Raw genomic sequence first — 115343 nt, 5'->3', positions numbered from 1 at the left:
TTAGATAAACTATCAGACACACCTTTGGCAGCCCCATGAAGATCGGGAGATCCTCCGGTAGTAGTTGTTTCTGCCGTTTGTGGTTTAGGGAGATTTTGGATAGTTGCAGATTGTTGTTGCACTGGACCGCTTGTAACTACCGTAGTACTTCCCGTAGAGGGCGTTGCTGCTTGTAATAAGTTAGACAAACTTTCAGTTACACCTTGAGCAGCCCCATGAAGATCGGGAGATCCTCCGGTAGCGATTGTTTCTGCTGTCTGTGCTTTAGGGAGAGGTGTCACAGTTGCAGATTGTTGTTGCACAGGACCACTCGTAACTACTGTTCGGGCAGCTACAGGTGCAGTAAGACCGCCGGATCCCGTACGCTCTTGGAAAGCTTTGATGAGCTGTCCTACGTTTGTTTTTTGGGGAGTAATGAGATTCCCTCGTTTATCAAACGCATCATCTAGATGGGATCGTAACTGTGGTAAAAGATGCTCTAATTCTCCCGGGACATTTCCACTTGTAGCACCCATTAAGCTACTTACTGGTGATCCAGAAGAGGTTCTTGCATTATCCCCGACTATATTTCCATTTTCATCAAGGTTAACTCTTCTTGCAAGGAATACACCGTCATTTCCTCCTGCTCCTTGCGTTGTCGTTGTGCTATCACCACCAATGTTGATACGTCTTGCAAAGAATACTCCCTCAGGTTGGGTAGGCTCAGGTGTGTTTCCGGATTCAACAGCTTTAATTACATCTCCAAGATTCTGATTTACAGGAATAGGCTCTCCTTTACCACCTCCAGGATAAACAACGTCTAAATGCTGACGGACATGGCTTAAGATATTACCTAATTCATTACCATCATCGTCGTTATTGGAATCTCTTCGTTGCACCCCACGTCCACCATCACCTTGATTGTTATTTAACAATACTGTAGGCGTGTATGTACCGTCTTCCGATGTTCTAACAACAGTACCTAAGTCTTGGCTTCCTTGATGATGAACACCATTTTGATCATAGACAGTATCTAAATGCTGACGGGCATTGGTCAATACTTGCTGTAAAGTAGCTGTCGGCATTCCTGTGATATTGACACCACCTTGAGCTGGAGGTGGAGGCCCAGGAGGTTGAGGAGGTCCTGCGGGTGCAGGAGTCAAACTATCAAAACCTTCTCCATCATCTGAAAAGTGCATTTCCTCATCATCTAGAGTACTTGTACTTTGTGTTTCTACATCATCAAAATCTGCAGCTCCTGCACCTTGATCATGTGTAACGCGACCGCCATCTCCAGAAGAATCTGTAGGTTGTGTGGTTGCTGAGCTGACAGTAGTTGTTGTTGTTCCACCGGTGACATTTACGCTAGTGCTGACGCCTCCCAAGTTAACGTTGATAATAGGAGGAGCGTAAGGGCCAGGCTGCGGTTGCGGCGGTAGAGGTTTCCCTGTTTCTTTTGAGAATGCTGTGCCCTCGTCTGGTTTAGTGAAATTATTCCAGTTAATTCCTTTCAAACCGCCAACATCACCCCAGATAGGTCCGGAATCACATTTAGTACCACGACGCCATACCGAAGGTGTGTAATTGCTGCTAGATTCTTTAGTGTTCCAAGGACCATAGAGCACAGTAGTTTTAAACTTCATGCTCATAAGTAGGTGATCGTAAGTTCCCCGTTCTCCAGTTTCTCCTGTGATGCGTGGTTGAATATTGTTTGTCCAGTCAGCTTGCATAGCTTCATAGCCTACACAGAATTTAGCAACGCATGTTTCTAAATCTTTAACATCTGTGATAGGCTCTTTTGTTTTTCCGTTAGTTACGGCTATAGACTCCGCTGTGCTCCAATCACCATTTCTTACGAAAATAAAGCTACCTCTAGACTCATCCATAAAAACAATATGGTTGGCTTTAGTCTGTAATTTTGCTTGTACAGATGGTTCAGATAAGAATTTGATAATCGAAGCTTTATCTGTTGGATCATATTTAGGAAGGGTCATACTTGGTAGGCCACCAGGACCTTGAGCTCTTTCAGCACCATCGGCAGCTTCTGAACTCCGGAGACCGGCAAGACTCCCTAAATCTACATCAGTAGGGAGTTCTTCAGTACCTACAGTTTCACCTCTACCTGTAATAGATTCGTGAGCTGATTGTGCGCTAGAGGCGTCGGAGACACTACTATCACTACTTGATGTACTATCGGTTCTTGCTCTCCCCGTTCCGAGAATACGAGATCCTAATAGACTTGCCGCTGTTGCCGTGGCAGCAGCACCTCCTGTAGTCGGAGCTGTTGTAGTTATATCTCTTTGAGTTGTAAAAATCACTGACCCAGCATCAGATTCTGCCTGAGATACTACTTGCTCTGCTGTTGTGCTAACAGTTTGCGCAGTTGTTTCTAAGGCTTCAGTCCCTGTAGTAGATACAACGTGGCCCCCAAAGGATGTGGATGTCGTTACTACAGGAGTTGTTGTCGTAGTAGTCGTGACATTCGTTGTAGATGGATTATTAATAGGACTAGTCATGATTTAACAACTAAATAAAAAAACTCTAATTTAATTAGATTGTAAAACAAATTATTTATTAATATCTCGAGTTTTTATTTAGTTAATAAACTAACTTTAATTTTTAATAGTTTTTAATTGTTGTGGATAAAAGACCTTTGTTTTTAAAAAAAATGAAAAGTTTGCATGGAAAATAACGCTAGGGAGAGTTAACGTTTCTTTAAGATGATTAGAAAATGGTGGCGAGGAGCAAAGAATGGCGGCAGCAGAGGTCTTTGGCGGTTGTGTGTTACAAGGTTCAGTACGTGTGTCTGGGGCGAAAAATTCTACAACTAAGTTACTTGTTGCGTCGCTACTGTCTGATCGCAAATGCATTTTACGTAACGTTCCTGATATCGGTGATGTACGTTTGACAGTTGAGTTGTGTCAATCTCTAGGTTCCATAGTTCATTGGGATAAGCAAGCAGAAGTTATAGAAATTCATACACCTGAGATTCGTATGTCTGAGGTATCTGCTCAATTTTCCAGGGTGAACCGCATTCCTATCTTATTGTTGGGAGCTTTGCTTGCACGTTGTCCCGAAGGTGTTGTCGTTCCGTGTGTTGGGGGGGATGCTATTGGGGAAAGGACTCTGAACTTTCATTTTGAAGGATTAGAACAACTTGGAGCAAAAGTTGCTTATGATGGGCATGGATATCAAGCTTCTGCTTCTAAAGGTCTCATAGGGGCCTACATTACTTTGCCTTATCCTTCTGTAGGAGCTACAGAAAATTTAATCTTAGCTTCTGTACGTGCTCAAGGTAGGACGATCATTAAGAATGCTGCTTTAGAAGTAGAAATCCTTGATCTTATATTGTTTTTACAAAAAGCCGGTGTGGAAATCACTACAGATAATGATAGAACTATAGAAATTTTTGGTTGTGATGATTTCTATGAGATCGATCACTGGGTAATTCCTGATAAGATAGAAGCAGCTTCGTTTGGTATGGCAGCGGTACTTACCGGTGGTCGTGTTTTAGTAGAAAATGCTGAGCAGGATTTGATGATTCCCTTCCTTAAGACCTTACGATCTATAGGTGGAGGATTTTCAGTTACAGAAACCGGGATAGAATTTTTCTATAATGAGCCTTTGAAAGGTGGTGTTGTCTTAGAAACAGATGTGCACCCCGGATTCCTTACAGATTGGCAGCAACCTTTTTCTGTGCTCCTTTCTCAGGCAGAGGGATCTTCAGTAATTCATGAAACTGTTCACGAGAATCGTTTAGGATATTTACGTGGTTTACAGCAGATGGGAGCCAATTGTGAATTATTCTACCAATGTTTAAGCTCAAAGGCTTGTCGCTATGCTACAGGAAATTTCCCTCATAGCGCTGTGATTCACGGCATGACACCTTTAAAAGCTTCGCATCTTGTTATTCCTGATTTACGTGCTGGATTTGCTTATATTATGGCAGCACTTATTGCTGAAGGCGGTCCCTCTTTAATAGAGAACACTCAGCTATTAGATCGCGGATATTATAATTGGGTAGGAAAACTCAATTCTCTGGGAGCGAAAATTCATTTATTATCTTTAGATCCAGTAACTCTTTAATTTTACAATTTGTCTAAAGTTTGTAGCCCTAATAAATGCATGCCTGTAGCTAGTGTCTTTTCAACAAGAGCACAAAGATACAAACGTTCTTTTTGATAGGGAGATCCTTCAATATGACAATCCCTAAAGAAAGCATTAAATCTGTTTGTAAGCATATATAGGTAGTCAGTTAGGAAATGTGGGCAGAGCTCCTTAAGAGTCAAATCAATAGCTTCTGGAAAGCGCAACAGAGCTAAAGCCAAAGCCTCTTCAGAAGGTTCTTGAATACTTGCTGTGGCTTCTATATCTAACTTTTCAATTCCTAAACGCCGTTTTATTCCCTGGATACGTACATAAGCATAAAGAAGAAACATCGCAGTATTGCCTTCAAAACGAAGCATTTTCTCAAAGGAAAAGATGTAGTCACTCACGCGATGGGAAGAGAGATCCGCATATTTGATTGCATTAATACCTAAAATAGGAGCACGTGCTATTATCTCTTCTTCAGACATTTCTGAACGGTGTTCTTTTAAGGTGGCTTTTGCTTGGTTTATAGCAGTATCTAACAATTCTTTGAGTTTTATATTCTCTCCAGAACGTGTTTTAAATTTTTTCCCTTCAGAATCGAGAACAAGACCGAAACCTACATGAGAGAAGGTGTCTTTATTGGGCAGATAGCCTGCAGCTAATGCTGTAGCTTCAAGAAGTTGGAAATGCAGAGATTGTCCCATATCGGTGACAATGATAATTTTATCAGCACCATCATTTTGTACACGATAGCGCATAGCAGCTAAATCTGTGGTGGCATAGTTATAACCTCCATCGCTTTTTTGTACCATTAAGGGGATAGAAAAACCCTCATGGAAAACGCATTTCGCATTATCAGAAACAGTAACGAGATTTTTATTTTCTAAGTCTTGAACGATTTCAGGAAGGAAAGGATTGTAAAAAGACTCTCCACGTTTTTCGATAGCAATATCTAAAACATTATAGATCTTTTGAAAAGCACGCTCAGAAATATCACAAATTTGCTTCCATAATTTTAAGGCTTCAGGATCTCCAGCTTGTAAAGCAACAACATGCGTTTGTGAGCGTTTTTTAAATTCTGTATCCTCAGCAAAGCGTGCGTGTGCTTTTTTATATAACGTAGTTAAATCTTCGAGATTCTCTATATTTTCAGAAGGTTCCTCTTTAAGGTAGGTGATTAACATGCCAAAAGCTGTTCCCCAATCACCAATATGATTCAAGCGTAAAACGTCATTGCCTACAAAAGCAAAAACACGTGCTAAACAATCTCCTATAATTGTGGAACGTAGGTGTCCCACATGCATATCTTTAGCAATATTCGGAGAAGAAAAATCAATAACAACTTTTTGGGGATTTTTAACACGAAATCCTGAAGATAAATCCTCAGAAAATGTTTTTAGACTTTTATTTAGAAATTCTTTTGAAAATGTAAAATTAATAAAACCTGCGCCAGCAATTTCTATAGAAGCAAAAATCTCTTTAGGAATGTGATTGACAATGGATTCAGCAATGACTCTGGGAGCCATTTTTAATGTGCGAGCGAGTTTCATCGCATCATTACATTGATAATGACCAAAATGATCTTTTGTAGATTGAGTAATGTCAGGAGAGATGTTTTCTACTTGAGGGAATGCTGATAGAATTGCTTCTCGACATAGAGAAGATAAATAAGAAAGCAGAGTCATAGTAATTAGGGGACCTCTCCTATACAGCCATTTTCATACCAAGTTTTTAGCTCAGCTATTTTACTCATAATTCTATCGGTAGCTATTTGATAAATCTCTTTAGAGTTTAGAGTGTCATTATCAATCAAATCATCAAAAGTTAGCGGTGTACCAAAAACACAAGTGACAGTTTTCCAGATTTTAGGGAATTTTTGATAACGATTGAAAATCTCATAAGTCCCTCCAACATAAGCGGGAACTACAGGAACTCGAGCTTTAATAGCTATTAAACCAACACCAACTTTTCCGGGGAGTAGCTCTCCAGTTGGACTGCGCTCTCCTTCAGGATAAATAATGAGCTTTTTCTTCTTTTTAAAGAGTTCAAAAGCAGCTTTAAACGCTGCAGAGTTGCCCCCTCCTCTTTTAACAGGATAAGACCCCCATTCTTTATGTAGCCATCCTGTAAACCGATTGCTGAATAACGTAGAACGTGCCAGGTGATGCAGACAACCACGAACAGATAAATTTAGAGCTATCGGATCTAAATACGAATTATGATTAGAAGCAATGATAGCGGCTCCTCTAACAAGATTCTTTTTTACCCCATAAACTTTATGTCTATAGAATAGGGTAAAAGCAACTCTGGTAAGGAATTTACAAACTGTAAATATCATGGCAAATTCGGGGAAACTAAAGCTGAAATTTTCTCTAGAACTTGGCTTATTGTCAAATCTGAAGAATCTAAAATGATAGCATCTTCAGGAATGATCAAAGGATCGTGGGTGCGTTGGCTATCTGCTTCATCACGCTTTACAAGCTCAGCATATAAAGCTTCTTTTGAAAGAGAATTTTCTGGTAGATCTTTTAGTCTTCGTGTGGTTCTCACTTCAGCACTCGCTGTAAGAAAGATTTTTAAATCAGCATCAGGAAAGACCTTGGAGCCCATATCTCTTCCTTCAAAAACACAGTTGCCTAATTCCGCATATTTTCTTTGGAGTCTGTGCATGAAAGAGCGCACTTCAGGAAGTTGAGAAAGTTTTGAAGCCGCATTTGCTACTTCTTGAGTTCCCAGTTCTCTAGATAAGAGATGTCCATCTAAAAAAGCTTCTAAAGGTTGCCCCGAAATAAATGAAAATGAAAAGGGAGGGTTATCTATAAGTTCTTGAATAGAAAAATCTTTCCAAGGTTCTTGCAAGTGTGTGTAGGCTAGGGTGCGATACATGGCCCCCGTATTGCAGTAGTTAAATTTTAAATCTCTGGCAAGGGCTTTTGCTATTGTACTTTTCCCAGTTCCCGAAGGACCATCTATTGTAATAATCATCTTAGAAACACAGATTTTTGCGTAATCAAAAGTATAATATACACAATGGGAGTAGAAAGTAGTAGAGAATCTAAAGTGTCTAAAGTACCACCTACAGCTTTTAACTGATTGCTATTTTTAATTTTAGCATCACGTTTGAATATAGATTCAATAATATCTCCAAAAAATCCACTAATTCCAAGAATGATTCCTAAGGCAATTAAGATACTTGGCATAGTGATATAATCAGAAAATCTAGTGGGAATTTGTAAGAAGAATGCCACACTAATTAATGTAGCTCCTAAACATCCTGCTACAAAGCCTACAATAGTTTTATGCGGGCTGATTTCAGGAGTGATTTTCTTTTGACCAAATGCTTTTCCAAAGAAATACCCGAAGATATCTGCTCCCTTTGTTGTGGCAATGAGGAAACACGCCCACCAGACACCTAAAAATGGTTCATCTGTGTGGATAAATCCGTAAAGAATGTTTAAGAATAAGCGAACAGGAATACCTACATAGAGCATAGAAAATAAAGTAATCCCCGAAGTTTCCAAGGGGCCGCATTTATTTTTTCTCGATCTAAAGACGTTGATAGCTATCCAAACAAATAAGAAACACCAGGGAATTGTTGAAATAAATTCTGGGAGTACATGATGCCAGCGAATTGCAATAAAGCTAGTGAAAATAAAAATAAAAGATCCAATAGCGCTATACAAACGGAATGCGTAGTGCATCTTAACTTTGGCCATGGTCCCATATTCGTAGGTTCCTACAGCACTACAAAGAGCAGTGATAAATCCCAAAGCAAAAGATGTTACAGGAAATAGAGAACTATAAAGAAGAAGTACTAGGAAAGTAAGAACCAACGAATGTACAACAACTCGTTGAAAAAGATCTCCATAGAAAGGAGTTTTGAACTTATTCAGTTTCAACATGGCTATTTGCCTCCTCGTCGTGATCTGTGTTGGTAAGCTTTAATTGCATCTAGAAGATGATCAGGTTTAAAATCTGGCCATAAAACATCAGTTACATATAGCTCCGTATACGCTATTTGCCATAAGAGGAAATTACTGACACGCATTTCGCCACCAGTGCGAATTAATAGATCAGGATCGGGGAGATCTGAAGTGTCTAGATATAAGCGAATTATCTCTTCTGAAATAGAGTTTGAAGATATTTTTTGATCTATGAGATCTTGATGTAGTTTTCTAAATGCACGTACTAACTCATCCTTTCCACCATAATTAATTGCTAGAACAAGATCTTTGGTCGAATATTCCTTAGTTTTTAATGTGATCTTAGAAATTTGTTGTTGTAGGTGCGTAGGTAAGGCTAATAAGTTTCCTATACAGCGTAATCGGATCTTGTTTTCAATAAGGTAGGGAAGCTGTTCGTCCAATTGAGAATGGAAAAGAGAGAAAAGTTCTCTAACTTCTTCAGTGGATCTTAGAAAATTCTCTGTAGAGAAGGCAAATAATGTGAGAACCTCAATACCTAGAGAAAAAGCAGACTCAATGATTTTGGGTAGAGCTTTAGCTCCATAATAATGTCCAGAAGAATATTTGACAGAGCATTGTGCTTGATGTTCCTGATACCAACGCCGATTTCCATCCATGATGATGGCAACATGTCTCGGTAGAGACTGCGTTGATAGATTAGCTTGATCCGCCTGTTTTAAGGTGAGAGACATATCTACATCGTTAGTTGTGGCAGTGCGTTATGACTGGGTTGTAAAAACAACAGCTGAACCTCTTCTTAAGCCAAAATAATAGACAAAGAGCTTTTTAGTTTTCTCGGAAGGCAAAACAACCCTAAAAAGTTGGAATCTCTGAGAGGCATAGTAGAAGAAATATCATATCTTGACAAGTTGACATTCTTGAATCGTAAAGATAATAAATAGTAAAAGAAAACTTCTTGGGATATAAACTTAATAAATCTTTCTACAACTATTTCAAGATATAGTTATTTGAAATGTAAAGTAAATCTTATTATTGAATTTCTGTTTGATGAGGATAATATAACCCCCAATTCTATCTACGCATATATTTTTTAGGATAGGGATTCAAACTTTTTGATCTTATTGCTATTCACTATAGATCAATCATCCTGAGGATCATATATGGGGGTATTTGCAATTATATAATTACAAAAGCAATAAAAAATTTTTTATTCCGAAGATCCTAGAGGTTTTTTATTTCTTTGATTTGTTATACTTAGTTGCTTTTAAAAGTAGTTGTTTTTCAGTCATGAGACTAATACTTCAAACTTATAAGGTATTTTGAATGAAATTGCCTCGAATATGTTTTGGGTATGTTCCGAAACTTGCATTTATGTATACAAAAGGGAAGGACGGTGTTCATTATATTCCTACCGCCCGGAACGCAGCTAGAAAAGTTATTTCAGGACTTTTCGCATTATTAGGGACAGCAGCATTTGCCTGTAGTGTAATGGCTGCTAGTATGTGCCAAACTTTTCTCCCATGTATTGGATTGCTAATCCTTGGGATTCTTTTATTCATTATTGCGTATTGTCAGTACGCAAGAGCATGGACACGTATAGAAATTCCAAAATTATGTTATCGTCAACATAGTGTTTCTTTGATAACTGAGCAGGAATACCTTTCTTTATTACGGAAGTGGCGTCTTCAATCTCCGGGAATATACTGTCATCAAATGAATAGAAATATTCATATCTGTGAAGGGACTAAAGAAAATCTAAAGAAAATTTTAGAAAAAAGATCTGTTAAGAAGAATGGCACAATCTTAATTCAAGAATTGGATTTAGAGGCAATGAGATGTGGACGGTTAACAACACAAACGTTGTATCAAGAAGTATTTCAGCTACCCTCCTCTATCCAAGAATGTATTAGAAATACATTGAGGACTTGTGATTCCCAAGAAAAAATAGTAACCATTCCTTGGCGTGATCGACCTCAAGGGCCGACTCCTCAGGAAGTGCTTTTTACCCATATTCCTGGATTGCGTCAGGAAGAATCTCAAATGGATTCTTCTTTACTTACGATATATAGGGAAGCATACATTGAAGCTTTCAAAGCAGCAATAGAGAGGGTGTCAATGTCCCGTCTTGTAAATAAGGAGGGGATTTGTCTTTTAGTTTCTCCTTTGGGAGTTGTAAAAGGATTAGACAGCAGGGAAATTCATTCCGCAAAAGTTCTTTCTAAAACAGCTTTCCTTCAGGCTGCAGAGTCTTTGGCTATAGAGATAGTACTTCCTGAAAATAAATCTAAACTCCCAATAACTATAACTCTTGTTGATCCTGAAAGTGTTGCTCCATTAAGATCCATAGACACCAATGTTGTGTTTCCAAGTCAAGAAAGCCTATCTTTCTCTGAATTTGCTCTATCAAATTCTTCTTGGTGTCACGTGATTTAATTTACCCTAAAGGATCACTCCCCTGGGGTAGATTGATTTTTGATAAACCTAAGTTTACAAAATAATCATTAGAAGAGATAGCCCCAACTTATAAGTATCACCTTGGGGTTATAGTGATAGCCTCGTAATGAACTACTTGTTTAAAATCCTAAACAGGTCTCCATTTGACGATTTTATTTTCAATTGGTATTTTAGTTCATTAGTATTTCTATTCAAAATATTCACTAAATTAAAAGAGCCACACAATGAAACAGAGATTTGGACGCAATTTAAGTATAATTGTTTTTGTTTTTGGATTGGCTCTGTATTATGTATTGCCCACATGTCTTTATTATTCCCGACCATTAAATAAAAAGGTCGATGAAAAAGAAGCACAACAGATCATTCGAAAATTAACGAATCAAGTTTCTGAAGTGCGTAGTGATACTATACCTAGGATCTCTTCGGTACTTTCTGCATTAAAATTACGGGGACATATTACACAACATCCTAGCATCCCTGGGGTAGTGAATATTCATTTCAAAGATAATGCGGATGCGTATACTTTTCTTGAAAATATGGTTTATGGTGAACCTACGGTCCCCATAAAATCTTCGCGTTTATACGTTCTAGGATATGAAAGAAAAGAAGATAGTATTGTTCAAGTTACCGGATCTTTAACTACAGCGTTAACAGAAAATGACTTCTCGTTCGTTCCTTATACTAAAGAAGATAGTGAATCAGGGAAAGAAACTCTAAGTGCTGTTGCTTCTTTGGTTACTTTGGCTCCTCCTGGTTCCTGTTCATGCGGCTATACTTCATTCTGGAACACTGCATCTACAGATAGTGTGGTGCAATTAGCCAAGAATCTTTCTTTGGGTTTAGAAATCCTTCCAAAGTTAAGGACTCCAGCGTTACTTAATTATTTTTTTTCCTCTGAGAAAGATTATTCAGCATTTTTAGCGCGATTAGAAAGCCTATTTGCTAACTCGGACCTTACCGAACAGCATCAATCTATTTTGCGAGATGTGCATCACAATCTGAAAACAAGATCTCAAAGATGGAAGAAAACCTCCACGCGTATTGTAGATAATTCTTTGGATTGTAGCGCGGTATCTCCTTTTTTCTCTTCGATAGAATTTCTCTCAAAGGAAAGAAAATTAGTATTTTGTTTTGATCCTTATGTGCTTGCTAAACGTGAAGAGTTGTCTGTAGAACAACGTTTAGATTTCGATTCCTGGTTAGCGAAGGAAAAGCAAAGATTAGCACATAAGTTTCAAAGAACCGCACAAGAATCTACTCAGGGATTTTCGTTTAATCTAAGTGATAAAGATGCAAGTGGGAAAATTGTTTTACATGGGCATCGTATTTATCAGGGGATGGTTGAGCATTTAGCCACACTAGCTTTAAATCGACCTCCAGCCCAATCCTGCGATCTTATTCGTGAACATTTTCCTATATATTGTCGTTTACCTAAAGAAAGCGACACTTTTGGTTGTTTTATTTTTTCACCAGAGAAAAGTTGTTCTCATTTTTCTAAAGGATCTATTTACGTAGTGCTCAAAGGATTACGCTCCGTTGCGGCAAAATATGAGAAGGGAACAATAGAGGACGCTAAAGTCTTCGATAAGGACTTACAGAATCTATACAATTGTTTTGCTCACACAGATGCGACTCCTTGGAGTATCGGAGAAGATGAGGTTTTAGAAATCAAAGAGCCGCTACAGAGATTTTTCGATGTTTGGGGAGAGAATTTTGTTGTCACTAATGAAGGAGAAACCGCAAGTCTTGAAGTTCGTGATATTCGTGATCGTTTAGAAAATCTGAATCGTATTGAGAAGCACCGTCAAGAAGAATGGGTGCGTTGGCATGAGCAATACAAACAATCTAGTTGTTCTATGGATAATCAACAGCGTATACGTGCTGCTGTGCCTCATCGAAGTGTTTTTATTGAGAATCTCAAACTTAACATACGAAAATATTCTCGTGGCGATAGTGTTCTTCGCTTGGGGATTGATTTCATCGGCGGGAAGCAGATCCGTTTAGCTTTTAAAGATCATCAAGGGAAGCAATTAACCGATAAAGAAGGGATTCTTAAAGTTTCTGATGAACTTTACGCACGTTTAAATAAATTAGGCGTTGCAGAAGTTGAAATACGCAGGGAAGGGGATAATGTACATCTGAGTGTTCCTGGATCTACTAAAATCTCTTCAGAAGAGATTTTAGGTACATCTCAAATGACTTTCCATGTAGTGAATGAGAAGTTCTCTCATTATTCTGCATTACGTTATGAAGTGCAGAGGTTTTTAGATTACCTATGGTTTACAGCACAAAGTCAAGAAACTACATCTCCAGAAGCTATTAACAGATTGGCAAGTCGTATTTTTAATGACCAAGAAGTCTATTTACCTCTTAGCGTTAAAGAAGCAATCACAAAATTACAACAAGAAGGTCTTGCCTTCCCTAAAATCAATGAAGAAATCTCTTCTTCTCATTTGGATACGACATATTCAATGATTGCTATTGAAAAGGATGTCGAGGGTAAAGCTAACCCCTTAATAATCGTTTTCCATAACTATGCTTTAGATGGTGCTTCTTTAAAAAATATTCGTCCGGAATTTGCTGTAGGTGAAGGTTATATTTTAAACTTTTCAGTAAAAGATACCGCAATAGCTCAAAGAGCTCAGGATAATTCTCCTACGGAGAATTTCCATGCTTGGACTGCTGCTTATTGCCAGGAAGGAGTAAGTGGAACAACCAATGGTCAATATTCTTCTGGAAGAGGCTGGAGGATGGCTGTGGTTCTTGATGGCTATGTGATTAGTGATCCTGTATTAAACGCCCCTTTAAAAGATCACGCCAGTGTTTCTGGGAAGTTTTCTCATCGTGAAGTAAACCGCTTAGCTACCGATTTAAAATCAGGATCTATGTCGTTTGTTCCTGAGGTTCTCAGTGAAGAAGTTATCTCTCCTGAATTAGGTAAGCAGCAACGCACCCAAGGGATCATCTCCATATGTTTAGGTCTCGCTGTTTTGATAATTTTGATGAGCGTTTACTACAAGTTTGGTGGTGTTATAGCTTCGGGTGCTGTTATCTTAAATCTTCTATTGATTTGGGCAGCTCTACAATATCTTGATGCTCCATTAACTCTCACAGGACTGGCGGGAATCGTACTTGCTATGGGTATGGCTGTAGATGCTAATGTACTTGTTTTTGAGAGAATCCGTGAGGAATATTTATTATCGCGCAGTCTTGCGCAGTCTGTAGAAGCAGGATATAAAAAAGCTTTTGGCGCTATTTTCGATTCTAACCTAACAACAGTATTAGCTTCGCTCCTTCTTCTGGTATTGGATACTGGACCGATTAAAGGATTTGCTCTTACTCTAATCTTAGGGATTTTCTCTTCGATGTTTACAGCCTTATTCATGACGAAATTTTTCTTCATGGTATGGATGAATAAAACTCAAGAAACACAGCTACATATGATGAATAAATTCATCGGTATCAAACATGATTTCTTAAAAGAGTGCAAAAGACTTTGGATGGTGTCTGGAAGTGTCATTACTTTAGGATGCGTTGCTTTAGGCTTTGGAGCTTGGAACTCTGTTTTAGGGATGGATTTTAAAGGTGGTTATGCATTCACCTTGAATATGGCTGAACAGAAATCTATAGATGTTGCGCAGTTCCGTAATAAATTAGGAGATAAATTCAAGCAGGTAGGTTTATCTTCTAGAGACTTTAAAATTAAAACTTTCGACTCTTCTGAGAAGATAAAGATCTATTTCAGTCAGAATGCATTAACTCGAGTACAAGCGTCAGAGACGAAAATTTCTGAGGCTCTTGATCCTAATTTATCCATAGTTATGGGCTTACTTTCCGATACAGGAGTGGATGTATCTTCTGATAACTTTAAAGATGCACAGAATTTCTGGTTTAAAGTTAGTGGTCAGTTTTCCAGTAAGATGCGCCGACAAGCTTTTATAGCATTGATGGGTGCTCTATTCATTATACTACTTTATGTTAGTTTGCGTTTTGAATGGCGTTATGCGTTTAGTGCTATTTGTGCGTTGATTCATGATCTCGTTGCTACCTGCGCTGTATTAATAGCTACGCATTTCTTTTTGCAAAAGATACAAATTGATTTACAAGCAATTGGAGCTTTAATGACAGTCTTGGGGTATTCTTTAAATAATACCCTAATCATATTTGATCGTATTCGTGAAGATCGGCAGGAAAAATTATTTACACCCATGCCGATTTTAATTAATGATGCATTACAAAAAACCTTAGGAAGAACAGTAATGACCACAGCAACAACGCTATCGGTTTTACTAATTTTATTATTTGTTGGTGGGGGATCAATCTTTAACTTTGCTTTCATCATGACAATAGGTATTCTCTTAGGTACACTATCATCTCTATACATAGCACCGCCTCTTCTTCTATTTATGGTTCGTAAAGAGGAAAGAAAACGACAATAGTCTTAGATTGTCGTTTGTTTTGGTACGGAAGGATGAGAAAACACTCTTTAGAAAAATAGATTTCTAAAGAGTTTACGGCGCGAAAATCTATGGCAACTAAAGATAACTCTCCTGTACCTAATCCTACCTGGATATACCCCAGGCAGGATCCCATATTGCTTGCTGCAGTTATAAAGGAATTACATCTTCATCCGATAGCTGCACAAATTTTTATTTCTCGAGGATTTCAAACTGTGAATGAAGTCCGAGATTTTCTGTATGTACATCTGGATAATCTTCATGATCCAGAACTCTTACTTGATATGTCCAAAGCTGTAGAGCGTTTGCTTCTTGCTAAGAAACGCAATGAGCACGTCATGATTTATGGGGATAGTGATGTTGACGGGATGACGGGGGCCGCTCTTCTCGTAGAGTTTTTAAGATCTATAGATGTGAAAGTTAGCTACTGCTTTTTGGGAGCTCTACTAAAGCATTATGGAGAACCATCTTCATTAATTGCTAAGATGAAAGAAGAGAATGTTACTTTATTGATTACAGTGGATTGTGGCATTACCGCGGGAAAAGAAGTCAGTGATATTAACAAGCAGGGCATTGATGTGATTATTACAGATCACCATATGCCTACAGGTAAAATTCCCCATTGTATAGCAACTTTAAATCCTAAATTAAGAGATCGTGCTTATCCAAATAAAGAATTAACGGGTGTAGGTGTAGCCTTTAAACTCGCACGTGGAGTTCTCAATGCGTTAAAAAAAGAGAATCCAAAATTAAAAGTAGATATTAAACACCTATTGGATTTAGTGACCTTAGGCACAGTAACTGATGTGGGAACTCTTTTAGGAGAAAACCGCACTATGGTACGTCACGGGATTAAAGAGATAGCTAATGGATCGCGATTAGGACTTCATAAATTATGTATCCTTGCTGGAGTGAAGCCTTCTGAAGTTACCTCCACAGATATCGTTTTGAAAATAGCTCCGAAGCTCAATAGCTTGGGAAGGCTTTCTGATGCTTCTAAAGGTGTTGATCTACTACTTACCGAAGATCCAGAGGTAGCAGATGAGATCATTCAATATCTCGACAAGATAAATAGGGAACGACAAAAGATAGAAGCTGATGTTTTTCATGATATACAAAAAATTCTGAAAAATAAACCCGATATTGTTAAACAAGCTGCTATTGTATTATCGTCAAAAGATTGGCATTCAAGAGTTATTCCAATTATTTCCGCACGCCTTGCTAAAGCCTACAATAAGCCTGTAGCCATCATTTCTAATCAAGGAGGTGTGGGTAAAGGATCATTGAGAACTATAGGTTCTTTCCCCCTTCTTGGGATATTACAGAAATGTGCTTCTCTATTCATATCCTATGGTGGGCACGATTTTGCAGCGGGAATTATCATTAATGAAGATCAAATAGAAACTTTTAGGAAGAAGTTTATTCATCTCGTAAATTCATCATTAAAAAAGGATAAAGCAGTTCTTACACTTCCTTTGGATGCTCGGGCAGATTTTGATGAAATAGATTACGATTTATTATCTTCTATAGATCTTTTTGAGCCTTTCGGGAAAGGTAATCCCGTGCCGATATTTTATACCGTAGTGCATCAGGTGCGCTATCCAAAGCTATTACCAGGAAACCATCTCAAACTCTATCTTAACCACGGAGAGAGGAATTTAGAAGGTATTGCCTTTGGATTAGGAGATAGAATAGACACATTAAAAGCTAATTGGAATAAACCTCTAGAGCTTGCCTATACACCACGTTTATCCCAATCCTCTAACGGAGGAGTAATTCATTTGCTGGTGCGAGATTTCCATATTCTTCCGCTAAATTATAAAGATGCAACTGTACAATTTTAATCTTCTGAGTATGAAAATGCTGTATTCAATATAGAGGATTTCTTAATACTTTTTTCTTGAGTTTTTCTACAATCTAGTTTTAAATTACTCACCCAATTTTATTGACAGCTGGATGTCTTTCTAAGCTCATTTTCTCTCGATATTCTAGCTAATGAAAATAACCCCGAGTATAATCCAGGATTAGCATTTTCTCACGTCTCATCTCGTAGAAAGAGATCTAAGAGTAGTTGTCTTGAGTGATTTTTTCGGATTTTTTATGAAATTTTAAGGATGATTAAAGATGAATTTCTTGATAGTTTTTATTTTAAATATATTCTTAGTAATGAGAATTATTTAATTTAAATAAGACGTATAGAAACATTTTCTTTGTTTTATTCCATATTTTTTTTTAAAATGTCTACTTTTAACTTCCATATTCGTCAGCAGATATGTTTTCAGTCACCCAATCATCTGTTACAAACAATCCGTTGTTTGCGATGGATCCTAAACCTGAAATCTTTATGTTTTCTTCCGAATCTGCTCGTCGAGCATACGAGAGGAGGACACGCTGTCCTTTGATTTACAAGTTACTTGGTGTTATCTGGGACATAGTTAAGTTAATTATCCGAATTATTTTATTTATTCCTTTAGGCTTGCTTTGGGTTTTGGGGAAAATTTGTCAGAATATCGTACTTCCCGCGGCTGGAGGAGCAGTTACAGGGCAATTGTGTTTTATCAGAAGGTTGTTACAAGAAGCTTTTCATATTCGAGTGAATCATTGGATAGATAGTGGCTATGTAAGCTCTGTGGATCGTATTCCTATTCAAAATGACGATCTGTTCATCGATGTTATGAAGATTACATTCCCGGAAGCTAGAAAGGATCGATGGATGCTCATTTCCCTGGGGAATAGTGAGTGTTTCGAAAATAGAGCAATTCTTCGTCAGGGTGATGATTGGATACTAAATATTGCAAAACAGGCAGAAGCCAACGTTGTGGTATTTAACTATCCCGGAGTTATGCATAGTAAGGGGCCTGTTTCACGCGAATCTCTAGGCACATCTTATCAAGCATGTGTTCGTTATCTTCGGGATCATCCCAAAGGGCCGAAGGCAAAACAAATTATTGCTTATGGATATTCTTTAGGTACTTTGGTGCAAGCTTTAGGATTGAGTAGAGAAGTTACCGATGGAAGCGATGGTATTAATTGGTTTGTGATTAAGGATCGTGGTCCAAAGTCTGTTTCAGCGATTGCGTCTCAATGGATGGGGAAAATAGGCGAGTGGACGACAAAATTATTAAGTTGGGAGATAAATTCTGCAAAATTAAGCGAATCTCTTGTTTGTCCAGAATTATTTATACATGGAGTGGATTGCGAATCTCGATTAATAGGGGACGGTTTATTTAAGACAAATAATTGTTTTGCAGCTCCGTTTTTAGATCTTAGTGCTCCTAGCTTTCCTGGTAAGAAAATCCCTGTAGGGGAGTATCTCCTGGTGCATCAAGGAGTGCTTCAGAAGACAACTATACAGAAGGTAGTTAAACACATTACGGATCATTTTGATCCGGGAGATCCAACTGCAGCATCAGCTGACGGGGAAGAACTTTAACCATACGCAGCGTATTTGTGTCCGGGTAGAGAATCTTTTACGTAAAAGATCCTCTATGGCACTGTTGTCTCTACCTTAGGTTTGTCTTCAAAATTAAGGTGCTAATACTCGTAAAAGTGACCGGAGTTGTAAGGATACACTTCAGGATGCTTTATCATAGTTGAATAGGCTTTTAAAAATAGTCGGACAGTCTAACGGAGAAAAGATGAACGCTATTACGATAAAATTTGGTTTTTTTTGACCTGTCTATTTGATTTTCAGAGAGGTTGAGATAGTTATTTCTAAATAACTAAGTAAAGACTTTTGAATTGTGGAGGTCAAGATTTGATCTTTACATTTCATAAAATCGTTTTCCATTTTAAAAGTATTCAGGAGAAGGAGCTTACGTCCAGAGAAGCTTGTGTCGTGACGACATCAGCGTTTTAATGTTAAGAAATATTAATAAAATGATAGAGTAATTTGGTTTTATTAAGATTTAAACCAAAAACATCAACTTTGTATTAACAAAAAAGCTTGATTAATAAAGCTTTTCTTAGGAAAATACTTATTTAAAAATTTCTAAAAATTAAGGAAGAACTACTAACTATTAAGGTTGTTTTAATTCTAGAATATGTTGAGGGGGGAGGTTTGCTAACGTATGGAATGCATACAACATGAAAGCTGTTTCGATTTAGATGACAGGGAAGATGCACAGCAACTTGAGGTACAAGAAGGAACCGAGATGGTTTCTATTACACAAGCTGCAAAATTGCATAATGTGACACGTCAAGCAATTTACGTGGCAATCAAACAAAAGAAACTAAGGGCTTCTAAAACAACCCGATGGGAAATCAATCTTAAGGATTTGGAAGACTATAAGCGTAACCGCTATTCAAGAAAGAAGTCTCTTTATCAAGGTGAACTACTTTTTGATAACGATAGGGGATATTATTCCGTAAATCAGGTAGCTGATAAGTTGGGAATTCCTGTGCAAAAAGTTTACTACGCTACGCGTACAGGAACTATGCGAGGAGAACGCAAAGGCGCTGCTTGGGTTATCGGTCAATCAGAGATTGATAGATATAAGGACGAGTATTTAAATAAGCAAACAGTGAAGAAAATAAAAGAGACTGTGGTTGTTGAACATACTACAGCTACTCCAGAAGATACTGTTTCTTCAGGAACCCTCTTGTTTGAGAACGACTAGTTCGTATTTATCTTCTTCCGCTTCTTAGCTACTGCTTTTATCTCTTTCGCCTTTCTAACATCTCGTATTTTTTTCAATTTTCTGTTTAGATGCAGATAGATTAGGTCTGCGTGTAAATTTTTATAGAAACTCTGTAGCTTGATTAGGGATGCAGAGTTTATTTCTTTGCCCGCCACTAATTTTGATTAATAGAGATGCTTAGATAGGATTTCTCTTGAAGAAATAACTAGGTTCAAGGTATCAAGTCTCTTTCGTCTTAGGATTAAAAAAGAATGGCTTGGGAAAACGTACGTGTAAGAGTCGCGCCGTCGCCTACAGGAGATCCTCATGTAGGGACAGCCTATATGGCTTTGTTTAACGAAATCTTTGCAAAACGATTCAACGGGAAAATGATTCTGAGAATCGAAGATACGGATCAAACACGTAGCCGTGATGATTATGAGAAGAATATTTTCTCCGCCCTTCAATGGTGTGGTATCCAGTGGGATGAAGGACCAGATGTTGGGGGTCCCTACGGCCCCTATAGACAGTCAGAACGTACAGAAATCTATCGAGAGTATGCTGAGCTCCTTTTAAAAACAGATTACGCTTACAAGTGTTTTGCTACGCCTAAGGAGCTTGAAGAAATGCGTGCTGTTGCTACGACTCTGGGATATCGTGGGGGGTATGACCGCCGCTATCGCTATCTTTCTCCAGAGGAAATTGAAGCTCGCACTCAGGAAGGCCAACCCTATACTATCCGATTAAAAGTTCCTCTTACCGGCGAATGTGTTCTCGAAGATTACTGTAAAGGTAGAGTAGTTTTCCCTTGGGCAGATGTCGATGATCAAGTTCTTATGAAATCAGACGGTTTCCCAACGTATCACTTTGCTAATGTAGTAGATGACCATCTCATGGGAATTACCCATGTTCTCCGTGGAGAAGAATGGCTGAGTTCTACTCCTAAACACTTGCTTCTTTATGAAGCTTTTGGTTGGGAGCCACCCACATTCCTTCATATGCCATTACTTTTAAATCCAGATGGAACAAAGCTATCTAAAAGAAAAAACCCCACTTCTATCTTCTACTATCGTGATGCTGGATATATCAAAGAAGCTTTCATGAATTTCCTTACCCTTATGGGCTATAGTATGGAGGGAGATGAAGAGGTATATTCGTTAGAGAAGCTTATTGAAAATTTTGATCCTAAACGGATTGGAAAATCTGGAGCAGTTTTCGATACTCGTAAGCTAGATTGGATGAATAAGCATTATCTAAATCACGAAGGATCACCAGAAAGTCTGTTGGCTAGATTGAAAGATTGGTTGATTAATGATGAGTTTTTCTTAAAGATCCTTCCTCTTTGCCAATCTCGGATTGCAACACTTGCAGAGTTTACAGGATTAACAGAGTTTTTCTTTTCAGTTCTTCCCGCATATTCAAAGGAAGAACTTTTACCAGCAGCAATTTCCGAGGAGAAAGCTGCCATTCTTTTTTACAGCTATGTAAAATACTTAGAAAAAGCTGATTTGTGGGTTAAAGATCAGTTTTATCTAGGATCCAAATGGCTTTCAGAAGCCTTTCAACTAAACCATAAGAAAGTAATAATACCTCTTCTTTACGTAGCTATTACGGGGAAAAAACAAGGATTACCCTTGTTTGACTCTATGGAGTTATTAGGTAAACCTCGTACGCGTATGCGCATGGTTCATGCTCAAAATCTCCTTGGAGGGGTCCCTAAAAAGATTCAAACAGCTATTGATAAGATTCTTAAGGAAGACAACTTTGAGAACAAGATCTTAGAGTTTTAGTCTTGTCGTGTGCAAAGTAGTCATCGCCTCGGGTTTACAAAATAAAACTATATATTTTGTGGATAGGATGCTTGAAATACCGACTTGGCTAGGGAGAATTCTAAAGAATTCGCCTGCTTAGTTAGTGGGACACGTCCTTGTGCAAGAATATAACTACGGGGAGGTGGGGCATAGGAACAGCTGGAAACAAACAGAGACGTAAAGACAACCATATGCAAAAAAGAAAATCTTTTCATTTCTCAACTCCCTATTTATTTAAATGTTAGAACAACATTTGTTTTATTATCTATTAATTAAAAGTATTGTTTTTACAATAAAAACACATGTTGATGATAATCAATGGTTTAATGGAGATAAAAATTCCTATCTATCAATGTAGTGAACGTAAGTTGTTCATAATGACACTCTTCTAGTTTCTTCTATAATATAGTTTTATCTAACGAACTTAATTTAGTTAATACTCTAGTTTGGTTTTTGCTATCAGAAAAATAATTAGTTTAAGAAAAATATAAATAGAAAAAAGAATTGATAAAATTTTTATTTTCTATTGTAATATTGTTCATGGGAAAGCGCTTTATTAATTATTAAAAATTGAAAGGGTTTTTAATAAGAAATCAAGCGCGTTAAGTTTTCTAATTAGAAAGGAGTTATAAACTTATGAAGAAAGCTGTTTTACTAGCTGCAGTATGTTGTGGTGTTTTTGGCTTAAGTAGCTGCTGCCGTATCGTAGATTGCTGTTTTGAAGATCCTTGTGCACCTAAGTCCTGCAATCCTTGCAACACTTTCAACAAGAAAGATAACGCATGCAGTCCTTGTGGTACCTACACACCTTCTTGCTCTAAACCATGCGGTACTGAGTGCAATCCAGGAGTTCAAGGGCCTCAAGCTAAAGGTTGTACACCTTCAGATGGTAGATGTAAACAATAGTTAACAGTTCTTATCTGTTTACTTAAATTAATTAGGTAGTTAGGAGGTAAATTATTTCCCTGCTAACTGCCTTTATGAAAATAAACTTAAATGTTGAGGGTAAGAGTTAATAACTTTCTACCCGATGGCAGAAGAAAAAATAACACACGCGATAGGAGATCCCTATGTCCAAACTCATCAGACGAGTAGTTACGGTCCTCGCGCTAACTAGTATGGCGAGTTCATTTGCCAGCGGGAAGATAGAGGCCGCTGCTGCAGAGTCTCTTGCTACAAGATTTATTGCCAGTGCTGAAAACAGCTCAGACGATAATATCTTGCAGACAACAGCCAAGAAAATTAGATTTGGCCGTAATAAAAATCAAAAACAAGAACAAAAAAATAATGGCCCTTACTGTGATAAAGAATTTTATCCTTGTCAAGATAACTCATGCCAACCATCAGTAGATACGAAACAAGAGTCTTGCTACGGCAAAATGTATTGTGTACGTGTTAATGATGATTGTAATGTTGAAATTAGCCAAGCTGTACCTGAATATGCAACAGTAGGATCTCCATATCCTATTGAAATTCTTGCTGTAGGTAAAAAAGATTGCGTTAATGTCATGATCACTCAGCAGCTTCCTTGTGAGGTTGAGTTCATAAGCAGTGATCCTGAAACAACACCTACTTCCGATAACAAATTAAATTGGACGATCGATCGCTTAGGTCAAGGTGAAAAATGCAAAATTACCGTTTGGGTAAAACCTCTTAAAGAAGGTTGCTGCTTCACAGCCGCTACTGTATGTGCTTGCCCAGAGCTTCGCTCTTATACCAAATGCGGACAACCTGCTATTTGCATCAAGCAAGAAGGCCCTGATTGCGCTTGCTTACGTTGCCCAGTTTGTTACAAAATCGAAGTTTGCAACACAGGTTCTGCTATAGCCCGCGGTGTTGTTGTTGATAACCCAGTACCCGACGGTTATACTCACGCCTCAGGACAACGCGTTCTTTCCTTTAACTTAGGAGATATGCGTCCTGGTGATACTAAATCGTTTGCTGTAGAATTTTGTCCTCAAAAGAGAGGAAAAATTACTAACGTTGCTACCGTATCTTACTGTGGCGGACATAAATGTTCAGCTAACGTAACTACTGTAATCAATGAGCCTTGCGTACAAGTAAATATCTCTGGAGCTGACTGGTCTTACGTATGTAAGCCTGTAGAATACACAATTTCTGTGTCTAATCCAGGTGACCTCAAACTTTACGATGTTATTATAGAAGATACAGCACCTTCAGGAGCTACAATTTTAGAAGCTACTGGAGCTGAAATCTGCTGTAATAAAGCTGTATGGTGCATTAAAGAGATGTGCCCAGGAGAAACTCTTCAGTTTAGAGTTCTTACTAAAGCGCAAAGCCCTGGTAAGTTTACAAATCAAGTTGTTGTAAGAACCAATTCTGATTGTGGATCTTGCACTTCTTGCGCAGAAGCTACAACACATTGGAAAGGTCTCGCAGCTACTCATATGTGCGTAATCGATACCAATGATCCTATTTGCGTAGGGGAAAATACCGTATACCGTATTTGTGTAACCAACCGTGGTTCTGCAGAAGATACTAACGTATCGTTAATCCTTAAGTTCTCTAAGGAATTACAACCAGTTTCTTCTTCAGGTCCAACAAAAGGAACCATCACAGGTAATACAGTAGTATTTGATGCTCTACCTAAACTAGGTTCTAAGGAGTCTGTAGAGTTTTCCGTAACATTGAAAGGAGTTGCTCCTGGAGATGCTCGCGGAGAAGCTATCCTTTCTTCAGATACTTTAACAGTACCTGTAGCGGATACGGAAAACACACACGTTTATTAATCTTTTAAATTCTTTTAAAAGTTGTTAACGAAAAAGCCGTCCTAGATTGTGTCTAGGGCGGTTTTTTTTATTCTACGATCTTAAAAATTCCCATTATTTCTTAAAAATCGACCTGTGTAAAATTTTACAAAAATTCAATTAAAAATTTTAATTAATACCGGAGTTAGTTAAACTTTTTCGTCTTATGTATTCAGTGAAGGAGTTTAACATGACAACGGGTGTACCGAATAGCGATATTATAGTCGATCTAATCAAGCCGGGATTAGAGGATGTAATGAAAGACGAAACAGTACAGGTAACTTTGATTAATTCCGTATTGGGATGGTGCAAAGTACATATAATTGATCCAGTAAGAACATCAAAAATTGTACAATCAAGAGCATTCCAAATCACGATGATCGTACTTGGAATTATCCTACTTATTGCTGGTTTGGCTTTAACTTTTGTGTTGCAAGGTCAGCTTGGCAAAAATGCCTTCTTATTCTTAATCCCTGCAGTTATCGGTTTGGTTAAACTTCTAACAACCTCAGTGTTTATGGAACAGCCTTGTACTCCAGAAAAATGGCGTTTATGCAAACGTCTTTTAGCAACAACTGAAGATATTTTAGATGATGGGAAAATTAACCAATCAAATACGATTTTCACTACGGAAAGTACTGATGTAACGAATACATCTAAATCATAGTTAAAACGGAATAGTCATTAACTTTATAATATTTTGAGACATTAGGAGGCATTTAGCCTCCTAAAGAAATGGCAGACTTACGATCTCTTAAAAGAATCATATCTTTTAAAATATTCACAGATTCTTCCATTTGTAAATCATTGCTTCCAAAAGATCGAATTGCTTCTGAGGGATCTTTTAGTCCATCTAAAAAGATCTTGTAGTTTTTATTTTCACTTAGTCGTTGTTTACTATTCGCAGTTAACTGAGGAAGCATTTCTCTCCACACAGTCTCTTCTTTCTGTAAATTTGGAGTATAGTACTTTTGAAACCATGGACGCATATGGGAGTCCAGATCTCCTAAATTATCATTCATCACATTATCACAACTATCCGCAGGTAGGGGATGTTCTAGATAACGTTCTCCTAAAGGTTCTTCAAAATAGCGCGAAGCGATATGGATATCAGAGCGTACACCTTGAAGTTGTGTAGATTTTCCAGAAGGAGAGTAGTATTTTCCTACAGTAACTTTGAAGAATCCCTCTTTATCAGAATCTGCTGTAATTGTTTGATGTTGGATTGTCCCTTTCCCGTAAGTCTGTTCGTCACCAACAATTATAGCTACGCCATAATCCTGAAGCGTTTGAGCAACAATTTCCGCAGCAGATGCGGAGCTTTTCGAAACAAGAATGGTTAAAGGACCGTCATAGAATTTCTTAGGAGACACCGTGCGGTAACGTTTGATACTGCCATCTGCATAGCGGGATACAACAACGACTCCGTTAGTCATAAATAATCCTGAAACTTTAATGGCCTGTGAAAGAAAACCTCCTGTATTTTCTCGGATATCTAAAACTAGCCCTAGGAGATTCTTATCTTGTAGACCTTGAATCGCACGTTTTAGATCTTGTTCACTAGAGATTTGATTTTCTCCCTCATAAAAAGAATGTAGGGTAATTTTTCCAATAACCCCATTGCCATAAGACTCATAAGAAACATCCACACGACGATCATCTAAACTAATTTTCTCGCGTCTTAATTTCACTGTACGGTTTTGATCTTGGCTGTGTACATCTAAGATGACTTCAGATCCTTGAGAGCCTCTGAGACAGTCTAATACAGCTCTAAAAGGAAGATTTTCTATACTCTTGCCATCAACACGATAAATCACGTCATCAATATGCAAGTTTCCAGTTTTATCTGCAGGTCCCCCAGGGATAATCTCTTTTACAACTACCCCATCGATATCTTCTTTTAAGATTACACCAATTCCACACATTCCTTTTTCTAGTTGAATACGCATGGCAAGAGCTTCATCCTTACTAAAGTATGTCGTATGCGCATCTAGACTGTGTGCCATAGCTTTAACTACGCGAACATGGAAATGATGAGACTCCTCTTGAGGTGACATAGGTTCACCATAATCATTAACACCTAAATAAGGGTTTTCATACGCTTCGAGTTGGCGTACACAGAGTCTAGTTAAAGAAGCTTCCTTGCCCTGATACCTGTCTTTAGAACTATCTGCTAAATACACAGAAATATACGAGAGAAGTAAAGAATGCTGTCTCTCTTTTAATTCCTGAGTAGAATGTGCCCATTGTTTGGGTTTCTTGATAAGCGTATGTGAGGAAGCTTCTTTAATTAAAGCTTTGGGATCAGACAACCACTCAGCTCGCCACTGACGTGCTCTAATGATGCTGTCCTTAACTACACGATTCAAATTTTGATAAACTGAAAAATTATTCGTTTTATAATTTTTCAATAAGCGTTTCTTGATATCCATAGATTGGATAAAATTACTTACTTCTTGTTCTGTGAGATAAGCTCTATGAGGATCAAAAGATTGAGAGTATCCCACTAATGAACGCATGAGAATATCCGAGGAGATATCTTGAATATCTACGTGATACTCAATTAGCTTATCAACAGTTTTTCGGATGTCTTCTTCATGCAGTAACTCGGAAGAAAAAGAGAAACTAGGAAGGCATGTTAGAACAAGAGCGCAAAGACGTAGTATTTTTATCATTACAAATATCTTTGTTGATCGTGGATATTCGTAACATCGACACAAAATCCTCAGGCTTGAGCGAAGATTTTTAATTTCAAGAAAAAACTATTCAGAATAAACAAGTTGGTAAAAAAAAATATTCTTTCTAAGATAACGAAGCGAAGGGACGTAGATTGCCACACAAATCACAAAGTGTATTGATCAATAATATTCCGGCTGCAATGAAAACTAAGAAAGAACCTATAACAAAATAGGCTCCTGAAAAAGGTAGTACTGCTTGAGGGAGGAAACTTAAACCGGATAAAATCAAAGCAAGAATAAAGAATACAGTTGCCATCGCAATCATCACAATATTTCGCGAAGAAGCATATAGTTGCTTCTGATAGTCCGCGTGTAAAGAATTGACCGGGATTTCCGTAGTCATAAGTTTCCTTCGATTTATAAGAATAAATATTATAAAAAAAATGACATAAGAAAACACTTAAAATAAAAGTTTGAATCTACTGTTGTAATTTAGATCATTTTTGAGATTCTTTTATGCATTATCTTCGTTTTTTCGTATTAATAACTTTTTTTTTAATTGGCAGAGCCTTTCCTTCCGCATACTCTGAAGATTTTCCCTGGATAGCCCCTAAATCTCTTACTGTATTGGGGAATCCATTTATCGATATTATTCTCGATGTTCAAAAAGATTTTATTGAAAACTGCAGTATGCAGGTAGGTGAGATACAAGATATAAGTAGCTCTGATATTAAAAAAATTTTTTTTATGTACAAAGAGGCTTTTCCAGAAAATCCTATTAGGGTGACGAGGAAAGAACCTTTAAGTCTTACAGAAGATCAATTAGCCAATCTAGGCATTATAAGTTTGCGTAATGGGGAGCCCTATCTTCACTACTTAAAACAGACAGCACAAGGGCCTGCATTTAATGAGCTGGAGCAGCTTCGTCTTATCCTACGCTGTCCCAATCAAGAAGATACTTTGTGTTACTTCCTTCAGGAAACCCCCGGATCTACAGAAATGTATTTATCTCCCGATGGGGGATATACTTTAATTGATAGTGAGTTATTTATTTGCGGATTTTATATAGAAAGTTTTTTAAAAAAAGTGGGTGATCGGAGCTGCAAAATCATGCTCGATCTCAACAATCCACGTGTTGCTCGTCAATATAGAAGTCGGATTTGGTCATTACTACCCTATATAGATGTTCTTTTTTTATCAGAAAGTTCAACCGAGGCTATAACGGGGATGTCTGATATAGCTATGGGCAGACGGCTCCTTTCTCATATTGTCCCTACAATATTTATACAGAATACATCCGCAGAGGTTTCGCGTATCTATTTTATTCAACACGGCAAAGAAACAGCTTATAGTTCTAAACTAGAACTACATCAAATAGTTCTAGGATTTCTTTTCGGTTATATCAACGATAATGTAGTAGATTATTGTTTTCATTCTACCGATCTTCTATTGGAAAACGCTTAATTTTTCCTCCTATGAATTCAGGGAGTTGTTTTTTCAATTCTAAAACTGAAAAATAAGTTTTTCATATTAGAATGATTTTTTTGAATATCAGATGATTATACTCTCGTTCTTGTCTAAAAATAAGCCCTTGCAAACAAAGGGATCCTTACTCTATATTTTCCCCCTTATAGTAGTTAGGTTGAATTGAGAAGGATACATGCCAACCATTAATCAATTAATACGTAAAAAGCGTCAATCTAGCGCGTCTAGAAAGAAATCTCCAGCCTTGCAGAAATGCCCACAAAGACGTGGTGTATGTCTACAAGTGAAGACAAAGACTCCTAAAAAGCCAAACTCAGCTTTACGTAAAGTTGCTTGGGTGCGCTTGTCTAATGGCCAAGAAGTGATCGCCTACATTGGCGGTGAAGGGCATAATTTACAAGAGCACAGCATTGTTTTGGTTCAAGGTGGTAGGGTTAAAGATTTGCCCGGTGTTCGGTATCATATCGTGCGTGGAGCTCTAGACTGTGCTGCTGTTAAAAATAGAAAACAAAGCCGTTCTCGATACGGAGCAAAGCGTCCTAAGTAGGACTATTCTTTATTTAGGAATGAGAAGTTAGAGGTTAATTTATATGTCAAGACGACATGCCGCTGAGAAGAAAGTAATTCCAGCAGATCCTATCTACGGAAGTGTGACCTTAGAAAGGTTCATTAATAAAGTTATGATGCATGGGAAAAAGAGCATCGCTAGAAAGATAGTTTACTCAGCCTTAGAGAGATTCTCTAAGAAAATAGGAGCTGAGAATGTTCTAGAAGCTTTTGAAGAAGCCTTGGAAAATGCAAAGCCTTTGCTTGAAGTTCGTTCTCGTCGTGTTGGTGGAGCTACATATCAAGTTCCTGTAGAAGTTGCTTCGGGACGAAGAGATTGTTTGGCTATGCAATGGATTATTAAAAACGCTAGAGCAAAGCCTGGAAAATCTATGGAAATGGGATTAGCAACCGAGCTCATTGATTGTTTCAATAAGCAGGGAGCTACTATTAAAAAACGTGAAGATACCCACCGTATGGCTGAAGCAAACAAAGCCTTTGCTCATTATAAGTGGTAAAATAATATTTAATCTCGGTTTGGAAGAGGCACAACAAGTTCATGAGTGATCAGGAATTCGATTTAAGCAAAATTAGAAACATCGGTATCATGGCGCATATCGATGCGGGAAAAACGACAACGACAGAAAGAATTCTTTATTACGCTGGAAGAACTCATAAAATTGGTGAAGTTCATGAAGGCGGAGCCACCATGGACTGGATGGAACAGGAGCAAGAGAGAGGGATTACTATCACCTCTGCTGCAACAACTGTTTTCTGGTTAGACTGTAAAATCAATATCATCGACACCCCGGGTCACGTAGATTTCACTATTGAAGTTGAGAGGTCGCTTCGTGTTTTAGATGGTGCCGTAGCTGTATTTGACGCAGTATCTGGAGTTGAACCTCAATCGGAGACTGTATGGAGACAGGCAAATAAATACGGTGTTCCTCGAATTGCTTTCGTAAATAAAATGGATCGTATGGGTGCAGATTACTTTGCAGCCATAGAATCTATGAAAGAAAAACTTGGCGCTAACGCTATTCCTGTACACTGTCCTATTGGTGCTGAAAGCCAGTTTGTTGGGATGGTGGATCTAATTTCTCAAAAAGCTCTATATTTCTTAGACGAAACTTTAGGTGCTAAATGGGAAGAACGTGAAATTCCTGAAGAACTTAAAGAGAGATGCGCAGAACTTCGCTACGCACTTCTCGAAGAGCTCGCTACAGTAGATGAAAGCAACGAAGCTTTCATGATGAAAGTACTTGAAGATCCAGATTCTATTACTGAAGAAGAAATTCATAGTGCGATGCGCACAGGGGTTATTGAAAATAAGATTAACCCTGTATTGTGTGGAACCGCCTTTAAAAATAAAGGTGTGCAACAGCTACTCAATGTTATCGTAAAATGGTTGCCTTCGCCCAAAGATCGTGGCGTAATCCACGGAATTAATCTAAAGAACAATGAAGAAGTTCATCTAGAGCCTAGAAAAGATGGGCCTCTAGCTGCTCTTGCATTCAAAATTATGACGGACCCCTATGTAGGTCGTATTACTTTTATCCGTATCTATTCTGGAACCCTTAAGAAGGGTTCAGCAATTCTTAACTCTACTAAAGATAAGAAAGAACGTATCTCACGTTTGTTAGAGATGCACGCTAATGAAAGAACAGATCGGGATGAATTTACTGTTGGTGATATCGGTGCTTGCGTAGGTTTAAAATATTCCGTTACAGGGGATACACTTTGTGATGATAATCAGGAAATTGTTCTTGAAAGGATTGAAATCCCCGAACCTGTGATTGATATGGCTATTGAGCCAAAATCCAAGGGAGATAGAGAGAAATTAGCTCAAGCATTAAGTGCACTTTCTGAAGAAGACCCTACTTTTCGTGTTACCTCAAATGAAGAGACTGGACAAACAATTATCTCCGGAATGGGTGAACTACATTTAGATATTCTTCGCGATCGTATGATTCGTGAATTTAAAGTCGAAGCTAATGTTGGTAAACCTCAGGTTTCTTATAAAGAAACAATTACCAAAAATGGTAGTAGCGAAACAAAATATGTAAAGCAGTCTGGTGGTCGTGGACAGTATGCTCACGTTTGCCTTGAAATTGAACCAAATGAACCAGGAAAAGGTAATGAAGTTGTCAGCAAAATTGTTGGCGGTGTCATTCCTAGGGAATATATCCCAGCGGTTATGAAAGGCGTAGAAGAAGGTTTAAATACAGGCGTTCTTGCTGGCTATGGTTTAGTGGATGTTAAAGTGAGTATCGTATTTGGGTCATATCACGAGGTAGATTCCAGTGAGATGGCGTTTAAAATATGCGGCTCAATGGCTGTGAAAGAAGCTTGTCGAAAAGCTACTCCAGTAATTTTAGAACCCATTATGAAAGTTGCAGTAACGACTCCTGAAGATCACTTGGGAGATGTTATCGGGGATTTAAATCGCCGTCGTGGGAAAATCTTAGGTCAGGAATCTTCACGAAGTATGGCACAAGTGAATGCCGAGGTTCCTTTAAGTGAAATGTTTGGATACACAACATCTTTAAGATCCTTGACTTCCGGAAGAGCAACATCAACAATGGAACCTGCCTTCTTTGCTAAGGTTCCTCAAAAAATTCAAGAAGAGATTGTTAAGAAGTAAGGAATATATGAAGCAGCAAAAACAGAAAATTCGTATTCGTCTGAAAGGATTCGATCAAGGTCAGCTAGATCGGTCAACTGCAGATATTGTTGAGACTGCTAAAAGAACAGGTGCTCGTGTAGCAGGTCCTATTCCTTTGCCTACAAAGAGGGAAGTGTACACTGTATTGCGTTCTCCTCACGTAGACAAAAAGTCTAGGGAGCAGTTTGAAATCCGTACGCACAAGCGTTTAATAGATATCCTAGATCCTACAGGAAAGACTATAGATGCCTTAAAGATGTTGGCCCTTCCAGCAGGGGTTGATATTAAGATCAAGGCTGCATAAGTTTAATTTGACTCGGCCATGCATTTGTTAGAGAAATTTAAAGCTCAGAGAGTTTCTCTTCTCTCAAGAGAGCTCATTTCCTATTGCGATTCTAGCATTGCTTCTTCTGATGCAGGCCACGTCTATCAATTGTTTTTCAGTACAGAACAGACTAGTCTTTCTTATAAGGTAGGAGATTCTCTGGGTATATTTCCTAAGAACCCTAAAAGTGTTGTTGAGAAGATTCTCGAATGTCTAAGTTATTCTCCAAAACAACTAGTACAGACTCGAGAATCCTCTCACGTCACTCTCTACGACTTCCTCAGATGTCATGCGAATGTAGATAAGCTTTCTACAAAGCTTAAGTCCTTTTTCCCCGATATAGAAGATTCTATCAGTCTTTATGAGGCTATCCAAAAGTATAAGCCCGCTATACCTGTAGAACTATTTGTACAGAGTGTCTTACCTTTGCTACCTCGGTTTTATTCAATAGCTTCTGCACCACACTCTACTGAGAAGAAGATTGAGCTTCTCATCAGGCTTATAAGTTATCCTGGGGAATATGAGCAACGTTATGGAGTGTGTTCCTTCTTTTTATGTAAGGAATTAGAGTTAAATGAGAGTTGTTACGCCTTCATACAACCTACTAAGCATTTTACTATTGGAGATCATGTTCAAAATAAACCAATTGTTATGATTGGATCAGGAACAGGAATTGCTCCATATAAAGGCTTCGTACAACAGCGTATTTATAATAATGATCCAGGAATAAATATGCTTTTTTTCGGAGAACGATTCGAAAAAGCAAATTTCTATTATCAAGATTTCTGGAAACAAGCTATCGAAAGTGAGTTATTAAAGCTTTTCTTAGCTTTTTCTCGTGACGGTGATCAAAAGATCTATGTGCAAGATCTAATCAAGAAAGAAAAAGATCTTATCTTAAAGGCATATGAAGATGGTGCCTATTTCTTTGTTTGCGGAAGTAAGATGTTGGGAAGTGAAGTCAAAAAGGTTCTAGAAGAGATCCTGGGGAAAGATGAGCTCTCCCAATTAAAGGAAGAGCGTCGTTATGTTATCGATGTCTATTAGCCGCAATACTCCATAACTGTGAGTATGCAAAAACATTGTACACCATCACCACAACCAAAATCACTTAATCCCTCTCCAGAAGTTGCAGTAATACCCACAGATCCTATAGGAATATTCAAAGCTGAGGCAATACTTTGTCGCATAGCAGAGAGTTTAGGAAGAAATTTAGGACGATTTCCTTCAATAGTAATAGCTACATGAGAAATCATTTGGTTTGGTTTTAAGGATTTTATAGCTTCAGATAGATACACACTGCTGTCAGTAATACCACGAGTATGAAAAAGCTCGTCAGCAACTTCTCCTAGTATGATTCTATGAGTTACAGAAGAGATGGCATTACAAATAGTGTGGAAGATTATATCACCGTCAGAATTGGCTTGGAAACCAGGACTGTTTTCAAAGATTACCCCAGCTAAAATGCAGGGTTTTGCAGAACTTTCAGAGAGGAAGCGATGGCTATCTTGCCCAATTCCTACACGATAAATCCATTGCGGTTTAGGCAAAGGAGAGTCATTTTCTGCGTTCATATTTGTTGTACCGTTTTAATGTTCGTTGTCTTGAGATAACTATTTTTAGTTAGGTAAATCACCGTGTACCCAAATTCACAGCGGCTTTACTGTAGTTAAGAATCTCGTAAAAAATATACAAAATAACCAGAATTCACGCACCTATACATGTATAAAAATTCTTCAACTAGAGGTTTAATTGAAATTAATAAATATTATTTGAATTTCGAGATTCTTCTTTTATTTGTTTAAATAATTTTGGAAATGATTTGTTTTTTAATTACGAATTGTAGATCATATTATAATTTTTCTAGTAACTAAGGTTTTAATTTTAACTGTGAAAATTAGATTCGAAACCACTCAAGATTTTGATGTTAGTATAGGTGAAATATTTCCTCCTAGTTTACACATGCTATTTCCTAGAGATGATGATGGCCTTTGGGATATTGCCTATAATTGGAATCTATCATATCCCTTGGCTTTGAAACATTCCTTATTATCAGCGCTTCCAGTAATCGGATCTATCATGGGATTAATCAAATTATTCAGCGTATGGTCTGTGAATCTACGTGGTGAAAGTAAAGGAAAAATACTTGCTTATACAGTCACCGGATTAATGGAATTTTGTGGGCTAGGGATTGTTACCTTAGTACTGAAAATTCTTTATTTATTTTTTAAAAGTATTTTTTCTAGAAATAGACGAGAGCAAATCCCTCCTGAATATTCCCAAGATCGCAGTTATACATCTGCCGGTCTGCTTTTTTCGTAAACTCTTTGATTAGAGTTTATGTTCTTAGAAATATCATTGCTTTAAAGCGAATATTTCCCTATGATAACCTACTGAAATGGCTGGATAGCTCAGCTGGTAGAGCAGAGGATTGAAGATCCTTGTGTCGTCGGTTCGACCCCGGCTCCGGCCATACTCGGTTAACGTTCAACGTGTCTAGTTTTTCTTGGAAAACTAAAATCAAGGACTTTGTATTTTTTATAATTTCGAGGTTTGCTAAAGTATTTGGCAAATCTATTGAGTCCTAAGCACAGAATAAAGAATCATAAGGAAAGAATTAATGAAGTCTTACGCGATAATTCAGACCGGAAGCAAGCAGTATCAGGTTACTGAAGGAGATGTAATTGACGTCGAATTGTTAGACGGCATTTCCGAAGAACAGCAGGAAGTTGTTTTCGATCAAGTATTGTTTACTTTTGATGGATCTAAAGTTTCTTTAGGGACTCCTACAGTAAAGAATGCTGTAGTAAAAGGTCAGTTACTTTCTCGAGTTCGTGGAGAAAAAGTAGTCGCCTATAAGTACAAAAGACGTAAAAATTATCATCGAAAGATCGGTCACCGTCAGAACTATCTTAGAGTAAAAATTAGCAATCTAGTGATGTAATTAACTAGTGGAAAACGAAAGGATTTTGAAATGGCACATAAGAAAGGTCAGGGAGCAAGCCGTAACGGTCGCGATTCAGAGTCAAAGCGTCTTGGTATGAAAGTTGGCGCGGGACAAAGAGTTTCCACAGGAAGTATTCTTGTAAGACAAAGAGGTACTAAGTGGCATCCTTCACAAAACGTAGGTAGAGGTCGTGATGATACTTTATTTGCTTTAGTGGACGGTATTGTTGTCACCAAGAAAACAGATCGTACATACATTTCTGTTCTTCCAGAATAAGTCTTAAAGACTCTTCAAAAATTAATTTATCCAGGAAGCTCTATTTTTTGCTCACGCATAAAATGGGGCTTTTCTGTTTTAACAGCGTTTACGATTTAGGGATAAGTATACAATGTTTTTAGATCAAATTACTATAGAACTGCGTGCTGGGAAAGGCGGCAACGGTGTTGTAGCTTGGAGGAAGGAGAAATACCTACCGAAAGGTGGTCCTTATGGTGGTAACGGCGGTGTTGGAGGATCGATTGTTATTGAGTCAGCTACACATGTATACTCTTTTGAATCCTATAGGAATATACGCTTTTTAAAAGCTGAAGATGGGCAATCTGGAGCAACTAATAACCGTTCTGGAAGAAATGGAAAAGATCTAGTCTTAATAGTTCCTGAAGGAACATTGTTACGTGATGTAGAGACCCAAGAAATTCTTTATGATTTTGCCAAAGATGGAGAGCGTTTAGTCATTTGCCGGGGAGGCAAAGGTGGGAAAGGAAATACTTTTTTCAAGACCTCTACGAATCGGGCTCCTACAAAAGCTACCCCAGGAAAACCTGGAGAAGTTCGCCAAGTCGAACTGGAGCTAAAGCTTATTGCGGATATTGGTCTTGTAGGCTTTCCAAATGCCGGGAAATCCACATTATTTAATACCCTTGCTAAAACAGAAGTTAAGGTAGGGGCATATCCATTTACCACACTGCAACCTGTACTAGGCTTAGTTCCTTGTCAGGAGAGGTTGTATCAAAAACCATGGATTATCGCAGATATTCCTGGAATCATAGAAGGTGCTCATCAAAATCGTGGCTTGGGATTAGATTTCCTGAGACACATCGAACGCACCAGACTGCTATTATTTGTTGTCGATATTTGTGGATGTGAAAGATCGTCACCAGAAGAAGATCTACGTATTCTTATGGACGAGCTTTTACATTATAAAGAGGAGCTTGCCGATAAAGGCAGGATCATTGCTCTAAATAAGATCGACGATCTTCTTCCTGATGAGAGACAAGAACGTTTAGAGAGTTTTCAAAGACTCTTTCCTTCTGAGAAGTTCGTGATGCTATCAGGACTTACTGGAGAAGGTGTAGATCTACTGAATAGTCTTTTCACAAATAGACTTACTGTGTAGGCAATACCCATCAAAATAGCGATTGTTGGTCCTGCAGGAAAGTCTAAGATATAAGCAAGGACAATTCCAGAAAATGAGCATAGAATGTTCAGGAGAACAGAAACGATCATAATGTTGATCATCCTATAGGAAAACCTACAAGCAATCGATATGGGCAAAACAAGCATGCTCAGCATTAAGATAACACCCATAATATAAATCAGCATGACGATGGTAATTGCTGTTAAGATCAACAAAAGAAAATACCAAGTCTGTACAGAATAGCGGCTGAGCATCATGTATTTCTCATCGAAGCATAGCGCTAAAAATCTTGTATGACATAATGCCACAGTTGTAAGAACAACAATGTCTAAGATTCCTAAGCTATAGAGATCATGAGTAGTTACCCAAAGGATATTTCCAAAAAGGAAATTTACTAACTCTGAGTTAAAGGCGGGGAGTTGGGAAATAAAGATAATTCCAATTGCCATCCCTACAGACCAGATCATAGCAATAAGAGCATCTTCTCTTTCTTGATACTTAAGGTGAATTTTCCCGATACAGATCGCCAGGATTATTGCTCCAACGATGGCTCCATACATAGGGGAAAACTCAAGGTTTAGTCGGTATTGAATCCATAAGGTAAGACCAATCCCTCCTAAAATAGAATGGGAGATACTTCCACTAATAGAAACAATACGTTTGACGACAATGTATGTTCCTACAACTCCCCCAGCAATAGATGCTCCTAAAGCTGCAAATAGGGAAGGGAGGAGTAGCGAGGGAAGGATATGATCAAAAAAAGAAATCATAGATCAGCCTTTTTTTCGAAGGAATCACAGCAAAACTCTTGAGATATCATCGGTGTATTCGTCAGCGTTGTTAGAGTTCTGCTCATATAAAATACTTTATTGAAGTGACTAGTTGTATGATGCAAATCATGTGTGATCATAAGAATCGTACACCGGGAATTAAGCTCTGTGAGAATCTGTAAAATGCGTTGTTGATTTTCAGGATCGATATTTGCTGTGGGTTCATCAAGGATGAGTAGCTTAGGATGAGATGCTAGTGCTCTGGCGAGTAGCACTCTCTGTATCTGTCCTCCAGATAGGTGGGAAAAGCATGTGTCCTTATGATGTAAAAGGTCTACGGTTTCCAGAGCTTGCTCTGCAGATTCGTGATCGTGTTTAGAATATTTCCCATGCCAACGTAAAAAAGAAAGCCTTCCTGAGAGAATGACTTCCTTCACGGAGATAGGGAAAGAAAAGTCATAGGAAAAGTGTTGGGGGACCCAACCAATAGTTAATTCGGATTCTTTTTTACACGTAGAGAATGTTTCTAAAATTCCTGTGGTAGGTTTTAATAGTCCTAGTATGAGCATAGCTAGAGTCGTTTTTCCTCCACCATTAGGCCCTATAATGCCAACAAAATCTCCTTCATGAATCATGAAGGATACATTATTGATGATCCAAGAGCTTTTTGGGCCATAGCGAAAGGAAAGATCCTTAACAAGTATTTGTACTGTCATAAATTAGCAAGAGTTGTTGCTATAGTTTTCAGATTATTTATAACGTTTTCTTCGTAGGGATCTAGGTTTACTGTACCCATATGGAAGCGTTCAGCGAGCATAGCGCTGCTGCGCTTGCCAGCATGACGAAGTAAAATCATAGAAGAGATCCCATGTTCGCGAATACTTTGAGCAGCGCGTATAACATCTTTAGGAGAGGGATCTGCGTGATTGCTTTTTTCAACAACATGTTGAAAAAAGTTATAATCTCGACAGAAATAAGCGAAGGCTCCATGTGCGACTAAAATATGACGTTGCTTAACAGGGGCTGTGATTTTTTGGATTTCTACATCTAGTGTTTCAAGAGTTTTAAGTAATTTCTCTCCATTACTTTGATATAGCGCGGTATGTTCTGGGAAGTGTAGACATAGAGCTTCTACAATAGTCGCCACTTGTATTTTTAAGTTTTTTGGACTTAGCCAGGTGTGGGTATCAAAACTATGGAAGTGGTGAGCGCACCCTGTATATCCAGGAATTACTTTAATATTTTTCGTGAGGTCTACTTGAGGACAGGAAACATTTTTTTCACAGGACTTTTCAAAGTTTTCTCCCATACGAAACCATAGTTGCGAATGAAGAAATTTTTCCATATGCCGGGGAGATAACTCATAGGTATGGGGATCATAGTTATTAGTAACTATAGAGCATACCTCGCAGGTGTCTTCTGCTATCTGTTCAACTAGAAACTTATAGGGAACTATACTGACAAGTATATGTTTTTGTTCCGATTTAGAGTCTCCAAAGGCGTGAGAACAGCAAAAGAAAAACGAAAGAAGGATGAATATTCTATGCATGATCTAGGTGGATTAATGAATTCAGCCATTATCCTATTGACCAGCAATTTTAATAAAGAGTGAATTCAAAATAGCTTTGTAGATTTTTTTTAAAATCCTTCGTGTTCAGACGAATCTTGATAAAAATGGATGTATTGAGATATCTTCAGGTCAAGTTTTTCGAAAGAATATCCTTATTTGGCTAATGGAGAGGTGTCCGAGTGGCTTAAGGAGCACGCTTGGAAAGCGTGTGTGCGTTAACGCGTACCGAGGGTTCGAATCCCTCTCTCTCCGTCAGTTTTCCAAAAACCAACCATCCCCTAACTCTGTCAGTTTGTTAAGTAAAAATAAAAGTTGAGAAATATCCTTTCGTATTTTTTATTCTTGTATAACAAGGATATTTACTTTAACCTGTCCTGATTTTTAAATTCTCTAGAACCTCTAAACGTGTCAGCCTTTGCTGTTTAGATGAAAAAAGTTCTTAGAACCTGCTCGAGTTAATACTTGCGAAGGGAGTTGCGTTCATTTCTGTTCTTAAGGGTTTTCTTTAGGGATACTTTAACCACTTCTCTCTTGCGTAAACGTGTGTATATGTAGGGGGAAACCTTTGGAAGAAGACTTTTTCAAACTAATTCTAATCACCAATAGAAAAAACATCTCAGTAGAAGAATATCTCGATTTTGTTATCGCTTGCGTACAATCTGGAGTGACTTCCGTTCAACTCCGTGAAAAGAATCTTTCACATAGAGAGATTTTAAGTTTTGGAGAGGCATTAAAGTCTGTCCTAGATCCTTTAGAGACTCCTCTAATTATTAGCGATAGCGTGTCTGTATGTTTGGATTTGGATGCTTCTGGTGTTCATCTGGGACAAACAGATGGTGACGTTATCGAGGCTAGGGAGCTTTTAGGTTCTGATAAAATCATAGGATGGAATGTAAATACTCTTGACCAACTTTTAAATGCTAATACTTTACCTATTGATTATTTAGGGTTAAGTGCAATGTTTACAACTCAGAATAAACCCGATGCTACCAATCTTTGGGGTTTCTCTGGTTTAGAACAAGCTGTTTCACTTTGCGAGCATCCTATTGTTGCTGTTGGTGGTATTGATGAAAGTAATGCTTCTGAAGTTATCGAAGCAGGAGCTGCGGGTATTGCAGCTATAGGAGTATTTCACTCTGCACAAAACCCTAGTTTAGTAACGAAAACATTAAGAGAAATTGTTGATAGGGGACTTAGATGTTAGAACAAATGAATGAAGCGTTACAGCGTTTGAGAAAAGAAAAACCTGTAGTTTTAAATATTACAAACTACGTGTCTATGGATTTCCTTGCTAACTGTTTTCTTGCTGTTGGAGCCTCACCTATTATGAGCGTGTCCGATTTAGAATTAGAAGAGTTAATAGGATTGAGTTCTGTAGTTTATCTTAATATTGGGACTTTAGATCATCTATTTATTCAGAGATCTTATAGAGCCGTAGATATTGCTTTAAGACAGAATAAGCCTGTGATTTTCGATCCCGCAGGTTCAGGAGCTACAAAAATTAGAACAGAAGTATCCCACCACTTACTTACTCACGCAACGATTGTTCGAGGAAATGCTAGTGAGATTCTTTCTTTCGGGGATGTTCCCGTCAAAACACGTGGTGTAGATTCTGCTAACACTACTCATGATGCTAAGGATATGGCAGTTGCTTTAGCTAGTGAATGTCTATGCGGATGTGCTGTTGCTGTTACCGGTGCTGAAGATTTTATTACTGATGGAAATCGTAGTGTAACTATAGAGCTCGGAGATCCATTAATGTCTCGCGTTACGGGAATGGGCTGTTCTTTAACTGGAGTGCTTGCTGCATTTAGATCAGTGATAGACGATTCTTTTGAAGCCACACGATTAGGTGTAGAGTACTTTTCGCTTTGTGGAATGCTTGCTCGTGAGCGGTGTGAAGGTCCAGGGTTATTTAAAGCTTATCTTCTTGATGAACTATACGCTGCGGATTTTGATAGAATGCGTCGTTATTACGAGCGATAGAGATACTCGATTATATCCTTCAGAACGTATTTACTTTCTGTCTTTAGTTTTGTAATTGAGAACTTTGATTAAGTTCTACAATTACAAAACAAATTATCTAGGAATAGACGGATCTTCGGCTTGCTAGCTTTAGAAGATCATACGTGCGCCACAGTTAGCTATCTGTACTAATGAAGACATTCCAGCATCTATAGTATAGGTGCCATAGAGTGTCCAGTATGGGCCAAGATATATTTGTGAGCTATATTCCGCTCTTCCTGCATTTCTTGCAGGAATCACACCATGAACTTCGCCAGTTTGTCCTGTAGAATCAACTCTGTAATTACATTTAGGTTTATTTCTATAGACAACAGGTACGTAAGCAAGGGATAGCTTGTTATACATTAAAATATCATATTGTATTAGAGCACCTTCAAAAATGAAACCTAAAGGAGTAGCAAGATTCCTATAGGCAAAGGAATCAAATGTCCTAGGATCATAGTCAAGTTCTGTGAATTGCTTTTGACGTACTCCTGTGTATTCTGCTTCTGAATAGAAGGAAAATCTTGTTGTAGAGTTTTGAGAAGGCTCTTTTAAATCGATAATCATACGCACATCAAATAGCCAACCAAGATCTTCCCAATTTCCAAGATTGCGTTCTTGAATTGATGGGTAATAGGTGGTTGTGTCGTGCTTCATATAGCCATAAGTCATCACCCCTTGAAGAAGTATGGGACGAGGGGCTTTCGTTTGTCTATGAGGCAAATAGAAGGCTTTACCTGCGTATAATGTTCCTTGGAAAGAATGATCCGAACCTTTGTGCTTATAATTTTCAACAGTCTTTTCGGATTTGGCATGTCCGAAGACTTGGCTAAACGAAGCTCCTAGAATAAATTCAGGACGTGGTTTAGCGTCTATGGCAAGTGAATAGCCACGACTATGATAAGAAAAGGATCTAGCTTCTTCTCCTTGTTCTTTCTGTAAGAACGATCCTATTCCGCATAGCCAAAGGTTGTTGTAAGCAGCGTCATCAAAACGTGCGTTGTTAAGCATGTTGTTGACGATACCTTGCTTTACAGAAATCAGGGAGTTTTGAGAACCGAGAATAGAGTTAACGTAGAAATAATTGTCACGAGGAATGTAGATCCATCGACGATATTCTTCGAATGTCCAGTTAGCTTGTAGCTTTCCATTCTGGTCTGTTGTACCTAATGTCCAGGTACCGATGTAACCTTTTTGAGGTTTTGTATCTCCTGCTAAAGTTAGATCAGAGATATCTACTTTATTAGACTCTGTAGGAAGTTGTAATAACTCGATTTGACGATCTTCGCCTAAGTAAGGATTTTGATAAAAGGTTCCCAAAGGATCAATAAGGGTAAGTGTTCCTGTTAGGTAGATTTTTTCCTGATCTACATTAGGTGGAGTTTTATTAGCTTGTGGAAGAGAATTTCTCTCAATTTTATGACTTCTAGGTCCTGCTGCCCGTACAGGTTCGACTCCTAATTTTAAAGCTGGAGGGGAGGCGGTTCCGTCTTCTGAAATAATCTCACTAAAATCAATAGTGAGGTTATTAATTGCTATACCTCCAGTTGTTCCACCTCCACCACCTGTAGGTTTTCGTGTGGATAATACTGATCCTGGCCCCATAATGAGTAAAGATCCAGGTTTCTGATCGAAGGAAATAACATTTAACTCTGTATCTTTTCCTAAGACTAATGTTCCATTATGTAAAACAGCTTTTTGAGGAATGAAAGACTTATGCTCATGGAATTTTCCAGAGAATAATATAGTCCCTGCATATTTTTGAGGATTATCTCCTTCGGTAGTTTTGTTAATATCTAAAGTATTATAACCACTAGTTTTCGATGTCGTAACATTGACAGCATCATAGAAATTAATCGATTGATTTTCTGCAGCGTTAAGCGTGAGTTTAACTTTCCCTGTTATACTACAGAAAGAAGTAGCAGTTTCTTGTCCTGTAGGTAAGCATTGGTTATTTTTAAATGTGATACTACCCCCTAAGGCCGTAAGGTTAAGTATAGCATCATCGTTAGCTGGTGCTCCATAAATTGCTGCACCCAAGTTTTTAATAGCAGCTTGTTGTGCTTGAGCATTTTGCGTGGTTGGAGTTTGTGCTAAGGTAACCTTATTGTTAAGGAATAGTATAGATGAAGCTGCTGTAATATCTGCCTGTTTTGTGAAGTAAATCGCACTACCATCATTTGCAGAACTATTGTTAGAGAAGTTCATATATCCTTTTGGGATAGATAGGGTAGCTGCGTAAATAGTTCCACGATTTTTAGCTATATTCTCTTCAAAGGAACAGTACACAGAATCAGTGAACGTTACTGTACCATTGTTAGGAGCACCATTTTTACAGCCAATTGCTGAACCGATGTCTGCAGAGTTGCCTTTGAAAAATAGTGCTTGGTTACCCGTAAATGTAACGCTAGTTGTTCCTGCAATAGCTCCACCAAAGGTTTCCTTTGGTGTAACCCCATTAGCAGGATTTGTAGGTGGTTCTGTTGGCGTGCATAACGCAGAGTTATTGACAAAGTTAATAGCTTGAGAACAATTTGTAATTGCAACAGTAGGGGCATAAATAGCTCCACCGGCTATTTGTCCCGTTGTTGTAGATTTTTTAGTTGCTACAGAATTTCCTGAAAAGATTAGATTTCCAGTACTATCTTGTAGCGTGAAAGTAGTCTTAGCGTAAATAGCACCGCCTTGAATATTTGGTTCCACAGGAGAATTATTAGTTGCTGCTACAGCATTCTGATCAATAGCTTGATTTCCGGAGAATGTACAATTCCCTACCAATTTTTCTAAGACGAGTGTTTCTGCATAGAGAGCGCCACCTAAGATTTCAGCAGGTTTGATAGCATTATCTTGTGTGACAGAGTTAGTCTCAACTTTATTATTGCTTACAGTTAATCCTGCAGGAAGATTTGTATAGGTAAGTGCTTTGGCATAGATCGCTCCTCCCGCTTCTTTTGCGGTATTCTCTGAGATTTTTGAAACTTCAATACCCTCAAGAGTCAATGCCTCTGTAAAGTAGAGACCACCACCAAATTTCCCTGCAGAATTCCCTGTGATATTTAAATGATCAAGACGAGAAATCTTTCCTTTTTTACCATAAATACCGCCACCATTTTCTGTAGCAGCATTCTTCGTCACATTTGTTGTAATAACATAGTCGACCTTGAAGTCCAAATCTTCTGGAGCAGGCTGCCCATCTACTATTCCAACAGCGCCTGCTTGAGGTATTGTTTGTGTACAAAGACCCGCGCCATTTTTAGCAGCGTTTTGACCGATATCGATTAACTCAAGGCTAGTGAATGAGGCTTTTGTTGTGTAAACACCGCCACCATGCTCTGTGGCTCTATTTCCAGTGATAATAGCACTTCCAAATACAGGGACAACAGCTGGTGGTGTTGTAGGGGAAGGATCTGGATTAGGATTAGGGAATGTGAAAATAAACTCTTTAGGGATGTTTGCTCCACCGCCACTTTTGCTCGAGGTATTGTTTATTAGGCAAAAGCTCTCTAAATTCGATAAGGTTAGAGATTTTTCTGGAGCTAAGCAGATACCTCCGCCCTCTTCTGTAGCAATGTTACCTTGAAAGAGCGTTTTTCCTGTAAGGTTTGTGAGTGTCACATCACTTTCACAGTACAAACCGCCACCAGATTTTTTTGAAGTGTTTGTAACGAATTGTATTCTGTGAGAACTGTCACATTTTAGAGTACCTTTAATATAGGCGCCTCCACCATGATCTGTAGCCTGGTTATTCAGGAACTCTAAGATAGAAGCAATCTTAGAAACACTAAGATTTTTTTCAACATAGATACCCCCACCTTTTCCTAAAGGAGGAACGATAGGTACAGGTACTACTGGTTGAGCAGCAGAAGCTACAGCTACAGGTTTTTCTTTATCTGGTATGGTGATAGTAAGGTCATAGTTTCCAGCTTTATTAGCTCCAAAACGTACTTGAGAAAGATTTGTAAGGGTCACATCTCCTAAGCAATAAACACCTCCACCACCAGTTTTTCCATTGTTTCCGTTGAACTGGGTCAGGATAGAAGAATCTTGTATTGTAAGATTCCCTTTAGAATAAATTGCTCCTCCGCGTGTATCTGCGGAGTTGCTTTGGAACTTTAAGTTGGCGACCTTGCTAATGGAGATCGTTTTATCTCCATAAATAGCGCCTCCAGCTCCTGTAGCGGTATTTAATATAAACAGAGTATCTTCAGAACCATCACTAATCGTAATAGTATCTAAGCCAAAAATAGCCCCTCCAGATCCTTTAATCACAGGAACGGGATCTTGCTGATCAGGATTAACAACATCTGAAGATAGAGCGTTGGAAACTTTAGGAACTGCAGCTTTCGCTTGTTTACCTGCTTCGATTTGCTTTTTGATTAAATCGATAATAGGAGGAAACTCTGCAGAGTTTCCTCTGAAAGTCATATCTTTATAAGTAGAAATGATAATTGCACCTTTAGCAAAGGCAGCACCACCGTTTCCTGCTATTTCAGTTGTATATGTGGGGAGAGTAGGTGTTTGAGAATTTGCATCCGCACTTTCTACTTGAGATATGTATTTAGGGAAATGGTACGTATCATGTAGGCCATTAGGGGCTACAATGCCTCCAGCTCCAGGAACTCCAGGAACTACTGGTTGTGGTGGTTGGAGAGGGATAAGAGGAACGGGAACACGCGCAGCGTTATTTGTAAATTCAATAGAATTAAGAATATTCCTAATAGTTAGAGTGGAATCTGTAAATAGAGCACCACCAGATTCTTGAGATAAGTTATCTTTGAAGGTAACATTTTCTAATCCATCAAAGGATATAGGACCTGTGGAGTATATTGCTCCTCCTTTTCCTGTCATTTTGATCAGCGAGCAAGAGATAGATCCTGGATTTCCCGCATAAGTAATAAATGACAAAGGACCGCCCTTATCGTTGTAGAAAGCTCCACCACCTTTAGGGGTGGGGGTAGCAGTAGCCTTATCAGCAGTCACTATAGGAGCTGCAGCTAAGGGAAAGCTCAGTGAATGAGGTTGCGTAGGGATGAATTTGCTAAGATCAAAGTTTTCCTGATGTAATTTTGAAAAATGAGTAAATGACGAAGAGTTTAAATTCTTCAGGATTGATTGATAAAGCTTTTCTCTAGGTTGTGCAATGTTGCCAGTTTGCCCTGTTGTAGGCTTTGGACTACTACTTGAGGAATTCTTATTATCACTTGATGCGGGTGCTGGCTCTGGTTCGACTGCTGGAGTGGGTTTAGGATCTGGGATGTTTGTGAATGTTGTGAATACAACATTCCCAGAAACTATATACGTTGTTCCACTTCCATCTTGTGTTTGTTGAGTGAAATTCTTGGAAAGAGAATCCGAAATACTTGATCCTGATCCTCTGTAACTAGAGTTTAATTCTTTCGAAAGGGGTTCACCAAATACTGTAATCGAGGGGAGCACGGCAGCAAAAACAGCTGTAGCTGATAGCCACTTCATAGAACAAAAACCTACTGCGAACATTCACTGACTAGATATGTGTTAGATAAATCAGAAAGGTAAATTAGGCAAGGGATAATAAAAGAGGGTAAAGAAAGATCAAGATATTAAAGATAAGCTTTAGGGAGACAAGAGCACATCTATAATATCTTGACGAATGTTATCCATAATCGCTAACAAAGTTCCTAGTCAAGGAAAAACTAGAAGCTTAGGGATAAACCGCCAAAAGCATCTCCGGAAAGATTGTTGCCCTCGCGTTGTATTGTTGAGATTCCTAAATAAGCCGTAGCTAATCTGTATTTAAAAGTTGTACGGAATTTTAGGTTCATAGCTTCTTGTCCTATAAAGACTCCTGCGACTTTCCAAGAATGTTGATTTAGGATCAAGGAAGCCGTGGTTATAGGATTCTCTCTATGCAAGTCTTTAATATAGGCCATACTAAACTGAGTGAAGAGGGAGTATTTTACTCCGAAGAAACGCATTTCTAAAGAAACCCCTGTGGGGAGGGCAAGATTACTTAAATGTGAAGAAGCGAAATATCGAGGATCATACCCTGTTTCTATGAAAGGGTTTTGGTTGATAACAGTATATTCAAGATCTACAAAAGGAGTGATTTTAAGACAGCGAATTCCCTTGGGGTAGGCATAGGATAAGCCAACGCTACCTCGGAATCCTTGGTTTTTCCAAGATCCACGGGTGTTATCTTTCTTTGAGAATCGATGTTTCATAACATGAGATTCTTCAGCATAACTTACAGAAGATCTAAAGGACAAAGCACGCCAATTTTTGAAAGCCGCTACAGTTCCCAATAGCATATGAGAATGGCTTTTCCCTGGAATATTATCCTGAGAACTGGATCCATGAAGTTGTGTGAATGTGGCACAAACAACAGTATTTGGTGAAAAAGGGAGCTTAATCCCTAGATTATGACCAGCTTGTGTTGTAGAGAAACTGTTATAGTTATTGGTATTTTGTTCCATAACACTCGAGACAATGCCGCCAAAAATACATATATGCTTTATAGGAATGAGTGTATTGTTATTTAAGTAGTTATCAAGAATAGCGTCATTAGAAGCACGCATACCTGTAAACGTTGTCCATACAGAAGATGGAACTAGGTAACCTTCTTTCTCGGGATTTAAAATAAATGTTCCTGTAGGGATCCATAAAGCTCTTAAGGTTTTATGTCTTTTTGAATCTTCCCCCGACCAATTAAATTTCCATACACCCTGATAGCCATAGGTGTTTTGTTGTACAGCAATCTCTTCTGGAACAAACCCTTCAGTATGGATACTTTTATCAGATTTGAAAACGATTTCCATTTGATATGGTTGGGATGCCAACTCATGGTTATCATAGAATACATTGTCCGGATCATGAATTTGCGGAGATCCCGATAATTTAATTCCTGAATTGCCTGCAGCACGTATCTCAGCAGGAAGATGAGAGTGGATAGTATCTAAACCAAAGCTAATGTTAGAGATGGTTAAATCTTTTCCCAAGTTGCTATAGCTTGTTAACATAGACCCTGGACTAAGATTTAAGATACCGCCTAATTGCTTGAATTCTTGAACTGCGAGAATAGCACCACCTGTAATGGAAAGGGTTCCATTATTTAAACAGACGGGTTGGTTGAATATGGAAGTTTTATTACTTTTATCCTGGCGATCTATAGCAAGTTTCTCTCCAGAAAAGATAACGGATCCACAATGAAAGATATTATCAGTAGAATTAATATTTACAGGATTCGCACTTTGTGACGTTGCAAGAATAGGATCATAGAAAATAATGGATTGGTTTTCATTAGCGATGAACTGAATATCTCCAGGATTGCCCTTGATTGTAATGGCATTATTGTTTGTACTTGAGGAGTGCTTCGTGGAGATTTTAGTAATGTTGCCGCTAAATGTAATGTCTGCATTTTGTGCATGCAAATATAATTTTGGTTGTGATCCACTTAAATAAATCGCACCGCCACCTAGATTCCCCGAGGAATTATCTGAAAAGGTAATTGGTTGGGAAGCTACAAGATTACAACTTGTTGAAGCTATAGCTCCACCACCTTCCGCATGATTTTCACTAAAGAGAATGGGCTCATCATTGTTCTTAATAATCATTTGCTGAGAATAAACAGCACCACCGAGATTACGAGCACTATTTTTGCAGAAAAATACGGGAGCAGTTTGTTTATTTATACTACATAGGTTTGTATAAATCGCACCTCCGGATTCTAAAGCCCTATTTTCTATGAAGGTAATTGTATTTTTATTCTTACTAAATTCTACAGTTCCTTGAGCGTTGTAAATTCCACCACCGGATTTGGCATAGTTTTCTTGAAATAGAATATCTTGATTTCCATCGAAGAGAATAGAAGACCCAGCAACTTCGCTACTGATAGCACCACCATTCCCTGAATTTGTAATATTCGTTACAACTTCTGCATGGTTTTTAATAAAAGAAATTAGACCACGCTGTTCACTAAATATCATACGATTTGGCTGTGTTCCTGTAAGGAGAATCGCACCTCCAGCTCCATGACTTACGTTGTTTTGAAAGAACAGATGAGTATTTTTAGTGAAAAGCATGTCCTGCCTAGAGGTGATAATCCCTCCAGTGCTTTGACTATTTTCTACATTGATTGCTTTTAGATTTTCAAAGGTAAGAAGAGATTTAGAAAATACACCAGCTCCCTGACCACCTAGTTGTAAATTAGTAAAATTTAATGTCGCTAGGGGAGTATTACCTGTAAATGTAAGGTTTCCTTCTAAGTTGCGAAATGCTCCTCCCGATTTATGGATACTGTAACCAAGAAAATCTTTAAGGGTAAATTCACCACGTAGAGTGTAATTTGTTCCCTGAGGTGATGTGGTTAACATAGTAAATAATTCAGGATCTTCACCTGTATGAATTCCCGATAAAGGAAGGACTATCTCTGTCCCTGATAAGCGAGAAACTTGTATCAATTGTGCTAGTGAAGAAAGAAGTACGAATTTCCAAAAAAACATCTGCTTCATGTTTCAGAATCCTAGTCGTTTCACGGTCTAGAGTAAGAGATCTAACTTACATAGAAGGATAAAATAAATATATGGAAATAAAAAATTGATCTAAGCGTATGTTAATAAGAATGGAATAGTTAAAGTCTATTTTATTTTTTTAACTATGTTCGGATAGGCCCCTAAAGATGAGATGTATCTTTCTCTTTAGAGGCTATAGAGGGAATAGGATAGGTGAAACTAATCTTTAGTTTCGTCGATCATTGCTTTTGTAAAATCTTTGATCTCTTTAGATATATTTTTTGCTAAGGTTTTTGTTTGTTGAGCAAAGGCTTTTGTATGTTGTTTAGAATGTTTAAACAGGGTCTTGCCTTTTTTAGCTCCTGAGGTTTTCACTCTTGAAAGTTTCTTTCTCAACTGTATACCACTTTTTGGAGTGAAGAGACAGGTAAGCAATGTGGCGATAAAACCTCCGAATAACACGCCTCTGAGCCAACGCCAACGCTTACAAGTTTTTTTATTGGGCTTGTGATTTCTAAACATACCTTCTTTTTCCCCCTACGACAGATTAATCTTTTTTGCGAAATACACACCAAACGAGTAGAGCTGCAGCAGTCCACTTCGCTCCTCGACAGATTTTCCCGATCCAACTGCTCTTGCTTTCCTCACAGAGAAAATCTTCAATATCTTTAGGTAAACGCTTATTACGTTTGCGCAACCAACCGAAAATTAGCTTTTTCCCTAATAATAAAGGAGCTAGGATCTTAGTTTCGAAATTTAAAATTGTCGTAATCTTACTGACACTTTTAACTATCTTGTTGAGCCTATGTAACAAGCTAATAGTTAAAACGAACATTGTTACCATGCACGTTGATAGTAAGACACAACAGACGATTATCGCTCCCGTGAGGTAAGTATTCATATTAAAGTGAACAAACAATTTTTATTTTTATTATCTAATTTCACTTCTTATTTTCTGTTTATTTTAAAAAAAATTAAAGAAAATACTTTTTAATAAATAAGTTAGAACTATAAAAAAGAAAATCCCCAACGCTTGTTGGGGATATGCAATTGATAATGAATAAGATAGGGGAGTTCAGGAGAGAACTCCTGAAAATCCTTATTCTGCTGAGGAGGGAATTTCCACTGCTTTATCAGATTTGGGGAATTCTACCTCTTTTCTCATTAGGAAGACTCCAAACAGGTTAAAGCAAAGGAGAAGGGCTCCGGATACAGACATTATCAATAGGGCTGTATTTTGCGATAGGAAGCAAAATGCTGGTAATATAGCCGCTCCATAGAGGGTATAGATCTTCGATCCAGCATTTCCGTAAAGAAACTTTGCACATTTTTTTCCTACGAGGAAATATGAAATGATTGTCGTATAACCTGTTACAAAGAAAAATGTGGGAAGTAGAATCTTCACAAGAGGGAAATAAGTTGCTAAGGCATGTTCAACGGCTTGAGAGGCGTTATCTAGACCTAGAGACCAGGATCCCGATGCAAGCACCATGAGTAAACTTAGAGTACAGATAAGGTTATCTATAGCAAGACCTATAATACTTAGCTGTGCTTGAGTTTCTGGTTTTTTCGCAGAACTTTCACTTTGAATAATAGAATCAAATCCAATACCAATATCTCCGGAATAAGCAGCTCTAGAGATTCCCTGGTGGATTGTAGTTGCTAAAGTACATCCCGCAAATCCTCCGATAGCACCATGGCCTGTAAAGGCAGATGAAAATACTGCGGAAAATAGAGAAGGAAGCTGGTGAAACTCTTTTACAAGTATGTATAGAGATAACGCACAGTATACAGTAAGGAAAAATGGCAATACAAAGGCACAGATTTTTCCAATACGCTGTAATCCTCCCTGAACTGCGTAGAGAATCAGAAAGAGTAGACCGAAAATAGTGAATAGTTTCGGGATGCTCCAGCAATGAGAAATCGTATCAGCAATAACAGAAAACTGATAAATCTCTACACCATAAATGCAAAGCAAAACAGCTACAATAATAGGTACAAGTTTGGTTCCATAGGCTTTATCTAAGAAGTACATGGGCCCACCTTGATAAATACCATCGTTGTCTACTTTACGGAATTTAATCCCTAAGTACACTTCAGAGTATTTCACTATGGAGCCAAAAATTCCAGCAATCCAAACCCAAAATAGGGCTCCAGGACCACCAATACACGCAGCAGTAACAATTCCTACAACGTTACCAATACCAATATTTCCACTTGCAGAAGCAAAAAATACCTTCAATGGATGAACACCTCTTTCGCTTCCCTTTTCCTTTTTACTGGAAGACTCCTGCGAATACTGGTAGAAAAGCCTGCAGAATTGAGGAAACTTGGTGAATTGAGAAAACCCAGATTTCCATGAAAAGCTTAGCCCCAGAAAAATAATCATGAGAAAAGCCACGTATGACCAGAAAAAGTCATCAAAGGCGGCTAGTAAAGACAAGACTGTGTTCATGGTAAAAACTTTTTTTAAAATTAAAATATTTAAACAATTATTCATCAAGAAGATGGGGAAACTATTATCCCTATTTCATCTTTTGTTTAGTAGGAAAATAAAGCTTATATACGAAGATTAAAGTTCCTAAAGAGATGCAAATATCGGCAAAATTAAATGTTGGGAAAGACCAACGCTTATAACCGATAGAAATAAAATCCACTACATGCCTGTAGAATAGGATATCTCCAACATTTCCAATGGCTCCAGCACAGAGGAGAATCAGAGAGAAGCGGATAGAAGGGGGGGATCTTTTCTTTCTTAAGAAGAGAAAGGCAAGAATACCTAAAATAATTGCTATACGTATAGCGAATAAGAAATATTTATATTTTGAGAATAAACCAAAAGCTGCGCCTTCATTGAAAGTAGGACAAATGCAGAAAAACAACTGACCCCAACTATATTGATATAGTATGGGGTTAGTATTAGGCATATTTCCCCGGTAAAGCAAAACAGCTAATTTGGTTACCCAATCGATAAGGACGAAAAATGAAATGGCAAGGAAGGTAGATCGGGAACGACTAGACATCAAGATTAGTTTCCATAAAGTAGGCCTTTTTCAAATTGTGATTGCGCCTTGACTGTCATAGTAGCGTAAGGGATCGCCATTAAACGGGCTAATGGAATTTCTTCTCCACTTACATCGCAGATCCCGTAAGAAGACTCTTCGATTTTTTCTAGAGCTCGATTGATCTGTCTTAATAACTCATACTCTTTTGTTGTCACCTCTAAGCTGATAGTTCTATCAAAAGTATCGGTACCCTGATCAGCTTGATGTTGAGAATATCCAGTAGCTTCGTTAGGTTTTTTGACTTCTTGAGCATTACCTTCTAGGGTATGAGATAACTTATATTTCATTTCTAGAAGTCTTTGTTTAAAATTGGCTATTTCGTCCTCAGACAACGGCATAGTTTTCTCTCCTTAACCTTAAAATAATAACTATTTTTCCATATCCGGAGTTGCAGATAGCAAAACCTCCATTAATTCGCCAACATCTTTAAATCTTCTATAGACGCAAGCAAATCTAATGTAGGCAATCATGTCTGCCTTTTTTAGATATTTCATTACTAGTTCGCCAATTTCTTTGGTAGAGATTTCCCTATTTTGTTTGCCCAACAGTTCAGATTTCACGTTAGAGGCTATTGCATGCACCTGATCTTGACCTATACGTGTGTGACTAGAAGCGGCATTTAATCCGTTAATTAGTTTAGATTCTTGGAAATTCTCATAACGACCATCGCGTTTTAATACCTGCAGAGTTAGCTCAACGGTTTCAAAAGTAGTGAACCTTTGTCCGCAATTTAAGCATTCTCGTCGGCGTTTAATTGCATTTGCTTCTGGCGCATTTCTTGAATCTATAACTTTTAATTCCCCATGGTTGCAAAAAGGACACTGCATGGGAGCTACCTCCTAAGGTTAAGGTAGTCTAAGAAAATAATAATTTTAATGTAGGATAAATCTATGCGACTATAAGTTGCAAATTTTTTTTCCCAATCTATAAAAATAGGGCTTGCGACAGATGCAGATAGCGTGATAACTTTTCGCTCTTTTTGCGAAAGGACAGTATCTTATCGCAAAGATGTTTTATTGTAAATGCTAGTTGCTTAGGAATTAAGAATGTTTTCTGGGATAGTTCAGGAACTTGGTGAAATATTTAGTATTCAGCCAAGAGATGAAGGTTTAACTATAGGTGTGAAGGTATCTTCCACATGTATTTCCGAATTGGAAATCGGCTGTAGTGTTGCTATTGATGGCGTTTGTCTTACCGTAGTCAAATTTGAAGAAGAGGGTAAAATGTTTTTTGACATTATTCCTGAAACTCTTGCTTGCACTACAATAGGAGAGAGGGTTGTTGGTGATCGTGTAAATATCGAACGTTCTTTAAAAGCTTCTGATGAAATTGGTGGGCATATGGTCTCGGGTCATGTTTGTGGTGTCGGAGAGATTGTACGTATAGAGAAAAATCGGTATTATTTCCGTGTACCAAGTTCCTTATCTATATATCTTTTTGAGAAGGGATTTGTTTCAGTAGATGGAATTAGCCTGACTGTTGTCACTGTAGATGAAGATGTATTTTCAGTAGGATTAATTCCTGAGACACTATCCCGAACAACTTTAGGATATAAGCGGGAAGGGTCGAAGGTAAATATTGAGCCCGATATGGCGACAAAAACACAAGTGGATACCCTAAGGCGTTTATATCCTCCACAACAAAATAAATAGTATGGACTACAAACTACTGGATAGTGGTGATGGGAAAAAGTTAGAAAGTTTTGGCCCAATAACTCTTATCCGACCCTCATGTACGGCAATCTGGCCGAAGAGTTCGCCATCTCTATGGAAAAAGGCGCATGCTGAATATCAAAGATCGAGTGAAGATGGACAGTGGTATTGTAGATCTTCTGTTCCTCAGGAATGGCAGATCATTCTGGATACTGTTGATTGTACATTAAAGCTTACCCCCTTTGGTCACATAGGTATTTTCCCCGAACATAGCGGATTTTGGCCAGAATTAAAACAAAGTATAGAAAAGCATTCTGAATGTCGTGTTTTAAATTTATTTGCTTATACGGGTTCGACATCCATTTTTGCTGCAAAATGCGGAGCAAAAGTGTGTCATGTTGATGCATCCAAATCTGCAGTAAAATGGGCACAGAAAAACGTCGAAAATAATGCATTGCCTGAGAAAAAGATTTTTTGGGTTATTGAAGATGTATTTTCTTTTTTGCAAAAAGAAGTGCGACGAGGGAAGAAATACGAGGTGATTTTATTAGATCCTCCAACCTATGGTCGGGGACCTGATGGTGAGATATTTAAAATAGATAGGGATTTTTTCCCACTATTGCTTTTATGTGCTAAATTACTTTCTGATTCTTCTGCTTATATTTTGATAACCTCGCATACACCAGGTCATACGCCTGCTTTTTTACATAGTTTAGCTACGAGAGCTTTACCTCTAAATAAACAGTGTTGGTCTTCTGGAGAAAGTTTTTGTGGTATTGGAGATCAAGCTTTACCTTCTGGAGTGTTTGCTAAATGGAGTTCATAGGGAAAAATAGTCCTAAGATAAAAGAGGCGATAGCATTAAAACAAAACCGCTCTCGTAGAGGCCCGTTGTTTCTTTTAGAGGGATTTCGAGAAATTCAAAAGGCTCTGACCTCAGGATATGAGTGTGAGAGAATTTTTTGTGGAGCCAATATTTCAGAAAAAGAACAATCTTTTTTGAATCGAATTCAAAAAACACCTTTGGAAAAGATTTATTGTTCAGAGGAAACGCTTTCTAAACTTTCCTATAAAGAGCATCACGACAATTTTATTGCTGTGATGAAGAAACGATGGTGGTCCCGAGAAGAATTTCTAAGTCAGAAAAAAAATCCACTACCCTTCTATTTAATCATAGAACAAGTGGAAAAACCTGGAAATGTTGGTGCCCTACTTAGAATAGCTGATGGGGTAGGTGCCGATGGTGTGATTCTATGTGATTCTATAGTTGACCTCTATAACCCTAACGTTATTCGTTCTTCATTAGGAACCGTGTTCACCCTTCCTATCTGGTCAGCTACTTTGGATGAGGTATTGCAAACCATCGGTGAGGAAAAATGGCATATTTTTGTAACTTCTCCTAGAGCAAGTTCTATGTATTTCTGTGAAAATTACAATCAACCATTGGCTTTGGTTTTTGGATCAGAAAAAGATGGCCTAACATCTTCTTGGCTTAAAGCAAATTTTTCAAAAATATCTCTTCCTATGCTTGGTCAAGTAGATTCTTTAAATTTATCTACAGCCGTATCCGCAGTTGCTTATGAAGTAATTCGACAACGTTGGCTATCCTAATTCGTCACAAACTTCCGCAAAAATATTTTCTATAAGATCAAAAGATAATTCGTATTATTTATCACGGAGAAAAGAATTAATTAAAAAATAGATTCTATTAATTGTTATATAAGTTTTTTTAATTTCTTTGTGTAAACTTGATTTTTAATGTTTTTTATGAGATGCTTAACGTTTCCAGGATGCGGCGGAGATTGTGGTCTTAAACAATCATAATTTTCTGAATGAATGATCAGTGAGTTATAACGAAGTCGATGAAAACACGCTTTCCTTCGCCCTTTTTTATTTTTTATCGCCGCCTAACTGTAGCCATTAGTTTTGGGAAGATCCTGGGTTGGGGGTGTTTGGGGAGATTCCTATCTTGGATATTTGCCCGCACTGCAAGCTTTCGACGAAAGCTATTTTGTTCAGCACCCTACCACGCGTCTTCTACTGTAATCAGTGTGGGAAATATTGTTCTCGGAGGTTCAGGTAAGACGCCCACAGTATTGTGGTTGGCTGAAACTCTAAAGGCACGAGGATATTCTTGTGCGGTTCTTTCTCGCGGATATAAAGGAAAATGTAGTCGTCAGAGGAAGCTCACGATAGTTGATCCTAAAATACATAACGCTGCTTATGTAGGAGACGAACCTTTGCTTATGGCAGAGAAACTCCCAAAGGACTCTGTTTTTGTGCATAAAGATCGTAGAGTTTCGGCTAAAGATGCTGCTAAAAGTTTTGATATTTTGATTTTGGACGATGGCTTCCAAAATCACAAACTACACAAAGACGTGGAAATTGTCGTAGTTAACGGTCAAGATCCTCTAGGTGGAGAAGAGTTTTTCCCTCGTGGACGACTTCGGGATTCCCCCAAGAGATTGAAGGAGGCCGATTTTATAATAGTTAATGGTTCTTGTTGTTCTGAGAAGCAGAAACTTTTAAATACTTGGTGTACATCGAAAAAAATTTTTGTTGAACCTCGTATTTCTCAAATACTCTGGGAGCCGAGTGGAGAGAAACTTCCTTTGGATAGCCTCTCTGGACTGGCCGTCGGTGTTTTCTGTGGTCTAGGATTTCCACAGGGATTTCTTGATATGTTGAAATGTGCCGGAGTGAAAATATTAGGAACATATTTGTTACCTGACCACGCGGGAATAACGAAAAAGGAACTACACTACTTCTGTTCAAAAATAGCTATGCGTCAGGGACAGGGGATATTGTGTACAGAAAAGGATGGTATAAAGCTCGGGAACTTAATTTACGAGCCGGAGATCCTTCCGATTGGTAAAGTACAAATGCATTTTGATTTTACAGATCACGAAGGTTTTACAGCCTCCTTACTGAATAAAATAGATCAAATACATAATGGTAAGAGGTAACTAATGAAACTATGGATGAAAATCTTTATAGGATTATTTGTTGGGGTTACCCTAGGTTTAATTTTAGAAGATAAAGCAATCTTTTTTAAACCGATAGGAGACATTTTTCTAAACCTGTTGAGCATGGTTGTCTACCCCTTGGTATTTTGTTCCATGGTTCTGGGTATCGCTTCTATTAGTGATATGAGGAAACTAGGCCGCATAGGTATGAAAAGTGTCGCCTTATATCTAGGGACTACATGTGTAGCTATTGTCATAGGTTTATGCTTTGCTCAATTTTTTAGTCCAGGAGAAGGCTGTGATTTATCACAAAATGTTATCGAAACAAACTTAGTTGCTCCTGAAAAAAACAGCGCCTACTTTTTATCTTTGATTTCTCAAATTTTTCCTTCAAACCCTGTTCGGTCATTCGTTGAGGGAAATATTTTACAAATCATAGTCTTCGCTATTTTTTTAGGAATATCTATGCGTCTTTCTGGAGAGAAGGGACGCCCCGTAGCTAGGTTCATAGAAGGCTTTTCTGAGATCATGTTACGTATGATCAATATGATCATGGCTTTTGCTCCTTATGGTGTGGGAGCAAGTATGGCATGGATTTCTGGTAGTCATGGTTTAGTCATTCTCTGGCAGTTAGGGAAGTTTATCTTAGCTTACTATCTCGCATGTCTATTTCATGCTGTGATTGTTTTCGGTGGAATTATTCGTATGGGTTGCAAGATGTCCTTCTCGAAATTCCTTTCTGCAATGATGGATGCGATCTCTTGCGCAATATCTACTTCGAGTAGTTCGGCAACACTGCCTGTAACTATGCGCTGCGTATCTAAAAATCTTGGAGTTTCTTCGGAAGTTTCTGGTTTTGTTTTGCCTTTAGGTGCTACTGTCAATATGAATGGTACCGCTATCTTCCAAGGTATGGCTGCAGTATTTATTGCTCAAGCTTATAACTGTCCTTTACCTTTCAGTAGTTTGTTATTAATAGTTATTGCCGCAACATTTTCTGCTGTGGGTAGTGCGGGTGTGCCTGGAGGAGGGATGATCACTCTAGGTTCTGTATTGGCTTCCGTAGGCTTACCTATCCAAGGAATTGCTATTTTAGCAGGAATTGATAGATTGCGTGATATTATAGGAACCCCCATGAACATCCTTGGTGATGCTGTAGTAGCTGTTTATGTAGCTTCTGGAGAAGGCGAGTTATCTACACCTATAGAGAAGGTATCTTTAGAAGATAAAAGTACTGAAACAGTGTAGGGGAGTTTACGCATGTTTGAATTTCGATTTCCGAAAATCGGGGAGACTGCTTCCGGAGGGTTTGTAGTTCGTTGGCTTAAGCAAATAGGTGAATACGTAGCAAAAGATGAGCCCATAATTGAAGTATCTACGGATAAGATAGCTACTGAATTAGCATCGCCTAAAGCAGGAAAATTAACTCGCTGTCTTGTAAGTGAGGGTGATGAAGTTGCTTCTGGAGAAGTTTTAGCTATAATTGATACGGAATCTGATGTCCAAGAAGAGGTGGTTTTAGAAGAATCCTCTCCCGAGATTTCTTGTTCTCAAGATTCTGGTAATACTACGGCGTGGTTTTCTCCAGCAGTTCTCAGTTTGGCGCATCGCGAAGGTGTCAACATCCAGCAATTACAACAAATTTCCGGAACAGGAAATGAAGGTCGTGTTACTCGTAAAGATTTGGAAAGCTACATTCTGGAGATACGTCAGTCTTCGTGCCCAAAAATTTCGAACGCTAATGAAAATCGTATTCCTATGTCTCCATTACGTAGAGCCATAGCCTCCTCTTTGTCTAAATCCTCTGATGAAGTGCCTCACGCTTCTCTTATTGTGGATATTGATGTCACAGATTTAATGAACCTAATTTCTGAAGAGAAAGATAGGTTTTTCGCAACACACGGGGTGAAACTAACGATTACTAGTTTCATCATTCAATGTTTAGCAAAAGCTTTAGAGCAGTTCCCATTATTGAATGGATCTTTAGACGGGGATACAATAGTCATGAAGAAGTCAATAAATGTGGGAGTTGCTGTTAATTTGAATAAGGAGGGCGTTGTTGTTCCCGTTATTCGTAATTGCCAGGATCGTGGTTTAGTAAGTATTGCGAAAACTCTTGCTGATCTATCAGTAAGATCTCGAGCAAACAAACTTGATCCTTCAGAAACTCAAGATGGTAGTGTTACAGTTACTAATTTCGGTATGACAGGAGCTTTAATTGGTATGCCGATAATTCGTTATCCCGAAGTGGCTATTTTAGGAATAGGAACGATACAAAAACGTGTTGTTGTTCGTGATGATGATTCCTTAGCTATCCGAAGAATGGTTTACTTCACCCTAACGTTTGACCATAGGGTGCTCGATGGCATTTACGGTAGTGAATTTTTAACCTCATTGAAAAATCGATTAGAGTCTGTTACGATGAGCTAACATACTACGATTTTTTCCAAGGACTAGAGGGATGGGCTCTCCCACAACAGCTATTGATTTATGCCAAGATATTGTCACTAAGCAAAAGGAATCTTTAGAACGATTTTTTGACTCTTTCCGATGTGAGGATACTTGGTTATTAGCTGAGAAAATATTGAATCATCAAGGTTCTGTATTTTTTTCTGGTGTAGGGAAAAGCGGTTGTATCGCAAGGAAAATAACCGCTACTCTACAATCTTTCGGAGAGCGTGCCCTTTTCCTTTCTTCTGGAGATCTCCTCCACGGTGATCTTGGTATTGTTCATGCGGGAGATATTGTCTGTCTTTTTTCTAAAAGTGGAGAAACTCGAGAGCTTCTAGAATGGATTCCTTATCTAAAAGAACGGGGCGTGTTTATTACAGGGATTACTTCTGCTGCTTATTCTAGTTTAGCAATCCTTTGTGATCATGTGGTTATTTTACCCATGATCGAAGAATTAGATCCTTTTAATCTTGTTCCTACAACATCGACAACATGTCAACTGCTCTTTGGAGATCTTCTTTCTATTACGTTATTGCGTAGTCGGGGGATGTCCTTAGCAGACTATGGAAGAAATCATCCCGGTGGGCAAATTGGTTTGAAGGTGGTTGGGAAAATCCGAGATTATATGTTCCCAAAAACAGAAGTCCCTTTTTGTTCTCCGGAAAATACAATTGCAGATTCTCTAGATATTTTTTCTTCTTATGGTTGTGGGTGTGTCTGCATAGTGAATGAGAAATTCGAAATGTTAGGGATATTCACAGATGGAGACTTACGAAGGTCGTTATCTTGTCATGGAGGGGATGTTTTATCGCAGAAGCTTAAAGATGTCATGACGCCGAATCCTAGAGTGATTAGCGAAGATGCTGATGTACTTCTGGGCTTACAAATGATGGAAACAGGTAGTCCTATCACTATCTTACCTGTTGTAGATGCTAAAGAGCAGAAACATGTTGTGGGATTGCTTCAGATGCATACCCTGGCAAAAGCAGGGCTCATCTAAAGAGTTAAAAAATATCGGAAGAGAGGGTAAGCCGGATTCTGTCTACAAGATGGAAAAGACCATCTTGAGGGCAACCATTCATCTAGGGAGTATATTACTATACCCCTCAAGCGATTATGAAAAAGTCTACGAGGAATAAGATTCCTCATTATGCAGAAACAAAAACTTTTTCTCTTGCTTCAGATAGGGTTTGCATGTCTATTAAGTCACCTTAATAGCTCCTATTCTTAAAATAGGAATTTTCAGCCTGCCTATAAAAAGACCCTTTTATAGCGGAATATTTTCTGTTGCACTTTCCGTAGCCTTACGGCCCCTGGAATTTCTCCAGTATCTCTTCTTATGAAGTCCAGACTTTCCTCTCAATATACCCACTAGGGATATAAAAAGCGGTTGCCTTTCTCTTCCGATGAACTTGTTATACAGCAGCGCGTCTTCGACGACGTTTAGCTGCAGAGCTGTCAGTAGCGAGAGTGTCTGGTTCTCGCCAATATAAAATTCGAGAACAATGTTCGCAGAAAATAAGTCGGTCTTTTTTACGGACTAGATTTTCATGCTGGGGAGTCAAAACAATGTGACATCCACTACAAACACGATTTTCTATGGGAACAACAACACGATCTTTTTTGTTATTTAACAAACGTTCGTAAATAAGGAACATCTCTGGATCTGTAGCTTCTTTTAATTCGCTACGTTGTTGTAATAGGGCTCTGCCTTCTTCATTGATCTTCTTAATACTTTCACAGATTTCTTTTTCAATAGCGAAGCTGCTGTTCTCTGTAGATGTTAGACTTTCTTTTAAGGAAACAATCAGATCTTCACTTCCTGCTTGTTTGTCCATGAGATCACTAAGTTGATGTTCTAACGCACGACGCTCTTTATTTGCTGCAGTCATCTCTTGGGTGAGAGCGTTAAACTCATCCATTTTTTTCACAGCTGCTTGCTGACCTTCTAATTTGTTAATTTGATCAGAAATCTCTTGAATCCGATTCTCACCTTCTTTAATCTGATTCTTTAAGTTTTCCATCTCCAATTCTTTCTCCTGAACTTTACGACGAATGTCAGATTTGAGAGATTGGACTTTAGCGAGCTCTTTCTGATGCTCTTTCTTGACTCGCATCAAGCGAATCATTTTAATATCGAGCTCTTGAATGGCTAAAATACTTTGGAGGGCTTCATGCATGAAAACTATTCCTTGCTTGGCTTAGTGGTTCCTAAATACGGATGCGAAATCGTGCAATTTAGGAATGAATACATCTGAAGAAGAAAGCAAGTTTACTGCTTTTTTAGCAAGAAGTAAAGAACGTTTTTTTCAATAAAAGAAATTCCTGAGAGACAGCGACTTGAGAAAAGGTAAAAGTTTAACCACCCAAGCGTATGCGAATTTTTAACTAGTTTCAACCTAAGAGCAAGTTTAAAATATGGTTTAAACTTATTCTTTGACCACAAGATAACCCGCTATTATAAAACTTTCTTAGCCTCTCCCTAGTGTTCTTTCCTAAATACGTAATTCACAAGGTTGTTATTCCTAATGAACTTAGAATTAGGGTAATTATGTGAGGAAAAAAATAAAAGGTTCTTTTTTGGAAGTTTTTATTTGAATACGAGAAGAGAGAGTTTCTACTAAAACCCTCTCTTCTTTGAATATAGAATAATTAAGGAAGAGATGCGAAAGGATCTTGTAAAAGAACAAGTAGCTTTAAAGAATTGGGGTTGGCGAGGGCTATGTTATTAATAGCTTCAATCAAAGCTTTTTTACATAGATCATTACAGTTTAATAACCATTCGTAGTTCTGATTTTTTTTAGGCACACTATCTTTTTTAGGTAGTTCACAGACGGAGGAAAATAGAGGAAGGGAAACGATAGAGCAGCCTTTAGCAATGGCTTCGTTTAAACAGTTCTCGTAGGAAAAAAGTGCGCGGTTATAGTAACCGCTCATTACCTCTTGATCGCTTCCTGAAAACTCTTCGAGTCTAGGTCCACGAATATGCCCTAAAAATTCTGGATATCTTTCTTTCTCAGAAATTGCAATAGACTTTTTATCTTTTAGGTTTAATTTTGTAGAACGCACTTCCGTGGGGGAAAAAGGTAGTTTAATGGATGTTGCGCCTTTGTATTGTGATGCAGACCACTCAGAAGTATGGTTAAGTTTGACCATTTCGTGAAATAGGGCATATCCTTGATTTGAATTTGCTGAGATAAGTGTCTGAGGGCCAGGGAGTAGGGCATTAAATGTTATGCCGTCTTGGCTTGTTACCATTTTCGGGGTATTTGATCTAGGCAGAGCAGAGAACTTTATAGAGAAACCTGTGGCCGTGTCTTCTTGAATTCCTAGTTTAATTCCAGGATTTTTCTTATTTTGATAAAAGGATAGGAGAGTTCCTGGCATGGTGATAAAGTTTGCATCTGCAGACTTGGCAGGAAATTCTCTAAAGTCTTGGTTCAGTAATTGAACCCAGTCACCATCAATTTTAGGTGTTAGCTGTTTATTGACCAGTATAATGACCCCGGCTAGTAGCACGGAGGCTATGGCTAGTGCAGCAAACGCAGGTGTTATTACAACAGCTAGAGCAATACCTGCTGCCGCAGTTCCTACAGCTAATGCACCGAGAACGGATAAACAGGCGACTTTCAATATTCTATCGTGTTTTTGGACGGAAATCTCTCTTTGTGAGAGTGCAGGAGTTAAATCTGGAGTAGCTTTATTCTTGATTCTATTAAGGGAATCACTCGGGTTAATATTAACCATAAAAAATATAATAATATTTAGTTTTTTTAATTAATTTTATGAAAACTAAATAGTTTTTACTAGGAATTTATTCTTTACTATTTCTTTATATTAAAAATAAACAATATTGTGAATATTATCTTCAGTGGGATAGACACTAAATGTAATATACACTTCTCGGAGTTTGTCAGTAGCTAAGTGTCTAAGAGAGAGATATACAGGGATAACAGCAAGCAAAAATATGAAGAACATAGGATGCATACAAGAACCTAAGGCAATGATTCCTGCAGTGAGTACTGTTAAAACTACTACCTGAACTACACAGTGCGCAATGAAATGAATAAGTTTATTCCTAGCCTCGCTTCCTTTAGAGAATAGGTTCAGGGGTTCTTGACATTTCGAATTTTGTACTGATGTTGGTGAGATTGACATACAGAATACTGTAAAATAAAAGCTTAGAAGCGGAACAATTTTACCCCCGGGAACAGTTTTTGTCATCAGCTTTCCACAAAGCTCTTTTATTGAATAAGTTCTCCAGGATGATTATAAATTTTTTGAAACTCCTTAAGTGTGATCGGGCCTTGGCAAGAATGTATTCTTTTCGGGAGTGAGGGGAAAAGTTTCGCGTAAGCTCTGACTCCGGAAGGGCTGGTTAAAATCACTCGACTACACTGATCAAATACTCGTGTACTTAGCTGACGTTCTCGAACACTATAGTGGGGGTAGGCAAAAAAATATCTATTTTCTTGTTTTAAAAAATTTTTAATAACAGATCGAGACAAGGCTGAATGTGGGTAAAGAATACGTACATCTTGGGGTAGTAGGGAGATCATTGGGAGAACACCTTCTCCAGTTTCAACAGCAGCCAGAGAGTAACGTGCCTTTGGAAGAAGACTCATAAGACGATGTGCTGTGACTTTTCCTAAACATAGATAATATTTAGTTTCTAAAGCCTTTCTGGAGATTTTTTTACGCATTCTAGAAATAAATAGTGATGTTGAAGACGGACTAGTGAGTAGAATATGAGAAGTTTTCTCTAGATAGCGAACAGCATAGCGTAATTGAGGAGAACTTCCTGCAAAGGGGACGATCTCTAAGATTGGGGAGAAGCGAGCACAATATTTTTTTGCCGTTTGTTGATTTAGTCCTAGATATATAGTCATCAAATCGTCTTTTTCTAGAAATGAATCTCATGAGCATAGTTTAAATACTGGGGGATTGTTTCGCATCTAGAAAACAGTTTCAATCTTTATAATAATCTTCATAAAAATATAGTGAATACGTCATTAAGATACTTACTTTTAATAGTATTTATGTTTCATGATGAGCCGATTGACATTTTTCGATGCGAAAGCTAGGATGTCTTTTTCTAGATCTTAGCTTTTTTTCCAAGAGAAAATGACAGTAGTTTTTAGGCTTTCTTGGGTTAAGTATGGAGAGCTTCGCTTTATATTATAGTTTTTTCATTTGTAGATAGTTGTTAATAGAGGTTCGGCAATGGCATCATTGTTGCATAAATTTTTAGAAAATGCTTCGGGGAAGAAAGGTCAGGATCTAGCTTCTACCGCATACTTAGCTGCATTAGATCATCTTTTACATTCCTTTCCTTCTATAGGAAAGAGCATCATTGATGAACTAAAGAGCCAACGCTCGCGTTTAAAGATGATCGCTTCTGAAAATTATGCCTCTATTTCAGTTCAACTCGCTATGGGTAATTTGCTTACGGATAAGTATTGTGAAGGAAGTCCGTTTAAGCGATTTTATTCTTGTTGTGAGAATGTTGATGCTATTGAGTGGGAATGTGTTGAAACTGCTAAAGAACTCTTTGGTGCAGAAAGTGCATTTGTACAGCCACATTCAGGGGCAGATGCAAATTTATTGGCAATAATGGCAATTATTACTCAAAAAATCCAGGGTCCTGCTGTTAAACGTTTGGGATACAAAACGATTAATGATCTTACAGATAAGGAGTATGCTGAGTTAAAGGCTGAGATAGGTTCTCACGTATGCCTAGGTCCTTCATTGAACTCAGGAGGACATTTAACGCATGGAACTGTACGTTTGAACGTCATGTCAAAATTGATGCGTTGCTTGCCTTACGAAGTTAATAAAAAAACAGAACGTTTTGATTATGCCGAGATCGCACGTTTGGTACGAACACATAAGCCTACGGTGTTGATTGCTGGATATTCTTCTTATTCTCGGAGATTAAATTTTTCTACCCTAAAACAAATCGCTGATGATTGCGGAGCTGTTTTATGGGTGGATATGGCGCATTTTGCAGGTCTTGTTGCTGGCGGCGTTTTTGTTGAAGAGGAAAATCCTATTCCTTTTGCTGATATTGTAACCACGACAACTCATAAAACACTACGAGGACCTCGTGGAGGTTTGGTTTTAGCCTCTAAAGAATACGATGGAGTAATTAATAGAGCTTGTCCTTTAATGATGGGTGGTCCCTTACCTCACGTTATTGCTGCGAAGGCTGTAGCATTAAAAGAAGCCCTCACCGTGGATTTTAAAAAGTATGCTCATCAGGTTGTGGACAATGCTAGAACTTTAGCAGAACATTTCCAAAAGCAGGGATTACGTTTACTTACAGGTGGTACAGATAATCATATGTTGATTATTGATCTGACTTCTCTAGGTATTTCGGGACGCGTAGCTGAGGATGTCTTAAGCTCTGTAGGTATTGCCGTGAACCGCAATACTATACCATCTGATGCTGTAGGTAAATGGGATACTTCAGGGATACGTTTAGGAACACCTGCTTTAACATCTCTCGGTATGGGCAGCGATGAAATGGAAGAAGTTGCGAATATTATTGTGAAAGTATTGCGAAATATTACTTTGAGACGTAATGCTGATGATAGTTTTAGTAAAAGTGAAGGAGAGCTTCCAGAAAACATTGCTCACGAAGCAAGAGCACGAGTCGCTGACTTATTATCGCGGTTCCCGCTTTATCCTGAAATCGATCTGGAAACTTTAGTTTAGTTAGGAGATATGTTGTTCTATGCCTGATGGGGAAGTAGTGAATAAGTTACGAGATGTTATAGATAGAAAAATTCTAGATGCCCGTCGGGTATTCTTTTCTGAGCCTGTAACAGATAAGAGCGCAGCAGATGCTATTAAGAAACTTTGGTATTTAGAACTTACCAATCCTGGCCAGCCTATAGTCTTTGTGATTAATAGTCCTGGAGGATCTGTAGACGCAGGATTTGCAGTTTGGGATCAAATAAAAATGATGACATCTCCAGTAACTACTGTAGTTACAGGATTAGCAGCTTCTATGGGATCAGTACTGAGTTTGTGTGCCGCTCCGGGTCGTCGTTTTGCAACTCCTCATTCTCGTATTATGATTCATCAGCCATCTATAGGAGGTCCTATTACAGGACAAGCTACGGATTTAGATATTCATGCTCGTGAAATCTTAAAAACAAAGAAACGTATTGTTGATGTTTACTTAGAAGCTACGGGACAACCTCGAGAAGTCATTGAGAAAGCGATTGATCGAGATATGTGGATGACAGCAGATGAGGCCAGGGATTTTGGTTTGTTAGATGGTATCCTTTTCTCGTTCAATGATTTGTAATCTTTACTTATATTCTGGGGCAGGGAATCGCTTTATTCTTAGTGAAACTTGTCCCGATATTACGACGATTCCTAATCTATGTAAGCAATATCAAGTAGATGGATTTCTACTTGTCCTTCCTTCATCTATTGCTGATGCTAAACTCGTTATTTTCAATGATGATGGTTCTCGACCGAATATGTGTGGGAATGGCCTCCGTTGTGTTATAGCTCACTTATCTTCGGTATTAAATAAAGAGGGAATTTCTGTAGAAACCGACTCAGGGATATATTCTGGGAGGTTTCATTCTTGGGATCATGTCGTTGTGGACATGACTCTTCCAGATTGGAAATACCGTTGTCATAACCTCTCGCATACTATTTCAGAGCTTTCTCAAGAAGTCTTCAGTATTGATACGGGAGTTCCTCATATTGTTGTTTTTGTCAGAGACGTAACTTCTGTCCCTGTGGATCTATGGGGCAAGTTTTTACGTTATCATGAGGATTTTTCACCTCATGGAGCTAATGTGAACTTTATTGAGGCTATAAGTTCCAAGGAATTTCAGATACGTACTTATGAACGTGGATTAGAAAGAGAGTCTTTAGCTTGTGGTACTGGAGCTACAGCAGCGGCTTTGGTTGCAGCTAAACGTTACGGATTGTCAAATACTCGAATACATATTCAGACATGGAGTAATATTTTAATCAAAATCTTTTTAGATAATGATCGAGTATATCTTGAGGGGCCTGTAAATAAAGAAATCCTTCACTAAAGTTTTCAAATTTTTATATTGAATCCGAATAGAAAGAGGTTCAAAAACAGCTGAAGGAAGGAATATCTATCCGGAATTCTGTATTGTGAATTTATTCCTTCAAGGATAGATCTCTTGCCCTCTAACTCCGATTCTTTTATAATCTTGATTTATGACTATGTATCCTGTACCACAAAATCCTCTTTTACTACGTGCCCTGCGTCTTATGGACGCTTTCTCTAAGTCTGATGACGAGAGAGATTTTTATTTAGACCGTGTTGAGGGATTTATCCTCTATATTGATTTAGATAAAGATCAAGAAGACTTAGATAAGATCTATGAAGAATTAGAGGTAAATGCGGAACGCTACTGTCTAATTCCTAAATTGACGTTCTATGAAGTTAAGAAAATCATGGAAACGTTTATCAATGAAAAAATTTACGATATTGATACTAAAGAAAAATTTCTTGAGATCTTACAGTCTAAAAATGCTCGTGAGCAGTTTCTAGAATTTATCTACGATCATGAATCTGAATTAGAGAAGTGGCAGCAGTTTTATGTAGAACGTTCTCGAATACGTATTATTGAATGGTTACGTAACAATAAGTTTCATTTTGTCTTCGAGGAAGATTTAGACTTTACAAAGCATATTTTAGAACAATTTAAGATCCATCTTTTTGATACTAAAGTATCAAAAGAGTTATCACAAGCGCGTCAGCTTCTAGTGAACAAAGCTAAAGTTTATTATTCTAATGAAGCGTTAAACCCTCGTCCTAAACGAGGACGTCCTCCGAAGCAATCGGCAAAAGTAGAATCTGAGACAACGATCTCTAGTGATATTTATACTAAAGTACCCGCAGTTGCTCGACGTTTTCTATTCCTGCCAGAGATTACTTCGGCATCCTCGATCACATTTTCTGAGAAATTTGATACTGAAGAAGAATTTCTTGCACATCTTCGTGGATCAGGCCGTGTTGAAGATCAATTAAACCTTGCAAATCTTTCAGAAAGATTTGCATCGCTGAAAGAGCTTTCTGCGAAATTAGGTTATGATTCGCTATCTACAGGAGATTTCTTTGGAGATGATGACGATAGTGATGATGAGAAGCCTGCACCTAAAAGTAAGGCTCCTGCTAAGCGCGGTCGTAAGAAATCTTCATAGATTTCAGATCTTTTGTAATATCCAAATAGTAGCTGCTCCGAAGGCAAACTTTCTTTTTTTGCTTATTTGAAATTTTGTATCTTTGAAGATTTGTTCTAGGTAATGATCGCTAGGAAGATTTCTAATACTTTCAGCTAGATATTGGTAAGCTTGTTTATTTTTAGAATACCACCTTCCTAGCCAAGGAACTAAAGATTTTAGATATAACCGGTGTGCTAGATACATGGGATGGTTATTAGAAGGTGAGGTGAGTTCTAAGATCCCTAAGGATCCGTCCTGTTTTAAAATACGATAGATTTCATTAAGAGCATTTTTAGGATCGGGAAGATTCCGTAATCCATAAGCCATTGCTGCTAATGGTTGCGATTCTTGATCAATGGGTAGTTGGATAATATCTCCTTCTATGAAGGTGAAAGGAGCATTAGGGTAGCGTTGTTTTGCTCTTGAGAGCATATTTGAAGAGAAATCTACTAATATTGCTTTTGATCCTGGATAATCACGAATATATCTATAGGCGACCTTTCCTGTTCCTGAGCAAAGATCTAAAATACATTCTGACTTTCCTAACATTTTTGAAAACTTACGATTCCATAGATGATGCATCCCTAAAGATAAGATAGAATTTATCCGATCATATTTAGGAGCTAGAGAATCAAACATCTCCTGGAGATTAGGCTTGTTGGTAGATGGTTGCATAGTATTCTCGGAATCTTTCTAAGCCTGCATAGTCTTCTTCTCTTAGACGATAACGACATAAAGAGTAATACTCCTTAACACGAGCTTCTGGCAGCTGAGTGCGTTCTATAGCTTTTGCTATAGCTGCTTCGGGATGAGATTCAAAATAGCTTAATGAGCTTTCTAATGCTGCTTGTACAATATCACTTCCTTGAGGGTTATTAGTAAGAACAACAGCAAAGACAAAGGGTAATTGGGTAAGCTCGTACCATCCTTGAGCAAGATCATAGGTTGCAAATCCTGGGACATAAGGATGATGTAGAGCTTTATCGCCAATTAACAGTAAGCCATCATACTCGTCAGCTTTCTCGACGACCTCATCAGAAGAGAGTTGGATAATTTCTGGGATGGGAATATTCCACAAATGACGACAGAGAACATTCAGTAACATTACTGAAGAGCGACTTTCTTTTGTTGCTGCAATGCGGAGTTTTTCTGAGGTGAAAAACGTCGATGCAGCATAGAGATTTACACTAAGGATTTTCTTATGGGCAGCTATGCCAAATCCTGGAAGTTTCCCTAGGGGGTGGGTTAACAACCCTACTGCAGAGGTAAGAGCAAATTGTAAACTACCATCAAGGAGTTTCCCGAGTAGATCTGCTGGAGGTGCTGTATGAAGAAGAATATCCTTACATTTTGCAAGCTCTAGAGAAAAAGGAAAAGCGTTGATATAGCTTACACAACCTAAAGTTATACGTCTCTCGAGTTTGTCAGACATGGTATGCGTCCTTGTTTTTTAATGAGGCTTGCCATTCCCTCAATATCCATTTTTATATTTTGATTCGAAGAAGCCATCTGAAAAACCTTTTCTCCGATATGTGTGGATGAGAAATCATTAGCTCCACAAGATAGCAAATGTAGAGCCTGCTCGATTCCTAAGTAATTCCACAAGGCTTTTATATTTCTAAAATTATCTAGAAATAGTCTTGCAACAGCAATGATAGATGCTGGAACGATATTATGGGAACTGCCTAATTTGCGTAATCTTTTCCCTAGAGGGTTGTTTTCTGTTGCAAACTTCAACAATACAAAGTTCTTAAACCCTAAGGTATCATCTTGAAGATTTCGTAATTTATCCATATGTGTGACGATATCTTCAGGACGTTCTCTATGGTAACACAACATAGTGCTGTTACTAGGTATTCCAAGATTATGTGCTGCTTTATGAATGTCTAAGAAATCTTGGGAAGATAAACGTCCCGGAGCTAGGATCTGCCGTATTTCATCAACAAGGATATCAAACCCTCCTCCAGGAATAGAATCCAATCCAGCATTTTTCAGGATTTTCAATACTTCTATGACAGGAATATTGTGTAGATTGGCAAGGTAGGCATATTCAATACCTGTTAGTGCTTTAATATGGATATGAGGGAAGTTTCCCTTAATCTTACTAAATAGCTCGGTATAATAGTCTAAATTGCAATCTGGGAAGCATCCGGAAACGATATGTGTTTCTGTAATGGGAACATCTAAAGCACGGATTTTTTCTATTAATTGGTTTGGTGTATAAAACCATCCCTTGGGATCTCCTGGTTTTGCATAAAAAGCACAGAAGGTGCAGTTGAATTCACAGAAATTTGTGGGGTATAAATAAAACGTTGAAGAGTAGTAAACAACATCTCCAACGTATTTCTGGCGTACCATATTTGCAAATGCCCATAAGGCACGCTGGTCATCTTCATCTTCCAGAAGGAGCAAACGTAGGGCATCTTCTTTAGAAAGACGTGCTCCTTCTGTATAACTATCGAATAAATGTTTCATCCAAGAATTTTTAGGCAGAATGCGGGGGATGCGTGTCGTCGTCATAGGGTGGAGCCTTAGTTGTAGAATCAGATCGAGGTTGTTTATCGCATGCTTTTTTATGGCAACAGTCCGACTTTCCACATCCTTTAGATAGAGGTCTACCTAGGAGATAAGAGCCTATGAGTAAAATGACTATGCCTATTCCCAGTAGTGCTGTGGCGCAGCAAATAAGAAGAAAAAGAGTCATCATAAAAGATCAGCCTTTAATCGGTAGTATTAATGAAGATCTACCCAAATAGGGGAACTCCATGCCATAGATTGGTCTACTTGAGTTACTCTAAGATAGTAGAACACAAAAGGAATCTTTCCTTTAGGATCCTTAAGAGTTACTTTAGATAGAGGTTCCATATCATCGTATTCATAATCTAAATTGTTGCTATCGGGATGGAATGTTTTTATAACTTGCCCGTTACGGATAATCTCAACAGTTTTTAGTTGAGCTGTTCCTGCAACATATCCTGAGATGTGACGATTTACAGCAAGGCCGGGTTTTGTGGTTGTTGATAACTCAGAACCCATGGGAGCTGAGGTAATGTTAAAGCTAACGATGATTCTTGGTCCTGTAGTTGCATAGCAATGACGTTGATATAAAGCTTCTACAAGAGATTCTCGATTGTATTTGTTACATACAACGGCTGTGAGTCCTGGAGTGTATTGTTGTTGGTTAGTATCGAAGAATTTACTATAGATACCACGATCGTCAAGACCTCCAGCAACAAAACCAAAACGTAAGTTACGTTTTAATGCTTCTATTAATGTTCCCGATTCAACTTCAGAATCTGATCCTTTGATGGGGAAAATATTTCCCTCTTTTTCTGTTCTTTCTGAGCATCCCCAGGAGTTATAAATTTCTACAACACGTTCAAATTCCGGATGGAAGTTGTTAAAGTTAAATCCATAATGTTTCGATGCAGTGAAACATGGTATTGAGATAATTTCGTGAGCCGAAGTACTTTTATAGAGTTTTGATAAAGAAGCAATCTTACAGTCTTTATGTTTCGAACAAGATTTATTTTCTTTTACATAGAGAATTTGGCGAAGACCTTCTTCTCCAGGTTCTCCAAAATATTGTACACCGGATAAAGAGATAAAACGGTCTTCTTCATTAAAATCTCCTATAGTCTGGCTGATCATTTTCCAAAGATCAGGAGTTAAACCTTCCTGATTATCGAAAGATGACGAGGAATAAAAGTTTAATGCACAATCATCCCTAAAGTGTCGTAAACACGCCTCTATATTTTCTTCGGAATCTACGCGTTCTGATTCTCCGTGTAATAGACCCCACATAAGATTTGGAGCTGCGTCGGAGAAACATTTTATAGGTGCAGAGATGAAAATTTCGTTTGTCAGAAGATTTTTTAATTGAATTCTATAGATTCCGGGCTCGTTGAAGTAGAGATTAGGTAAAATAACGAACCCAGTTTCAGGAATAAATAATTGCCAATTGAGGTTTTCTCTTAGATGTTCGTAAGAAAGCTCAATACGTGTGTCCTCTGGAGAGAAATTTGTAAGGTTATTGAACTCATCTTCAAATCGTACAGTAATGTCGAAACGTTTATTCTTTACGACATAGGAGGGTGTAAAGATCTGAATATTTTTAAGAACATTACCTCGAATGTCCATAGTAAAGATATCCGGCTCATCATAATTTCCCTTACCTTCAGCATCTACATAAAGATAAAAAGGTTTTCTACGTTGAGTGAATAACTGAGCGCCGTTTCCTGCTTCATCTGTTTGTGGATGTTCTGGAGAAGGTCCAAGAATAATTGTGAGAGTTTCACCAGCTTCTAATTCGTAGGGGAGGGTGAATTCATACTGAGAAACAGGACTGTTAGGGATTGGGATGGTTACAGCAGTAAGAACGTCCCCTCTAGGTGTTTCTAAATAGATAGTATTACGAGGTTGTTTTAGATCGACGGAGGGGGTTTCCCAATCTACAGGTCTTCCTTGACATCCCAAGTCAAATTTAAGTTTCGTTCCTTCAGGAAGATAGTCAACTAGGGAGTAAAGAAATTTCCATGTGGATATTTGCCCAGCTCTAGCTACTGAAGGATTAACATAACAAACAGATCTGCGCATAGTAACATAGCGGGTTGGAATCAACTGAAGGCATTATCATATATGAGAAAAAGGTTTTTCTCAATCTTCGTCTTTGCTTAATGCTTGTAATGCTTCTTGTACGCTATTGAACATTTTAAAATATGAGAGGAATCCGGTAACGTATAGAGTTTGTTCTATTGTTTTAGGAACACAGGTAAGAACAATCTTTCCGGAGTGTTTTCCTACTTGGTGGTAGCTTTGTAAAAGTACACGAATGCCAGCACTAGACATATAGTCTAAATTCGCGCAGTCAAGGATGATATTTTTGATTCCTGAAGATAGGGATTGTGAGATAGTTTCTTGTACTTCCGGAGAAGAGATCCCATCAAGTTTTCCTTGGAGATGTAAGACAGCAGTGGTTCCGTGCTCTTCTTTTTGGATGTTATTCATTATCGATGATGCTCCCAAACCTATGGTGATTTCTCAAGACCTAACTCTCGTAAATCTTTAGGTTTTTTGCAAAGAGATTTTTCTATTCTTTTGTTTCTCTGTATATTGTAGGAGGTTACGTAGGAGATATCTTTTTTTTCCTTGGGGTAATTTTGAGTTTGCCTACACTACGTTCTGAGCAAGTAATAATTTCTATATCGAAATTTTCGTGATGAATTTTCATACCTTTTTGTGGGACAGCGCCGACTTTATGAAATACGTGTCCTCCTAAGGTATCATAACTATTTTCATGGTGGATTTTTAGATTAAAGTATTCCTCAGCGTCGGAAATATTCATACGTCCATCTACAATCCAAGAGTTCCCAACTTTTTTATAGGGGATATCTTCTTGAACATCATATTCATCAGAAATTTCCCCAAAGATTTCTTCGATAATATCTTCCATACTGACGATCCCTTCGGTAACGCCATATTCATTTACTATAATTGCTAGGTGGCGATGTTTCTGACGAAACTCTTGCAATAGGGAGTAAACTTTTTTGATTTCCGGAGCATATAACGGGGGTTTAGCTACTGAAGAGACGGGTTGAGAAGAATCTACAGATTTGGGGTACATCGCTAATAGATCTTTTACTAAGAGTACTCCAGTAATATTATCGATATTTTTCTTATATAGGGGAATTCGGCTATAGCCTTCTTCTACGATAGCTGGAAATGCATTACGAATAGGTGTGTCTTCTTGAATAGCAAAGATGTCTACTTTAGGAATCATAATTTCCCGAACGATCAACTTATCAAATGACGATACAGCTTCTGACAGTTGATTCTCCATTTCTGAGCTATGGATTTTAGGATCATCTGCATTGTTATTGATGAAGCGTTGAAAGGGAAGGAAAAACGCTTGGAATAGAGAAGAAACACAGCAGAGTGCTGAAGTGATCCCCTTATGAAGTTTTATATAATAAGGAAGGAAACCATAGGCTAGGGGAGCTGCTAGTATATACGTTGCCCAGAAGGCAAGGGATAAACTTCTGGTTTTAAATGTGTATTGAGAACAGATGTCGACTCCTAAAATTCCGTATAAGCTGAGTAATACGGAGGCTAAAAGAATCGGAGTATTTGACTGACAATGTAATTGGCGCTGTTTGTTATCCTCATCTTGTGCTTTGATAGGTTTTTGTGTAAGCGCCGTGGCAAACAGGAGGACGAGGATAGAAATTGCTAATAGGAAATCAAGCATTTTAATCTGATAAAAGTGCGTGTTTTTCTCTTAACATACATAGCGCTTGATTTTCTTTAACTCTCATTTTTTTTCTTTCTTCAGGAGTTTGGTCATCATATCCAAGCATGTGCAGAAGAGAATGGACAACATAACGAGAAATCTCTTCATATAGAAGATCGGAATCTTCAGCACGATCTTTTAAAAATCGTATAGCTGCTTTCGGGCTAATGAAGGCTTCACCAAGAATATGAGGTTGAGAAGGAATTTCCGGAGAATCTATAGGTAGGGTAATGGTATCTGTTAATGAAGGATCAGAGAATATTTCATCATGAAGTTGTGCCAAGGCTTCGTCTTCCAAGAAATAAATATATACTTGATCCGTCTGAATTTTCCAATGTTGTAGGCAACAAAGGACTAATTTTTTCGCTGATTGTATCCGAATGGGAACATCACTTTGCTTGTTGGAAATACAAACTTCTATAGGAACTTCTTTCAAGATAAATCAGCGTAGATTTTTTATTTCATTACAGGAGTTTTAGGAAGGCCTGTAGCTTTTTTTGCTGTAGCATCATTCCAACGGCCTAGTTTACGCAAAACGTCTATTCGTTCAAAACGCTTAAGTACGTTTCTTTTGGTTTCCCCTTTAATGGATTTACCGTAACTACGATGTCGTGACATAACTGGTACTCTAGTAACTAACTAATTTGTGGAATAAAAACACTTTCACTGCTTACAGCATTTTTGTGTGCTTTATAAGCGATTCTTGGAGCAGGTTTTGGATGAGTAATTGCATAAACAGGTTTACGCTTTTTTGGACTCATTGCTCTTCGACGAGCTTGTTTACTCATGCGTGTCATAAGATAACTCGATATTTAACTTTTTAATTCTCCAAAGTGATCGAGAGAAAGATCGGAGACTTATAATTAAGGAAAAGGATAATCGAAGGAACGTTTTTTTTCAATAGGGTGACCCATTTATCATTGAGGATTTTGTCCTAAAGCTTCAGCAATTGGGGAACATGAGGTATTTGATCCCGAGGTAAGTACGCCACAAGAGATAATATATTTGAAAGCGTCCTCAATTTTCATATCTAAGAAAGTAATATCAGATTTTTTAAAAAGGGTGAGGAAACCTGAAGTAGGGTTTGGTGTTGTAGGGATAAATACTGTAATCATGGGATCTTCGGGATCATCAGAACAGATATTTGGTGCATCTCCGGCAACGAGACCGATACAACGTGTTTGTGCGTTGGGGAAGGGAACCATGACAACTTGTTTGAATGACCCGGATTGGGATCCGAAGATTGTTGTCATGACTTGTTGAGCAGCTTTATAAACAGTTTTTATGATAGGGATTTTGTGAAGAATTTTATCATAAATAGATAGCAAAGATTTGAAGATCATTAAACGCGCAAGAAATCCTAGAAGGACTGTAGCGAAGAATAATCCGAACAGGAGGATAATTTGTAAGACAAATTTTAGCAGAGCTTTGTGTTTAGAATAGAAGCTGATACGTTCGAAAAATCCTGAAACCAGGCCAACAAACGGCTGAGTAAGGAAATTCATTATCATTCCGACAATAGCAAGAGTGATTGCTAAGGGAAGAAGGATAACCAGGCCTGTAATAAAGTGTTTTTTCATAAATCGCTATTGTTGTGTTAGAGAATTTCTAGTTTTAATCGAATCTAACATAAGAGCAGAGTTTATGATATGACTCCATAATATTTTGTTAGATTTTTTCATAATGTCAGTAACTAGAATATTTATATTCCTTATTTTTAATTTTTTTTAGCAATTTTCCATGCTTTTTTTTCTAAAAATTTCTTTAATTTTTTATATTTAATAAAAACCTCCAGGGAAGATCGCGGTATTCTTCGGCATAGTCAATACCTATGCGAGGTGTTTGTGTAATTGTTCCTGAGACTTTCTCTTTGCTTATATGGATATTTTGTGAGGTAAGAGAGTGGGTATTATGTTTAAGGGTAAGATTGAGAGCTTGGCAGACTTTGCCTGGTCCATTGGCAAGCAGATGTTTGGGTTTATTTTCCCATTGGCGTCTTTGAATCATAGTCTCTTCTCCCTCGTGAGGAAGAATAGCACGAATCAATACTGCATGGGGAAGATCTTGATGTCCGGTCACTACATTGAATAGAGAGTGCATACCATAGCAGCGATAGATATAAGCAATACCCCCACGGCTATACATAGGACTATTTCTTTTTGTTTTTCTATAGTTGTAGGCATGACAGGCTTTATCATCTGGTCCACGATATGCTTCTGTTTCTACGATAAATCCTGAAGTTATTTTTCCTGAGAGTTTGGTGATGAGAATATGTCCCAGTAACTCTTTTGCTAAATGAAGAACATCATCGTCTAGGAAAAAACTTTCAGGAAGCATTATTCTGTTTTCCTTTTTCTTCTAGTTCTAGGTTTTTTTTCAGGAGTAGATTGTTTTTTACCACTTGTTTTTGGTGTTTTTGTTACCAAGGACCAGGTAATTGCCTGATTGAGGAGATTTACTTCTGCAAGTTTTATTTCTATTGTTGCTCCGGGGCGCATTTTACTTGGAAGATCATCGGGAGAGGTTTTCTTTTTCAAGGAGTATTCTTTGGGCAATTGCGCTGCTGGAATACAACCTTCTTGGCAAAACTCTGGAACAGTAAAGGAAATTCCTTCAGGATTGGTTGTGATGATAAAGCCTTTATAAATTGTTTCGGGTTGTTCCTTTAAGAACTTATCTAAGAAGCGAGTCTTTTTAAGATTCTCGAAAGCAAATTCGGCTTTTGCTGCTATGCGCTCTTGTGTTGAGCATGCTCTTACGATATGTTCTAGGCGAGTTTCTTCTATCGACATGGGATGAAATAGAAGTCTATGAACAACAAGATCGATATAGCGACGGATTGGACTTGTAAAATGTGTATAGAAGTCGAGTTTTAATCCGTAATGCCCCTTATTTTCTGTTGAATATGAGGCTGTTTTCATACTGCGGACAAACTGTGAATGTAGGATAGATTCTAGAGGGTGTCCTGCAGAGCTTTCTTGTAGTAAGTATTGGTAATCAGGTTCTTGAGCTGGGGTCATGATAATATCAAAACCCATAGCTTTTGCCATTTCTTGGAAGGAGAGCAGGCTGTCATCATTTGGAGATTCATGAATTCTAAATGGTAGTGTAACTCCTTGATGGGAAATATGATAGGCAATCACTTCATTAGCTTTAAGCATAAACTCTTCAATGAGTTTATGTGATAGAGTTTGTCGTGTTTCTATAAGCGCTACGGGTTCTTGCAGGTTATCTAGTGACATAGTAAATGAGGGAAGAACGAGTCGGATGCAACCACGTTTTTCTCGAATATTTGCGAATTTCTCGCTTAACTCTGCCATAGCAAGGAGAGTTTTTGATATAGGGTGGGGTTGTTTGTTTTCTACAATCTCATCTACTTCATCGTAGGTCATACGGTATTTACTCCGAATCACGCTACGGAATACTTCGTAATCAGATAAATGTCCTTCCTTGGTAAAAGTCATAAATACGGACACAGCAAGCCTATCCACATTGGGTTTTAAGCTGCAAAGATTATCAGAAAGTGCTGAAGGTAACATAGGTATCACTTTCCCAGGAAAGTAGATAGAATTACATCTTTTACTTGCTTCTTGATCTAGAGCGGAATGTGGTGTTACGTAATGAGAGACGTCTGCGATATGGACGCCAAGGATATAATTATCATTATTATCATAAGTTAACGATACGGCATCGTCGAAATCCTTTGCAGTTATCGAATCGATAGTAAAGCATAGGAGATCGCGAAGGTCTTTTCGTGATCGTAGAGCTTGACTAATATGCTTTTGTGAAAAATGGCTAGTTTCTTCAATAACAGCTTCTGGGAAGTCTTCTTCAATAGCGAATTCAGCTTTTATACAGGGGAAGTCTGACTTAGCATTGGAGATATTGCCGATAAATTCGAGCATTTCCAATGGAGGAGGTTCTTTAGATTCAGGTTTTTCCTTCCATGCAGGAGTGCTGAGTAATAAACGATCCCCAAGTTTATAAGAACGTTTAGGAAGAAGAATCGCTTTTACAGGGATATCTGGTCCCAAGGCATTAACACATACAAGAGCGGTTGTTGCATCAATCACTGAAGTTATAGTTCCTACAAGAACTGTCTTTCCTCTAGATACGACTTGGTGAATTACTCCTTTTCTTTTTTCTCCTTCTTTAGAATTTGGAAAAAGAGAGACAACTACATGGTCTCCATCTAGAGCACCTTTTAGATCTCTTGCGGGAATAAAAATATCAAAGGGGTATTCTTCGGGATGGTCAGGAGTAACGAATCCAAAACCTTTCTTAGCATGAACAAATAGGACACCGGAAATTAAGATTTGCTTGGAGCTTCTTCTAAAGCCTTTGGGTCTTCTTTTTCTTATTTTTTTCACCAACTCTGCTCCATGTCTGGAATTATAATTTTCATGGGTTTACCTAGCCTTTGTTGGATGTTTTTAATGCAAAGATATTTTTATGGATAGGGTTAAAAAGAAAATTCCCTATCTCTCTGTAGAGAAATAGGGAATAGAAGATAAGATTTTTAGGATATTAATCGTTAGGTTTATCTACGATTTCAACATCCGCATCCTCAATGTTGTCGTTATTTGAGCTTGAAGAAGCAGAATTTCCTGAAGGTGGTTTTGTACTGAAGCTATGTTTTTTCAAATCTTCTGTATTGATATTAGGACCGCCTTGAGCGTTAGCAGCTGAAGATGCAGCAGCAGATGCGGATTGTGATTGCATAGCTTCTCCAATCTTTTGCATATGACGGCTGAGTTCTTCGGAAGCTTCTTTGATTGTCTCAACAGGAGCATCTTCTTTAAGAGCTTTACGAACTTTTTCTATACGCTCTTCAATTTCTTTGACTAAAGATTCAGGGATATTTTCTTTATAATCACTGATGGCTTTTTCAGCTCTGAAGATCATACTATCAGCTTCATTTCTTACGTCGGAAGCTTCGCGGCGTTTTTTATCTTCCTCTTTATTTTTCTCGGCATCATTGATCATTCTTTGGATTTCATCTTCTTTTAATCCAGAGCTTGCTTCGATACGGATTTTTTGCTCACGACCGCTAGCAGCATCTTTTGCAGATACATGAAGAATCCCGTTAGCATCGATATCAAAAGCAACTTCGATTTGAGGATGTCCTCGAGGTGCTGGAGGGATATCTGTAAGGTCAAATCTTCCGATTTCTTTATTGTCTTTTGCCATAGGGCGTTCCCCTTGTAAGACAACAATAGTTACTGCGGGTTGGTTATCTGCAGCTGTTGAGAAAATTTGTTTTTTCTGTGTAGGGATAGTAGTATTTCTCTCTACGAGGGGAGTCATCACACCTCCGAGAGTTTCAATACCTAAGGAAAGAGGAATCACGTCGAGAAGTAGAACATCTTTTACTTCACCACCAAGAACACCCCCTTGAATAGCCGCTCCAATAGCAACAACTTCATCAGGGTTTACGCCTTTATTTGGTTCTTTACCGAAGAGAGATTTTACAACTTCTTGAACCGCAGGCATTCTTGACATGCCCCCAACGAGCAATACGTCATCAATATCGCTTGCAGAGAGTTTCGCATCTGCTAAAGCTTTTTGACATGGAGCTTTTGTACGTTCAATTAAACTAGAAGCTAACTTTTCAAAATGTGCACGTGTTAATGTTAGGGTTAAGTGTTTAGGCCCACTAGCATCCATAGTGATAAATGGCTGATTAATCTCTGTGGAAGACATTCCTGAAAGTTCGATTTTTGCTTTTTCAGCAGCATCTTTAAGTCTTTGAAGAGCCATATTATCTTTGCTAAGATCAATGCCTTCTTGTTTTTGGAATTCTTCGATCATCCATTTAATAATAACTTCATCAAAGTCATCTCCTCCTAAATGAGTATCCCCATTTGTGGAAAGCACTTCAAATACGCCATCACCAATCTCTAAGATGGAGATATCGAAAGTTCCTCCTCCAAGGTCAAAAACAGCGATTTTCTTATCACCAGCTTTATCAATTCCATAGGCAAGAGCTGCAGCTGTTGGTTCAGGAATAATACGTTTGACATCTAAGCCTGCGATACGTCCAGCATCTTTTGTAGAAGCTCTTTGAGAATCGTTGAAATAGGCTGGAACAGTAATTACAGCTTCTGTAACGGGTTCTCCAAGATACGCTTCAGCAGTCTCTTTCATCTTTATAAGAACTTGAGCGCCAATTTCTTCAGGTGTGTATTGTTTTCCATCTACTAGGAAGACGACATCACCATTAGATCCTGAAGCTACCTTATATGGGACTGTTTTAATTTCAGACTCCACTTCAGAATGTTTTCTTCCAATGAAACGTTTTGTAGAGGCTAATGTTTTTTCAGGATTTGTGACAGCCTGTCTTTTTGCAGGAATTCCTACTAAAGTTTCGTTCCCTTTGAATGCTACGATAGAAGGTGTTGTGCGTGTTCCTTCCGAAGAGGTAATGACTTTAGCTTGCCCACCTTCCATTACAGATACGCAGGAGTTGGTTGTTCCTAAGTCTATCCCTATAATTTTACCAGATTTTTTTTGTTCGCTCATGATTCTTACCTAATCTCTAGGGGGTTCATTTTATTTTTCTACTTCTTCTTTTTCTTGAGGTGTGGGTGCTTTTGCTACTTTGACTTTCGCAACGCGTATGGGGCGATCTCCGATTTTATAGCCTTTAGCAAATTCTTCCACGATAGTACCTTCGGGGACTTTTGTAGTTTCTTCTGTTTCCACTGCTTCGTGTAAAAATGGATTAAATTTTTGTCCTACTGAGGAGTATTCAACGATACCTTTCTCTTCGAAAACTTGTTTAAATTGTTGTAGGATCATGTTAAATCCTAACGCCCAATTTTTCACTTCGTCTGACATCTGTGATGCAAATCCTAAAGCTTTTTCCATGCTTTCTATAGGAACTAAAAAGTCTATAAGAGCATTTTCTACTGCATATTGCATCATCTCTTGACGTTCTTTTTGCATACGCTTGCGAGCGTTTTCTGATTCCGCAAGGACCATTAAGTATTTATCGTTTTTTTCTTTTAACTCTGCTTTTAATGTGGCTATTTCTTGTTGGAGATCCTGCATCTCATTATCAGAGGTAGGAACTGAAGGATTTTCCGCCTCATGTTCATTAGAGGAATCTGTCATGACGTCTCCTTAGGGGGTAATAGTTTTATAGAAGAGTATCTTGCCAGTAATGTGGGTTCTTTGGAGAGTTTAGGATCGGAAGGACAAGGTCTTCTGAAGGATAATTTAAACTTATAAAAACTTTGAGTTAGGCTTGCTTTGATTTTTTCTGCAAATATTGTGAGTGTTCTATAAATCTCTTTATAAGGAAGATTTATAGGACCTAATACGCCAAAGGCTCCTAACGGAGTGCGATTCATATAGTAAGGAGTCGTAATAACAGCACACTGTGGATTTGGGGTTCCAAAAATATCGGAGAGTTCATTTCCTATAAATGCTGTGGGGCGGTCTCTGTGCATACCAATATCTAAAAGTTTGCACATATGGCGTCGATTCTCAAAAAATGATAACCCTAAAGCTAACATATCGGGATCTTTGAAAGATTCATATCTTAGGAGTCTGGATAATCCTGTTTGATATAAATCTTCTTCACTGAAGTTGCAGTAACGGGTGAGATAACGTACTACGACTTCATTATATAAGGTCATCCCTAAATCCTCTTCTTTTTGTGAGAGAATTTCTGTTGGAGGTTGTTTACGAACATAACTTTGCAGGAATGTTTCGATACGTTTTAACGAAGATGGATTTGAGATTTCTGATAGCCATAGGGTATCTGTAAATACCTGACCAAATTCTGTAGATAGAATAACGACGGCACGTTGTTCATCTACAAGAGAAAGTTGGATATTGGTTACAGAGTCATTTTCAAATCGCGGTGAAGAGAAACATGTAGGCAATTGTAGAGCTTCGCCTAGGATTTCTGACGCTTTCTGTAAATCTTTAACGATATTTTGACTCTCTTCAGGTAACTGATTTAATAGGTTCATTATAGATTCGGGTAGTTCGTCTTCAGAACAATCCGCACAGTGATCTACGTAGTAACGAAAAGCTAAATCCGTGGGGATTCTTCCCCCGGAGATATGATTTTTCTTTAGAAATCCTTCTGCTTCTAACTCTGAAAAATAATTGCGAATAGTTGCCGTACTCAGATTGGAACATTCATATTCCTTCAGAGTTTTCGATCCGACTGGTTGACCTGTTTTTAAATACAGTTCTGTCGTTGTTAAGAGTATGTAAAGAATCTTAGACTCTCGTTTTGAGATCCACGATCTGGACATGTCAGTTTTCCAATATAAGTAATCTGTTCGCTGGTGATTATTATAGGAAAATGATCCCCCCAGGTCAAGGTTATTTAGCACTCTCTTCCAAAGAATGCTAATCTATCTCTAAGAAAGGGGAGAAAAACTGCGAGGTTTTGGAAAGTGATTCTCGCACCAATTGAAAAAATCTTTTGGTTCTATAGAAAATTTTTCTCTAGATCGAGATTCTATTTCAAGGATTCCAGAACTTTGGAAAGTTTTTCCGAGGATAAGTTTATAAGGAATTCCAATAAGATCGCTATCTTTTAATTTAAATCCGAGTCTTTCATTACGATCGTCTAGTAAAGGAGCGTAGCCGCGGTTTTGTAGATCCCCATAGATTTTTTCCGCAGCTTCTTGAGATACAGAATCACCACCATTGTAGAGAATAGTGATATCAAAAGGGGCGATAGCTTTGGGCCAGACGATACCGCGATCGTCGGCGAGTTGTTCTATACAAGCAGCAAGAGTTCTGCCGATACCAATACCATAGGTTCCCATCCAACAGGTTTGTTGTTCACCCTGTTCATTTTGGAATCCTACTTCAAAACATTCTGTATAGCGTACGCCTAGGTTGAAAATATGTGCAACTTCTACACCTTCAAAGATTTCATAGGGAGCGTTGCCGTTTGCTGGGCAAAGATCTCCAGCTTCAGCAAGGAGAAAATCTGCATATTCAGGTCGGGAAATATCCCTATCCCAATTTACATTTTTATAGTGTTTATCTTTTGTATTTCCTGCACAGACGAAGTTTGTCATACAGCGTGTAGTTTCATCGGCATAGAATTCGATAGGACAGTTTAGAGGACCTATAAAGCCTTTTTCTGTACCTAGATTTTTTTGTATTTCCTCGTCTGAAGCAAGGATACACTCATCTGCATTGAGTTTAGAGCGTATTTTAGTCAGATTGATCTGACGATCTCCTCGAATACCTATAGCTGCAAACTTATTTTTTTCTCCGTAGGAGAGTTTAACCACAAGAGTTTTAATAATTCTATGGGAGGGAAGCGAGAAAAAATCTTGGAGATTTTCTATTGTTCGTACATCGGGTGTGACTACTTCTTCTATAGGGAGATGTTCTTTATCATATGCATATTGTTGAGGTTGTGAAACCGCAGCTTCAATATTCGCACCATAGGCACCACTCACACAGATAGTATCTTCTCCTAGAGAACAAAGAACATGAAATTCTTCAGATTTCCCCTTGCCGATCTTTCCTCCATCAGCCTCTACGATAACATATTTAATTTCTAATCTATCGAAAATATTTTGATAGGCTTGTCTAAGCTTAGCATATTGCTCGTTCATCTGTTCTGGAGAATCTGAGAAGGTATAGCTGTCCTCCATTAGGAATTCTCTAGCACGCATCAATCCAAATCTTGGTCGGATTTCATCTCGGAATTTTGTTGCAATTTGATACAGATGGATAGGTAGCTGTTTTCTTCCTGATAGCCATTGAGATACAAACATGGAAACAACTTCTTCGTGAGTAGGAGCAAGACAGAGTTCTTTACCTTCTCTATCTGTTAGGGTATAAAGAAGACCTTCGGAACGAAATGCTTCCCAGCGTCCTGTTTTTTGCCAAAGTTCCGCAGGATGAAGAATAGGGAGTACAAGCTCTTGACCTCCAATCGTATTCAACTCTTCGCGAATAATATCCATCATTTTAAGAGCTACACGCCAAAATAATGGGGTATAGGTATAGATTCCTTTTGCTGTTTTGAAAATATATCCAGCTTTCTCTAGAAGCTCGTAGGATAAAACAGCGGCCTCTTTATTTGCATTTTTAGAAGTTTTGTAAAAAAGCTGGGAAGTTTTCATAAGGTGGCAGTCACAGATCTTTGATTTTTAACCGGCAGATATCGAAATAGATACTATTTTCTTTATCGAAATATAGAAGTCTTTACGAATCGTCAAATCTTAACACAGCAGCTTTTCTTGATCAATTGCTAGCATTACCTATAAATGAATGACTTTTAGTTAGTATTATTTACATTTCTCTTTTATTTATAAAAAATAAATAACTAATTAGGTATAAATATAATTAGTTAAAAAGAAGATTTTTTAATTTTTATTTGGTAATCCTATGTCATCAGTAAGTGGAAGTTCTGGTCAAAATCCTAAACCTATCCCAGACGATCCAAATAGCCATTTGGAGAATGTGGATAATACAGATACCTCTTCTAAAGATCAGGAAAGTATATCCAGCGGTGTTACTGAGACGGGATTGAGTGTTGAGGTTTTCTCTGCTGGAGAGGTATCGACTATAGATGCTGCAATTGCTGACATTCAGGATATAGCTAGTTCGATAATTGCCGTAGGCACACCTACAGGTTTACCTCCGTCATCGGCTGAAGCTGCAGGTCTCGCTGGAGAAATTGTTACTGATTTTTATGAAGAAGGTCCTAGTAAAGAAGATTTGGAACAGCTAGATGGTTCAGTAGTAGATTTATTTGCAGGTGTTGAGGATTCTAAAGAGCTAGTTGATGAGTTGAGAAAAAGGATTGATAACTTTCAAAAGACGAAACTTGATTCTATAAAGCAAACATCTAGAAAATCTAAACTTGATGAAGATGGACCAGATCTTGAAGAGCAGTTTCTTGATTTGCGTCGCAGTGCGGCTATATTGAATGGTCGTGCGAACCAATTAGAGAGTAGTGCGTCTAGGTTAATGGCTGATTTAGCAGATACGCACCACACATTGGTTGGCTTATCCATGGAGGAGTTTCGTAATATTTTCGGAAGTACGTCTGATCAATTTCTCGAAGATTTAAATAAGATGGGATTGGTTTATGAGGAAGGTGATTGGAGAATTGATTCTAATGGGCGTGTTCCTAAATTGACTTTAGAAATTCAGGAGCTACGTATTACCTTAGAAAATCTTCAAATACCAACAGAAGAAGAATTCATAAAAACGGCAACAGAAGAAAGTGTATCTTGTTGTCAAGCTATTATCAATAAGCTTAAGACATTATGGAATACCTTAGTACAGATGTTTCATAATTTCTATGATAAAATGCTCTTTTTCTTATTTTGGATTGCGAAAAAGATTCGTAATAAATTGCAATTTCCTTCTTCAAATAAGAATGAGAAGAATCCTAAATTTGAAAATCCTTTTGCATCTACATCGGGGACTACTACAGAGCGTCAAAATGCGGCTTCTGTAAGAGCTTCAGTTTCTGGAAGATCAGATTTATCTGATGAGGATACGATACGTCGTCCTGAAGATAGCACTATAGAAACCCAAAATGTTGATGATCAAGACGGACAAGAGAAGAAAGGTACGGAGAATGACTCTTGAGATTAAATAAGTAGAGAAAGCTTCTTACGATCCGTTTGAGTGTTGTTTTTTTTGAAATGCTCTAGTATGTTCACTCTTGTTACTACGGATTGTTTAGGACATCTTTATTTATGAATATCAAAAGAAAACGCTCACTACTAGTGTGTTTTGGGATGGTGTTTCTGCTAATTACGGGTTGTTGTCCCTTTGCAGATAAAAACACTTCCTGTTCTCCTAAAAAGTATCTTCCCATTGTAAGTCATCTTTTAGAACTTTGTGATTTACCTGAGGTAGAAACCCCTGAGGAGTTAGTAGAGGTAACAAAGCCTTTATTATTAACTCGTGAGCAGCGTATGGCTGCTGATTTTGCTTCTTTACCAATAAAGGACGATCATATTTTTTATAATGATCTGTCTTTATTGCGAATGACGCAGGTAGTTCCTGCTTATGCGGCTACTTACGGTAGCGCGGTCGTTTTTGGTGGTACACTTGCAACCATTCGTCAGCGTTTAGATTTTCTTATTCGTGAATGGAATCGCGGTGTACGTTTCAAAAAGATCATTTTCCTATCTGGAAAAAGAGAGCGTTATGCTAAAGTCGAAAATTCTGATCAATTTTATGACAATCGTTACAATCCATTTCCTATAGAAGAAAGCTGGAATCCTAGTGAGCATAAGCTTCCTTCTTCAGAAGATGAGATCGCTAGATTTGTTTGGACACAGATGGTAGTTCCCACTTCTTGGAGAGATTCTTCTGGTGGTGTTGAAGTAGAATTCCTAGTTGCTGAGCCTGCAGAAGGGCAGAAATATGGAACACGTCATGATACATTGAAAATTTTTCGTGCGTATCATGGAGATGGTTCTGAGCGCATTTTGTTTGTAAGTAGCCAGCCGTTCGTTCATTTAGATCGCTCTCGTGTGATGAAGCATTTTGATAAGGAAAAGTACGATATTTCTGGTCCTGGATTTTCGCAAACAATTTTAAAACATGACTGGGCTCCTAGGGTATGTTTACATTCTTTAGCAGCATGGGCAAGTGAAACTGACGGTTATCTTATAATATCTCAGGAGTAGTCCTTGAAAGAGGAGTATTGGACTTTGGAGGTGAAGGTCACCCCAAAATCTAAAGAAAATAAAATCGTTGGATTTGAAGGTGAAGTATTGAAAATACGTGTCACCGAAGCTCCAGAAAAAGGAAAGGCTAACGAAGCAGTGATTGCTTTGTTAGCCAAAGCTTTATCTCTTCCTAAGCGTGATGTCACATTAATTTCAGGAGAGACCTCCAGGAAAAAAAGACTCTTATTACCTAAAGCTACAGAATCTATAGTTTCTAGTTGGCGAGAACGTGGATTTTAAGCTGGGCTACAGGTTTTCTCAGGCTCAGGCTTATCGCTTTTTACAGCAGCTTTCTTGTCTTTATTATCTTTAAAGATAATAGAGCGGAATTGTTTGCGTTCTGCCTTGTTAATTTTCAGTCCTAAGCGACGAATGACATCTTCATTAAATGTTGTTGTTTGTGGTAGAGGCTCAGCAATAATTTTTCTTAGTCCTTCAATATCTTGATATCGGTTGAGTAAATGGTAGACCATTTGAGCTGCTTGTCTTCCAGATTTTTTAAAATCTACACCACAGGCAACGCAAGCTCCTTCAGCAACTAGAGAAAAATCGTCAGTAATTACAGGAATTTTTTCTTTGAGGATCTCTTCAATAAATAATGTTCCCTGCTTATGAGATAGCGAAGAAAAAGGAATAAAAATTGCTGAAGGATGTTTGTCAATAGCTTGTTGAATACGTGTTTTGAAATTTGCGGATGTTACAGCAATTTCTGTAACAGCAATTCCTGAAGCATGAAGTTTTTTCTCAATTTCTTGTTGTAGTGCTGATGGAAAAGGTTCTGAAGGTTTTATATAGACTAAAGATTCGGCATTTGTTCTTACAGCTTGTATAGCAAAACAACATTGATTGATATCTAAGGTATCATTAACACCGTAGATATTCATTTGTCTTTTGGGGAAAACTAGAGTGTCTCCTTCAGGAACTGCGGCATAGATAATAGGCTTTTTTGTTTCGATTTGGCTCATAATTTTTGTTGCTATAGAGCCTAGGGTAACGATAGCTACGATGTCTTGATCACCATGTAGTGTGCGGGCAAGTTTTCTTGCCCTAACCACACTATCTTCGGCATTGACCACTAAGACTTCTGGAGAGTTTTCCAATGTCTTTAAAACATCTATGCAGCTTTGACTACAATCTTCGAGTATTGAATGGGAGAAAGACAAAAATATAGCAACTTTCGGGGATCCCTGTTCTGGATTTGGAGAGGAAATAACCACAGAAATAAAGGAACAGATAATGGAAAAGAAAAAAGCATATTGAGCAATTTTACGAAGAATCATAGTGATAACACCGCTCTATCATATACAGATGTGACTGTTAACCGTTGGCACGCTGTAACAACGTCTTCTGTTTTCCCTAAAGCAGAAAAGCGAACATATCCTTCGCCACATGAGCCAAATCCTTTACCAGGGGTAATGGCAATGTGATATTGATGTAAGAAAAAGTCAAAGAGCTCTTCATCGGGGATAATTTCAGGAACTTCAACCCAGAGATAGGGAGCGTGCTCACCACCATATACGGAAAATTCAGCTTTTTGCAGAGCTTCACGTAAAAGTGAACTATTGTAGCGATAATGTGAAATAGCTTCTAAATTTGGAAATAGAGAAACTCCGGAGATTGCAGATTCTTGAACAGGTAGAGAAGCTCCATTAAATGTTGTATATAGGAAACGTTCCCAATCACGGATAACAGGAAGATTATCATTATATTTAAGATCTTTAGGAACTACATTCCATCCTAGACGTACTCCTGCAAATCCTAAAGATTTGGAGAAGGAGTTAATTTCTATAGCACAATGGCGAGCTTCAGGAATTTCAAAAATACTTGTTGGCAAGGAGGGATCGGAGATAAATGCACTATAGGCAGCATCAAATAAGATGATACTCCCATGAGAATTTGCATAATTGATAAGTTCTTTTAGCTGCTCTTTAGTCAAAACTGTTCCTGTAGGATTATTAGGAGAACATAGACAGAAAATATCAATAGCTTCTCCTTGAGGAATTACAGGAAAGAAATCCGTTTCCTTGGTGCAGGGAAGCTTAACAATCTTATGAGCTCCTGTAAGAAGAGCGGTATCAATATAAGCAGGGTAAGAGGGGTCTTGAACAGCTATGGTTTTTCCTGGACCAAATAAAGATAATAAACGGAAAATATCCATTTTTGCTCCGTCTGAGATGAAAATCTCTTCAGGAGTCACCTTTCCGTTATAGAAAACCTCAGAGAGTTTTTCTCTTAGAGATAGTAAGCCCAATTCAGGGCCGTATCCGCGATAGGTCTTAGGATTCCCTAATTTTTGTACAGATTTTGAAAAGGTATCGATAATTGACGCGTGTAGCGGTTGCGTAGTATCTCCTATAGATAGGTCTATAGTGGAGACTTCAGGGTATTTCTCACGGAAAGAGCGGATTTTTTGACGGATACCGGAGAAAAGGTAGTTAGTTTCTAAATTTGAAAAGTTATTATTTCTTCGCATTGCAATTTTTTCGTTGTTCAGTGGCATATGCCAGACATCTTAAAAAAGGCTCTGCTTTTTTTATATACCTTTCTGTTTTTTTCTAAGACAAACATTTGCCGCTATCTAACTTCCTAAGATAAACGCATAAGTCCTTCTCTATAATAAATAGTTAAGATTTCTTTATTTTAATATAAATATGCTATTTTTAATGTTTTAATTGGGGTTTATTTTAAAAATAAGTTTTATAATTTACTTAGTAATAAAAGATTATTTTTTAGGTTTAATTATGAATCCAATTAACCCTTATGGAAGTTCGTCTCCCGGCCCATCTCGTCCTCCTGAAGAGAGTAAAGACGATCCTCTTCGTGGCGTAGGGGGCGGCTCAAAATTCACAAGAAGAGGTGCTATTCGTGGACAAAAAGGTGTGAAAGGTGCTGCGGGATATATCGAATCTAGAGTAGGCAGAACGGGTAATAAAAAAGCGCACGAAACTGCTGCTAAGATGTTGGGATTGGGTCAGAAAATCAAAGAAACTGGGGCGAAAGCAGGAGCTGCCGTAGGGGGAGGCGTAAGTGGATTTGGAAGGGGACTTGGAAGGAAAATAGCTGATACTGCAAGACGAGTAAAGGGTAAGATTCAGGAAAAGATTGGCGGTAAGAAGGAGAAGAAAACTCCGGAACAAATGAAAATGAAAGCTCTTGCTAAAGAAGCAAAAGTTAAAGTCGGGAAACTGGCTTCTGGGGGTAAGAGAACGAAAGATATGTATAAACCCGAGCCTTTGGGAAAACCTTTCAAAATCCCTAGACCTGAAGTTAAAATAGACGATGGCTCATCTACCTTTAGCCCAGATTTAAGTGCTATAGGAGGGAGTAAACCAGTAAAAATCCCTAGAGCTAAAGTGCCAACTGGAAAAGGTGGTCCTTCTAAAGCAGAAGGAACAAGGAGATCCGCACGTTTACAACAAAAGGCAAAATCAGATGGTAAAACCGAGGGATATAAGTTCAGTCCGGATTTAACCAAAGTCAATCCTGAGAAGTTTATATTCCCCAAAGCTAAGGCTTCTAGTGGAGATACTCCTAAAGCCGAGGGAACAAGAAAATCTGCACGTATAGAAGGGAGGAATAAAAGTAAGGGAATTCTTAAAAAGCCTGGGCAGCCTCCTAAAACAGATGGTAAAGGCAGGATCCGTTGGGCAGATCAGGAAGGCAAACCTCTTGAACAGTAGACTCTGACGTTTGATTAGATTTTCGTTGTGTAGAAAAGCTGTATCTTAAAAATATTGAGATGCGGCTTTTTTTATATAAAAATCCCACCCAGTTAACTGGAGTAACTGGATGGGAAAGGGAAAGTTTTCTTTTTTTTCGTGATGCTAAATTTACATTTAGAATCATAAGCTTAGGAGTGATAGAGGGATCACAGGCGGGCTTTTCCTGTGATTTAAGTATTCCAAACTCGTTCTTTTCCTTATAAATATTTTTCTATTTTTGTCGTGCTGTTTTTTAATTTAATTAATTTAATTTTTCTTTGTTAAAAGAACTATTTTTGTATTTATCTTCTTCATAATAGAAGTTTTAGCTAGCAAGATGAGCAGATGTTGTTCTTTTTGTCTTATTTTTTCTTGTTCTCATCGAGTCTTTGGTTATTAGTTACATATTCCTCTTAGGATATTTTTGAGATCGATTTGATAAGATAGATTTTTTTGAAACCACGTTCGACTGTTGCTAAATAAATCAGCTCTTTCTATAGATTGTGGATACCATGGGAAGACTGTTACGTTATAGCTGCTGTTTATGCAGCGTAGTATTTATTTGCTATTTTTCATCTTGTTTAACTGCTGCAGCTCAAGAAGCTGCACGTTGTCCTGATTGTGAGAGTTTTAGAAAAGCTGTTACTCGCTCAGATCAGTTACCCGAAAATATCCAAGAATCTGAAAATGGCTGTTATCTTACGGGATATGTACAAGCTCTCGTGGATATGCATTTTTTAGATAGCTGTACTCAGGTAGTTGTTGAAGATAACGTGGCTTATGTATTTTCTCTCCCTGTGGATACAGTTCTTTCTAATGCGATCATAGATTTCATTAAAGATTTACCATGCATTACTGCTGTAGAGATTTGTGATAGCTCGTATCAAGAATGTCGTAATCGCTATAGAGAAGGTTGTCCTGTATTGCCAAAGCAAAAAGCTTTAGGGACGGAGATTGTCTGTGGTAAAGAGGGCGTATGGTTGCCGCAAAATACCATACTTTTTGCTCCGTTAATTGCGGATCCCCGTCAGGTAACAAATAGTGCTGGAATTCGTTTTAATGAGAAAGTGATCGGGAACCGCGTAGGTTCTGCTATTTTTGGTGGAGATTTTATTCTCCTACGTCTTTTCGATATTTCTCGATTTCATGGAGATTTAGATATTGGTCTTCAAGGTGGAGTCTTTTCTGTTTTCGATTTAGACCATCCTGATTCGTGCATGGTAAACTCCGACTTTTTCGTCGCAGGTCTACTAGGATTTGCTGTGGATAAATGGAGTTTTCGTTTGCGCCTTTGGCATCTTTCCTCACATTTAGGAGACGAGTTTCTTTTAACTCATCCAAATTTTCCAAGATTTAATCTCAGTGATGAGGGGATCGATTTCTTTGCTTCTTTGCGTTATAATTCACAAATCCGTCTTTACGGAGGTTTAGGCTATATCATTAGTCGGGACCTAACATTTCCTGAGCGCCCTTTGTACATAGAGGCAGGAGCGGAACTACGTCCTTTCGGATTGCGAGAGGGGAATTTACATGCACAACCTATTTTTGCTATGCATTTTCGTTTTTGGGAAGAGCAACATTTTGGAATAGATCAAACCTATATTTTAGGTATGGAATGGTCGAAATTCCGCGATGTGGGAAGAAAAATCCGTGCATTTGTTGAGTACCATCAGGGATTTTCTAAAGAAGGCCAATTTGTGCGAGAGCCGTGTAATTACTACGGCTTTCGCTTAACCTATGGTTTCTAAATCATACCTCTATAAATCCTTCAGGATAGGGAGGGTATTCCGGTCCTATAGGTAGTGTATTATTGAGATATCTCCTGAAAATTTCAATCCCTGCTTGGGGAGTAGAAATACAAAATACGCAATTACTTACCCATTCTGAACCGCGATTTGTTCCTGCTTTGCAATTACTTTGATATGCAGGAGTAACTTTTTCTCTCCAATAGGAAGCTGGACCAATTAAGAATATAGGGACAGGGGGTTTCTTCCCTGTTTTTATACTAATAAGCTCAAGAGAGAATTCAAAGTCTGTTCCCATGCCTCCAGTCACAAATAGAGCAAGATCTACATGGAAGTGTTCCTGACGTTGAATTAAAGAGGAGAGCCGATAGGTCATTTTTGCTTGTATGTAGGGATTTGCAGCTTGATGTGCTCCTGGGGATTGTTCGAAGTCTACGGTATTGCCACAGGAGAGAAGATTCAGTTCTGTAGCGACTTCATTTCCTATGGACATAGCTCCCGGACCACCTCCCGTCATAATTGCTAAAGGGGTATTAGGAAGGAATCCAGGTATAGGTAGTGCTTGGGTAAGATCATGTATTCCTTTCAAAAATGCACGAAGGTCTTCTTTATAACCTTCTGAAACGATACAAGAGCCATGAATGCCAATAAAGTAGGCGGAACGAAATTCTTGAACACGTTGAGTAGGAACAAACATTCCTGAATCTTTCCCACGACGTTTTACGTACTGTAAAACATGTTTAGAGACTTTATCTACCCAAAATGTAGGGATCCCCGCAAAATATAAATCCATAAGTAACGAACGATCGTGTTCAGAGAAATAGTCGCCATAAGTATAGGAGGGTATTTGGAAATAAATTTTCTGAAGATAGTAGTTTACATGATAAGAAAGCAACATGCCTTTAAGACAGGAAGAGGGGAAATATCTAGAGAAAAGTACTCCCTGACTGGTAATATGTCCTGTTTCCATAGCTTGTAGGAAGGGAAAACAAGGTTGTTCTTCTATGTATTCTTGAAGATTCTCAGGGTGGGAATCTCTTTTATCGTATAGAGATTTTGCAGAACCAACTAACCAGGAATTTTGTGATAACTCTAAAATTTCACTGCCTTTAGAGATATAGGTCGCGGCTTTTTCTTGTGTCCCTGGGGTAGTTTCAAAAATATCAAAAATGCATTGTTCGGATTCTAAAGAAGATTGTAGTAAGTCACGATAACAGAAGAAAGAATGTTCCTTATAGGGCTCTATAGTGAAGAATTCTAAAGGAATGGTTTCTACAGGAACCGTGCTTGTTCCATAAAACTCGTAAATATCCCCAGACTCTTGTGTCGTGGGCTCCAAAATATTTGCTGCGGTGTGTTTTACCCCTTCAGGAAGAAGAGAATTTACAACACGAGCAAATACCGTACGAATATGTAAGGGTTCAGTTTTTATAAGTAAAATACGGTCACGTAGGGGTAGTTTCTCACGCTCTATTTTATGTTGGTATAGAGAGAGGAAATTTCTTACTCGCATGTTCGGTTGACCTAAGGCTTTCCCTATTAGGGGGAGTAAGCCATAAATCTTATGGTCATAGTGAATCACTCCGGGAAGAGTAGGAAGGGAAACAACAAGGCGATCATCAATAACATCTAAAGAAATAAGATGTTCTAATTTCTTTCCAAAACATAATAGAGGCATTCCTGCTTTATCCGTATGTTTCAGCATTCTTTCTAAGTATTGTGGGGAGCGTACGAGTCTACGATCATCAGCAGCAAATAACTTCGCAATATAATCTCCGGGCTCTAGTAGGGTTAGCATAACAGAGGCCACAGGATCATGGCTGCTAATTTTTAATAGTAATCGTGCGCGGGAGCATTCTTTACTTAGTTCTACCTCTTTGATTTCTGCATCTATACCTAATTGTGCTAGTGAGCTTTTTAGATTGAGATGTAAGCAATGCTTAGGTAAATGAAAGCCCAAGAAGTATTCGGGGATATCTAGTATTTCTATTTCTCCTTCATAGGTATTAGGCGATAGCATATGCAAGGGAGAGGTAAGATACCCATCAGGAGAAGTTGCGTCATGGTTCCTGTGGAATAAGTTATACATATATCCTCCAAAAAAAATCAGCTTTTATAGCTTGAAGGTTTTGTTTTAGATGAAAAAGATTTTTAAGAAAACGGAAAGAAACGTCTTTGCGATTGAGAATTATTTTTCTCTGGATACAATGGAGGGTTTTTAAAAAGGATGGGAAATATGCGAATTCCAAGAAGCGTTGGTACACACGACGGTTCTTTTCATGCTGATGAGGTTACAGCGTGTGCATTGCTTATTTTATTTGATCTTGTTGATGAAGGGAAGATCATCCGTACGCGAAATCCTGAAAAACTCGCAGAATGTGAGTATGTGTGTGATGTTGGTGGAATTTATTCTGTGGATCAGAAAAGATTTGATCATCACCAAGTATCCTATGAAGGGCCTTGGAGTAGCGCAGGCATGATATTAGATTATCTTAAGGAGAAAAGGCTTATTGATTTAGAAGAGTATCACTTTCTAAATCAAACATTAATTCATGGTGTCGATGAACAAGATAACGGAAGGTTCTTTTCAAAAGAAGGCTTCTGTTCTTTTTCCGATATCATTAAAATATACAATCCTGAAGAAGGTAGAAACTCTTCTGATGCAGATTTCTTTTTTGCTTTAAAATTTACTATAGATTTGTTGAAGCGTTTGAGAAATAAATTCCGCTATGATCGCATGTGTAGAGATGTTGTCAGATCTGCTATGGAAAAAGAAGAGTTCTGTTTGTTTTTTGACCGTCCTTTAGCATGGCAGGAGAATTTCTTTTTCTTAGGTGGAGAACGCCATCCTGCAGCATTTGTGTGTTTTCCAGCCTGTGATCAATGGATTCTTAGAGGAATTCCTCCTACCTTAGATAGACGTATGGAAGTTCGTGTACCTTTCCCAGAAAGTTGGGCTGGACTTCTTGGCAAAGATCTTGAAGAGATTAGTGGTATTCCTGGAGCGATTTTTTGTCATAAGGGACTATTTCTATCCGTTTGGGATAGCAAAGAACATTGTCGACGCGCCCTGCAGTTGGTATTAGAAAATCGAGGATTAGTATGACCATTTTTGAAAGAATTATCGAAGGCTCAATAGAGTGCGAAAAAGTTTTTGAAAATGAGAATTTTATAGCTATTAAAGATCGCTTTCCTCAGGCTGCTATTCATTTGTTAATCATTCCTAAAAAGCACATCGAAAGAGTGCAAGATATGCAAGAAGAAGATTTTCCCTTACTTGCTGAAGCAGGAAAGATTATTCAGCAATTAGCGGAAGCTTTTGGTATTGCTGATGGATATCGTGTCGTGATCAATAACGGTATTGAGGGGGGACAGAGCGTATTCCATTTACATATTCATCTTTTAGGTGGAAGCTCTTTAGGAGCTATTGCTTAATTTTCCTCTGTTTATTTATGCATGTGGCACAAGGATCGCAGTCTTTGCGCCAACATTTGCTCATTCACGATTTCCCTGAAGCTATCAAGGAAGCTAAGATCCTTTTATCTTCTTCTGAGTGCTCACTCCCGCAAACCCGCCTTGCCTTGCGGGCATTCGCGCAAGGTAAGGATTATGCAACCTGGAGTCAAGAATTTAGTAAGTCTTGTCAACGCTACCCACAACTTGCTAAAGATCGCGATACGTTAGAAGATTTTGCCCAACAAATTCTTTGTGATGGAGTCTCTCATCCTTCGATGACAGTCCGTGCTGTCAGTATTCTTGCTATAGGCTTAGCTAGAGATTTTCGTTTGACTCCCCTAGTATTATCTAGTCTTTCTGACGATAGTGTTGTAGTGCGTACGTTAGCTTTGCAGGTGGTTTTGCAATATGGAACACAGGGTTTAAAAGATGCCGTGTGTAAGATCGCACAGCATGACGAGTCTATGCAGGTACGGATGACAGCATATCAAATCGCTGCGATTTTAGATATTGAGGAATTACTCCCCTATCTTCAAGAGCGGGCGAATAACAAACTCATTGACGGTGAGGAGCGTCGGGAAGCGTGGAAAGCATCTTTGATGCTTACCCCACAATTGCTCACGGGTTCTAAGGTAAAAGAAGATATGGATCAGGCATTATTTGCCTGTGAACTTTTACGTCACGAAGGAGACGGAAAAGATGAAGAGGTCCTCTTGGATTTATTATCTATTCAGTATCCTGAAGTACAAGAGACAGCGTTGCGTGCGGCTTTAGCTTGTGGGCGAGAAGTAAGCTGTGAATCAACAAAGGTTGCTGATCAAGTACGCTATCTTGCACAAACATCGCCATTTCCTAAAGTGCGTTTGCAAGCAGCAGCAGTATTGTATCTTCAAGGAGATTCTCTAGGAGAAGAGCTTTTAGTTAAAGGTTTGCGCTCTCCTTTTGTTTCTATTTGTGAAGCTGCCTCTGCTGCGGTGTGTTCTTTAGGGATACGTGGGAAAGATCTTGCCGATAGGCATCTGCATGTTGTGACATCTAGAAAAGCTGCAGCAAATCTTGCTATTTTACTTCTTGTTAGTCGAACAAATATAGAAAAAGCAGGAGATGTTCTCGCTGATTTTATCTGTGATCCTGAAATGTGCTGGGCTATAGAACAGTTTCTTTGGGATTCACAATGGAATCCTAAAAGCGCTACTCTTCCTCTCTATTTTGATATGGTAAAAAGGGAGATTGGTAGGAAGCTTATCCGCCTACTTGCAGTAGCAAAATATAGTAAAGTAAAGAAAGTTACAGGCGATTTTCTTTCTAATCGTCAGCAGCAAGGATGGAGCTTTTTCTCAGGAGTATTTTGGGAAGAGGGTGATGAGCAAGCCGCTCAGGTATGGACAGCAGATAAAAGTTTTGCTTCTTGTTTAGAGTCTACACTAGCTACGTTATGTCAGAAAAAAAATAGCGAATCCTTGCATAAAGCTATGGGTCTTTACCCTAAAAGTCGCTGGCAAGACAAACTTGCTATTTTAGAAGGTATAGCATTTTCTGAGAACACAGAGGCTGTAGATTTTCTTTTGGAATGCTGTTACCATGAAACCCCTTCGCTACGTTGTGCAGCAGCAGGGGCTTTGTTTTCTCTATTTAAGTAGATCAGTCTCTGTTAATTTAACTAAGTTATCTAGAGGATTCGATGGATTGATAGCCACAGTATCAAGGTTTTCTTTATACTTCTGTAATTCTTCAATTAATGAAGATAGGGCGCGATCACACTCTTCTTGGGAAAATAAAGATTTAAACTGTTTTTCTAGAGCTTCTAAGAAACCGTCTACAAGATGAATAATATTATAAATAAATTTTTTTAAATGAATGCTAGAATTCTTTTTAGTATTTTTATTCTTCATAAATTAATTTTAATTTGTTTCTTTGTCTCTTTATTTAAATAATAAAGACTTTTTTTCTATATTTTTTAAATATGGGGGAGAGGATTGAGAGTTTTTATGGATTTTTAAGATCGATTGTACTACATTTATGTGAAAGTCTAAAGCGCTGGGATTTTTAGATATGCAAACATCATCCTTTTCTTTGAAAATACTTCGCGCTTCTCTATTTTCTTTAAGCTTCCGTTATTCTGGTCGCTACCTCCATCGAATCTAAACTGTTTTTTTAAAGTAATTTTTTTGCTGAAGATTTGTATTGTTTCTGTCGTATTTTGGCAGTTGCTCTTCAGCCTGTTTATTTTTTTTACAGTTGAGAGTTTCGAAATGAATTTTGGATTATTTTTAGGTTGTTTACTTGGCGTTCAAGCCTTTTGTTTATTTGTAGGCCGTAAGGGTGGCTCTACAGTTCAAGATCGCGAGGGATATTTCCTTGCAGGAAGAAGTTTAAAAACGTTTTCGTTAACGATGACGTTTATTGCCACGCAAATTGGTGGTGGGGTCTTGCTTGGTGCCGCTGAAGAGGCTGCACGTTATGGTTATGGAGTTATCTTATATCCTTTAGGAGTTGCTTTAGGGTTAATACTCCTTGGCGTTGGTCCAGGAAGGAAACTCGCTTCGGGATCTATTGTTACTGTGGTGACACTTTTTGAAAGTGTCTATAAGTCAAAAAAGCTACGTAAAATGGCTTTTCTGCTTTCAGCATTATCCTTATTTTTTATTCTTGTAGCGCAGATTGTTGCTTTGGATAAGCTATTCAGTGTTTTTACTTATGGTAAGTATCTAACAGCTATTTTTTGGATAACTTTAGTATTTTATACATCTACGGGGGGATTTCGAGGAGTAGTAAGAACAGATATCATTCAGGCAATTTTCCTTCTTATTGCTGTGACTACCTGTGCTATTTCTGTTTGGTACGGCTCCTCTGAGTTTACTCCCATACTCTCTAATTCCACATTCGAGCCTTTACCAACGAGTAAACTTCCAGGATGGATTTTCATGCCTATGGTATTTATGATTGTTGAGCAAGATATGGCACAACGTTGTGTAGCAGCATCGTCACCACGACGTTTGCAGTGGGCAGCGATACTTGCGGGTATCGTCATCCTTTTGTTTAACTTCATCCCGTTATTTTTAGGATCTTTAGGAGCCAAACTTGGCATCGCTCAAGGTTGCGTGCTTATTGATACTGTGGCCTATATTAGCGGTCCGTCACTAGCAGCTGTTATGGCAGCTGCGATTGGTGTGGCAATACTCTCTACAGCGGATTCACTAATTAGCGCTGTCGCACAACTTGTCAGTGAAGAGGTCCCTCAGATATCTTCAATAAACTATCGCTATTTGATTTGTATTATTGCTTTGTTGGCGCCCCTTACTGCTATGGGCTTTAGCAACATCGTAGATTTGCTGATGTTAAGTTATAGCCTCTCAGTATGTTGTCTTTCCGTGCCGATAGGTGCAGCGCTTCTCACACGTTATCAAGCTAGTCCTGTAGCAGCTTGGGCAGCGGTTCTTATAGGTGGGGGTGTATATAGTTGTGGATATTTCATCACTATTCCTTTCTCCAGGGATTTGATTTCCTGGCTATGTTCACTATTTGCATTTATCTTTGTTGAAGTTCTCTATGTATATAGCAGGAAACCTTCAGAGAGAAAGGTTTAATCTAACGAATGCGGACGATTATCAGTTCACCTTCTTGTTTTTCAACAAGAAGGTGAGTTTCATCAATTAGGTTATCTTACGTCGGGATTCGGAAGTTGTTTTAAGCTAGAAAGAAGATCTATAAGAGAGGATAGGAAGGCTTGGAACAAAGGTTCATCGGGATGGTCGGGGATGCCTCTGAGTAATTTTCTACAATAGTAAATTAGCCAGTATAAGGCATAAAATAGACATTGTAAAAGGTAGAGTTTGCATGTTTGTGTTACCATATACCTCCATGAAGAAAATACTCTTATTCCTTCATTGTTATTTGGTAATCAAATAGTTAAAACAGACAAAACTTTGCAACACAATTATTTCAAAACTATAACTAATTCTTTTTAAAAAAGATTTATAATTAATTAAAATTATTTTATGTTGTCTGATTATAAGTAGAGAGTCAACTAAACGTTTCTAAGATTTTGATTTAGGAATGATAAGACTTTCAATTCCCAATATTTTGATACATAGAATCTGCATACTCTTCTCTTATGGAAGAGAATAAATCTGTAAGTTCTTGAGGGGTGATGTGCTGTTTCCCATCACAGAGAGCTTTTTCTGGACATTCGTGTATTTCTATCATCAATCCATCAGCACCTACAGCCATAGCAGCTTTTGCTAATGGAGTGACTAACGAACGTTTTCCTGCAGCATGAGAGGGGTCTACAATTACTGGAAGAGGACAAATCTCTTTAAGTAAAGCAACAGTATTAAGATCTAGAGTATAACGTGTGGACGTTTCAAAAGTGCGTATACCGCGCTCGCAAAGAATTACCCCGGGACATGTCGGGGAATTAAGTAGATATTCAGCTGAAGATAACCATTCCTCTATAGTTGCCGAGGGATGACGTTTGAGAATAATTGGTCGATGACTTTGGCTAGCTTCCTGGAGCAAAACAAAGTTTTGCATATTCCTAGCTCCTATACGAAGAATATCAACATTTTCTGCTGTGATTTCTACATCTCGAACATCTAAGACTTCTGTTTCTGTAAGTAATCCGTGAATACGCTGAGCTTCTTTATGCCAGATAACCTGTTCTTTTCCCCATCCTTGAAAGGTGTAGGGACTCGTTCTGGGTTTCTTTACAGATCCTCGTAATACCGTAGCTCCTGCGGCTTTGGCAGCAAGGCCTATGGCTACAGTATGCTCATAGCTTTCCAGAGTGCAGGGGCCTGCAATAAGAAGTGGGGAGTCTTCCCCAACGGAAACATCCGCAGATAGGGGAAGAGTGATATTTGGATCTTTAGAAGATCGTTTTAGCGCATGAGGTAGAGGGTAGGTAGTCGTAAGAATAAGAAGCTTCCCTTAATTTATGGTTGTTGATTCGGCGGAGTTCCAGGATGGGCTGCTTTCGAAGTATCGTTAGCATCTTTTGGTAATAAACAGTTGTAGTGGTTGTTGGCGCGTAGAACAAAAATCCGTGCTTGTTGTTCTGGAGTGTAATCCGCCTGCAAAAAGCCATATCTATTTGCCAAAGGTGTTAATTGACTTGCATTTTGTGTCAAACTTCCATCTGCTAGATACTGACAAAGCGCGAATGCGCCTAAAGCGGAGGAAATCGCACTGATATGCTCATCTTCGGCTTGCGTATTTACAGAGTTAAACATACGCATAAGCTTCCGCATGTCCATAGTATTCAGGTCATGTATGAAAGACTGAAATGCTTCTGGATGTTTATTTTCTCTACGCACCAAGGAAAATAGAAAAGCATTTTGTAAGTTTGAATAGGTAATAGTTTTATCAAGATTTAGCCAGAATAATGAACTCCAACGATCAAAGTTGTTCACGATATCTGTTTTAATGTTCGTTGTTTTCTCATTGATATAAGTAATTAACTTATTTGTTAACTCCGTATTATCATGTAAAGTCTGAGAATGCGTATTCACGAAACTATAGAGTAAGACATCATTTGTAAGAGTTTGGCTAAATGGTCTCCTAGCATTTTGAGGAGTTGCTTTGTCTCCTACTATGTCTAAATGGTAAATAAATGTATTCCATAACTGAGGATAGGATGATCGTATTTCATTAAGTAAAGCTGAAGTCCTTGCTGGATTTCCTGAATCCATCACCCGGAAGAAATCTGCTCTCATATTTGGGCAAAGAGAGAGGGCGGCAGGATCTCTACCTAGGAAAGATAACATAGATTCAATAGCTTTTGAATTTATGTTATTTCCAAATATAGGAGAATCCCAACAGAAAGTTCCAAAGATACCTCCTCCCATAGATACCACACGATGAGAGTTGATCTTCTTTCTCAAAGCTTGTTGTAAATGTGGTTGATAAATCAGCATAATTTGCCTTGCAGCATCTCTAGTAGTCGGATGTCGAAGTAAGGAAGGGTATTGCAATAGGAAGAAGAACATTTGTACTCCCTCTGCGTATATCTTGTCTATAGAGTTTTCTGGAACTTCTCTTGCAAATATTGGAGATGCGGACATTTCAAAGTATGATGCTGAGTTATTGCCTTGATAAATACACGTTAAAAGAGAATCCAAAGTATTTCGTAATTGTGCTTCAGGAAGAGTCTGTGGTGTGCTTTGCATTAACTTGGCAATGCGTCCGTAGGTAACACCTAATTGTGGAATGGTATCCGAAGATTTAAATCCATCACAGAGAGATAGAGCAACCTCAATTAGACTAGCTGCTTGTTTTTGAGTCCAACAGGTTTGTAGTTGTGTACTCAGAACAGTTGCCTTTTCTCCATGCCATCCTAGAAAATCTACTAGGGTTTGTTTGTCTCCTAATATTGTTCTGAGAGTAGTCTTTGCTTGTTTTAAGAATGCAGCGCAAGCAGTGTTGTTTTCTGCACATGAAGGATGAGAAAGAAGAAAAGTAGTAAGAATTAATGGTGTAGGCAGAGCAACGCCTGGTCTTTTCTCAGCGACAGCCTGAGCAAATTTTTGGTAATGTCCTAGAATTTCTGGAGGGAAATTTTGTATGATAGGGTTAACACTTTCTGCAGTTAAATCTCCAGCAACTAAGATAGTGGTAGCAGTATCCATAAACTCATCTAACGATGCTTGAAATTGGCTAGCTGTTTGTCGTTGTTCCTGAGGTAATTGTTGGATGTCTTGATCATTGAGGAGTAGTTGTGATAAAAACTCTAAAGCGAGTTCTCCCTGATCTGTTGCTGTTGTTAGTGGTAACACATCTCCACCACAGAAGATGTGATTTAAAATAGGGCTGGTTGGTTCCGTTTGTATGATCTTTTTCAAAGCACTTGATAACATTTCCGGAGCTTCTGTCATCTGACTTAAGATTAAAGCACGAACGTTTTCTTCCCCTCCCAGACTTTTTATACGGTTTTCATCCATAGTGAAAAAGGCAAGATTTCGTAAGAAATAAATAGCTGTAGCAGTGTGGATTGGAGAAAGAAGTATATTATTGTATACATCTCTTAGATTATCATAGTTCTGGCATGATCTAAGAATTGTAGCCATCTGCTCGGTAAGTAAATGATTTCTTGTTGATGACGCTGCAAAAGATAGTCCTAAAATACGCTGAGCCTCATTTTCGAATGCTTGGGGATTTCCAGAGCGTATTAATGAACATATCCAACCTACATAGAAAGAACGATAAAAACAGTTTCCATCTCCTGGAACATCAACAAGATAATAGTTATTATCCAGATGTGTTAACTGTTTTAACAATAGACGGGCAACTATAGCACCTTCATCCTGGGCATTTCTTGTGTGGATAGTGTTGTTAAGAGTCCTTATCATAACTTGGAAATCTGCTCGGACACGCCTAGGATACGTCGCTACGAATAGAAGGTTAAGAATATGTGCTGCTGTGATAGTTCCACGCGCACCGATTGGTGACAATCCTTGCTCATTCAGGAGAGCCATTGCTTCTAGAGATTTTGGATCTACACCTGGAGGTAAGACTCCCGTACGTTGGACGCGTTTTAGGACTTGATCTAGACTTAATGCTTCTGGTTTCGGAGTAGGTGCAGGTGGTGTGGGCTGTGTTGGTGTATCGGTTACTCCTGTTGTGGGGGTAATAGGTTGTTGTGTTGGAGATGGTGTTACATCTGTTGGTTGTTGAGGAATAGGTGCTGGTTGTGTTGGTGTATCGGTTACTCCTGTTGTGGGGGTAGTAGGTTGTTGTGTTGGAGGTGGTGTTACATCTGTTGGTTGTTGAGGAATAGGTGCTGGTTGTGTTGGTGTATCGGTTACTCCTGTTGTGGGGGTAGTAGGTTGTTGTGTTGGAGGTGGTGTTACATCTGTTGGTTGTTGAGGAGTAGGTGCTGGTTGTGTTGGTGTATCGGTTACTCCTGTTGCGGGGGTAATAGGTTGTTGTGTTGGAGGTGGTGTTACATCTGTTGGTTGTTGAGGAATAGGTGCTGGTTGTGTTGGTGTATCGGTTACTCCTGTTGTGGGGGTAGTAGGTTGTTGTGTTGGAGGTGGTGTTACATCTGTTGGTTGTTGAGGAGTGGGTGCTGGTTGTGTTGGTGTATCGGTTACTCCTGTTGCGGGGATAATAGGTTGTTGTGTCGTTGGAGGAATATCTAAAATAGCTTTAGTAACGGGAGTTGGCTTTGTTTGAGGTGTTGGGCTTTTTCTTCGGGATACTGGAGATCCTGTAGGTGGAGGGGTGGACGGTTGTGGTTGGACAGGAATGATGGGTACGACAGTTTCCTCTATTATATGACGCTTGCAATAATGGAAAAGTAAGAGAAGACCTAAAGTAATAATGTGCAATAGCACATAAGCAACCAGCCTTAACGCTCTAATACATAGAGGATCTTGTGGGTTGGTTTGTAAATGGTAAAGATTATTTCTTCCTGGGGGAGGACAGGAAGGAGGAGTAGAAGAAGGTGAGCTCATAATTAAAAAATTTTTTATATCACATACTTACTCGCTTTCGATGTCAATTAATTTAAAAGCAGATTCGAGTTTGATGATTTATTATTCCGTATGTAAAGTATATCATATTTTTAGTTATTCCAGCATAGTTTTTATGAAACAGTTTACTTTTTATCTTCGGGCCCTATTTTGCGGATTTTGTTTATTCTTAGTGGGTTGCAATTCCCCTATTGAGAGAGAAAAAATTTGGGTAGTGGGGACCAACGCAACCTATCCTCCTTTTGAATTTATTGATGAAAATGGCCAGGTTGTGGGCTTTGACATGGATCTTGCAGAGGCTATTAGCAAAAAACTTGATAGGCAATTGAAAGTCGTGGAGTTTTCTTTTGATGCGTTGATTCTCAATTTGAAAAAACACCGTATAGATGCTATTTTGGCAGGAATGTCGATTACTAAATCACGTCAAAAAGAAATTTCTATGATTCCTTATCATGGAGAAGGTGTTTGTGAATTAACTATTGTATCCAAACAGCCAATAAGCAAAGAAGATGTTCTTCCTTTGTCCAAGTATACGTCAGTTGCTGTTCAAACAGGAACTTTCCATGAAGATTACCTGCTGTCTTTACCAGGAGTTTGTGTGCGCTCTTTTGACAGTACTTTGGAGGTATTGATGGAGGTCGGTTGTAAAAAATCGCCAGTAGCTGTTCTTGAACCTTCTGTTGCTCGTGTAGTGCTGAAAGAGTTTCCTGATTTGTATACGACAACTATAGATCTTCCCGAAGATTGGTGGGTTCTTGGTTGTGGTTTGGGGATAGCAAAAGATCGTCCCGAACATGTAGAAGAAGTTCAAAAAGCTTTAAATGAATTGCAAGCAGAGGGAACGATTCGCGAATTAGAAAAGAAATGGGGTTTGGATCAAAAAAACTTTTAACATTTCTTTTATAAGAAGAATCTTTATACCATAAGATTCTTCTTATCTACTTTCTAGTTAATAATTTCTTTTTAAATCTATATTTAGATTCTTATTTTTAAGTTTTTCCTTTTATATAAGAATTAGTTCATTTATTTTTTATAAACTCTTATAATTTGATCTTTTCTATTCTTTTTGTTAATTTCTTTCTGATTATTTTAAGGGGCTGTGTATGTTTGGTTCCTTCCCGTGTTATCCTGGTTTCAAGGATAGCGCTCAATATGCTAACACACATTTTTATTGTTCCTCTTGCGAGGGCGTGGTGCAACCCAGTGAGGTTTCCATTCTTGTTGTAGGTGGTGACGGCCATCCTAGTGGTGTAGCTCCTATTTTACGGTGCAAGAATCATCCGATTAAGGGGACGTATTCTTCGGGACCTTTGACAACATTGTGGGGTTTGCATCCTAAAGATGCCGATGCTATTGCTGTTCGTGAGCATATGAGGAACATATGTTTTCGGGTACGTAATCTAGATATCTGTGCCTTGTTAAGTTTCCTCGGAGGAGGAGTGTTGCTCCTTTCAGGAGTAATTCTTGGTGTGATTGTTTCTTCCCCTGTGATTCCAGGCTTACATCATTGGTGCTTTCCTGCAATTTTATTAGGTGTGGGTTTAGTCTTATGTTTGATTGGAGCAATTTTTAATTATTTTTCACGGGTGCGTGTACGTGAATGGTTAAGTCTTTCAAAAGATTATACTGAACGTTGTGAACTTGTTCATGTCCAGGATGGAACGGAAAAGTATGTTGTACTTACAGATTTCCCTCCTTCGTGTCATTTATTGGATCCTATGTTAGCTAATAATGCACTTCATCATCCTCCTACAATTCCTCTACCTATTCCTGAACTTGCGATTCCCGAACCCGCTTCTTCTTTTTCTTAATTTTCTAGACAGTTACAATTCCATTTTTTAGAAATGTATTGGGGATTGTCTGTGGGAAAAGAGATGCGGGGAGATTTTTCATCAGGTAAATTAACCTTTTTGGGTTCCGGAAACCCTGAAGGAATTCCTGTTCCCTTTTGTTCCTGTGCCATTTGTACAGGAAAACAAATACGACGTTTACGTCCTTCGGTACTTATTGAATGGGCGGGAAAGAATTTCCTTATTGATGTTGGACCAGATTTCCGACAGCAAATGTTAGAAAATAATATTCAAAAACTCGATGGCGTATTTCTTACTCATCCTCATTACGATCATATCGGAGGCGTTGATGATTTACGTGTTTGGTATGTAATCCATCAACGTTCCCTCCCTGTTGTTCTCTCCGCATTTACTTATAAATATCTCTGTAAAGCTCGTGAGCATATTGTTTTTCCTCAAGGTGGTGACACTACACTTCCCGCTTCTTTAGATTTTACTATTTTAAATGAAGCCTATGGAGAGAGTACATTTTTAGATCTTCCCTATACCTATGTTTCCTATTATCAAAAATCTTGTGAGGTCATGGGATATCGTTTTGGAAATCTTGCTTATCTTACTGATATGAATAGGTATGATCAGGAGATTTTCAGTTATCTTTCTGGAGTAGAAACTTTGATTTTATCTGTTTCTCCTGATCGGCCTCCTGTAGCTTTTTATGGACGCGGACACGCGCATTTTACTATGAGTCAGGCAGAAGATTTTGCTGCCCATGTAGGAGCAAAGAAGTTAATCATTACACATATCAGTCACAACCTGCAAAAAGAACTCGCAGATTATTCTGATAAGGTGTGTGCTTATGATGGTATGGAAGTTTCCTGGTCTTTATAAGGATAGATAATGAAAAAAAAGCCTAAAGAAGAGAAAAAAAGTCGTGAAAGTGCTTTGGGATGGCGTTTTTCTCTTCCTCGAGAAGAGCAAGATCCTTCCCAAGCTCTAGCAGTTTCCTGTTATACAGGAAAAGCTGATCAAAAGAATGTTCAAGAGCATAGTGAAGAGCTGGTTTCTCTTGCTGAATCATGTGATATCACAGTGTTGGAAACACGCTCGTGGATTTTACGTATGCCATCCTCTTCAACGTATTTAAACGAAGGTAAGCTTTTAGAAATCGAGGAGATTTTACAAGCATTTCCTACTATTGGCACATTGATTGTTGATGAAGAGATTACTGCCTCACAACAGAGAAACCTAGAAAAACGTTTAGGTCTTGTTGTTTTAGATCGTACGGAGTTGATTTTAGAGATCTTCGCTAGTCGTGCCTTTACCGCAGAAGCTGGACTTCAGGTAGAATTAGCACGCGCACGTTATCTTCTTCCTAGATTAAAGAGAATGTGGGGTCACCTATCACGTCAAAAATCTGGAGGTGGTAGTGGCGGAGGTTTTGTTAAGGGGGAGGGAGAAAAACAAATCGAACTTGATAGAAGGATGATTCGTGAAAGGATTCACAAATTAACTTCCGATTTGAAATCTGTAGAAAAGCAACGGAAAGAACGTCGTAAGGCTAAGGAAAAACGAGGGATTCCTTCATTTGCTTTGATTGGTTATACCAACTCTGGAAAGAGCACATTATTGAATCTTTTAACCTCTGCGGAAACTTATGCTGAAGATAAGCTATTTGCTACTTTAGATCCTAAAACACGTAGATGCGTTCTTCCTTGTGGGCAGCGTGTTCTCGTTACTGATACGGTAGGATTTATCCGTAAATTACCCCATACTCTTGTTGCAGCGTTTAGAAGTACTTTAGAAGCTGCTTTACATGAAGATGTTTTACTTCATGTTGTGGATGCTTCGCATCCCTTAGCTTTTGAGCATGTAGAAACGACAAAAACAATACTGCAAGAATTAGGAATTGAACATCCTAAAATTATTACAGTATTGAATAAGATCGACGAGCTTCCCGATAGTAAAGCTTCTACGAAACTCCGTTTATTATCTCCACGTGCCGTCTTGGTCTCTGCGAAAACTGGAGAGGGAATACAAAATCTCCTTGAAGCAATGACAGATGTGATTACCGAAGGATGTCCTGAGGTAACACTAAAATTTTCTTACAAAGATTATGGGAAATTTACCGAACTTTATGATGCGGGATTAGTATTATCACATCGATGTAAAGATGATATTTTAATCGTGGAGAGCTATTTACCAAAAGAGTTGGAGAAAAAGTACCAACCATTTATTTCACGTCCCCGTTCTTCTCAAAAGAAAAAAGAAGACTAGGTTTTATTTCACGAAGTTTCTTTACAAGCTAGTAAGAAAAAAGAGAATCTTTATTAGTGAGTAAAAGTAGAGATACTTTAGAATACTGTCTTCTTATTTTTTCATATCTCACTAAAAACTTATGACAGTTGTAGAAGTAAAGGGAACGTTTAGGCTCGTTTGTTTAGGATGTCGTGTCAATCAGTATGAAATTCAAAGTTATCGAGATCAGTTAAATTTCTTAGGTTATCGTGAAATTACCGATCCTGAGATTCCCAGTGACCTATGTATTGTCAATACGTGTGCCGTTACAGGCTCCGCAGAAAGTTCTGGACGCCATGCTGTACGTCAAGTTTGTAGACAAAATCCTGATGCTTTTTTAGTTGTTACTGGCTGTTTAGGAGAGTCTGATAAAGAATTTTTCAATTCTTTAGAAAGGCAATGCCTTCTTGTTCCTAACAAGGAAAAACATCAGTTAATGGAAAAGATTTTCCCTTCTATTCAAGATCTTCCTGAGTTTCGTATTCGTAGTTTTGAGGGAAAATCTCGAGCTTTTATTAAAGTTCAGGATGGATGCAATTCCTTTTGTTCCTATTGTATCATTCCTTATTTGCGTGGTAGGTCACGTTCGCGACCTATTCAGAAAATTCTCGAGGAGATTTCCGGATTAATCTCTCAAGGGTATCGAGAGGTTGTAATTGCTGGAATTAATGTTGGTGATTATCAAGACGAGGGAAAATCTTTAGCACATCTTATTCGTCAGGTAGATGAGATTGACGGTATAGAAAGAATACGGATTTCTTCTATCGATCCTGAAGATGTTCAGGAAGATCTTAGGGATATTTTACTTTCTGGAAAGCATACATGTCATTCTTCACATCTTGTTTTACAATCAGGATCTAATGCGATTTTAAAACGTATGAATCGTAAGTATTCGAGAAGTGATTTCCTAGATTGTGTGGATGCTTTGCGTTCTGTGGATCCTAAATATGCTTTCACAACAGATGTGATTGTCGGCTTCCCAGGTGAGACAGACCAGGATTTTGAAGATACTCTACGGATTATTGAGGATGTAGGTTTTATCAAAGTACATATTTTCCCTTTCAGCCCTAGAGAGCGGACAAAAGCTTATACATTTTCCTCTCAGATCCCCCAGTCTGTAATTAATGAAAGGAAGAAGCATCTTGCCCAAGTTGCAAAAGAAGTAGCCCGCAGGGAGATGGCGCAGCGTATTGGAGAGACGCTTTCTGTACTTGTTGAAAGAATTGATGAGGGTATAGCTTACGGTCATTCGCCATATTTTGATATGGTAGGTTTCCCTGCGGACCCTAGTGTAGCTGTAAATACATTGGTGGATGTGTGTATAGATGCTGTTGAAGAAGATATTCTTAAAGGAAAGCGTATATGATTGAAATAACTCAAAGTTTTAAACCTTATACGTTGATTCCTGGAACGTTTATGCCTATTCCAGGATCTGAGCTTTATGCTCAGATATTTCCTACACTATGGCGTGTTTTTTCTTCATCTCATGAACTTCTTAACGAAGGCTGTGTAGAAGCTCAGGGACCTTTAAAACGCTTTGCAGTTTTCCAGGATTTACATCGTGGAGGTTTAGCTGTTATGTGTGAACAGTATAAATACTACATTCTTCCTTCTGGGGAAAAGGTAGATTCTTTAAAAGGGCATTTACCATTTGCAGACTCTGCAGAACCGTTACTTTCTTTAGGAGTGCATAAACATGCGGATTTGCATAAGATCCGCTATCGTAGGGATTTAAAAGAGGTTCTTCCTTTGTGGCTGCGACTCAGTACTCTTATTCCTGATTCTTCGAGAGATGGGGGGTGTTTGAAGAAGGGAAGTGGAGCCTTACTTGTTGATGCTTACCAAAAGATTCAAGAAAGAAGGAAAACAGAGATCTATTCCGCATTAACTTCTTTATATCTTGCGGGATTTTCTGAGAATCTTTTGCCTAGGATATATGATACTGAATATCAGGGAATTCTTAATGAGCTTCCTAAAAAAAATACACGTGAAGACGTACCCTTTTCATTACTTTTCTATAGCATAGCTATGCTGCGTGATCTCTTTATTTTGCGTGATAAGGAGATCGTGGAAATTCTTCCCTCATTACCTCCGGAGTTTCCTTGTGGGAGGTTTGTCAATATCCATTTGCAAGGAATAGGTAAGTTTTCCTTGGAATGGAGTAAAAAGACAATCCGTCGTGTTTATTTACATGCTCAGGAAACAACATCTTTGCTTTTAGGTTTTTCTCCAGAATTATCTCATTGTCGTTTACGCCAATGGGAAAAGAAACAGCTAGCAGGTTCTTCTAAGGTTTCTTTAGGAGAAAGTATGGAGATAAAAGCAGGAACTACGTATTTATGGGATTGTTTCCATAAGTAAGATAGCTTCCCAATGGTCGAGAGGATTTTAAACTCTGAAGATATTTCCTTGTTAATTTCCGGAAGGCAGAGTAATCCTCATAAGTTTTTAGGGATTATTTCTGAAAGTTCTTCACAAGATAGAATTATTCTTTTTCGACCTGGTGCGCATTCTGTAACTATAGAACTTCAGGGAAATATCGCATGCGCTACGCATCATCACTCAGGAATATTTTCTCTAGCAACTCCTAAAGGGATTCTCCCTAATGATTATCGCATTTATCATCAAAATGGCTTATTAGCTCACGATCCCTATGCCTTTTCTCCTTTATGGGGAGAGATGGATTCCTTTTTATTCCACCAAGGTACGCATTATAAGATTTACGAGCGTATGGGAGCGATTCCCTATGATGTGCAAGGGATTTCTGGAGTTCTTTTTGTTGTTTGGGCTCCTCATGCACAACGTGTTTCTGTAGTTGGAGATTTTAACTACTGGAATGGCTTGGTAAATCCTTTACGTAAGGTTTCTGATTCTGGAGTTTGGGAATTATTCATTCCTGGTCTTGATGAGGGAACATTATATAAATGGGAAATCGTTAGCACTTCAGGAGAAGTTCTTATCAAAACTGATCCTTACGGGAAAAGTTTTGATATTCCTCCTCAAGTTACATCACGAGTTGTAAATAGCGATTGCTATGAATGGCACGATGCAAAATGGATGGAAAATCGTAGTAATAGAAAAAATCAACCCCTCGCTATTTATGAAGTACATGTAGGCTCTTGGCAATGGCATGAGAATAAACCTTTAGATTATCGAGAACTAGCAAGAAGATTAGCACAGTATTGCAAAGAGATGCGTTATACACATGTTGAGCTATTGCCAATTACAGAGCACCCTTTAAATGAATCTTGGGGTTATCAGGTGATAGGATATTACGCACCGACATGGAGGTATGGATCTTCTCAAGATTTTCAGTTTTTTGTAGATCATCTCCACAGTGAAGGTATCGGAGTGATTTTAGATTGGGTGCCAGGTCATTTCCCGACAGATTCTTTTGCTCTAGCTTCTTTTGATGGTGAAGCTCTCTATGAATTTGTAGATCATGAAGAACCTTTGCATCCTCATTGGCGTACTTATACTTTCGATTATCGCTGTAGTGAGGTTGTAAACTTCCTTTTAGGTAGTGCTTTATTTTGGTTAGATAAGATGCATATCGATGGCTTGCGTATGGATGCCGTGACCTCAATGCTATATTTAGATTACGGAAGAAAAGAAGGCGAATGGTCTCCAAATATCTATGGAGGAAAAGAAAATCTTGATGCTATTGAGTTTATCAAACATTTTAACTCTGTAGTGCATAGAGAATTTCCCGGGGTATTAACATTTGCCGAGGAGTCTACAGATTTTCCTAAGGTTACGGAATCTGTAAATTCTGGAGGTTTAGGGTTCGATTATAAATGGAACTTAGGATGGATGCATGATACCTTTCGTTATATCAAAGTTAACCCTATATTCCGTTCCTATCATCATAATGATCTGACATTTAGCCTATGGTATGCATTTAACGAAAGGTATCTTCTACCTCTTTCTCATGATGAGGTTGTTCATGGTAAAGGTAGCTTATTACAAAAAATTTCCGGTGATACCTGGACGAAGTTTGCCCATATGCGTTTATTACTGAGCTATCAAATATGCCAGCCTGGGAAAAAACTTGTATTTATGGGTGGAGAATTTGCTCAATGGAAAGAGTGGTCTCCAGACAGCTCTTTAGACTGGCATTTATTAGACAATCCCTATCACGCATCTTTGCAAAAATGCGTAGCAAAGATGAATGCCTTATATTGCGATCTTCCCTATTTTTGGGAAGGAGATGATAAACAAGAGTCTTTTCTTTGGGTAGACTTTAAAGATACTGAAAATAATGTAATTTCCTATTACAGATTCTCAGAAGAGGATCGTAGTAGCGCCTTACTATGTATCCATCATTTTAGCTCAGGGTATTTTCCTTCCTATATTCTACATTGTCAGGGTATTAATACATGCCAGCTGCTTTTTAATAGTGATGATGCAAGCTTTGGTGGCTCAGGAAAAGGTATGCGTCCACCCATATTATGTATAGATCATGATTTCTCTTGGGGCATCGATATCGAGCTTCCTCCTCTAGCTACCCTAATTTTTCGAGTTAGCTTTTCAAATTAAAAAAATTCATTTTTTAATTATATTTAAATAATTTCTGTTGATTTTGTTGTGTTTTATATAACGAATTGATCAATGTTTGATATCTGAATTTATGATTATAATTAATTAACAGCAGATTTTATTTTTTGTTTTTTAATTTATGTCGATTTCTAAAATTCCAGGTGATGATCATGAGCCTCCTGGGATTGCAAAGTCTGAAGGTCTCCGTCAAGTATCTCAGGATAATCAGGTAAGGAAGCCTTTGAATCAGGCTTTGCTTCCTGAGAGTACAGCTATGGATAAGAGAAGGTTTTCTCATTCCGTAGGGTTGCTTGCGGGATTGGCAGTGTTTGCCTTAGCTATGATTATCGTTGTTATAGCTTTAACATGTCTTGCTCCTGGAGTTCCTCAGAGTATTGTATTGGCAATAGCATTATCTGGGGTTTCTCTAGGTGGTTTTTCTGTTATGAAAAACATTGTTAATAAGGTTAGAGATCTTTTTGCCCCTAACATGTCTGAGAGACAGAGATTAAAGAGTGCTGCGAGTATTGGCCTAGGATTTACTGGATTAGGATTGGCTATGAAAGTTGGGGCAAGCTTTATTCCTGGAGGTTATGGAGGTGTTGTTGGAAATCTCGGAGGTACTGCGTATTCTAAAGGTAGCCAATCCGGATTTACAAGTATCGCACATTACATATACGTAAAGTTTTACCGTTCTGAAAAAGCAGCTTCTGGCGAGCCTTTATCGCGTGTAGAAATTATGCAAGAAGCTAAGAAACTACATCGCATTAGCTTGAGTCTTTTAGTGATAGGTGCAGGTTTTGCAGCTTTAGGGATATCCCTTGCTATTGTAGGAACTATTATTTTAGGAGGGGTTCCCGCTACGGCTTTGATTGTTCTTGCACCTCCTCTTGTTTCCATAGGGATAGGACTCATGTTGCAGACGTTACTGCACAGTAGTATTGGAAAATGGAAGGACTTTTTAGAAGCTCAAAAAGGTCAAATGCTTTTTGCTGATACGGGGTTAAAAAACATTCGTAATGAAGATATTGCGGAAAAAGAGATTGTTGAAGAGCCGTTAATAGAGATCATTAGGACAGATGTTAAGGCAGGAAAGGAAGAAGAAGCGAGTTCTATAGAAAAACCGGAAGAGATTTTTGAATATAAGAGAATCTCCGCAAAGGAAATTGATAAACGTTTATCATTAACACCCAGGCAGAAAGTTATCTTTGCTCTATCTATTTTACTAGTGCTTGCAGGATTAGCTGCTGTTGTTGCTGCAGGATTTGCAGGGCTACCAGCACTACAAGTGCTTCTTATTGCTGCTATAGGCTCTTCGGTAGCTTCTACGGTTTTACCCATGGCTTCTTCTGGTTTGGTCTACAATGCATTTCAATGTAAGTCTCGATTAAACATTACTAAAGCTCGTTGGAGAGAAGCCAGGGCAAAATCGAAGTTTACTAAACTCTTAACCAAAGCTTCAGATCTTCCTAAGGCAGATATTGATAAAGCTTGGTTACACGTCGGGAAAGATGTAATCATCGACACGGATCTTGCTATCCGTGAAGAAATTGCAGATTTTGAAAAAGGTCGGGGTGTAAACAGTGTCATTATTGCGGGGATCTTCGTCTTTGCAGGTGTGGGGGTGATGCTTCTCGCTCTTATTCCTACTTTAGCTCCTATTATTGCTGGGGTATTGGCTATAGGCTCTACATTACTCACTATTGGAGCAGCAATGTATCTCCAAAAGCTTACAGCTTGGCTTTATGAGAAGTTGGTAATGTTAAGACAACGTTTACGTGCACGTAGAAGCTACCTAAATGATATCTCTGGAAAATTACAAATCTCTACCGAAGATCTCATTGTTGATGCGAATTTCGATGACTTTGATTTTGATGATATGGGGGATGATGATGTCTTTGCTGACGCTTTTGATGGGTAAGTAATTAATTTCCTAGGGCTTAGTCTGTATATTTCCAAGTATATTTCCTTTCTCACCTAATTATTATTATAAATAGATAATAT

Annotated in this window: 99 protein-coding genes, 2 tRNA genes and 1 other RNA gene (1 of these 102 only partly in view); 52 read left to right on the top strand and 50 right to left on the bottom strand. The window is 38.3% G+C overall.

From position 1 onward, the window contains the following. On the bottom strand, positions 1–2495 hold the 5' portion of the coding sequence (tarP, locus tag O1W69_RS00625; RefSeq protein WP_375793621.1) for a type III secretion system actin-recruiting effector Tarp. It extends 367 nt beyond the left edge of the window; 2495 of the gene's 2862 nt are visible here — the first part of the coding sequence; the start codon lies at positions 2493–2495; its stop codon lies beyond the left edge, outside the window. 235 nt (positions 2496–2730) lie between these two features. Here tarP and murA point away from each other — a divergent pair, with 235 nt between their 5' ends. Continuing rightward, the gene (gene murA / locus O1W69_RS00620; RefSeq protein WP_375793620.1) at positions 2731–4065 is read left to right on the top strand and encodes a UDP-N-acetylglucosamine 1-carboxyvinyltransferase; all 1335 of its coding nucleotides are present in this window, start codon (positions 2731–2733) and stop codon (positions 4063–4065) included. A gap of 2 nt (positions 4066–4067) precedes the next feature. On the opposite strand, the gene argS is transcribed toward murA, so the two are convergent. The 5 genes from argS to O1W69_RS00595 are packed head-to-tail and all read right to left on the bottom strand — an operon-like array spanning position 4068 to position 8728. Beyond that, complete coding sequence (gene argS, locus O1W69_RS00615) at positions 4068–5756, bottom strand: arginine--tRNA ligase (protein WP_375793619.1); 1689 nt, start codon at positions 5754–5756, stop codon at positions 4068–4070. 5 nt (positions 5757–5761) lie between these two features. Beyond that, positions 5762–6409: a lysophospholipid acyltransferase family protein gene (locus O1W69_RS00610; RefSeq protein ID WP_375793618.1), complete on the bottom strand. Its 648-nt coding sequence runs from the start codon at positions 6407–6409 to the stop codon at positions 5762–5764. After that, positions 6406–7056 carry a (d)CMP kinase gene (gene cmk, locus O1W69_RS00605; RefSeq protein ID WP_375793617.1) on the bottom strand — a complete coding sequence of 217 codons (651 nt, stop codon included), beginning with the start codon at positions 7054–7056 and terminating at the stop codon, positions 6406–6408. Before cmk ends, O1W69_RS00610 begins: the two co-directional genes overlap by 4 nt. Next, positions 7053–7973, bottom strand: a complete 921-nt coding sequence (locus tag O1W69_RS00600) for a phosphatidate cytidylyltransferase (protein ID WP_375793616.1) — start codon at positions 7971–7973, stop codon at positions 7053–7055. The genes cmk and O1W69_RS00600 overlap by 4 nt, the downstream gene beginning before the upstream one ends. Positions 7974–7975: 2 nt before the next feature. Next, a complete protein-coding gene (locus O1W69_RS00595) occupies positions 7976–8728 on the bottom strand; it encodes an isoprenyl transferase (RefSeq protein WP_375793615.1) in 753 nt (250 codons plus the stop codon). A 592-nt stretch (positions 8729–9320) separates the two neighbouring features. Between O1W69_RS00595 and O1W69_RS00590 the strand changes: the two genes are divergently transcribed. The 6 genes from O1W69_RS00590 to gltX all read left to right on the top strand — a co-directional run bounded on the left by O1W69_RS00590 (position 9321) and on the right by gltX (position 21317). Continuing rightward, positions 9321–10430: a hypothetical protein gene (locus O1W69_RS00590; RefSeq protein WP_375793614.1), complete on the top strand. Its 1110-nt coding sequence runs from the start codon at positions 9321–9323 to the stop codon at positions 10428–10430. A 245-nt stretch (positions 10431–10675) separates the two neighbouring features. Then, the gene (gene secD, locus O1W69_RS00585; protein ID WP_375793613.1) at positions 10676–14890 is read left to right on the top strand and encodes a protein translocase subunit SecD; all 4215 of its coding nucleotides are present in this window, start codon (positions 10676–10678) and stop codon (positions 14888–14890) included. An 89-nt stretch (positions 14891–14979) separates the two neighbouring features. Further along, a complete protein-coding gene (recJ, locus tag O1W69_RS00580; protein ID WP_375793612.1) occupies positions 14980–16752 on the top strand; it encodes a single-stranded-DNA-specific exonuclease RecJ in 1773 nt (590 codons plus the stop codon). 476 nt (positions 16753–17228) lie between these two features. Continuing rightward, a complete protein-coding gene (locus O1W69_RS00575; protein ID WP_375793972.1) occupies positions 17229–18341 on the top strand; it encodes a CPn0927/CPn0928 family alpha/beta hydrolase fold protein in 1113 nt (370 codons plus the stop codon). Positions 18342–18978: 637 nt separating this feature from the next. Beyond that, complete coding sequence (locus O1W69_RS00570) at positions 18979–19527, top strand: helix-turn-helix domain-containing protein (protein ID WP_375793611.1); 549 nt, start codon at positions 18979–18981, stop codon at positions 19525–19527. A 272-nt stretch (positions 19528–19799) separates the two neighbouring features. Next, entirely contained in the window at positions 19800–21317 is a 1518-nt protein-coding gene (gltX, locus tag O1W69_RS00565) for a glutamate--tRNA ligase (RefSeq protein ID WP_375793610.1), read from the top strand. Between the two features lie 47 nt (positions 21318–21364). Here gltX and O1W69_RS00560 read toward each other — a convergent pair whose 3' ends face one another. Further along, positions 21365–21553 (bottom strand): hypothetical protein, encoded by a 189-nt coding sequence (locus tag O1W69_RS00560; protein ID WP_375793609.1) that lies wholly within the window; start codon positions 21551–21553, stop codon positions 21365–21367. Between the two features lie 421 nt (positions 21554–21974). Here O1W69_RS00560 and O1W69_RS00555 point away from each other — a divergent pair, with 421 nt between their 5' ends. The 3 genes from O1W69_RS00555 (at position 21975) to O1W69_RS00545 (ending at position 24773) form a co-directional block, all read left to right on the top strand. Beyond that, positions 21975–22244, top strand: a complete 270-nt coding sequence (locus tag O1W69_RS00555) for a small cysteine-rich outer membrane protein (protein WP_375793608.1) — start codon at positions 21975–21977, stop codon at positions 22242–22244. Positions 22245–22408: 164 nt separating this feature from the next. Then, a complete protein-coding gene (omcB, locus tag O1W69_RS00550; protein WP_375793607.1) occupies positions 22409–24088 on the top strand; it encodes an outer membrane complex protein OmcB in 1680 nt (559 codons plus the stop codon). Positions 24089–24296: 208 nt separating this feature from the next. Further along, complete coding sequence (locus O1W69_RS00545; protein ID WP_375793606.1) at positions 24297–24773, top strand: cysteine-rich outer membrane protein; 477 nt, start codon at positions 24297–24299, stop codon at positions 24771–24773. Positions 24774–24825: 52 nt separating this feature from the next. On the opposite strand, the gene O1W69_RS00540 is transcribed toward O1W69_RS00545, so the two are convergent. Next, positions 24826–26781: a S41 family peptidase gene (locus tag O1W69_RS00540; RefSeq protein WP_375793605.1), complete on the bottom strand. Its 1956-nt coding sequence runs from the start codon at positions 26779–26781 to the stop codon at positions 24826–24828. Between the two features lie 127 nt (positions 26782–26908). Continuing rightward, complete coding sequence (locus O1W69_RS00535; protein ID WP_375793604.1) at positions 26909–27187, bottom strand: hypothetical protein; 279 nt, start codon at positions 27185–27187, stop codon at positions 26909–26911. Positions 27188–27300: 113 nt separating this feature from the next. Here O1W69_RS00535 and O1W69_RS00530 point away from each other — a divergent pair, with 113 nt between their 5' ends. From O1W69_RS00530 to O1W69_RS00505, 6 genes are all read left to right on the top strand, one after another. Continuing rightward, a complete protein-coding gene (locus O1W69_RS00530) occupies positions 27301–28248 on the top strand; it encodes a hypothetical protein (protein WP_375793603.1) in 948 nt (315 codons plus the stop codon). A gap of 196 nt (positions 28249–28444) precedes the next feature. Further along, positions 28445–28816 carry a 30S ribosomal protein S12 gene (gene rpsL, locus O1W69_RS00525; RefSeq protein WP_006342868.1) on the top strand — a complete coding sequence of 124 codons (372 nt, stop codon included), beginning with the start codon at positions 28445–28447 and terminating at the stop codon, positions 28814–28816. A gap of 43 nt (positions 28817–28859) precedes the next feature. After that, the gene (rpsG, locus tag O1W69_RS00520) at positions 28860–29333 is read left to right on the top strand and encodes a 30S ribosomal protein S7 (protein ID WP_375793602.1); all 474 of its coding nucleotides are present in this window, start codon (positions 28860–28862) and stop codon (positions 29331–29333) included. A 41-nt stretch (positions 29334–29374) separates the two neighbouring features. Further along, the gene (gene fusA / locus O1W69_RS00515) at positions 29375–31459 is read left to right on the top strand and encodes an elongation factor G (RefSeq protein ID WP_375793601.1); all 2085 of its coding nucleotides are present in this window, start codon (positions 29375–29377) and stop codon (positions 31457–31459) included. A gap of 7 nt (positions 31460–31466) precedes the next feature. Next, complete coding sequence (gene rpsJ / locus O1W69_RS00510) at positions 31467–31784, top strand: 30S ribosomal protein S10 (protein ID WP_006342871.1); 318 nt, start codon at positions 31467–31469, stop codon at positions 31782–31784. 18 nt (positions 31785–31802) lie between these two features. Further along, a complete protein-coding gene (locus O1W69_RS00505; protein WP_375793600.1) occupies positions 31803–32852 on the top strand; it encodes a sulfite reductase flavoprotein subunit alpha in 1050 nt (349 codons plus the stop codon). Here O1W69_RS00505 and ispF read toward each other — a convergent pair. Continuing rightward, positions 32849–33379, bottom strand: a complete 531-nt coding sequence (gene ispF / locus O1W69_RS00500) for a 2-C-methyl-D-erythritol 2,4-cyclodiphosphate synthase (protein WP_375793599.1) — start codon at positions 33377–33379, stop codon at positions 32849–32851. The two genes, O1W69_RS00505 and ispF, sit on opposite strands and share 4 nt — an antisense overlap. Before the next feature lie 316 nt (positions 33380–33695). Here ispF and O1W69_RS00495 point away from each other — a divergent pair, with 316 nt between their 5' ends. The 5 genes from O1W69_RS00495 to obgE all read left to right on the top strand — a co-directional run bounded on the left by O1W69_RS00495 (position 33696) and on the right by obgE (position 36148). Further along, positions 33696–34127, top strand: a complete 432-nt coding sequence (locus O1W69_RS00495; RefSeq protein ID WP_375793598.1) for a hypothetical protein — start codon at positions 33696–33698, stop codon at positions 34125–34127. 78 nt (positions 34128–34205) lie between these two features. Further along, a tRNA-Phe gene (locus O1W69_RS00490) sits at positions 34206–34278 on the top strand. 147 nt (positions 34279–34425) lie between these two features. After that, positions 34426–34749: a 50S ribosomal protein L21 gene (gene rplU, locus O1W69_RS00485; RefSeq protein ID WP_375793597.1), complete on the top strand. Its 324-nt coding sequence runs from the start codon at positions 34426–34428 to the stop codon at positions 34747–34749. Between the two features lie 30 nt (positions 34750–34779). Next, positions 34780–35028 (top strand): 50S ribosomal protein L27, encoded by a 249-nt coding sequence (gene rpmA, locus O1W69_RS00480; protein ID WP_011006168.1) that lies wholly within the window; start codon positions 34780–34782, stop codon positions 35026–35028. Between the two features lie 112 nt (positions 35029–35140). Then, positions 35141–36148 (top strand): GTPase ObgE, encoded by a 1008-nt coding sequence (obgE, locus tag O1W69_RS00475; RefSeq protein WP_375793596.1) that lies wholly within the window; start codon positions 35141–35143, stop codon positions 36146–36148. Here obgE and O1W69_RS00470 read toward each other — a convergent pair. From O1W69_RS00470 to O1W69_RS00460, 3 genes are read right to left on the bottom strand one after another with little or no spacing between them, the layout of a single operon-like run. Further along, positions 36046–36939, bottom strand: coding sequence for a metal ABC transporter permease (locus O1W69_RS00470; RefSeq protein ID WP_375793595.1), 894 nt, complete (start codon positions 36937–36939; stop codon positions 36046–36048). The genes obgE and O1W69_RS00470 overlap by 103 nt on opposite strands. Next, complete coding sequence (locus O1W69_RS00465; RefSeq protein ID WP_375793594.1) at positions 36936–37655, bottom strand: metal ABC transporter ATP-binding protein; 720 nt, start codon at positions 37653–37655, stop codon at positions 36936–36938. Before O1W69_RS00465 ends, O1W69_RS00470 begins: the two co-directional genes overlap by 4 nt. Further along, positions 37652–38488: a metal ABC transporter solute-binding protein, Zn/Mn family gene (locus O1W69_RS00460; protein WP_375793593.1), complete on the bottom strand. Its 837-nt coding sequence runs from the start codon at positions 38486–38488 to the stop codon at positions 37652–37654. Before O1W69_RS00460 ends, O1W69_RS00465 begins: the two co-directional genes overlap by 4 nt. 186 nt (positions 38489–38674) lie before the next feature. Between O1W69_RS00460 and O1W69_RS00455 the strand changes: the two genes are divergently transcribed. The 3 genes from O1W69_RS00455 (at position 38675) to thiM (ending at position 40495) form a co-directional block, all read left to right on the top strand. Next, positions 38675–38761, top strand: a tRNA-Ser gene (locus O1W69_RS00455). A 313-nt stretch (positions 38762–39074) separates the two neighbouring features. Then, positions 39075–39713, top strand: coding sequence for a thiamine phosphate synthase (gene thiE, locus O1W69_RS00450; protein ID WP_375793592.1), 639 nt, complete (start codon positions 39075–39077; stop codon positions 39711–39713). Beyond that, positions 39707–40495, top strand: coding sequence for a hydroxyethylthiazole kinase (thiM, locus tag O1W69_RS00445; protein WP_375793591.1), 789 nt, complete (start codon positions 39707–39709; stop codon positions 40493–40495). The genes thiE and thiM overlap by 7 nt, the downstream gene beginning before the upstream one ends. 129 nt (positions 40496–40624) lie before the next feature. Here thiM and O1W69_RS00440 read toward each other — a convergent pair whose 3' ends face one another. The 8 genes from O1W69_RS00440 to nrdR all read right to left on the bottom strand — a co-directional run bounded on the left by O1W69_RS00440 (position 40625) and on the right by nrdR (position 52894). After that, positions 40625–45988, bottom strand: a complete 5364-nt coding sequence (locus O1W69_RS00440; RefSeq protein WP_375793590.1) for a polymorphic outer membrane protein middle domain-containing protein — start codon at positions 45986–45988, stop codon at positions 40625–40627. A gap of 200 nt (positions 45989–46188) precedes the next feature. After that, entirely contained in the window at positions 46189–49002 is a 2814-nt protein-coding gene (locus O1W69_RS00435; RefSeq protein WP_375793589.1) for a polymorphic outer membrane protein middle domain-containing protein, read from the bottom strand. 219 nt (positions 49003–49221) lie between these two features. After that, a complete protein-coding gene (locus O1W69_RS00430; RefSeq protein ID WP_375793588.1) occupies positions 49222–49524 on the bottom strand; it encodes a YtxH domain-containing protein in 303 nt (100 codons plus the stop codon). A 25-nt stretch (positions 49525–49549) separates the two neighbouring features. Further along, positions 49550–49903, bottom strand: a complete 354-nt coding sequence (locus O1W69_RS00425) for a hypothetical protein (protein ID WP_375793587.1) — start codon at positions 49901–49903, stop codon at positions 49550–49552. Between the two features lie 198 nt (positions 49904–50101). Beyond that, positions 50102–51457 (bottom strand): amino acid carrier protein, encoded by a 1356-nt coding sequence (locus tag O1W69_RS00420; RefSeq protein ID WP_375793586.1) that lies wholly within the window; start codon positions 51455–51457, stop codon positions 50102–50104. 70 nt (positions 51458–51527) lie between these two features. After that, positions 51528–52025, bottom strand: a complete 498-nt coding sequence (gene lspA, locus O1W69_RS00415; RefSeq protein ID WP_375793585.1) for a signal peptidase II — start codon at positions 52023–52025, stop codon at positions 51528–51530. Between the two features lie 5 nt (positions 52026–52030). Beyond that, positions 52031–52405, bottom strand: a complete 375-nt coding sequence (locus O1W69_RS00410) for a TraR/DksA family transcriptional regulator (protein ID WP_006342889.1) — start codon at positions 52403–52405, stop codon at positions 52031–52033. Positions 52406–52435: 30 nt separating this feature from the next. Then, entirely contained in the window at positions 52436–52894 is a 459-nt protein-coding gene (nrdR, locus tag O1W69_RS00405) for a transcriptional regulator NrdR (protein WP_006342890.1), read from the bottom strand. Between the two features lie 219 nt (positions 52895–53113). On the opposite strand from nrdR, the gene O1W69_RS00400 reads away from it, so the two are divergent. The 7 genes from O1W69_RS00400 (at position 53114) to O1W69_RS00370 (ending at position 60136) form a co-directional block, all read left to right on the top strand. After that, the gene (locus tag O1W69_RS00400; protein WP_375793584.1) at positions 53114–53719 is read left to right on the top strand and encodes a riboflavin synthase subunit alpha; all 606 of its coding nucleotides are present in this window, start codon (positions 53114–53116) and stop codon (positions 53717–53719) included. 1 nt (position 53720) lies between these two features. After that, positions 53721–54545 carry a class I SAM-dependent methyltransferase gene (locus O1W69_RS00395; RefSeq protein ID WP_375793583.1) on the top strand — a complete coding sequence of 275 codons (825 nt, stop codon included), beginning with the start codon at positions 53721–53723 and terminating at the stop codon, positions 54543–54545. Further along, positions 54533–55330, top strand: coding sequence for an RNA methyltransferase (locus tag O1W69_RS00390; protein WP_375793582.1), 798 nt, complete (start codon positions 54533–54535; stop codon positions 55328–55330). Before O1W69_RS00395 ends, O1W69_RS00390 begins: the two co-directional genes overlap by 13 nt. Positions 55331–55581: 251 nt before the next feature. Beyond that, complete coding sequence (gene lpxK / locus O1W69_RS00385) at positions 55582–56685, top strand: tetraacyldisaccharide 4'-kinase (RefSeq protein WP_375793581.1); 1104 nt, start codon at positions 55582–55584, stop codon at positions 56683–56685. 3 nt (positions 56686–56688) lie between these two features. Further along, the gene (locus O1W69_RS00380; RefSeq protein WP_375793580.1) at positions 56689–57933 is read left to right on the top strand and encodes a dicarboxylate/amino acid:cation symporter; all 1245 of its coding nucleotides are present in this window, start codon (positions 56689–56691) and stop codon (positions 57931–57933) included. A gap of 12 nt (positions 57934–57945) precedes the next feature. Beyond that, on the top strand, positions 57946–59115 hold the full coding sequence (locus tag O1W69_RS00375) for a dihydrolipoamide acetyltransferase family protein (RefSeq protein WP_375793579.1): 1170 nt from the start codon (positions 57946–57948) through the stop codon (positions 59113–59115). Positions 59116–59146: 31 nt separating this feature from the next. Next, positions 59147–60136, top strand: coding sequence for an SIS domain-containing protein (locus O1W69_RS00370; RefSeq protein WP_375793578.1), 990 nt, complete (start codon positions 59147–59149; stop codon positions 60134–60136). A gap of 11 nt (positions 60137–60147) precedes the next feature. Here the strand turns inward: O1W69_RS00370 and rnpB are convergent. The 5 genes from rnpB to O1W69_RS00345 form a co-directional block, all read right to left on the bottom strand. Continuing rightward, positions 60148–60542, bottom strand: an RNA gene (gene rnpB / locus O1W69_RS00365) — RNase P RNA component class A. Between the two features lie 9 nt (positions 60543–60551). After that, complete coding sequence (gene cdsZ / locus O1W69_RS00360; protein WP_375793577.1) at positions 60552–61316, bottom strand: zinc ribbon domain regulatory protein CdsZ; 765 nt, start codon at positions 61314–61316, stop codon at positions 60552–60554. A 472-nt stretch (positions 61317–61788) separates the two neighbouring features. After that, positions 61789–62883, bottom strand: a complete 1095-nt coding sequence (locus O1W69_RS00355; RefSeq protein ID WP_375793576.1) for a hypothetical protein — start codon at positions 62881–62883, stop codon at positions 61789–61791. A 90-nt stretch (positions 62884–62973) separates the two neighbouring features. Then, a complete protein-coding gene (locus O1W69_RS00350; RefSeq protein ID WP_375793575.1) occupies positions 62974–63294 on the bottom strand; it encodes a hypothetical protein in 321 nt (106 codons plus the stop codon). Positions 63295–63380: 86 nt separating this feature from the next. After that, complete coding sequence (locus tag O1W69_RS00345) at positions 63381–64025, bottom strand: uroporphyrinogen-III synthase (RefSeq protein ID WP_375793574.1); 645 nt, start codon at positions 64023–64025, stop codon at positions 63381–63383. Between the two features lie 334 nt (positions 64026–64359). Here O1W69_RS00345 and O1W69_RS00340 point away from each other — a divergent pair, with 334 nt between their 5' ends. The 4 genes from O1W69_RS00340 (at position 64360) to O1W69_RS00325 (ending at position 68343) form a co-directional block, all read left to right on the top strand. Beyond that, positions 64360–65853: a glycine hydroxymethyltransferase gene (locus O1W69_RS00340; protein WP_375793573.1), complete on the top strand. Its 1494-nt coding sequence runs from the start codon at positions 64360–64362 to the stop codon at positions 65851–65853. A gap of 19 nt (positions 65854–65872) precedes the next feature. Beyond that, on the top strand, positions 65873–66451 hold the full coding sequence (locus O1W69_RS00335) for an ATP-dependent Clp protease proteolytic subunit (RefSeq protein ID WP_375793572.1): 579 nt from the start codon (positions 65873–65875) through the stop codon (positions 66449–66451). Further along, positions 66420–67202 (top strand): bifunctional diaminopimelate epimerase/glutamate racemase, encoded by a 783-nt coding sequence (gene dapF, locus O1W69_RS00330; RefSeq protein WP_375793571.1) that lies wholly within the window; start codon positions 66420–66422, stop codon positions 67200–67202. Before O1W69_RS00335 ends, dapF begins: the two co-directional genes overlap by 32 nt. A gap of 151 nt (positions 67203–67353) precedes the next feature. Further along, complete coding sequence (locus O1W69_RS00325) at positions 67354–68343, top strand: UPF0158 family protein (protein ID WP_375793570.1); 990 nt, start codon at positions 67354–67356, stop codon at positions 68341–68343. A gap of 3 nt (positions 68344–68346) precedes the next feature. Here O1W69_RS00325 and ubiE read toward each other — a convergent pair whose 3' ends face one another. The 17 genes from ubiE to O1W69_RS00240 form a co-directional block, all read right to left on the bottom strand. After that, positions 68347–69039 carry a bifunctional demethylmenaquinone methyltransferase/2-methoxy-6-polyprenyl-1,4-benzoquinol methylase UbiE gene (gene ubiE / locus O1W69_RS00320; RefSeq protein WP_375793569.1) on the bottom strand — a complete coding sequence of 231 codons (693 nt, stop codon included), beginning with the start codon at positions 69037–69039 and terminating at the stop codon, positions 68347–68349. Further along, positions 69014–69796, bottom strand: coding sequence for a menaquinone biosynthesis protein (locus O1W69_RS00315; protein ID WP_375793568.1), 783 nt, complete (start codon positions 69794–69796; stop codon positions 69014–69016). The genes ubiE and O1W69_RS00315 overlap by 26 nt, the downstream gene beginning before the upstream one ends. Further along, a complete protein-coding gene (locus tag O1W69_RS00310; RefSeq protein WP_375793567.1) occupies positions 69769–70884 on the bottom strand; it encodes a CofH family radical SAM protein in 1116 nt (371 codons plus the stop codon). The genes O1W69_RS00315 and O1W69_RS00310 overlap by 28 nt, the downstream gene beginning before the upstream one ends. Further along, positions 70850–71071, bottom strand: a complete 222-nt coding sequence (locus O1W69_RS00305; RefSeq protein ID WP_375793566.1) for a hypothetical protein — start codon at positions 71069–71071, stop codon at positions 70850–70852. Before O1W69_RS00305 ends, O1W69_RS00310 begins: the two co-directional genes overlap by 35 nt. A 26-nt stretch (positions 71072–71097) precedes the next feature. Beyond that, positions 71098–72960, bottom strand: a complete 1863-nt coding sequence (locus O1W69_RS00300; protein ID WP_375793565.1) for a DUF3604 domain-containing protein — start codon at positions 72958–72960, stop codon at positions 71098–71100. A 60-nt stretch (positions 72961–73020) separates the two neighbouring features. After that, a complete protein-coding gene (locus O1W69_RS00295; RefSeq protein WP_375793564.1) occupies positions 73021–73371 on the bottom strand; it encodes an anti-sigma factor antagonist in 351 nt (116 codons plus the stop codon). Between the two features lie 115 nt (positions 73372–73486). After that, the gene (locus O1W69_RS00290; protein WP_375793563.1) at positions 73487–74611 is read right to left on the bottom strand and encodes a transporter associated domain-containing protein; all 1125 of its coding nucleotides are present in this window, start codon (positions 74609–74611) and stop codon (positions 73487–73489) included. Between the two features lies 1 nt (position 74612). Further along, positions 74613–75089, bottom strand: coding sequence for an rRNA maturation RNase YbeY (ybeY, locus tag O1W69_RS00285; RefSeq protein ID WP_375793562.1), 477 nt, complete (start codon positions 75087–75089; stop codon positions 74613–74615). Positions 75090–75109: 20 nt separating this feature from the next. Further along, entirely contained in the window at positions 75110–75271 is a 162-nt protein-coding gene (locus tag O1W69_RS00280) for a small basic protein (RefSeq protein ID WP_117273925.1), read from the bottom strand. Positions 75272–75288: 17 nt separating this feature from the next. Further along, positions 75289–75450, bottom strand: coding sequence for a hypothetical protein (locus tag O1W69_RS00275; protein WP_375793561.1), 162 nt, complete (start codon positions 75448–75450; stop codon positions 75289–75291). Positions 75451–75570: 120 nt separating this feature from the next. Then, the gene (locus tag O1W69_RS00270; protein ID WP_375793560.1) at positions 75571–76233 is read right to left on the bottom strand and encodes a DUF502 domain-containing protein; all 663 of its coding nucleotides are present in this window, start codon (positions 76231–76233) and stop codon (positions 75571–75573) included. A 184-nt stretch (positions 76234–76417) separates the two neighbouring features. Further along, positions 76418–76990, bottom strand: coding sequence for a DNA-3-methyladenine glycosylase (locus O1W69_RS00265; protein ID WP_375793559.1), 573 nt, complete (start codon positions 76988–76990; stop codon positions 76418–76420). Then, entirely contained in the window at positions 76990–79014 is a 2025-nt protein-coding gene (locus O1W69_RS00260) for a ribonuclease R family protein (RefSeq protein ID WP_375794012.1), read from the bottom strand. Before O1W69_RS00260 ends, O1W69_RS00265 begins: the two co-directional genes overlap by 1 nt. Before the next feature lie 166 nt (positions 79015–79180). Then, positions 79181–81175 (bottom strand): molecular chaperone DnaK, encoded by a 1995-nt coding sequence (gene dnaK, locus O1W69_RS00255; RefSeq protein ID WP_375793558.1) that lies wholly within the window; start codon positions 81173–81175, stop codon positions 79181–79183. 30 nt (positions 81176–81205) lie between these two features. Next, positions 81206–81769, bottom strand: a complete 564-nt coding sequence (locus O1W69_RS00250) for a nucleotide exchange factor GrpE (protein ID WP_375793557.1) — start codon at positions 81767–81769, stop codon at positions 81206–81208. Continuing rightward, positions 81766–82926, bottom strand: coding sequence for a heat-inducible transcriptional repressor HrcA (gene hrcA, locus O1W69_RS00245; RefSeq protein ID WP_375793556.1), 1161 nt, complete (start codon positions 82924–82926; stop codon positions 81766–81768). The genes O1W69_RS00250 and hrcA overlap by 4 nt, the downstream gene beginning before the upstream one ends. Before the next feature lie 108 nt (positions 82927–83034). Then, positions 83035–84768 carry a proline--tRNA ligase gene (locus tag O1W69_RS00240; RefSeq protein ID WP_375793555.1) on the bottom strand — a complete coding sequence of 578 codons (1734 nt, stop codon included), beginning with the start codon at positions 84766–84768 and terminating at the stop codon, positions 83035–83037. Positions 84769–85033: 265 nt separating this feature from the next. Here O1W69_RS00240 and O1W69_RS00235 point away from each other — a divergent pair, with 265 nt between their 5' ends. The 3 genes from O1W69_RS00235 to O1W69_RS00225 all read left to right on the top strand — a co-directional run bounded on the left by O1W69_RS00235 (position 85034) and on the right by O1W69_RS00225 (position 87582). Beyond that, positions 85034–86248, top strand: coding sequence for a CT392 family protein (locus O1W69_RS00235; protein WP_375793554.1), 1215 nt, complete (start codon positions 85034–85036; stop codon positions 86246–86248). 110 nt (positions 86249–86358) lie between these two features. Next, positions 86359–87300: a hypothetical protein gene (locus tag O1W69_RS00230; RefSeq protein ID WP_375793553.1), complete on the top strand. Its 942-nt coding sequence runs from the start codon at positions 86359–86361 to the stop codon at positions 87298–87300. Between the two features lie 3 nt (positions 87301–87303). Further along, complete coding sequence (locus O1W69_RS00225; RefSeq protein ID WP_375793552.1) at positions 87304–87582, top strand: DUF167 family protein; 279 nt, start codon at positions 87304–87306, stop codon at positions 87580–87582. Here O1W69_RS00225 and O1W69_RS00220 read toward each other — a convergent pair. Beyond that, positions 87579–88622, bottom strand: a complete 1044-nt coding sequence (locus O1W69_RS00220; protein ID WP_375793551.1) for an ABC transporter substrate-binding protein — start codon at positions 88620–88622, stop codon at positions 87579–87581. The genes O1W69_RS00225 and O1W69_RS00220 overlap by 4 nt on opposite strands. Continuing rightward, on the bottom strand, positions 88619–89815 hold the full coding sequence (locus O1W69_RS00215) for an LL-diaminopimelate aminotransferase (RefSeq protein WP_375794011.1): 1197 nt from the start codon (positions 89813–89815) through the stop codon (positions 88619–88621). The genes O1W69_RS00220 and O1W69_RS00215 overlap by 4 nt, the downstream gene beginning before the upstream one ends. A gap of 268 nt (positions 89816–90083) precedes the next feature. Here O1W69_RS00215 and O1W69_RS00210 point away from each other — a divergent pair, with 268 nt between their 5' ends. Continuing rightward, on the top strand, positions 90084–91022 hold the full coding sequence (locus tag O1W69_RS00210) for a hypothetical protein (RefSeq protein ID WP_375793550.1): 939 nt from the start codon (positions 90084–90086) through the stop codon (positions 91020–91022). A gap of 533 nt (positions 91023–91555) precedes the next feature. Further along, on the top strand, positions 91556–92791 hold the full coding sequence (locus tag O1W69_RS00205; RefSeq protein WP_375793549.1) for a DUF1207 domain-containing protein: 1236 nt from the start codon (positions 91556–91558) through the stop codon (positions 92789–92791). 1 nt (position 92792) lies between these two features. On the opposite strand, the gene O1W69_RS00200 is transcribed toward O1W69_RS00205, so the two are convergent. Then, complete coding sequence (locus O1W69_RS00200) at positions 92793–94877, bottom strand: LOG family protein (RefSeq protein WP_375793548.1); 2085 nt, start codon at positions 94875–94877, stop codon at positions 92793–92795. A gap of 147 nt (positions 94878–95024) precedes the next feature. On the opposite strand from O1W69_RS00200, the gene O1W69_RS00195 reads away from it, so the two are divergent. The 3 genes from O1W69_RS00195 to O1W69_RS00185 are packed head-to-tail and all read left to right on the top strand — an operon-like array spanning position 95025 to position 97884. Next, positions 95025–95894 (top strand): MYG1 family protein, encoded by an 870-nt coding sequence (locus O1W69_RS00195; RefSeq protein ID WP_375793547.1) that lies wholly within the window; start codon positions 95025–95027, stop codon positions 95892–95894. Continuing rightward, a complete protein-coding gene (locus O1W69_RS00190; RefSeq protein WP_375793546.1) occupies positions 95891–96223 on the top strand; it encodes a histidine triad nucleotide-binding protein in 333 nt (110 codons plus the stop codon). The genes O1W69_RS00195 and O1W69_RS00190 overlap by 4 nt, the downstream gene beginning before the upstream one ends. A gap of 17 nt (positions 96224–96240) precedes the next feature. Further along, positions 96241–97884 (top strand): HEAT repeat domain-containing protein, encoded by a 1644-nt coding sequence (locus O1W69_RS00185; RefSeq protein ID WP_375793545.1) that lies wholly within the window; start codon positions 96241–96243, stop codon positions 97882–97884. On the opposite strand, the gene O1W69_RS00180 is transcribed toward O1W69_RS00185, so the two are convergent. Then, the gene (locus O1W69_RS00180; RefSeq protein ID WP_375793544.1) at positions 97873–98136 is read right to left on the bottom strand and encodes a hypothetical protein; all 264 of its coding nucleotides are present in this window, start codon (positions 98134–98136) and stop codon (positions 97873–97875) included. The two genes, O1W69_RS00185 and O1W69_RS00180, sit on opposite strands and share 12 nt — an antisense overlap. A gap of 360 nt (positions 98137–98496) precedes the next feature. On the opposite strand from O1W69_RS00180, the gene O1W69_RS00175 reads away from it, so the two are divergent. Further along, complete coding sequence (locus tag O1W69_RS00175; protein ID WP_375793543.1) at positions 98497–99831, top strand: sodium:solute symporter family protein; 1335 nt, start codon at positions 98497–98499, stop codon at positions 99829–99831. A 71-nt stretch (positions 99832–99902) separates the two neighbouring features. On the opposite strand, the gene O1W69_RS00170 is transcribed toward O1W69_RS00175, so the two are convergent. The 3 genes from O1W69_RS00170 to O1W69_RS00160 all read right to left on the bottom strand — a co-directional run bounded on the left by O1W69_RS00170 (position 99903) and on the right by O1W69_RS00160 (position 104697). After that, on the bottom strand, positions 99903–100097 hold the full coding sequence (locus O1W69_RS00170) for a hypothetical protein (protein WP_375793542.1): 195 nt from the start codon (positions 100095–100097) through the stop codon (positions 99903–99905). A gap of 215 nt (positions 100098–100312) precedes the next feature. Then, positions 100313–101161, bottom strand: a complete 849-nt coding sequence (gene aroF / locus O1W69_RS00165) for a 3-deoxy-7-phosphoheptulonate synthase (protein ID WP_375794010.1) — start codon at positions 101159–101161, stop codon at positions 100313–100315. 17 nt (positions 101162–101178) lie between these two features. Then, a complete protein-coding gene (locus tag O1W69_RS00160; protein ID WP_375793541.1) occupies positions 101179–104697 on the bottom strand; it encodes a hypothetical protein in 3519 nt (1172 codons plus the stop codon). Positions 104698–104830: 133 nt separating this feature from the next. Between O1W69_RS00160 and O1W69_RS00155 the strand changes: the two genes are divergently transcribed. The 8 genes from O1W69_RS00155 to O1W69_RS00120 all read left to right on the top strand — a co-directional run bounded on the left by O1W69_RS00155 (position 104831) and on the right by O1W69_RS00120 (position 115260). After that, the gene (locus O1W69_RS00155) at positions 104831–105607 is read left to right on the top strand and encodes a transporter substrate-binding domain-containing protein (RefSeq protein WP_375793540.1); all 777 of its coding nucleotides are present in this window, start codon (positions 104831–104833) and stop codon (positions 105605–105607) included. Positions 105608–105818: 211 nt separating this feature from the next. Beyond that, positions 105819–106526: a hypothetical protein gene (locus tag O1W69_RS00150; protein WP_375793539.1), complete on the top strand. Its 708-nt coding sequence runs from the start codon at positions 105819–105821 to the stop codon at positions 106524–106526. A gap of 63 nt (positions 106527–106589) precedes the next feature. Further along, positions 106590–107393, top strand: a complete 804-nt coding sequence (locus O1W69_RS00145) for an MBL fold metallo-hydrolase (RefSeq protein WP_375794009.1) — start codon at positions 106590–106592, stop codon at positions 107391–107393. 9 nt (positions 107394–107402) lie between these two features. Beyond that, a complete protein-coding gene (hflX, locus tag O1W69_RS00140) occupies positions 107403–108779 on the top strand; it encodes a GTPase HflX (RefSeq protein ID WP_375793538.1) in 1377 nt (458 codons plus the stop codon). 121 nt (positions 108780–108900) lie between these two features. Continuing rightward, the gene (gene mtaB / locus O1W69_RS00135) at positions 108901–110166 is read left to right on the top strand and encodes a tRNA (N(6)-L-threonylcarbamoyladenosine(37)-C(2))-methylthiotransferase MtaB (protein ID WP_375793537.1); all 1266 of its coding nucleotides are present in this window, start codon (positions 108901–108903) and stop codon (positions 110164–110166) included. Beyond that, complete coding sequence (locus tag O1W69_RS00130) at positions 110163–111161, top strand: hypothetical protein (protein WP_375793536.1); 999 nt, start codon at positions 110163–110165, stop codon at positions 111159–111161. Before mtaB ends, O1W69_RS00130 begins: the two co-directional genes overlap by 4 nt. Before the next feature lie 12 nt (positions 111162–111173). Next, positions 111174–113339 carry a 1,4-alpha-glucan branching protein GlgB gene (gene glgB / locus O1W69_RS00125; protein WP_375793535.1) on the top strand — a complete coding sequence of 722 codons (2166 nt, stop codon included), beginning with the start codon at positions 111174–111176 and terminating at the stop codon, positions 113337–113339. 139 nt (positions 113340–113478) lie between these two features. Next, a complete protein-coding gene (locus O1W69_RS00120) occupies positions 113479–115260 on the top strand; it encodes a hypothetical protein (protein ID WP_375793534.1) in 1782 nt (593 codons plus the stop codon). Positions 115261–115343: the final 83 nt, after the last annotated feature.

It is taken from the genome of Chlamydia sp. 12-01, assembly GCF_042234205.1.
In the GTDB taxonomy this organism is placed as follows: Bacteria; Chlamydiota; Chlamydiia; order Chlamydiales; family Chlamydiaceae; genus Chlamydia.
Note: the sequence above shows the minus strand (reverse complement) of the source record. Positions and strands in the feature narration are given on the sequence as shown.

Excerpts from the sequence above, each read along its gene's own strand:
- O1W69_RS00300 (WP_375793565.1), bottom strand. The coding sequence starts at position 72,960 with ATGCGCAGATCTGTTTGTTATGTTAATCCTTCAGTAGCTAGAGCTGGG.
- O1W69_RS00345 (WP_375793574.1), bottom strand. The coding sequence starts at position 64,025 with ATGACTATATATCTAGGACTAAATCAACAAACGGCAAAAAAATATTGT.
- O1W69_RS00505 (WP_375793600.1), top strand. The coding sequence starts at position 31,803 with ATGCATTTGTTAGAGAAATTTAAAGCTCAGAGAGTTTCTCTTCTCTCA.
- O1W69_RS00555 (WP_375793608.1), top strand. The coding sequence starts at position 21,975 with ATGAAGAAAGCTGTTTTACTAGCTGCAGTATGTTGTGGTGTTTTTGGC.
- O1W69_RS00570 (WP_375793611.1), top strand. The coding sequence starts at position 18,979 with ATGGAATGCATACAACATGAAAGCTGTTTCGATTTAGATGACAGGGAA.
- rpmA (WP_011006168.1), top strand. The coding sequence starts at position 34,780 with ATGGCACATAAGAAAGGTCAGGGAGCAAGCCGTAACGGTCGCGATTCA.
- O1W69_RS00280 (WP_117273925.1), bottom strand. The coding sequence starts at position 75,271 with ATGTCACGACATCGTAGTTACGGTAAATCCATTAAAGGGGAAACCAAA.
- O1W69_RS00265 (WP_375793559.1), bottom strand. The coding sequence starts at position 76,990 with ATGCTTCCTGAAAGTTTTTTCCTAGACGATGATGTTCTTCATTTAGCA.
- hflX (WP_375793538.1), top strand. The coding sequence starts at position 107,403 with ATGAAAAAAAAGCCTAAAGAAGAGAAAAAAAGTCGTGAAAGTGCTTTG.
- argS (WP_375793619.1), bottom strand. The coding sequence starts at position 5,756 with ATGACTCTGCTTTCTTATTTATCTTCTCTATGTCGAGAAGCAATTCTA.
- O1W69_RS00430 (WP_375793588.1), bottom strand. The coding sequence starts at position 49,524 with ATGTTTAGAAATCACAAGCCCAATAAAAAAACTTGTAAGCGTTGGCGT.
- O1W69_RS00470 (WP_375793595.1), bottom strand. The coding sequence starts at position 36,939 with ATGATTTCTTTTTTTGATCATATCCTTCCCTCGCTACTCCTCCCTTCC.
- rpsJ (WP_006342871.1), top strand. The coding sequence starts at position 31,467 with ATGAAGCAGCAAAAACAGAAAATTCGTATTCGTCTGAAAGGATTCGAT.
- O1W69_RS00170 (WP_375793542.1), bottom strand. The coding sequence starts at position 100,097 with ATGGTAACACAAACATGCAAACTCTACCTTTTACAATGTCTATTTTAT.
- fusA (WP_375793601.1), top strand. The coding sequence starts at position 29,375 with ATGAGTGATCAGGAATTCGATTTAAGCAAAATTAGAAACATCGGTATC.
- O1W69_RS00220 (WP_375793551.1), bottom strand. The coding sequence starts at position 88,622 with ATGATTCTTCGTAAAATTGCTCAATATGCTTTTTTCTTTTCCATTATC.
- rpsL (WP_006342868.1), top strand. The coding sequence starts at position 28,445 with ATGCCAACCATTAATCAATTAATACGTAAAAAGCGTCAATCTAGCGCG.
- O1W69_RS00150 (WP_375793539.1), top strand. The coding sequence starts at position 105,819 with ATGTTTGGTTCCTTCCCGTGTTATCCTGGTTTCAAGGATAGCGCTCAA.
- O1W69_RS00190 (WP_375793546.1), top strand. The coding sequence starts at position 95,891 with ATGACCATTTTTGAAAGAATTATCGAAGGCTCAATAGAGTGCGAAAAA.
- O1W69_RS00375 (WP_375793579.1), top strand. The coding sequence starts at position 57,946 with ATGTTTGAATTTCGATTTCCGAAAATCGGGGAGACTGCTTCCGGAGGG.
- O1W69_RS00195 (WP_375793547.1), top strand. The coding sequence starts at position 95,025 with ATGCGAATTCCAAGAAGCGTTGGTACACACGACGGTTCTTTTCATGCT.
- O1W69_RS00240 (WP_375793555.1), bottom strand. The coding sequence starts at position 84,768 with ATGAAAACTTCCCAGCTTTTTTACAAAACTTCTAAAAATGCAAATAAA.
- O1W69_RS00370 (WP_375793578.1), top strand. The coding sequence starts at position 59,147 with ATGGGCTCTCCCACAACAGCTATTGATTTATGCCAAGATATTGTCACT.
- O1W69_RS00310 (WP_375793567.1), bottom strand. The coding sequence starts at position 70,884 with ATGACGACGACACGCATCCCCCGCATTCTGCCTAAAAATTCTTGGATG.
- O1W69_RS00390 (WP_375793582.1), top strand. The coding sequence starts at position 54,533 with ATGGAGTTCATAGGGAAAAATAGTCCTAAGATAAAAGAGGCGATAGCA.
- O1W69_RS00610 (WP_375793618.1), bottom strand. The coding sequence starts at position 6,409 with ATGATATTTACAGTTTGTAAATTCCTTACCAGAGTTGCTTTTACCCTA.
- recJ (WP_375793612.1), top strand. The coding sequence starts at position 14,980 with ATGGCAACTAAAGATAACTCTCCTGTACCTAATCCTACCTGGATATAC.
- O1W69_RS00185 (WP_375793545.1), top strand. The coding sequence starts at position 96,241 with ATGCATGTGGCACAAGGATCGCAGTCTTTGCGCCAACATTTGCTCATT.
- O1W69_RS00295 (WP_375793564.1), bottom strand. The coding sequence starts at position 73,371 with ATGAATAACATCCAAAAAGAAGAGCACGGAACCACTGCTGTCTTACAT.
- O1W69_RS00355 (WP_375793576.1), bottom strand. The coding sequence starts at position 62,883 with ATGGTTAATATTAACCCGAGTGATTCCCTTAATAGAATCAAGAATAAA.
- rplU (WP_375793597.1), top strand. The coding sequence starts at position 34,426 with ATGAAGTCTTACGCGATAATTCAGACCGGAAGCAAGCAGTATCAGGTT.
- lpxK (WP_375793581.1), top strand. The coding sequence starts at position 55,582 with ATGAAAACACGCTTTCCTTCGCCCTTTTTTATTTTTTATCGCCGCCTA.
- murA (WP_375793620.1), top strand. The coding sequence starts at position 2,731 with ATGGCGGCAGCAGAGGTCTTTGGCGGTTGTGTGTTACAAGGTTCAGTA.
- O1W69_RS00250 (WP_375793557.1), bottom strand. The coding sequence starts at position 81,769 with ATGACAGATTCCTCTAATGAACATGAGGCGGAAAATCCTTCAGTTCCT.
- glgB (WP_375793535.1), top strand. The coding sequence starts at position 111,174 with ATGGTCGAGAGGATTTTAAACTCTGAAGATATTTCCTTGTTAATTTCC.
- O1W69_RS00205 (WP_375793549.1), top strand. The coding sequence starts at position 91,556 with ATGGGAAGACTGTTACGTTATAGCTGCTGTTTATGCAGCGTAGTATTT.
- lspA (WP_375793585.1), bottom strand. The coding sequence starts at position 52,025 with ATGTCTAGTCGTTCCCGATCTACCTTCCTTGCCATTTCATTTTTCGTC.
- omcB (WP_375793607.1), top strand. The coding sequence starts at position 22,409 with ATGTCCAAACTCATCAGACGAGTAGTTACGGTCCTCGCGCTAACTAGT.
- nrdR (WP_006342890.1), bottom strand. The coding sequence starts at position 52,894 with ATGCAGTGTCCTTTTTGCAACCATGGGGAATTAAAAGTTATAGATTCA.
- O1W69_RS00270 (WP_375793560.1), bottom strand. The coding sequence starts at position 76,233 with ATGAAAAAACACTTTATTACAGGCCTGGTTATCCTTCTTCCCTTAGCA.
- O1W69_RS00595 (WP_375793615.1), bottom strand. The coding sequence starts at position 8,728 with ATGTCTCTCACCTTAAAACAGGCGGATCAAGCTAATCTATCAACGCAG.
- O1W69_RS00425 (WP_375793587.1), bottom strand. The coding sequence starts at position 49,903 with ATGAATACTTACCTCACGGGAGCGATAATCGTCTGTTGTGTCTTACTA.
- O1W69_RS00535 (WP_375793604.1), bottom strand. The coding sequence starts at position 27,187 with ATGACTACGGAAATCCCGGTCAATTCTTTACACGCGGACTATCAGAAG.
- O1W69_RS00200 (WP_375793548.1), bottom strand. The coding sequence starts at position 94,877 with ATGTATAACTTATTCCACAGGAACCATGACGCAACTTCTCCTGATGGG.
- rpsG (WP_375793602.1), top strand. The coding sequence starts at position 28,860 with ATGTCAAGACGACATGCCGCTGAGAAGAAAGTAATTCCAGCAGATCCT.
- O1W69_RS00545 (WP_375793606.1), top strand. The coding sequence starts at position 24,297 with ATGACAACGGGTGTACCGAATAGCGATATTATAGTCGATCTAATCAAG.
- O1W69_RS00120 (WP_375793534.1), top strand. The coding sequence starts at position 113,479 with ATGTCGATTTCTAAAATTCCAGGTGATGATCATGAGCCTCCTGGGATT.
- gltX (WP_375793610.1), top strand. The coding sequence starts at position 19,800 with ATGGCTTGGGAAAACGTACGTGTAAGAGTCGCGCCGTCGCCTACAGGA.
- dnaK (WP_375793558.1), bottom strand. The coding sequence starts at position 81,175 with ATGAGCGAACAAAAAAAATCTGGTAAAATTATAGGGATAGACTTAGGA.
- secD (WP_375793613.1), top strand. The coding sequence starts at position 10,676 with ATGAAACAGAGATTTGGACGCAATTTAAGTATAATTGTTTTTGTTTTT.
- cmk (WP_375793617.1), bottom strand. The coding sequence starts at position 7,056 with ATGATTATTACAATAGATGGTCCTTCGGGAACTGGGAAAAGTACAATA.
- O1W69_RS00180 (WP_375793544.1), bottom strand. The coding sequence starts at position 98,136 with ATGAAGAATAAAAATACTAAAAAGAATTCTAGCATTCATTTAAAAAAA.
- mtaB (WP_375793537.1), top strand. The coding sequence starts at position 108,901 with ATGACAGTTGTAGAAGTAAAGGGAACGTTTAGGCTCGTTTGTTTAGGA.
- O1W69_RS00230 (WP_375793553.1), top strand. The coding sequence starts at position 86,359 with ATGAATATCAAAAGAAAACGCTCACTACTAGTGTGTTTTGGGATGGTG.
- O1W69_RS00540 (WP_375793605.1), bottom strand. The coding sequence starts at position 26,781 with ATGATAAAAATACTACGTCTTTGCGCTCTTGTTCTAACATGCCTTCCT.
- hrcA (WP_375793556.1), bottom strand. The coding sequence starts at position 82,926 with ATGTCCAGATCGTGGATCTCAAAACGAGAGTCTAAGATTCTTTACATA.
- cdsZ (WP_375793577.1), bottom strand. The coding sequence starts at position 61,316 with ATGCATGAAGCCCTCCAAAGTATTTTAGCCATTCAAGAGCTCGATATT.
- O1W69_RS00145 (WP_375794009.1), top strand. The coding sequence starts at position 106,590 with ATGCGGGGAGATTTTTCATCAGGTAAATTAACCTTTTTGGGTTCCGGA.
- O1W69_RS00175 (WP_375793543.1), top strand. The coding sequence starts at position 98,497 with ATGAATTTTGGATTATTTTTAGGTTGTTTACTTGGCGTTCAAGCCTTT.
- O1W69_RS00325 (WP_375793570.1), top strand. The coding sequence starts at position 67,354 with ATGACTATGTATCCTGTACCACAAAATCCTCTTTTACTACGTGCCCTG.
- dapF (WP_375793571.1), top strand. The coding sequence starts at position 66,420 with ATGGTATCCTTTTCTCGTTCAATGATTTGTAATCTTTACTTATATTCT.
- O1W69_RS00275 (WP_375793561.1), bottom strand. The coding sequence starts at position 75,450 with ATGACACGCATGAGTAAACAAGCTCGTCGAAGAGCAATGAGTCCAAAA.
- O1W69_RS00235 (WP_375793554.1), top strand. The coding sequence starts at position 85,034 with ATGTCATCAGTAAGTGGAAGTTCTGGTCAAAATCCTAAACCTATCCCA.
- O1W69_RS00335 (WP_375793572.1), top strand. The coding sequence starts at position 65,873 with ATGCCTGATGGGGAAGTAGTGAATAAGTTACGAGATGTTATAGATAGA.
- O1W69_RS00435 (WP_375793589.1), bottom strand. The coding sequence starts at position 49,002 with ATGAAGCAGATGTTTTTTTGGAAATTCGTACTTCTTTCTTCACTAGCA.
- obgE (WP_375793596.1), top strand. The coding sequence starts at position 35,141 with ATGTTTTTAGATCAAATTACTATAGAACTGCGTGCTGGGAAAGGCGGC.
- O1W69_RS00160 (WP_375793541.1), bottom strand. The coding sequence starts at position 104,697 with ATGAGCTCACCTTCTTCTACTCCTCCTTCCTGTCCTCCCCCAGGAAGA.
- ispF (WP_375793599.1), bottom strand. The coding sequence starts at position 33,379 with ATGAACGCAGAAAATGACTCTCCTTTGCCTAAACCGCAATGGATTTAT.
- O1W69_RS00590 (WP_375793614.1), top strand. The coding sequence starts at position 9,321 with ATGAAATTGCCTCGAATATGTTTTGGGTATGTTCCGAAACTTGCATTT.
- O1W69_RS00155 (WP_375793540.1), top strand. The coding sequence starts at position 104,831 with ATGAAACAGTTTACTTTTTATCTTCGGGCCCTATTTTGCGGATTTTGT.
- O1W69_RS00305 (WP_375793566.1), bottom strand. The coding sequence starts at position 71,071 with ATGATGACTCTTTTTCTTCTTATTTGCTGCGCCACAGCACTACTGGGA.
- O1W69_RS00460 (WP_375793593.1), bottom strand. The coding sequence starts at position 38,488 with ATGCATAGAATATTCATCCTTCTTTCGTTTTTCTTTTGCTGTTCTCAC.
- O1W69_RS00410 (WP_006342889.1), bottom strand. The coding sequence starts at position 52,405 with ATGCCGTTGTCTGAGGACGAAATAGCCAATTTTAAACAAAGACTTCTA.
- O1W69_RS00340 (WP_375793573.1), top strand. The coding sequence starts at position 64,360 with ATGGCATCATTGTTGCATAAATTTTTAGAAAATGCTTCGGGGAAGAAA.
- O1W69_RS00290 (WP_375793563.1), bottom strand. The coding sequence starts at position 74,611 with ATGCTTGATTTCCTATTAGCAATTTCTATCCTCGTCCTCCTGTTTGCC.
- O1W69_RS00215 (WP_375794011.1), bottom strand. The coding sequence starts at position 89,815 with ATGCGAAGAAATAATAACTTTTCAAATTTAGAAACTAACTACCTTTTC.
- thiM (WP_375793591.1), top strand. The coding sequence starts at position 39,707 with ATGTTAGAACAAATGAATGAAGCGTTACAGCGTTTGAGAAAAGAAAAA.
- O1W69_RS00600 (WP_375793616.1), bottom strand. The coding sequence starts at position 7,973 with ATGTTGAAACTGAATAAGTTCAAAACTCCTTTCTATGGAGATCTTTTT.
- ubiE (WP_375793569.1), bottom strand. The coding sequence starts at position 69,039 with ATGCAACCATCTACCAACAAGCCTAATCTCCAGGAGATGTTTGATTCT.
- O1W69_RS00350 (WP_375793575.1), bottom strand. The coding sequence starts at position 63,294 with ATGTCAATCTCACCAACATCAGTACAAAATTCGAAATGTCAAGAACCC.
- O1W69_RS00395 (WP_375793583.1), top strand. The coding sequence starts at position 53,721 with ATGGACTACAAACTACTGGATAGTGGTGATGGGAAAAAGTTAGAAAGT.
- O1W69_RS00315 (WP_375793568.1), bottom strand. The coding sequence starts at position 69,796 with ATGTCTGACAAACTCGAGAGACGTATAACTTTAGGTTGTGTAAGCTAT.
- O1W69_RS00560 (WP_375793609.1), bottom strand. The coding sequence starts at position 21,553 with ATGAAAAGATTTTCTTTTTTGCATATGGTTGTCTTTACGTCTCTGTTT.
- O1W69_RS00420 (WP_375793586.1), bottom strand. The coding sequence starts at position 51,457 with ATGAACACAGTCTTGTCTTTACTAGCCGCCTTTGATGACTTTTTCTGG.
- O1W69_RS00400 (WP_375793584.1), top strand. The coding sequence starts at position 53,114 with ATGTTTTCTGGGATAGTTCAGGAACTTGGTGAAATATTTAGTATTCAG.
- O1W69_RS00380 (WP_375793580.1), top strand. The coding sequence starts at position 56,689 with ATGAAACTATGGATGAAAATCTTTATAGGATTATTTGTTGGGGTTACC.
- O1W69_RS00210 (WP_375793550.1), top strand. The coding sequence starts at position 90,084 with ATGAATCCAATTAACCCTTATGGAAGTTCGTCTCCCGGCCCATCTCGT.
- O1W69_RS00130 (WP_375793536.1), top strand. The coding sequence starts at position 110,163 with ATGATTGAAATAACTCAAAGTTTTAAACCTTATACGTTGATTCCTGGA.
- O1W69_RS00440 (WP_375793590.1), bottom strand. The coding sequence starts at position 45,988 with ATGAAGTGGCTATCAGCTACAGCTGTTTTTGCTGCCGTGCTCCCCTCG.
- O1W69_RS00465 (WP_375793594.1), bottom strand. The coding sequence starts at position 37,655 with ATGACAGTACAAATACTTGTTAAGGATCTTTCCTTTCGCTATGGCCCA.
- O1W69_RS00530 (WP_375793603.1), top strand. The coding sequence starts at position 27,301 with ATGCATTATCTTCGTTTTTTCGTATTAATAACTTTTTTTTTAATTGGC.
- O1W69_RS00575 (WP_375793972.1), top strand. The coding sequence starts at position 17,229 with ATGGATCCTAAACCTGAAATCTTTATGTTTTCTTCCGAATCTGCTCGT.